Origin of the sequence: Sphingobium olei (genome assembly GCF_042678845.1) — a bacterium.
Classification (GTDB): Bacteria; Pseudomonadota; Alphaproteobacteria; order Sphingomonadales; family Sphingomonadaceae; genus Sphingobium; species Sphingobium olei.
The window spans coordinates 1-90,803 of the sequence record NZ_JBHTLS010000124.1 but is presented as its reverse complement, the minus strand read 5'-3'; the positions used below and the strand labels follow the sequence as shown (position 1 = coordinate 90,803).

Sequence of the window (90,803 nt, the reverse complement as noted above, 5' to 3'; positions counted from 1 at the left end):
CGGCCGCTTAAAGGACTGGCGCCGGGTCGCCACGCGCTACGATCGATGCCCCACTACGTTCTTCTCGGCCATCGCGCTCGCAGCCACCGTCATCTTCTGGCTGTGATCAACGAGTCCTGACCCTAGGGCTTGCCGACACACCGTCTTGAGCCAATCATGTGTGTGGGAGGGGCATATGGCGAGACGACCGGGCAATACCCTGGAGCGCTGGGAAGTGGCGTTGGTTAAGGCCATGCTCGCGCGCAATTTCGTGCCGCAGGACATCCAAGCTTATTTCTCTCGCCCCACGCGATCGATCAATCACGCGCGTATCTCGGAAATTCGCGACGGTGCGAAGCACCGCGCGGTCAGGGCAGCGAGCGATACCGAACTCGACGCCTATCTCGCAGCCTGGCCCGATGTCGACCCGGACACCGGCTTAAGCGCTCGCGGCGACGAACTGCTGATAAAGGCGCGAGAGGCCATGATCGCAGCGGTCCACACGTTCAACGGCGCCGGGCTGCTTTTCCGTGCCGAAATCTTCATCGTGACCGCGATCATCGCCTGGACCTACCTGATGCACGCCTACTACCGGCGGGAGGGGGTAGATTATCGCTACCGCCGCGCCGGCGTGGTACAGACCACACCGAGCGGCGCCGAGAAATATTGGGAGCTGGGCCAGTGCATCGCGACGGGCGCATGCCCGCTCGACCGCGGCACGATCAATAATCTGAAGTTCCTGCTCGAGATCCGGCACGAGATCGAGCACCGCTCGACCAATCGCATCGACGACGCGCTCAGTGCCAAGCTCCAAGCCTGCTGCCTTAACTTCAATGACGCCATCAAAGCGCTGTTCGGTGGGCAGTTCGCGCTCGAGCGACGCCTGCCAATCGCATTGCAGTTCGTGACGTTCGACGGCGGGCAGCGCGCGCTGCTCGCCGGAGAGAGCCTGCCAGCGCACATCGCAACCGCAATGGACAACTTCCACAACGCGCTGACTGAGGACGAGCAGAAGGATCCGCGCTTTCGGTACCGCGTCGCCTTCGTTCCCAAGGTTACAGGACGGGCCACCAATGCGGACCTTGCGATCGACTTCGTCCGGCCTGGCTCGCCCGAGGCGCAGGCGGTCGAGCGCGTCCTGCTCAAGGAGGTCGAGCGGCAGAAGTACCTGCCCTCGCAGATCGTCGCCAAGGTGCGAGAGGCAGGCTATCCCAACTTCAACATGTACGATCACACCAAGCTCGCGCAGCAGCTGGAGGCACGCACCCCAGCCAAGGGCTATGGCGTGTCCATCGCGAATGCCTGGTATTGGTATGAGGGCTGGTTCGAGAAAGTGATTGAGAAGCTTGCCGAAGGTTGGACTCGCCCCGTGAATCCTTGAGCTCGGTGGTGCAGGAATCATTGCACTGTACCAATCAGCGCTAGTGCTTCTCGAACAGCCGTTTGAGACTGGCATAAAGGATGAAGGTGGATCTCCCGATTTTAGCGGTTTCGATTTCGCCAGAACCAATCAGCTCATAAAGTGTGGACCGCGGGATACCCGTCAGTTTGACCGCGGCTGCCACCCTGACGCAGATCGGCTCGGTCGGTAGGTCCTCGAACAGGGTAGGCGTTGCCTCTGCCGCACTATGGCGGTCCTTGATGGTTCGCGCTCTGCTCATGGCTTTGCTCGCGAGCGCGAGAACGCGCGATCGCTCTCGACGAAACTCGCGAGCATTGCCGGGATGAGCTCAGTCACAGGTTCTTCGCGACCATAGGTTTCCGCATAGACCTTTGCGTAATCGTTCAGGGCGGCTTGGAGGTCGGGCGTGATGCTGATCGTGAGCCTGACGGGCGTGCGATCAGGCAGCTTGGGCAGCTTCAGGTCTGGCATAGGTCACCTATTCGGATGGTGGAGAGAGCACGAGATCGCGATGCACGACCAAGCGCACTGGCGTGCCTGGCCGCACGGTGATCGTTGGCTGAATCTGGAGGTTGCGCGAGGTGAGCTGGTCGCCGGCGCGCGCGACATTCTGCTGGGTCGATTCCCGGATGGCCTGTACGAGGTCGCTCTCGCCGGTGAAGGTGAGGTTGGAGCCGACGCCGAGCAGGGTCGAGATCGCCACGCCCTTGAGGAGCGTCCAGGTGTGGAAATCAACCTTGTCCTCCAACCCGGCATAGCCGGAGGGATCGGTGGCCGGCACGTTCTCCATCCGGATCGAACGGCCATCCGGGAAGATTATGCGCTGCCAGACGACGAGCGCGCGGCGCTGGCCGAAGGCCACCACGGAATCATAGGTGCCGATCAGGCGCGCGCCCTGCGGGATCAGCGGGATGCGGCCGGTGGCGCTGTCGAACACGCGCTCGGTGACCTGCGCCGTGACTAGCCCGGGAAGGTCGGATCGCAGGCCGGTGATGAGGCTTGCGGCGATCACGCTGCCGGCCGACAGCATGTAGGGCGAGGCGGCGGGGCGGATCAGGTGCGGATTGACGTCGCCGCCGCGGTCCGATGTCGACACGAAATCGGCCTTGCGCTGCTGCGCATTGGGATCGCGATTCGGGTCCAGTGCCAGCTTGGATGCATCGGCATCGCTCGGCGCCGTCGCGACGGCAGCCGGCGCGGCCTCGGCCGACACGGCGCGGGCACCACTATGCACCAGCACGCCGGATTCGCGCGCCGCCTTGCGCTCGGCCGCAGCCTGCTCCTGTGCCGTCCGCGCCGCCTCTTCGGCCGCATTCGGCTGGGGCGGCACGCCTTCCGTCATCGCCTGCTGGTGCTTGAGAATGGGCCGGCCGAGATCGCCGGGAAGCGGCGGGCCGAGCTTGGGCGCATCGCCGTAGCTGGCGGGGAGCCCGCTGAGGGCATCGCCGGGAGCCTTGGCCGGTTCGGCGAGATCGCTCTGCTCGCCCACAAGGTGCAGGTTTCGCGGTTTCAGCGCGAACCAGGCGGCCGCGACCAGCACGATGATGGCGATGGCCGCGAGTCCGACGACAAGCCCGCGCTTGAACCGGATCGCAGGTGCGGGCTGCGCGCGCAGGACCAATGTCTCGGGGTCGATCTTGGGCGCGACCGCGGGTTCGTTCGATATGATGGCGTCAGTCATGACGACCTCCGGCCGATCCGGCTGATCCGCACGACCTGCTGGCGCTTGGCGCCGAGGCGGAGCTCCGCATTATCGAACAGGCGGTCGACGACATAATAGCGTCCGCGCAGGCGGTAGTTGACCAGCTGGGCCTCGCCTTTGCGATCTACCAGGAACAGCGGGGGTGCTTCCCCGACGGCGAGCGACGGCGGGAATTCGATGAAGGTCTGCCGCCCGTCATCGAACGCTCGCAGCGGGCGCCACGAAGGCCGATCGCCTGAAATCGAATAGCCGAAATCGAGGCGTTCAATCTCCAGCCCCGCCGCCACCGGCGCGGCCGCCGCCGCAGCTTCCTGGGCGCGGCGGATCGCGAGGAGTGCATCCTGCGGATAGCTCCACGACAGCGCCGCCATCGCCGGCCCGCCGGTGCTGGCGAGCGCGATGTGATAGGTCCGCCGATCGGTGGTGATCACCAGGTTGGTGCTGAGGCCGGCGGAGAACGGTTTGACTAGGACGTGGACCCGCTTCTCCGCGCCCGTTCCGCTCGCGGTGTCGCCGATCACCCAGCGCACCGTGTCGCCGCTCGCCACCGCGATCAGGATCTCGCCCGGCTGGAGTGCGATGTCGGTCACGCGTTCCGGCGCGGTATAGACGCGGTAGATGGTGCCGTCGGCAAAGGGATAGACCGCAGTTCCGTTGATGAAATCGGGACGGCGCGGTTCCACGGTGGCGTCGGCATTAGCGGCGCCAATCGCGGCGACGCCGTGCGGCGGCCGGCCGGAAGCGAATGATGGATTGGACTGTGCACCGGCGGCGGGGGTGAACGCGAGCGCAGCCATGGCTGTAAGGGCAAGCTGACGGGTCATTGCCGGTTCTCCGGAACAGTGGGGGGTGTCGGTTTGGCGGCGAGCGTCGAGTCGAGCGGAGATCCGCGCGGCACGTTCGCAGGCGGAGGCGATGCAGGGGCCGGCGACGGCGTCGCCGCCGGCGCCGCCGCCGAATCGAGCTCGCGGCTCCAGTCGATGGCGTCGATATAGATGCCGAGCGGGTTGCGGCGGAGCGTCTCCGCCGAAGTCGGGGCCTTTCGCACCACGGTCAGGATGCCGGTCCAGTTCGACGTGCCGGTCCGCACGCCGCGCTCGAACCCGGTCTCGGTCCATTTGACCTGGAAGGAGCGATCCGACGCGCGGACGACGCTGGTCACCTGCACCGAGATCGTCTGCTCGCCCATCCTGCCGAACGGATCGGCGGCGCGCGCATAGTCGCCGAGGAACTGGGCGCCGCGCCTGGTCACCAAATCATAGGCCGACAGCCAGTCCCGGCGCATGAGGACCGGGTCGAGCGACACCGACCGGACGTGCTCGATGAAGCGCGCGAGATGCCAGGCGACCTGGGGGTCGCTCGGCTGGTAGTCGCGCTCGGCTTCGCTGACCGCCCGGGCTTCGCCTAGCCGGTCGACGGCGACCACATAGGGCACGACCTTGCTCTGCAGCGATTGCCAGACGAGCGCCGCGGACATGGCGGTGGTGAGCGCCAGGCCGCCGAAGGCCATCAGCCGCCAGTTCCGCGCCTGGACGCGCGCCGATCCGATGCGTTCGTCCCATAGCTGCCCGGCGCGCTGGTAGGGCGTCTCGGGTTCTGGGGTGCGCCCGTAGCGTTGGACGCTTCGCTTGAAACGCATGGCTTATTCCTCCTTTTCCTTGATGTCGGGGGTGGCCGAGGCGCCGCCACGGTCGCCCTCCTTGAGCGTCTGAAGCGCGATGTGGCGGTGATGCCGCGCGTCCTGCTGGCGCCGCAGCGCCTGTGCCCAGGACGGCGCGGCCTCCGCGCTCGCAGGCGCCGTCGGCTGCGCGCCGCTATTGCCGGAAAGTGCAGACCATGCGGCGGCGCGTCCCGATTCCGCTGCGGCCTTGAGCCCGAAGGCTGATCCGGCGCGCTGCCGGGCCGCGCCGGCGGCCGCCTGACCGACGCCTTTGAGGCCGGCGCCCACGCTTGAGGAGCCGGAGGTCTCCTGACCGAGCTTGTAGGCGGTCGACGCCGCGGAGCCCATCGCCGTCCCGGCGCGGACCGCGCCGAGCGCGCCGGCGCCCGCGAGGCGTGCCGCGCCCATGGCGGCGCCGCCGCCGAGCGCAACCACGCCCGCTGCGCCCAGCGTGGTGCCGACCGCCGCGCCCGCGCCGAGCTGCGGCGCGCCGGCGACGAGACCGGACGCGATGCCCGGGCCGAAGATGCCGAGCCCGAACAGTGCGAGCGCGCCCAGCGTCAGGCTCATGGCCTGGCCGAGATCAGGCTCCTGCCCCTGCATCGACGTCGTGAATTCGGCAAAGAAATTGGAGCCGATGCCGACGATGACGGCGAGCACCATCACCTTGATGCCCGAGGACACCACGTTGCCGAGAACGCGTTCGGCGAGGAAGCTGGTCCGGTTCCACAGCGCGAACGGCACGAGGATGAAGCCGGCCAGCGAGGTCAGCTTGAACTCGATGATCGTGACGAACATCTGCACGGCGAGGATGAAGAAGGCGAGGATGACGATCACCCAGGCGAACAGCAGCACCGCGATCGTCAGGAAATTGTCGAAGAAGCTGACGAACCCCATCATGCTCGACGCCTGGTCGAGCAGCGGCCAGGCCGCGGAGAAGCCGGTGCCCGCGAGGCGGCCGGGCTTGAGCAGGTCGTCGGCGGAAAGCGTGCCCCCGCCGGCGGTGAGCCCGGCCTGCGCGAACGAACGGAAGATGATGTCGGCGAGCGTCGAGAAGCTGTTCAGGATCAGCGCGAACGCGCCGATGTAGAGGATCTTCTTCAGGAAGCGGCCGATCACGTCCTGCTCGCCGCCCATTGCCCAGAACAGCCCGGCGAGTGTGATGTCGATGCCGATCAGCGTCGCCGTGAGGAACCCGACGTCGGGACCGAGCAGCCCGAACCCGCTGTCGATGTAGCGGATGAAGGCGGCCATGAAGCGGTCGATGACGTTGAGATCCTGCACGTGAGCCTTCCTTTGCGGATGAAGGGTGCCGCGGGACGTGGCGGGGGAGCTTGGCCACGCCCCGCGGCGCGGCGGCGGGAGGCGAGACCGCCGCCGCGTCGGGCCGGCCGCGCCTATTGGGGCGTGTAGGCGGAGCCGGTCCCGAGGAACTTCCGGGTGGCGACGCGACCTTCGGCCTCGGCCTGGGCGCGGCGTGCTGCCTCGGTGGCGTCGGCGCGATATTGCGCGGCCATCAGGTTCTGGATCTGGAACTGCTGCTTGGCGCTGAGTGCGAGGAGCTGGTTGGTGGCCTGCGCCGCCTGCAGCGCGCCTTCGGCGCCCTGGCTCTTCGCCATGATCGCGGTCAGCGTCCCTGCGTCGGCCGTGACGTTCTCCGCCACCTGCGCTTGGACCGTCATGGTCTGGCGATACGCCGCCATCGCCGTGTCGAGTCGCTGCCGTGCTGCGAGCACCCGGTCATTGGTGGAGAGCGCCTGGCTGAAATCCTGCGGGAAGAGCCGGCGAAGCTGTTCGTCGAGTCCGGAGACCCGGAAGTTCAGCCCCTGTGCCTGGCCCATCAGCCGGTCGATCTGCTGGAGCCGTTCGGTGATCGCCTGGATTTCCGGGAAGTCGATGCGGCTGAGGTTCTTCGCCTGGTTGAGCAGCATCGTCGCCTCGTTCTGCAGCGACCGGATCTGGTTGTTGATCTGCGTCAGCGTGCGCGCGGCGGTCAGGATGTTCTGGCTGTAGTTGTTGGGATCGAAGACGGTGATCTGCGCCGAAGCCGGCTGCGTGCTCACCGCCATGCCCAGCGACAGAATGGAAGCGGCGGCAAGCGCGGCCGCGATGGCGTGCTTGCGCGAAAGCGTGACGGTAGGACGAGGCATCATCATATCTCCTGTGGGGCTTGCGGTTGGGGACCAGGGAAGCGGACGAGCAGTTCGGCGGCCCAGTCGAGCCCTGCTGCGCGGAAGAAGCGGTCGGCGAAGTCGCCGGGGCCGTGCTCGCCGAGCAGCGCATCGACGCGCTCGACCCATTCGGGACCGGAGGCGCCGCACAGCGCGAGCGCCACAGGGCCGAGGCCGAGCTCGAACAGCCGGTTCCCGCGGGCGGACTGGAGGTAATAGTGGCGCTTGGGCGTGGCCCGGCTGACCAGCTCGACCTGCCGGTCGTTGAGCCCGAAACGCTCATAGGCCTGCCGGCTCTGCGGCTCGATCGCGCGGTCGTTGGGCAGCAGGATGCGCTGCGGGCAGCTCTCGATGATGGCGGGCGCGATGCTGCTTTCGGTAATGTCGGCGAGGGACTGGGTGGCGAAAACGACGGCGACGTTCTTCTTACGCAGCGTCTTCAGCCATTCGCGGATGCGCGCTGCGAACATCGGATCGTCGAGCAGGCTCCAGGCTTCGTCGATGACGAGCAGCGTCGGACGCCCGTCGAAGCGCGCTTCGAGACGATGGAAGAGATAGTTGAGGACCGGGGCGACGACGCCCGCCTGAAGCATCAGCGCCTCGGTCTCGAAGCACTGTACGTCGGCGAAGGCGAGCGTCTCGTCGGCCGCGTCGAGCAGCCGGCCATAGGGGCCTTCGACCGTATAGGGGGTCAGCGCCAGCCGGAGCGGGGCCGACTGCAGCAGCATGCCGAGGCCGGTCAGCGTCCGCTCCTCTACGGGCGCGGTGGCGAGGTTGCCGAGCGCCGACCAGACCGCGTCCTTGACCTGCGGCGTGACCGCGACCTTCTCATGGGCGAGCAGAGCGGCCAGCCATTCGGCCGCCCAGGCACGCTCCAGCGGATCGTGAATGCGGCGGAGCGGCTGAAACGCGAGGCCGATCTCTTCGCCGTGGCCGCCCAGGGCATAATGCGAGCCGCCCATCGCCAGCACCGGCACGCGAGCGGAGAAACCCAGGTCGAACATGATGATCTGAGAGTTCGCGTAGCGGCGGAACTGGAGCGCGATCAGCCCGAGCAGCACCGACTTGCCGGCACCGGTCGGTCCCACGACCAGCATATGTCCGACATCGCCGACATGGGTCGACAGCCGGAACGGCGTCGTGCCCGAGGTCTGCGCATGGAGAAGCGGCGGGCCGCCCAGGTGGCGATTCGTATCCGGTCCCGCCCACACGCCCGAGAGCGGCATGAGGTGGGCGAGGTTGAGGGTATGGACGAGCGGCTGGCGGACATTGGCATAGGCGTGACCCGGCAGCGACGAGAGCCAGGCCTCTACCGCGTTCATGGTCTCGCGCACGCAGGTGAAGCCCAGCCCGTTGACGATCCGCTCGACCGCGCGGACCTTCTCGTCGACCTTTGCGCGATCGGTGTCGGCGACGGTGATCGTCGTCGTCAGATAGCCGAACGCGACATGGTCGCCGCCCAGTTCCTGGAGCGCCAGGTCGGCGTCGAGCACCTTGTTATCGGCGTCGCTGTCGAGGAGCTGGGTCGGCTGGTTGTAGAGCACCTCGCGCAGGAGCGCGGTGATCGACTTGCGCTTGTTGAACCATTGGCGCCGGATGCGGGTGAGCACCTTGGTCGCGTCGGTCTTGTCGAGCGCGATGAAGCGGGTGGTCCAGCGGTAGCCGAAATCCGCCGCGTTGAGCGCGTCGAGGATGCCGGGCCGGCTCAAACTCGGAAAGCCGAGCACGGTCACGGTGCGCAGATGCCGGTCGCCAAGCCTGGGCTCGAGGCCGCCGGCAAGCGGCGTGTCGGCGAGCACGGCATCGATGTACATCGGCGTGTCCGGAACGGCGACGCCGTGGCGGATCCCGGAAACGGTGCCGTGGAGATAGGTCAGCGTCTCCGCGTCGTCGAGCGCGCGCACTTCCGGCATGAAGCCGCCGAACAGGTCGAGCACGCGGTCGGTCTCGGCAATGAAGCGGGCAAGTTCGCCGCGCCAGTCGCGCGTGCCGTCCTGGTCGGGCCGGTCGACCAGCGCGCGGCCGGCGGCATCGCTGCTGTCGGCAGGCGGCAGCCAGAGCAGCGTCATGTAATAGCGGCTTTCGAAGTGCTCGCCTTCGGCCTCGAAGCCGGCGCGGCGCTCCTCGTCGACCAGCCAGGATACGGGATCGGGGAAGCGGCTCTCGGGATAGCCGAGCGCCTCGCGCCGCTCGGCCTCGAAGAACAGCGCCCAGCCGGAGCCGAACCGTTTGAGCACGTTGTTGGCCCGCGCCGATGCCGCGACCAGCTCGGCCTCTGTCGCGCTTTCCAGGTCCGGGCCGCGGAAGGCGAGCGTGCGCTGGAAGCTGCCGTCCTTGTTGAGGACGATGCCGGGGGCGACCAGCGCCGCCCAGGGAAGATGATCGGCGAGGCGATCGGCGCGCCGCCGATATTCGTGCAGCGCTAGCATGCGAGATGCCCCTTTTGGCGCAGATGCCGGATCAGCACCGGCGCGAAGTCGGGATCGCGCCGCGCCGCGAACACCGCGAGGCTGTGCCCGACCGCCCAGATCGCGATGCCCGCCAGCCATTGCTGGAGGCCGAGCCCGATCGCAGCCGCGATTGTGCCGTTGACGATCGCCAGACCGCGCGGCGCGCCGGCGAGCAAGATCGGCTGGCCGAGGCTGGTGTGGACCGGCGCCTCGAAGCCTTCGATATGCCCGCCGCCGGTCATGCGACGAGCGCTCCGCCGCCGAAGCTGAAGAAGGAGAGGAAGAAGGACGAGGCGGCGAACGCGATCGACAGGCCGAACACGATCTGGATCAGCCGCCGGAACCCGCCCGCGGTCTCGCCGAAGGCGAGGGTCAGGCCGGTTACGATGATGATGATCACGGCGACGATCTTCGCCACCGGTCCCTGCACCGACTCCAGCACCTGTTGCAGGGGCTGTTCCCAGGGCATGCCGGAGCCGCTGGCCCAGGCGCTGGTCGAGAGCGCGGCGCAGCCGAGCGCGAGCAGCGGGAAGGACAGGAACGGGCGGATGGATATGCGGAATACGGGCATGGGTCAGTCTCCATGGATCGGGGGTTCGGGAGGGGGCGTGAGGTCGGCGAGGCCGTAGTTGCCGTCCGGATCGAGGCCTGCGAGCCGCGCGATCGTCTCGATCCGCCGGCCTGTGCCGCGTCCGGCGATGAACACGACGACGTCGATGGCCTCGGCGATCAGCCGCCGCGGCACCGTGACTACCGCCTCCTGCACGAGTTGCTCGACGCGGTAGAGTGCGGCGGCGGCGCTGTTGGCATGGACCGTGGCGATCCCGCCCGGGTGGCCGGTGTTCCAGGCCTTGAGCATGTCGAGCGCCTCGGGACCGCGCACCTCGCCGACGATGATCCGGTCTGGACGCAGGCGCAGCGTCGAGCGGACCAGGTCGGCCATGGAGACGCTGCCCGGTCGGGTACGCAGCGCGACGGTATCGGCGGCGGGCGACTGGAGCTCGCGCGTGTCCTCGATCAGCAGCACGCGCTCATCGAGATGCGCCATCTCGGCCAGCAGCGCGTTGGCGAGCGTGGTCTTGCCCGAGCTGGTGCCGCCGGCGATCAGGATATTCCGGCGCTCGACGACGGCGAGCGAGAGCAGGCGCGCCGCATCGGCCGACATGATGCCGTCGTTCACATAATCCATCAGCGTGTAGAGCCGGGTCGCGGGCTTGCGGATCGAGAAGCAAGGGCCGAGCGCGACCGGCGGTAGCAATCCCTCGAACCGTTCGCCGGCCCCTTCGCCATGCGGCGGCAGCTCGGCGGAGACGATCGGCCGGTCGGCATGGACTTCGGTCCGCGCGTGGGAGGCGACCAGGCGGATGATCCGCTCGACCTGCGCGGGGTCGAAGCGGACCAGCGTGTCGGTACGTCCCTCGCCGAGCCGGTCGAGACGGAGCGCGCCGTCGGGATTGACCATCACCTCGAGCACGAGGGGATCGGCGAGCGCCGCCGCGATGGTCGGCCCCATCGCCGTGCGCAGCATCGCGCGGCGCCGGCCCTCGGATACGGTGTCGGGAGCGCCGCTCATGCCGCGCCTCCGGTGTCCGGATCGTGACCGATGGAGCGCTTGCCGCCGGCGAGCTGTCGGCCGACTTGCGCCACGAATTTCTCGAACCGCTCGCGGCCGACGGCGACGGCAGCGGCATCGGCGTCGGGAAGCGGCGCCGTCACCATCAGCTGGTAGCGCACGAACAGCGACAGGCTTTCGAGCAGCACTTCGATGTCGCGGCGCGCATGTCCGATCTCGCGGGTGATCCGGTCGAGGCGGTGCTTGAGAAGGTCATCGATCTCTCGGGTGGCCCGCCGCGCCAGCCAGTCCGCGAGCGCGTCGTTCACCAGCCGCGACTTGTTGCCGACGGTGCCCGCCGCGAGCGCCTCCAGCGCGTCGCTCAGCTCGCGATCGATATAGAGGTTCTGCCGGACCTTCATGGCTTACAGCCCCGGCACGAGATCGCGGTCGCTGCCCTCGTTGAGGGCATAGCCGCGGGCGACGGCGGTGAGACCGCGCGCCTGGTCCATGGCGCGCTGGTCGGCGGCGATGTCCTCGTCGTCGGCGAGCGCCAGCGCCGGATCGGGCGCGGTTTCGGGCTGCGGCGCGGACTGTTCGGGTAGGCCGGGATGGCGCTGCTGCTCGAGGCCGCCGTCCTCGGTGAGCTCCTCGGGCGCGTCCGATTGGCCGAGCCGCACATCCGGGCCGCGGACGATCCCGCTCCAGTCATCCCTCCGGGCGCTGGGTCGGTCGGCATAGCGACCATCGGACAGCGCCGGCGGCGCGGCGACGCGACCGGTGAAGTTGCGATCGGCGAAATAGCGCAGCTTGCGGGCGCGAATCGGCGCCATGCCGGAGACGAGCACCAGTTCCTCGTCGGGCGATAGCTGCATCACCTCGCCGGGCGTCAGCAGTTGCCGAGCGGTCTCCTGGCGGCTGACCATGACGTGGGCGAGCCAGGGCGCGAGGCGGTGGCCGGCATAGTTGCGCATCGCGCGCTGCTCGGTCGCGGTGCCGAGCGCGTCGGAAATGCGCTTGGCGGTACGTTCGTCGTTGGTCGCGAAGGCGACGCGGACATGGCAGTTATCGAGGATCGAATTGTGCTCGCCATAGGCCTTCTCGATCTGGTTGAGGCTCTGAGCGATGAGGAAGGCGCGGATGCCGTAGCCGGCCATGAACGCGAGGCTGGTCTCGAAGAAGTCGAGCCGCCCGAGCGCGGGAAACTCGTCCAGCATCATCAGCAGCTTGTGGCGTCGCTCGGACCCGGACTGATCGAGACGCTCGGTCAGGCGTCGGCCGATCTGGTTGAGCACCAGACGCACGAGCGGCTTGGTGCGGCTGATGTCTGAGGGCGGAATGACGAGATAGAGCGACAGCGGGCGCTCGGCTTCGATCAGGTCGGCGATCCGCCAGTCGCAGCGCGAAGTGACCTCGGCAACAGTAGGATCGCGATAGAGGCCGAGGAACGACATGGCGGTCGAGAGCACGCCCGAGCGCTCGTTCTCGCTCTTGTTGAGAAGCTCGCGCGCGGCCGAGGCGACCACCGGGTGGACCCGCGGCGCATCTTCGGTGCCGAGATGGTTGGTCGTCATCATCCGCCGGAGTGTGGCGACGAAGGGGCGCTGCGGATCGGAGAGGAAGGTGGCGACGCGGGCGAGCGTCTTCTCCTCCTCGGCATAGAGGATGTGGAGGATCGCGCCGACGAGCAGCGAATGGCTGGTCTTCTCCCAATGGTTGCGCCGCTCGAGCGCGCCTTCCGGATCGACGAGGATGTCGGCGATGTTCTGAACGTCGCGGACCTCGTTCGGGCCGCGTCGGACTTCGAGAAGGGGATTGTAGCGGGCGGACCGCGCGTCGGTCGGATTGAACAGCAGCGCGTGGCTGAACCGCGCGCGCCAGCCGGCGGTGAGCTGCCAATTCTCGCCCTTGATGTCGTGGATGACCGCCGAGCCGGTCCAGCTCAGCAGCGTCGGTACGACTAGGCCGACGCCCTTTCCCGAACGGGTCGGCGCGAACGCCATGACATGCTCGGGCCCGTCATGGCGAAGATAGCGGGCGCCGAGGCGCCCGAGCATCACGCCGGCATCGCGCAGCAGCCCGGCGCGCTCGATCTCCTTCTGCGTCGCCCAGCGGGCGGAGCCATAGGTGGTCACGTGCCGCGCCTGCCGTGCCCGCCACAGCGAACCGAAGATCGCGGCGCCGCAGCCGATGAAGCCGCTTGCTCCCGCCAGCGCGCCGGCGCGGTCGAACACATGCGGCGCGTAGGCGTCGAAGTGATACCACCAGGCGAACAGCGCCCAGGGCCGGTAGACCGGCAGGCCGGCGACACGGAACCATGCGGGGCCGAGCTCCGGCTGGTAGCCCAGCATCGCCGCGGCCCATTGCGTCGCCGCCCACAGTCCCGCGACGACGATCGCGAAGACGACCAGGATCTGTCCGATGAGCAATTTGGTGGGCGTCACGTCGAGGGCTCCCGCCGGTCGACATCAGGTCGATCCGGACGGCCTCAAAGTCCGCCCAAGCCCTCGAAAAGAGAATGGCGCTGATGGGCCCCGATGGGCCGGGAACGGTCAGGTTCGGCTGGAAAACCGTCCGTGGCGGCTACAGGCCGGCGACGCTCCGCAGGTGATCGAGCCGCTCGCGCGATACCTGCTCGATGATGTCGCGGAGCTGGCGCACGGAGCCGAGGATTGCGTTCAGTTCCTCGACGGTGATCTCATAGGCGGTGGAGTAGCGCGCCTCGACATAGGCGCGCTTCAGTAGCTGGAAGCGTCGCCGGTCGATCCTGCGCTCGCGCGGCCACGCTTCGATCAGACGCGGTTCGCTGTCCTCGGCGAGCGAGCGCAGGAATTTGATGTTGTGTGAGCGCGGGAAATAGAGCGTTCGCACCAGCAGGAAGCAGATGTAGGCCCGCTCCACTGCTTGGTGCAGCGTAAAGGCGGCATCCTTTCGCCATCCAAGGTCGTCCGCCCCTTTTTGGACTTGGTCACTGGCCGTGGATAAGGCGCGATCGATGCTCGGCAGCCACTCTCCAAAATAGCCAGCTGCCATCTGATAGGCGTCGGCCGACGTGAGCGGCATCGGCGTCGCCAGCGGATGGCATGGCAGCTCGTACAGGATGATCCCGTCGCGGGCGATATCGACCCAGAAATACTCGCCGCGTTTGAGCGACTGGTTCACCTCGTCGAGCGAATGGACGATGATGTTGACGGGGCGCGCGATCGCGGCGTCGCGCAGGATACGGTCTTCGGCCACGTACCAGTAATGCGCAATGTCGGTGAGGTCGTCGTGGTTGACGACGACGAGCAGGTCGAAATCGGACTGGTAACCGTTCTCCGGCTCGTCGACCCAATCGTTCCGGGCGTAGGAGCCGAACAGGATGATCTTGAGGATCTTGCCGTTCTTCCGGCTCTCGGTGGTCGCCCTGCCGATCGCCTCGGCGAACTCCTCCATCAGCACGCACTGGACACGCTCCAGTTCGCCCTGTTGAATCGCCGGTAGGTGATCGACATCCTTTCTCATCAAGAGGAATCTTCGGCGACCGAGTCCCGCTTGGCAAGCACAGGTTGTCGATCCAATGATTTAGGCGCTATGCCTTCCGCGTTCGGCGGCGCCGGATGGCCGTTATCGGCGCGCGTTCTCAAGCGCGGTTCTCACAACTTCCGGGGCCGTCGGACACCCGAAATTTTTGCCCTGCGCCGACAAAATGGGACGCCTGAATCCGCAAAGCATCGCGGAATCGAGCATTTAATGCGCTGATTTGATGAGCGCCTGCCGACATTAATTCTGGCTAAAACCGGCACCCAACGCTATACAAAAATTCAATCGCTCGAGGGCATTGGGGGGCCTCATTTTGTGACGCTTGTCATCACCGCCTGTACGAATCGCAAGCGCAAGCCGGTTTCCGACAGTCTCCATATGGCCGCTCTCCCGGAGGCGGACCTTCCCAATCTCGCCGACGATTGGGCGCGCCGGCTTGCCCGCGAGCGAGCGCGTTTTCGCGGCGACGAAATCTATGGGGGCCGCAGCTTCAGGGAAGCGATCGCCGCGGCTAGGTTACTCGACGCAAGGTTGATGGTTGTCTCCGCGGGGCTCGGCCTTATCGACGCGGAGGCATCGGTACCGCCTTATGCCTGCACCGTGCTGATCGGCGCGCCAGACAGCATTTCTGCCCGGATCATTGGCGAATTTGATTCCGCGGCTTGGTGGCGAAAGCTGAACCAAGCTTCGCCATTCGCCGTCGCGCTGCACGATGTCGCCTCGCGGAACGACGGTTTGATCTGCGCTGCGCTCTCAGAAGCCTATATCGATATGATCGCTGCTGATCTTCTGTCGCTGCCCCGAACCGTGCTGGCGCGATTGCGGCTCTTCACACGCGCACCAGCCGACCAAATTCCGGCGACTTTGCGCGATTTTCTCATGCCCTATGATGACAGGCTCGATGGTCCGGACAGCTCAAATCGCGGAACGCGTAGCGACTTTGCCGGCCGGGCTCTGCGCCACTTCGCCGAGGTGATTGCGGATAACGTGGATGCGCGCGACGCGCACGCGCATGCCGAAGCTGTGTCGCACGCGTTAGAGGGCTGGCGGCTGCCGACGCAGTTTGCTCGGACTCGTCATGACGATGCAGCCTTGCTCGACCTGATCCGCGCGAACTGGGACGCAGAAGGGGGAAGCTCCTCACGGCTGCTGCGCCGGTTTCGGGACGATCTCGGCATAGCATGCGAACAGGGCCGCTTTGCGCAACTGGCGCGTATCGTCCGGCGTGAACGCGCATGAACGGGCGCGAATATCTCAAGGTGCGTGCGGTGCGCGCTGAGCAGGGCTCGGGCACGAGCATATTCGCCTTTTTCCTCTACGGTGCCGACATCAATCGCGTTGCAGACATTAGCCGCATTCGTCGTGATGAGCAGGAATTGAAAGGTTTCCAGCGGCGCGAGATCCGCGACCACGTCAAGGAAATTACCGCCTTTCTTGACAGCGGCCCGGTGCTGTTCCCCAATGCGATCATCCTCGCCCTCTCGCCGGAAGTCGAATTTGCGTCGGCACGCGGGCGTTCGCCCGGCAATCTGTGCGAAGTGGGCGACGCCGGAACGCTTTCGATCCCGATCTACCCGGAGGGACGCCGGGCGGCATGGATCGTCGACGGCCAGCAGCGCTCGCTCGCGCTCAGCGCCGCCAAGGACCGGACGATCGCCGTGCCAGTGGTCGGCTTCGTATCGGATGCGCTCGAGACGCAGCGCGAGCAGTTCATCCTGGTCAACAAGGCGCGGCCGCTGCCCACACGGCTGATCAACGAGCTTCTGCCCGAAGTCAGCGTGCTCCTGCCGCGTGATCTTGCCGCCCGGCAGTTGCCGAGCGCGCTGTGCGAAGCGCTCAACACCGATCCGAACTCGCCCTTCTGTGGGCTGATCAAGCGGGAGTCGGACGCCAAGGATCGGGCCGGGATCGTCACCGACAATGCCCTCATCGAGACGATGAAGGCGAGCCTCAAGACTCCGGCGGGCGCGCTCGGCCAGTTCAAGCACAATGGCGACGGCAACGACACGGCGGCGATGTACGACGCGCTCGTGCTCTACTGGTCCGCGGTGCGCGACACCTTCCCGGAGGCATGGGGCAAGCCGCCGTCGGAAAGCCGGCTCATGCACTCGGCGGGCATCCGCGCGATGGGGGCCTTGATGGACACGATCATGCTGCGCGCCGACGCGTCGCCGGACAAGGCGGCGGCGGTGCGCGCGATGCTCGCGCGGATGGCGCCGCGCTGCTGCTGGACCGGCGGCACGTGGGAGGGCTTGGGGCTCGATTGGAACGAGATCCAGTCGACCTCGCAGCATATCACCAAACTCAGCGATCATCTGATGCATATCGAGCGCGATCTCGCGCGGGCGGCAGCATGAAATTTATCTTCGCCGACAGCCTCGATTATGTGGACCCCGCGTTCGACTTCATCGCCGATCGCAGTCCGGCGGAGCGCCAGCCCTATTGGGACGATGCCTATCCGCACGAGATATTGGGCTATGCCCCTTATGACGGGGTGCTGGTCTCGCGCGGCATTGTCGGCGACCACCGGGTGAAGGGCAAGTATACCGCGAGCCAGGCGCGCCGGTTTCGGCTGGTCGGCGCACGCAAGTTCCTGCGCCTCGACAAGCCGGAATTCGCCCATCTCGAGATATTCGGCGACTGCGGCGCTTTCACCTATGTCCAGGACGAGCGGCCGCCCTACACGCCTGCGGAAATGGCCGAATTCTACGACGAATGCGGTTTCACCCACGGCGCCTCGGTCGACCATATCATCTTCGACTTCGATGCTGGCCTTGTGGGCATGGGCGGCGGGTCGGCCGAGGCCCGGCAGCGCTTCGATATCACGCTGGAGAATGCCGAGGGTTTCCTGCGCGAAGCCAGAGCGATGGACGCGGATTTCACCCCCCTCGGCGTGGTCCAGGGCTGGTCGCCGGACAGCATGGCGGACGCGGCGCGCCGGCTCGTCGCCATGGGCTATGACTATCTCGCGCTCGGCGGCATGGTTCCGCTCAAATCGCCCGAGATCAAGCTCTGCCTGGAAGCGATCCGTCACGCGGTGCCCGCCTCGACTCGCCTCCACATCCTGGGTTTCGCCAAGGCCGACGATATCGACAGCTTCCACGGCTACGACATCTCGAGCTTCGACACGACCTCGCCGCTCATCCGTGCGTTCAAGGACGCGAAGCAGAACTATTACCTGCCCGGTGATGGGCTGGCGCTGCGCTATTTCACCTCGATCCGGGTGCCGCAGGCGATCGAGAATCCCAAGCTGCAACGAGCCGTCAAGAAGGGCATGTTCCGCGCCGAGGACCTGGTCAGGCTCGAAGCGCTGGCGCTCGGTGCGCTGCGCGCCTTCGATCGGGGCGAGGCCGAGCTCGAGGAGACCTTGCACCACGTTCTCGTCTACAGTGCGCCGCTGTTCGAGGAGAAGCCGCACGAGGACTGCAAGGACAGTCCGACACTGGCGCGGCTCGCGCAGCGCTACCGCGCGACCCTGACGGAGCGGCCCTGGAAGCAATGTTCCTGCAAGATCTGCCGGGACGCCGCGATCGATGTCATCATCTTTCGCGGCAGCAATCGCAACAAACGCCGCGGGATCCACAACCTCGCGGTCTACCAAGACCATATCGAACGACTGGATTTGAAGCGTGCTGTTGAACCAAGTGATGACCTACCTCGCCGTCTGTGCGCAGCAGAGCAGTGAGCACAAAGTGCTCAGCTTCGCGGCGAAAGCCGCGGATGTGCTGCGCTTTGCGACCATCGATCGCATCGGGCGGGACGCGCAGGGCGAGCTCAACGGATTTCAGCGCCCGCAGGTCGCGGCCCATATCCGCGAGATTCGCGACTATCTCGAAAAGCCCGACGCCGTTCTTCCCAATCCGATCGTGGTCGCCTTCACCGAAAGGGTTTCGGTGGAAGGGCTGGAAACCGGCGTCGTGCGGCTGTCGATCGACATGAGCGCGGGGGCTCCGGGGCTGGTGGTCGACGGCCAGCAGCGGCTCTCGGCCTTGGCCGATCTGGACCGCGACTTCCAAGTGTTCGTCTCGGCGTTGATCTGCCGAGATGAAGCCGAGCTGCGCCGCCAGTTCGTGCTCATCAACAACACCAAGCCGCTGCCCAAATCGCTGATCTATGAGCTGCTGCCGACGGTCGGGGATCTCCCGCCGCGGCTCAGCCGCCGCTCGACGGCATCCGACCTGACGGCGCGCCTCAACTTCGAGAACACCGCGCTCAGGGGTTATATCAAGCAGCACACATGCCCCGAGGGCATCATCGCCGATACCGTGATGCAGAAGATCATCATGGAATCGCTCAGCAACGGCGTGATGCGCGAACTCATTCGCGGTCCGAAAGGCGTGGAACGCTGCGTTCGCCTCGTGTCGAACTTCTTCGAGGCCGTGAAGAAGACCTGGCCCGAGGCCTGGCACGGCCAGAAGCCGAACTCGTCGCGGTTGCTGCATGGCGCGGGCATTCAGGCAATGGGCGATGTGATGGAAGTGCTTGCCGAGCGCGCCGGCGCACGCAGTGTGGAGGACTTCCGCGATGGCCTTGCATCCCTCAAGGACAAGACCGCCTGGACCAGCGGAGAGTGGCACCTCGAGGGCGAAGTGCGGCGGTGGAACAGCTTGCAGAACGTCAATCGCGACGTCGCGCTCTTGAAGCATTATCTGGTCGGGCTCGTGAAGGCGGACCTTCGGCGCAAGGCCAAGCTCGCCCCGGCTCCGCTGCTCGAACCGACGGCGGCCCCGTCATGAGCTACGCCGTCAAGGAGATCTTCAAGACGCTTCAGGGCGAAGGTGCGCAGATGGGCCGCGCAGCGGTGTTCTGCCGCTTTGCCGGCTGCAATCTGTGGTCGGGCCGCGAGATCGACCGGGGCCAGGCGGTATGCAGCTTCTGCGATACCGACTTCGTCGGCATCGACGGCAGCGGCGGCGGCCGTTTCGCCGATGCAGGCGCCCTAGCTGACGCGGTCGAGGCCGAATGGGGCGACAGCCGTCCGGGCCGCTATGTCGTTCTCACCGGCGGCGAGCCCTTGCTGCAGGTCGATCAATCGCTGGTCGATGCGCTCCATGCGCGCGGCTTCGAGGTCGGGATCGAGACCAACGGAACGCAGGCCGCCCCGGCGGGTCTGGATTGGGTCTGTGTCAGTCCCAAGGCCGATGCCGAACTGGTGCTGCGAGCGGGCGACGAGTTGAAGCTGGTCTATCCGCAGGAAAAGGCGGCGCCCGAGCGCTTCGAGCATCTCGCGTTCGACTATTTCTTCCTTCAGCCGATGGACTCGCCGCAAGCTGCAACCAACCTGGAGGCGGCGATCGCCTATTGCACCAACAACCCGCGCTGGCGCCTGTCGCTCCAGTCGCACAAGATGATCGGGATCCGCTGATGTTCGAACTCAGCAAGCAATTTCGATTCGACGCGGCTCACACGCTCGAACGGTCGATCGACACGGAGTCGAGTCGACGCATTCACGGACATAGCTATCGCGCCGAGGTCGCGGTGCGCGGCCGCCCCGATCCGGTCACCGGCATGATCGTCGATCTCGGTCTGCTCGAACGGTCGATGGAGGATGCGCGCGATGCGCTCGATCATCGCTTCCTCGACGAGATCAACGATCTTGGTCCCGCCACCATGGAGAATCTCAGCCGGTGGATCTGGGATCGGCTGCACCCGGTCGTGCACAATCTCCATAGGGTCAGCGTCCATCGCGACAGCAGCGGCGAAACCTGCTCCTATTGGGGCGAGGAGGCGTCGGCGTGACCCCCGACACGGGCGCGCTGGTGCTCTTCTCCGGGGGGCAGGACAGCGCCACCTGCCTGGCCTGGGCGCTCGACCGGTTCGAAACAGTCGAAACCGTCGGATTCGATTATGGCCAGCGCCACCGCGTGGAACTCGAGTGCCGCGGCGATTTCCGGGCCCGTGTCGCTGAACTCGATCCGGAATGGAGCGATCGGCTCGGTCCCGATCATATGCTCGATCTCTCGGTGCTGGGTCAGGTGAGCGAGACGGCGCTTACTCGAGAAGCGGAAATTGCACTGCGCGACGATGGGCTTCCCAACACCTTCGTGCCGGGGCGTAACCTGCTGTTCTTCACGCTCGCGGCCGCACTCGCGTCACGCCGCCAGCTTCGACATCTCGTCGGGGGCATGTGCGAGACCGATTACTCCGGATATCCGGACTGCCGCGATGACACGCTGAAGTCGCTCCAGGTCACCCTCAACCTCGGCATGGGCAGCCGCGCCGTCGTGCACACGCCGCTGATGTGGCTCGACAAGGCCCAAACATGGGCCCTGGCCGACCGGTTGGGCGGACAGCCGCTCGTCGAACTGATCCGGACGGGTACGCACACCTGCTATCGCGGCGAGCACGAAATTCTGCACGACTGGGGCTATGGCTGCGGTGGCTGCCCCGCCTGCGAGCTGCGATCAAAGGGTTGGGAAGCCTTCGCTTCAGCTGCAGACAGGTGACGATTGGGCAAATGAATCATCAACGATGATGGCATAAGAGGATCGAATAGCGGGGGAATCAGTGTTCGTTCGGTCGACCGGGGGGCAGTATGCATCGCTGGGAATTGGCAAGCAGATCGATCGAAGCGGGTCTTTCTGCGCGGTCGAGTATTTCGATTCGCCGACTTCCGAGCCGGTCGTCCATGAGATCGAACACGATCTGATCGAGCGGGTAACGCTCGCCGAGCAGACCCGCGTCTATCATTTCGACGAGGCAGCCGGCGCGTGGGAGATCGGTCGGCTGCTCGACGATCATGGCGACAGCCAGCTCATCCAGTTTCCGAATGGCAAGGCGAAGCACCTGAAGCTCGAGGCCGTGTTCGTGCGCTGGGCTCGCCCCATCGAGGATCCGACACCGTTTCTCGCCAACCGGATCAATGAGAGCCCGCGCTTCTCCGATGGACGAAGCACCTTCATCCGCTCGCAGACGCGCCAGCGGGCAGCATCGATGGGCATGTCGGCGCTCCTGGCGTCGGCAGTCGAACTCGAGGCGCACCAGATCGAGGTGGTGCGACGCATCCTTCAGGATCCGGTTCAGCGGTATCTGCTCGCGGACGAGGTCGGCCTCGGCAAGACGATCGAGGCCGGCGTGCTGATCCGTCAGTGTATCCTCGACGCGCAGCAGAGGTGCAGCATCCTCGTGATCGTGCCTGCGGCGTTGGTCGGTCAGTGGCGGAGCGAGCTTGCGGGCAAGTTCTTCCTCGAGCGCTGCCTCGATCGCAACCTCCATGTGGTCGCCCTCGACGACGACGACCGCATCCGCGCGCTCCTGCCAAAGGCGACGATGCTGGTCATCGACGAAGCGCACCATCTGACCGAGCGAAAGGCGGGCGGCGTCGGCGGGATTTACGCAGACGTCGCGGCTGCGGCCCCGGCGATCGACCGGGTCTTGCTCCTGTCGGCGACGCCAGCCCTGCACAATGAACGCGGCTTCCTCGAAATGCTGCACTTGCTCGACGCTGCCACTTATCCGCTCGGCGGCGAGGATGCGTTTCGTCGCAAGGTCGAGAGCCGCCAGGCGCTGGCGGAGATCGTCGCGGGCCTGACGCCCGAAAATGCGATGTACCTGGACTATACGATCGACCAGTTGGCGGCTCTCTTCCCCGATGATGAACTGCTGCAGGAGCATGCGAGCGACCTGCGCGGCGTCATCGACACGATGCCGGAGCCCGACGATCCTGCCCTCATCGAGGCGATCGGACGGCTTCACGCCCATTTGAGCGAAGTCTACCGGCTGCATCGCCGCATTCTGCGTCATCGACGGCGGAGTATCGGAGGGCTGACGCCCGACCGAGCCGGCGCCGAGATCGTCCGATATCGCAGCAGAGATCGTGCCGCGCTGACCGTGGCCATCGATGACTGGCGGTTCGACGAGGCCATCAAGCTCGACGCGGCAGGCTCGGAGAAACTTTGGGGCGATCGTGTGCGCGCCTTCTGGCAGGTGCTCGACCGGGCCTCGCAATATCCGAGTTCCGGCCCGGGGATGATCGGATTCCTGGCTCGCCAGGCGGCGATGATCGGCGATCCCGAACGCTTTGCGGAGATCAATCGGTGCCTGGGACGTGCCGGGCTGTTCGAAGACCGCGCGGAGGCGCTGCTCGGCGCGCTGGCGTCCCTCGTGCGCAGCCACGCACAGTGCGTGATCTTTTGCTCCGACGCCAAGACCGCGGATGCGCTCGCGAAGCGTATCCGGGATGAGTTCAGGATTACGGTCGATCGGCACGATCCACAGGACGATGCGTGGACAGCGTTCGCCGGAGCCGCCGATCACCCGGTGCTCGTCTGCGATCGCCGCGCCGAGGAAGGCCTCAACCTCCAAGGCGGGAAGAAGGTGGTCGTCCACTATGACGTGCCGCTCAATCCGAACCGGATTGAGCAGCGGCTCGGACGGGCGGACCGCTACGGATCGGGCGAGGCGGTGCGCTCGCTGGTGCTGGCCTGCGAGGACGACCCCCTGGAAATGGCCTGGGTCGGCTATCTCAATACCGCCCTCAGAGTATTCGACCGGTCGGTTGCGAGTCTTCAATATCTGATCGAGCAGACGGTGCGCGACATAGCCCGCGCGCTCTTCACCGACGGGGCCGAGGCCCTCGCCGATCTCACCGAGAGCAGCGCCGGCGAGCAGGGCCTCATCGAGCGCGAGATCAAATCGATCGACCAACAGGACGCGCTCGACGCGCTCGGCACGCCTCCGACCGACCTGGTCGATGAGCTTTCCGAACTCGATGAGGATTGGCAGTCGATCGCCAGCGATACGGCGATCTGGCTCGAGCAGACACTGCAGTTCGGCCGCGCGGACGAGGCGGGCCCGGTTGCGGCGGCGGGCATGGCGGCACCGTTCCGCTACGTCTATTCGACCTCGAACCGGCATACGCTCATTCCGTTACCTGCCTTTATGGCGCAGTGTGCGGAGGCGCTCGATCTGCGGCCCGGGCCGAGGCTCGGGCGGGCGATCCGGACCATCCCCTACACATTCCGCAGGCGCACCGCGCTCAATCGTGCGGCCCGCGTCAACGGCGTTGGTCTGCTCCGCTACGGCGACGCTTTGATCAGCGGCATGACTGCGCTCACGCAAGCCGATGATCGGGGGCGGTCTTTCGCGATGTGGCGCTTCGCGCCGGACCATGTCGGCGACCCGCTCGCAGAATTCTTCTTTCGCTTCGACTTCGTCCTGGAGGTCGATACCGCGGCGGCGGACGAGGTGCTGGCGGCCCATGAGCGCGATACGAGCGCGGCCCGGGCGGCACTCGGTCGGCGCGGCGACATGGCCCTTGCGCCCTTCTATCGCTCGATCTGGCTCGATCGCGAGCTGGCGCCGGTGAAGGATGAGGCGCTGCTCGCGCGCTTGGGTCGCCCCTATGGTGTCGAGCCGGACCGTAGCGGCGCCGTCGATCTCAATTTGAACGTCAGGCGTTGGCAGCGCCTGCTGCAAATGCAGCTGCCGGAGCTCGCCTATTGGGGAGAGCTTTGCGGAAAGGCGCGTGTGACGGCAGAGGAGGTGCTTCGTGGCGACCCCGAGCTGGTCGCGAGCCTTGGCCAGGCAGAGCAGCGCGCGGCCCGCGTCGATCAGGGGCGGCTCGGGCAATTGCGAGCCCGGGCCCGAGCCGGTGCGACCGAAGCGGAAAGCGCCGAGCTTGCATTCGAGGAGCAGCTCGCCGCCGCGGTGCGAGCCGGGATCAACGCCCCGCGTGTGCGGCTCGATACGATCGGCGCGATCTTCATATCGGCGAGCCGATCGGCGACCGACCGAATTTCGGGCGGCATCTAATGGCGGTGCATGATTTCGGCAGTCTGCAGGACATTCTGCTCGACCTCACCAAGCTTGAGGCCGAGCCGCCAGCCGCCGATGGCCTTTTCGACAGGCTGACCCAGATTCTTCTCGCGTCTCGGGCGTCGGGACGGCTGCACAGTCTACCCGACGCGATGGCGCTTTTCCGGCACGTGCTGCGCCGGCAGTCGCTGCGCGCGGGTCAGCAGGCGCAGTTGCGCGTTCCGTCTGGCGCCGGTTGGCCCAGCCGAGATGATTGGGCGGTGTTCGGCATTCGGGCGCACAGCGAAGCAAACGGACATTTCCTGGTCGAAGCGCGGCCGTGGCGCGCGGCCTGGCTCGAGGACAGCGACAATCCGGTCTTCGAGGATGTCTTCGCCGAGCGGAATGTGCGGCTCGACTGGCAGCGGCCGATCGATCCGTTTCTTGGCGAGGCGAGCGGTTTCGACACCTATGTGTCTCCAGGTCAGCGCGAAGCCGTGCGCAGCGCGTTTCTGCTGCCGCCCGGAGAGACCTTGGTGGTCGCTCTGCCGACCGGGTCGGGCAAGAGTTTCGTCGCCCAGGCTCCGGTGCTCGCGCGAGGCCTTGAAGGCGGTCTGTCGCTCTGTGTCGTGCCGACGACCGCGCTGGTGCTCGACCAGGCGCGGCAAATGAAGCAGATGCTCAAGCGCCGCTTTCCCCGCCGCGAAGTGCCCGCGCTTGCCTGGCATGCCGGTCTCGGCGCGGAGGAGCGCGCCGCGATCAAGACCGCCATCCGTGAGGGCCGCCAAGGCATTCTCTATTGTTCGCCAGAGGCGGTGACGGGCGCGCTGCTGCCCTCGCTTTACGATGCGGCGCGCGCCGGGCTGATCTCCTACCTTATCGTCGACGAAGCCCATCTGGTGAGCCAATGGGGCGATGGGTTCCGCCCCGCCTTTCAGATGCTGGCGGGCGTGCGCCGCGGATTGCTCGCGGCGTGCCCCGGCGGCCGGCGGTTCAGGACGATCCTTATGTCGGCGACCCTGACGCCCGACACGGTGGAAACGATCGACGCACTGTTCGGGCCGGCGCGCACGGTCCAGATGGTCGCCTCGGTCCATCTTCGGCCGGAACCGCAATATTGGGTGCACCGCGAAGACGATCCCGACGAGAAGGATCGGAAAGTCCTCGAACTCCTCAGCCACGCGCCGCGGCCATTCATCCTCTACGTGACCAAGCGCAGCGACGCAAAGCGATGGGTGAGATTGCTGCGCGGCAAGGGCTATGCGCGGATCGACTGCTTTCATGGCGAGACAGCCGATGCCGATCGACGTCGCATCATCGACCAATGGTCCGAAAACCGCCTCGATGGGATCGTCGCGACCTCGGCTTTCGGAGTGGGCATCGACAAGCGCGACGTTCGCACGGTCATCCATGCCGCCGTGCCCGAGACGCTCGATCGCTTCTACCAGGAAGTGGGACGCGGCGGGCGCGATGGCTGTCCGTCGACCTCGTTCCTGATCTACTCGAGCCAAGATCAGGAGACCGCGAATCAGATCGCGTCGCCGACCCTGATCAGCGACGATCTCGCGTTCGAGCGGTGGTCGACCATGTATGGTCGCAGCACGCAGCTCGACACGATCGGGCAGCTGCTCGAGGTGGATCTGGCCGTCGTGCCTCCGCGGCTGCGGCGGCAGTCTGACTACAACCAGTCCTGGAACATGCGCACGCTGATCATGATGGCGCGAGCCGGCGTGCTTGGCCTTGAATCGCAGCCTCCGGCCCGCATCGCGCAGCAAGAGGAGGAGAGCGAAGCAGCGTTCGAGCTCCGCAGCGATGAGCATTGGTCGGAATATTTCCAACGCACCGTCGTCGGCCTGGCGGAGTTGGGGCATCTCAGCCGCGAACGGTTCGTCGCGCGGATCGGTCAGGAACGGCAGCGTTCGTTCGATGCGGCGACCGAAAACCGTGAACTGCTGGACAAGCTGCTGAGCGGGTCGACCGAGGTTTCGTTGCTGCTCGACCGGCTCTATCGCAGCAACGCGCCGGGGCGCTCGGTGATCGTGTCGCGAGCGTGCGGGGGATGTCCGGTGCATCGCCGCGCGGGGACGGCTGACACCGACTATTCGGCGCCGCCCGCCTACGGGATCGAGCAGGTCGGCCGGTTCGACCTCGGCCTCTTTGCCGGCCGTTTCCCGCAGCTCGACTTGAACGAGCCGATCATCCTGGCTGTCGACGATCCGGTCGACGATGCTGCGGTCGTCGGCCTGCTGCGCGATTTCGTCGCGATGTTCGGCGTGCGCGAGATCGCGACCTCCGCGGCATTTCGCCAGCGCAATCCGGCGCTGTCGGCCTTGCACAAGCAGAGCGAGGATCATGTGCTGTTGCTGCAGACGCTCGAAGAAGAAGTGCTTCGCCCCTCGTCCTACGAGCTTCCCCGGGTGACGCTCTGGACGGACGCGACGGGTGCGACACTGCCGAAACATCTATTCATCATGAAGCGACCGCTGCATGTCATCATGGCATCGGCCTCGACGCCGGATCCATGGAACTTCGCGCGCCGCATTGCCGACACCGGTTCCAATGTGCTGGCGGTCGATCAATTCAAGCTCGGAGCGCGTCTGTGAGTATCCTCAACCAAGCCAGCGACGGGCTGTTCAACGTCCTGATCGTGCTGGTTCGCGCGCTCGTCCGCTTCGGGCCAAAGAGTCGCGAGGATCTGATCCTTGCATGTGGCGGCGCCGCCGACGCGTTCGATACCAGCCAGTTGACGAGAACGCTGAATCGCTGGACCGAACTTGGTCTGTTCGGTGAGGAAGACGGGTCCGTTATCATTGCCGAGCCGTACCGCTCTGCGCTCGGCAAGAATGCCGACGAGGCAGAAGCCCGCCTCCCGAAAGTGGCGCGGACGGTGGCGTTGCAGCCTGCAAACAACGCGCGTTTCTGGGAGAGCGAGGGCGCCAAGAGCGCGGACCTGTCGCGCGGCGTGGCCTGGATGCTCGCCCAGGACGTCTATACGCTCGATGTCAATTCAGACCGTCTGGCTGAACTGGAGGGGCGGCAGTTGGTCGATAGCGGCGCGCAGAAGATCGCCCAGAACAATACGCGCTGGAACGGCCTCAAGACCTGGATGCTGTATCTGGGGTTCGCCCGCGACGGTATGCAGTGGGTCGTCGACCCGACGCAGGCGCTGCGCGAGGCGCTCCCCGAGATATTCGGATCGAACCGGGAATTGTCCGCTCCCGCTTTCGTGGAGCGGGCGGCGGGGGTGCTGCCGGTCCTCGACGGGGGCGCCTATCGGGTCCAGGTCGAGGCCGCATTGAAGGAGAGCGCCTGGCCCCGGCTGCGTACCGGCCTCGTCTCCTCGTCGCTGTCGCGGGCGATCCAGCGCCTTGATCGTGAGGGGTTGATCACGCTTTCGAGCAGAAGCGACACCGAAGGCGTCGTGTCGCTCACCGGCAGCAATGCGCGCATCTGGCAAGACGTGTCGCATGTGGCCCTGGTGCAGACAGGAAAGGTGCGCTGATGCTCGAGAGATATTGGCCGGAGGCCGACGAGGTCAACGCGTGCATCAAGAACGAGGCCGAAACCGCGGATGTGTCGGTCCTGCTGGCGGTTCATCAGCCGGCCCCGCTCACGACGCGCAATGCCGGTACGAACATCGAGGCCCAGGCAAGCGAGCAGGAACTGCTCGATGCTTTTCTGTCCGACGACGTGCCGGGCGGATATCTGCTGTTCCCGATCACCGGCCCTTCGGGCGTCGGCAAGTCGCACATCATTCGCTGGCTCGACGCGCAGCTTCAGCGCTCGCCCAAGCGCGAGCGTCTCCACATCATCCGTATTCCCAAGAGCGCGAGCCTCCGACGCGTTGTCGAGCTCATCCTCGAACCGCTGGAAGGCGATCCGCGCTTCGAAAAGTCGCGATCGGAACTGACGCGCGCGGTCGCCGAGGTCGACAAGCGCAAGGCCGTGGTGCTGTTCCGCGCGCAGATCGAAAATGCGCTGGCGAGCCGAGCAGAGTCGCTCCTGCTGGAGGCCCGCGAACATAAGGACCGGGCAGCGGAGTTGCGACCGCTGATCGGGCATGCCCAGATGCTGCCCAAGCTGTTCGGGGACGCGGCGCTCAAGGACCATTTCGACGAGACCGTCCTCGCCCGGGTCGTAGCGCGCGCTCTGCGGGGCCGGGAGGATGGCGCGGAGGGAGACGAGACCCAATCGCAATTCTTCGCCGAGGATCTGCTTCTCCCAGACACGATCGATCTCAACGAAGCGGCGCTGCCGGTAAAGACCTACTATCAGACCCAACTCGCGGTCCAGGATGTGCGCCGCCGCCAGGCCGCGGCCGACCTGCTCAACACGATCGTGGACACCGCGATCGGCAATGTCTTCCAGCTCGAGCAGAGCACCGGTGGGATCACCTTGCAGGACATCATCCTGGGAATCCGTGAGATCCTGCTCAAGGACGATATGGACCTGGTGCTGCTCGTCGAGGATTTTGCCGCGCTGTCGGGTATTCAGGATGTGCTGCTCAAGGTCTGCGTGCAGGAAGGCACCCATGACGGCAAGAAGGTGCGCGCCACCATGCGCACGGCGCTCGCGCTCACCGATGGCTATCTCGCCTCGCGCGACACGATCCTGACGCGGGCGCAACGCGTCTGGGTGATCGGCCACCGCGAGCAGAGCGACGACGAGATCAAGGGTGCCGTGATCGAAATGGTCGGCGCCTATCTGAATGCGGCCCGCTGGGGTGAAGACGGCCTGCGCAAACGCTTCGATCGCCGCGGTGCCGACGACGGGCTCACCGGCTGGTTGCCGGCCTGGCAGGACGAAGAGCAGAGCGACGAAGAAGCCGAGGCGCTAACGGCCTTTGGCTTCTCCGCGCGCGGACATGCGCTGTTTCCGTTCAACCGTCTGGCGATCGAGCAACTCGTCCAGCGGCATCTGACAGAGGCAAACCGGCTCATCTTCAACCCGCGCCGGGTGATCAACGAGATCCTTCGCCGTCCGCTGCTCATGCGGGGCACGTTCGTCAGCGGAAATTTCCCGCCGCCTGAATTCCACGGGCTGCGCCCGAACGTGTATCTCGCGGGGCTGGTCCGGCAGGCAAGCCAGCCCGAGCCCGTCAAGCGGCGTCTGGCTTCCGCCCTGGCCGTGTGGGCCGGCAATGCGGCGGATAAGGCTGCGCTTGCCCATGTGCCGCCGGCGATCTTCTCGACCTTTTCGCTGCCGACCCCGGCCGAACTCGCCAATGTGCCGTTCGTCCCGACACCCAGTCCGCCCACCTCGCCGGCAGCGCCGGCCCTCGGAGAGACTCCGCCATCTGCGGCTCCTGCTCCTGCGTCGGCACGAGCAGAGCAGGATCCGCGTGCCGCGGACTGGTCGAAGAAGCTGGATGCTTGGGCGTCGGGCACAGAATTGGTTCAGGCTGACGCGCGCGAGCTGCGAAGCGCCTTGGCGGCGATGCTGAAGGGCGCGATCAATTGGCCGGCGCTTCGCATTCCGGATCAGGAGATCAAGGCCACCTGGCTCTCGATCGCCGGGGCGCGCAACAATCCGGTCGGCGGGCGCATCCTTGTGGTTTGCGATAGCCACGACGACGAGGACGGAACGCTGCGCGAAGGCTTTCTCGGTGCGCTGCGGTTCGGCTTCAACGGTCATCGCTGGGATTATCCTGAGGCAGATCTCGACTATGTTGCGAGCGCTGCGATCGTCGATCGTCTGGTCGCGCAGTTGGTCCCGATGCTCGTTGCGGAAGCAAATGCGCAGACAGCGGTGATCGGCCGTGCGCTGCTCAATCAATCGCGGATCGTGGGGCTGTCCCCTCCGGTGCGGCCGGCTGGCGCCGAATCGCTTCTGCGCGGGCTGTTCGCGGCGCCGCCGCAGGTTGAGACGCAAGCCTTCGAAGAAGGTTGGGATCAGCTTCGCGCCCAGGCGACAGGGTCGGTCAATGGCCGGAGCACGCGCACGATCCTGCAGGAGCTGCTGCTCGATCGCAGCGCCAGCTTCCAGGGCGCCGGGAGCAAGCCCTTCGCGGTTGACAGCCCCCGGCTGCTCGACGTGCTTGCCGGAGATCCGCCGGCGGGGCTCCCGGAAGGATTGCCGGACGAGGCGCGGACCTTCATTCCAGCCATGACCGACGCGCGCATCTGGGGAAGGCTCCAGGCGGTCATCGCCAAGCTTCGTGCCTTCCGCAGCGAGATCGCGGATTATGTCGACGAGAGCTTCGACAAGAGCGCTTTCGTTGCTGACCTGCGCGAAATCATCCCGCTGCTGCAGAAGACCAACTGCTGGCCTGCCAATGTCGCGATCAAGCTCAGCGAGTTCGAGATTCGCCTGACAGAGTTCCAGACCAGCCGCTTCGTCGAGTTGGTGGATAAGACGGCGACGATCGTCGACGAAGCGGATCGCGAGCAGATCCCCAAATTGCTCAATGCGCTTGGATCGCTCGACCTCGGATTGATCCAGCGCACCATGTCGTTTCTGACTATCGCAAACGACATCGTATCGCAGGCGGAGCCCCGCGTCACGCTGCAGGAGTCGGTTCGGGGCCAATCGGACCCCAACGCTGTTGCCGCGGAGATCACCAGCCTGCTCGAAGGCGTGAGCGGAACGCCGCACGTAGCAGCGGAGGCCGCCGTATGAGCACCTCGCTTCCTGCTCGCGCCAAGGCGCTTCGCGAACGGCTGGTTGTGCTCGACCGGCTTGGCGCGAATGTCGAGGAGACCGGGCTGCTCGAGGACCTGCGCTCGGACCTTGCGCTGCCCGCAGCCGAACTCAGCCGCGCCCTCGACCAGCGTGCGCTGCTGTTCGGTTCGGGCATCGAAACGCCCGAGCCGTCCTCCCTCGAGACGGCGCGCAAACGGGCCGCGGCGCTTCTCGGCCGCTTTACCGCTGAACGAAAGGCGGCCGCGCTCAAGAAGGGCACCGGTTGGGCCAATCTGCTCAAGGAGATCAAGGCGGCCTCCACGGATGTCTCCGCGTCCGTCGTGCGGGCCTGGAAGGGATATCGGCAAACCGTGTTCACCGGCGAAGCTCCGGCATTGGTGAAAGGCCGCATCGCCTTCACGCCGACGAACAATGCCGCGTTCAAGACCTATGAACAGCTCCACCAGGCGTTCCGAGCCGAATTCGACAAATTCCCTGCGGACCAGGCAGCGATCGAGCGTGTGAAGGCACTGGCCGCACGCCTGACCGAGACGGCGAAGGCGTTCGACTTCGACGTTCCGGCCGACGTGAAGCGCTTCCTCGAGGCCATCCAGAGCGGGGGAGCGAAGCTCGACCTGCTGACCGAAGCGGTCCGCGAATGGCTCAACGCGAATGATGCGTTCGACAACTACCGTATCGTGCCGCGGAGTGCAGATGGAAGCCGATGAAGCCCTGCTGCTCGCCGCGCTGGATAAGATCGAGCAACGTGAAGCCCGGCTCCTGACATGGGGTCTGGTCGACGGTCACGTCTCGGCGGGCGAGCTGTATGGCATAGTCGATGCACTGCTCGACGATCCGAGACTGGGCGCCGGGGTTTCGTTCGCGGACGCCGGTCAGGTCATCGCCGCGCTGATCGATCGTGCCCTGCTGTTCGACATCGGCGAGGAATCGGGCTCGCAATATCGGTCGCGGATGGCGGAAGGCGTGCGGCTCCTGTTCCGGCTGCGCCAGCTCTTTCCTCAGCATCGCGGCCCGATCGGCTGGCAGACCGCGCCAACCCTCGTCGCCGACTTCCGCTTCATCTGGCGGCGGCGCCGCTACCCGCGGCGCGAGATCGACGCCGCAACGGCGCTCGCCGGCATCGCGGCGGCGACGCCCGATCAGGCCGCACGGGCTGCCCTGTCGGCGCTCATCGACAGCTATGGGCCCCGGTTTGCGCTGGCAGGCTTTCAAGTCGCGGCAGCAGCGCGGATTTTGGGGAGCTTCGAGGGCTCGCAATCGACGGCCACACTGGTCAGCTCCGGCACCGGCAGCGGCAAGACCTTGGCCTTCTACCTGCCCGCGCTGTCGCGCGTCGCCTCGCACATCCAGCGCGATGCCGTCGACGACCGGTGGGTCAAGGTCCTCGCGCTCTACCCGCGAAACGAACTGCTGAAGGATCAGTTCGCCGAGGTCTATGGCCAGGCGCGCCGTCTCGACGCGTCGCTCGCGGCGCGCGGACGCAGGAAGATCCTGATCGGCACGTTCTTCGGTCCGACGCCCCGATCGGCCGAGAAAGCGCATGAGGCGCGCAGCGGCTGGCGGCAAACGTCTGCCGGTCTCGTCTGCGAGTATCTTCGCTGTCCGTCGCCGGACTGCGACGGCGACATGGCGTGGCGCGAGACGGACCGCCGCGCCCGGCGTGAGCGGCTCGAATGCCTCGAATGCTCCGCCGTCATCGAAAGCGACGAAATCATCCTCACCCGCGAGCGGCTTCAGACGGAGGCGCCCGACATCCTCTTCACCACCACCGAAATGCTCAACCAGCGTATGGGGGACGACCGTTTCCGGCATCTGTTCGGGATCGGCGAGCGGGCGCAGCGGCCGGTGGAGATGATGCTGCTGGACGAGGTTCACACCTATGCCGGCAGTTCGGGTGCGCAGGTCGCCTTCCTCTTGCGCCGCTGGCGGCGGCTGCTCTGGCGGCATGTCAGCTTTGTCGGTCTGTCCGCCACGCTCAAGGACGGCGCGCGCTTCTTCGCGCAGTTGACCGGCCTATACGAACAAGCGTCGGTCGAAATCGCCCCTTCCAATAGCGACATGATCGCGGAAGGCGCCGAGTACCTGCTCGCGCTGCGGGGCGACCCCGTGTCGCGCACCGCACTGCTGTCGACGACGATCCAGACGGGGATGCTCCTTTCCCGGCTTCTCGACGCGCCGGATGAACGCAAGAGCCGGGGCATCATCGGGGAACGTGTGTTCCTGTTCACCGACGACATCGATGTTACCAACCGCATGTATTTCGCCATGCTCGATGCCGAGGGCCGACGGAGCAGCGGCGTACCCGACTTGGCGAGCAAGCCGGATGGCGGCTTGGCCTCGCTGCGCCGTCCGCTGCCGGTCCAGCATCGCAAGCTGCATGGGCAGGATTGGGAGGCCGTGGTCGAGATCGGCCACAGTCTCCAACCGCAGGACCGCAAGTCGGTTGGGCGGGTGATGTCGTTGGACCCTGGGGTCGGGAATAATCTCGACATCATCGTCGCGACCGCCTCGCTCGAGGTAGGGTTCAACGATCCCCGGGTGGGTGCGGTCATCCAGCACAAGGCACCGCGCGATGTCGCGCAGTTCCTGCAGCGTAAGGGCCGCGCCGGCCGATCGCGCCGGATGCGACCATGGACGGTTGCGGTGCTGTCCGACTATGGCCGGGACCGTCTCGCCTATCAGGGCTATGACCTGCTGTTCGACCCCGAGTTGCCGGTGCGTACGCTGCCGATCGCCAATCGTTATGTGATGCGCATCCAGGCGGTCTATGCGACGCTCGACTATCTCAGCCAGATGCTGGGCTCTTCGCGCCAGGGGAGCGTGTGGCTGGACCTGTCGAGCAGTACCGACAACAATTATCAGCGGGCGCGGCAGACAGCGCTCGCCGGCCTGATCCGCCGCATCCTCACCATTCCGGCCGAACTCGACCGCTATACGTCCTATCTCGCCTTGGCGCTCAAGGTCGATGAAGGCGCGGTCACACCGTTGCTCTGGGACCACCCACGGCCGCTGATGACGCAGGTTCTGCCGACTGCGCTTCGCCGGCTCGAGAGCAACTGGCGCGCCTGGGGCCAGCCCGGCGAGGACCATCAGGTCTTCAACTCGCCTTTGCCCGAGTTCGCGCCAGCCAACCTGTTCAGCGATCTCAACCTCCCGGAGGTCGACATCGTCTTGCCGCAGCCCGGCAGCGCAACGCCCGAGCGGGTTGCCATGCCGATCGCGAAGGCGCTTCGCGAGTTCGCCCCGGGCCGGGTCTCGCGGCGATACGGCATCAGCCATGCGTTCGAGCGGCACTGGTTATGCCCGGCGCTCGACCAGAATCGCGAGCAGGCCGTGCCGCTCGAGCCGTTCGCCCGTCTTGATCCTCTCGGCGATTGGCGCATCGATGTTGCCGGTTCGGTGCGGCTGGTGCCCGTCTATCGGCCGCGGGTTCTCGAAGTTCAGCCCCCTCCGGGCACTGTCGTCGATACGTCCAACGCCCGGCTTCGCTGGCGTAGTCAGCTTGTCGCGCGCGATCAGGGCATGGCGCTCGATCCGCCGCGCGGCAGCCCCTGGACATCGCTGATCGGGGACGTGCGGTTCTACACCCACGAGGGACTGAGCCCGATCGAGGTCCGCCGGATGGCGCTTGGGAGCGACGCGGGCATTCGCTTCCGCGACGGCGGATCGCTCACCAAGGAGTTCCGCTTCGAGGTGGGGGGAGAGGCAGCCGCGCTCGGGTTCGGTCTCGCGGTCGACGCGATGTGCCTCCGTCTGCGGTTCCCCGATGCCTTGTGGTCCAACCTCGGACCGGACTCGGACCCGCGCTATCGGGCGATGCGCACCGCGCGATTCCACCATCAGGCATTGCACGGGCCCCTCGGCGAACGGGTGGACAATCCATTCGCGCGCGAGTGGCTGGCGCATTTGATGCTCGCAGCCCTCAGCAACGAAGCGATGGCGCGTGGGATCTCGTTGCGGGAAGCGGCCACACGCTTGGCGGACGGGAGCGCCGAACTCACGCTCGATCAGACGCTCAACATCCTGTTTCAGTCGGCAATCGTCGATGATGCCAATGCCCAGGGCAACCAGCAGGACAAGCTGCGTCAGGATCTGGCCGGCTTCATCGCCGACGGGCAAGTGGTGGCCAGCCTGTTTGACCTGGCTGCGATCCTATGGACGCCGATCGACGCGAGCTGGGAGCCATGGCTGCGCGAGCGATATGCTTCGACCGTCGGCGCGGCTGCGCTCAGCGCCATTACCAGCCTATGTCCGCAGATCGACGGCGACAGTCTGATCCTCGATGTGACGGCGGGCCCGCGGGAAGAGGATGACGTGCTCGCCGGCGCGCCCGATAGCGAGATCTGGATCAGCGAGATGACGCCAGGCGGCAATGGGCAGATCGAAGAGGCGCAACGTCAATATGTCGAGGACCCGCGACGGTTCTTCAGCCTGATGACGGCGGCGCTGCGCGACAATGACTTCTCTCTCAGCGATTATCAACTCGGTCGCTTCCTCGCCTCGGTCGTGGAGGGCGATACCGACGATCCATTGCCGACCGCGACGCGTGCGTTCCGGCATGCCTCGGGCGCGGAGGAAAGCCATGCGAGTTTCACCGCGTTACGTCACGCGCTCGCAGAGGAAGGTTTCGTCACCTTTCACGCGTTCATCGTTGCGCTCGCCAACCGTATCCTCCGGCCCGGATCGAGCAGCGACAGCGACGCGTTCTTCCTCGATGCGGTGCGGCTGTGGGACGCCGAGGAAGCGCGGCTCGGCATCGAACTGGATGCCCGCGTGCTCGCCTATCGCTTGGCGCGCTCCGACGATATCGATGCGGCGCTTGCCCTCGCTGGCATCGATCCGCCGACGGTCAATCCGGATCAGTGGCGATTCGGCGTGGTCTACGGACTGCTGTGGCCGCGCGGCGCGCACATTCGGCAATCGGGCCTCCGGCCCTATTCGCCATTTGCCGATCTGCCGTCGCCTGATCCGCTGCTGTTGCGGACCTATCTGGCGGAGGATGCTGCGCTGATCGATCTCGAGTCTGACGGTTGGCAGGGTCTTTGCCTCGATCGTCTGGCCGACGTCGGCGCGGCGACTTTGGTCTGCCCGATGGCGGCTTCGTCGCTTTTGGCAGACGCGCTGAGCTTCCTAGCGACCAACCCGGTGCAGTCGGCCTATCTATCGGTCTTTGCCCGCGTTCAGGCGGTGCGGCGGGTGGAGAACGCCTTCCACGTCGATCTCGATGTCGCGGAGGCGGTGCAATGAGCTTCGAGACACGACGGATCTTCAAGAGCGCGGTGACCAGCCAGAATCTCATCCGCGAGCTGCTGCAGATGATGTTCCTCGGCGAGCTCCTCGCACCGGGCGGAGAGCGCGCCTGGCTGGTCAGCCCCTGGATCAGCAACGTGGTGCTATTCGACAATCGGGCGGGCGGTTTCGGTTCGATCAACCCGGAGTGGGGTAGCCGCGAGATCAGATTGGTGGACGTTCTGACCGACGTCATGGCGCGCGGTACGGCGCTCGGCATCGCGACGAGCCTGGACGGTCACAACGATCCGCTCATCGATGCGCTCGCCACGGCGGCCGACGAGGCCGGCCTCGGCGACAAATTGTGCGTCGTCCGGCGTCAGCATCTTCACATCAAGGGCGTGTTGCTCAAGCGAGGTCTGCTCACCGGGTCGATGAACCTCACCTACAACGGCCTCGAATTGAACGACGAGATGGTGGTCTACGACACGACGCCGAAGACGCTCGCCGAAGCGCGAATCAATTTCGAATCCTATGTGGGCACGGCCGCATGATCGAGGATCTGCCCGCGCGTGAGCAAGAATGGCTGGAACGCTTCTTCGCATCTCCCAACGAGCTGAGCTGGACATCGCTCGTCGACGGATCGGCGCCTACGGAACGGGCGGATCAGGTTCGGCGGTGGCTCGCGCATCTCGGCATTGGGCGGACCAACGCGCCGCTCATTCTTCCGTTCGTGCGCGGCGGGGAAGTCACCGGGTGGTATGCCACCACGCAGGGCTCCGCCGGCGGATATGAGCTCGGGGACGAGCTCAATGCATGGCTCGGGCCGACCTGGCTGAGCCGCTTCGAGCGAGTGCCGAGCGATGCAGCCGACCCGATGGCGGCGGCGCTTCGCAGCCGCTTCGGTGGAACCGTCTATCGCTTCACAGGTCCCGATGCCGCGGCGATGCGAACGATCGCTGCGCGCTTGAACGATTTTGCCGCACTGCTCGAACGAAGGCCGCGAGTGACACGCGCGCGGATCCGCCCGGTCGGCGCGATCCGTGGCGACTTCGAACGGGCGCTGCTGGCCGGCGACGAGACGCAAGCCGAGGCAATGATCGCCGAGTTGAAGCAGACAGGACGCCTCAACGAGGAGAACCTCAAATATCTCGACGTGCGGCTGAGCGCTGGTCTTGGCCTCTGGCCGCAGATTGCGCGCGATCACTGGCTCATCAAGACACTCGCGGATCTCGCACTTCCGCCGCAGATTCTCGCGGATCTGATCGAGGCACTCTACCGCACCTATGTCGACGAGGCCGAAGCGAGTGGCGATCCGGCCGCTCTGCGCGAAGCCTTCGCGGTTCACGTCGCGACACCGTATCCCAAATTGTTTGCGTCGCGTCGGGGCATTCGTGCGCCACGCGTGGTCAAGGCGTTTGCGCTGTTCGAGCAGCTGCAACCCAGTCCCGATCCGACGATCGTCGCTTCGCTCCTCGCGCTGTTACCTGCGGGTACGGACATGGCGGTGTTCGAGTCGGTGCCTGTCGCAGAGCCCACACGCGCATCTGCCACGACGTTGGACGAAGCGGACGAAGCCTTCGACGATGGGCAGATCGATCGTGCCTTCGAATTCTACATGCGGCTGCCGCCGAGCAGGAAGGCCATCAGCAGATTGGTGTCCTGCGTGGGCACGATCGGGACCGACGAAGCTCGGGATCGTCTCCTTACGTTACTGGAAGATTCCGATCCGGCGATCCTCGATTCCCTGGCGCCCGCCGTCGCGGCGAAAATCGAGAGCCTGAAGCAGTCGCAGGCCGACGATGCCGCGCCCGGACAAGCCGAACCGACGAGCGCAGCCGCGGTAAATCCCTGGTTGCGGTGGGCGGAACAGTTGCGGGCAGGCCAAAATCTCCCCGCCGCCGAGCGCGATGCGCAATCTGCTCCGACGACTTGGGACGCGTCAGAGGTCAGAGACAGCGGCCCGCTCGCGCAGCAGTTCGCCGATATAGTCGGTGGTCTCGACGGCGAGGCCGGTTTGATCTCTCGTGCTGCCGTTCCGCAGATCTTCGCGAGCTTCTTCCCCGATGACGCGAAGGTGTCACCGGCAGCCAAGCCGATCGCATCTCTGCTGTTTCTACTGATCGCGATGGACGATGCACTGTCGCGAGCGGATCTGGACCTGCTCGCCCAATTGACGAGCTTGCAGATCGAGCAAGGGCTGTCGTCGTCGGAATATGTGTCGCTGATGGGTGACCTCGAAGATGTGCAGAAGCGCATCGGGTCCTACGCCTATCTGCCATGGAGCCTCGATGTCAGTGAGGCACTCGCGATCCTGCCGAGTCCCTCGGATCAGGCGCGCGACGCCAGGCTGAGGCTGTTTCTGCAGGTGCTCGGCCAAGCGACCACCTTTGCCCACCGGCTCGTCCCCGCCGATCTCGTGCCGATCGAAACGCTGGCGAAGGATTATGGGGTCGGGCCGGAGGCGGTCAGTGCGCTGACGCGCGAGGCACAGGGGGATGACACGACATCAGCTGTGGTGACGAGCCTCAAGGACAAGACGATCGGCATCTACACGCTGGCGGAGGCCGCCGGCAGCCGGGCGAAGGCGGCGCTGGAGGAGCTATTCCCCGGCTGCAAGGTCGTCGTGAACTCGGATCTGGTGGCAACGGCGCAGCTTACCAGCCTAGCCAAGGCCGCCGACTTGTTCGTGTTCGCGTGGAAGAGCAGCAGCCACCAAGCATTCTACTGCGTGAAGGATGCGCTGGCCGGCAGGGAGCCGATCTGGGCGCCGGGCAAGGGAACGGCCAGCATCTTGCGAGCCATCTTGGACCATCTCGGGTAATCGCCGCTGCCGCTTTGCGATGATGTCAAACGACATACACGGACGAGAGAACCGGCCACTCAAGCACGCTCAACCTTGGGAGGGGGCGCGTAGCCCACCCGCTCTGGTGGTCTCTTTGACGCGCAGTAGATCCGATCGATTTACGCGATAGCCTGCAACCCCTTGTTCTTGACCAGGTTCAGCAACTTCAACGAGGGGCCATCCGGCCGCTTCTCGCCCCGCTCCCATTTGCTGACCGCATCCTTTCGGACATTGAGGTAATGGGCGAAGACCGGCTGGGAGACATTCTCGCGCTCGCGCAGCGCACGAATCTCCTCCGGCGCGAGCGGCTCGACCGGGCTGAGAAAGAGCGCGTCGAATTCGCGCATAGTGGCCTTGTCGATCAGGCCCGCGCCATGGAGCCCCGCTGCAGTCTCATGGACCGACGCGAGAATAGAGCTCTCAGCTTTCCTGCGCTTCGTCGTCATCTTCCACCTTCACAAACTCGCCCGCGGTAATGCCCTTGTCGATATCGGCATCCGACAGGGCCAGCAGCACCTCGGCGAGCTTCCTCAACGCCTTCAGCTCCTTGGCGGTGACGTTCGCCTTCTCGTTCTTGGCAAAGCCATGGGCGAAGAAGCTGTGCCCGCCGACCTTGAACAGAATGATCGTCCGAAACCCGCCTGACTTTCCTCCACCGGCCCGGGCGACCCGCTGCTTGTAGACGTGCCCGCCGAGATCGGCATCGAATTCTCCGGCCGCCACTTCGACGGCCGCCTTCGCAAGGCTGACATCCGTGAGGCCCGCCTTGCGGGCGAAGCGCGCGAACGCCTTGGTCATCAGCACCGTCATGGGCGCGTCCGGCCGTCATTGCGATTCATAGTATAGTCCTTAGAGCTATGGTATTCAAGGGGAGCGGAAGCATTATTGGGTCATTCAGGCGCGGCGCGCGCGACGCCGTCAAGCACCGCTTCTTGCGGGTCAACCAGGGCGCGGTTCGCGCGCCTTCAAGCGCAGCCGGACTTGCCATTCGTTCTTATAATGTTCTAACTCCGGTCCGACGCCCCTTGTGGCGATTCGTTCTATCCTGGAGCTCGCTATGCAGCATGACGTCTGCCTGCGCGCCGCCGCGCGTGCGATCTACGATGCCTGTTTTCCGACGGAAGAGCTGGCGCCGGTCGGTTTCGAAGAGGCCGAGCGATACGGCACCATCCACTATCGCCGTGCGGTCGAAGCCGCACAGAACGCGCGCGAGCATCTGCTGTACGACCGCGAGGCGCAGCCGAGCCTGTTTTAGGTCGGTCACGAGATCACCGGTCCGCTCCTGCCGCGGCCGATCGTCCAGCTGACGCCGTCGCCCCGAACGCGGCCGGACACCGTCTTGCCGACATGCCGGTCGAGCACGGGACGCCAGGGCACCAGCGTGAACTCACGGCTCTTCTCGATGAGCGCGTGACGCCCGCTCAGAAGCTCGACCGGGCGGCGGTAGATACCTTCGACGCGGGCGCCTTCCGGCGTCTCGCGGAAGGGCAGCCCGAGCTCGTCGGAAAGCTGCGCCGCGACACGAAGTAACTCGCGCCGCCGCAGCGCGTCGATCAGGCCCGGCGCGAAGGCGGCACCGTTCGCCTGCTCCTCGGCAAGACCCTGCGCGATCAGCCATTGTCGGCGCTGGTGCTGCGCCTCGCGCACTGCCTGCCCGAACCCGGCTTCGCGCAGCGGCTCGGGCGAGGACGTGACGAGCTCGCGATCGAGCCACGTCGCGGCATCGGCCCCGGCCAGCCGCTCGAGCGGCTCGGCGGACAGCGTCTCGACGTGGACCGGGGCTTCCCCGGCGCGGGCCGCCTCGTAGGCGGCGGCGCGGTCAAGATGATCGGGCGCGATGGTCCAGCTGCCGTCGCTCAAACGCTCCACCGCGCCGGACCTGCGCCGCATCGCTTCGAGCCGGCGGACATGCGTCTCGGCGAACGCCTCGGTCGCGGTCGGATCATGGCGCAGATGCGCGTCGATCGTATAGCGCCCGCCATTGGCGGCGGCGACCGCGGCGATGGTCCGATCGACCTCCCGGACCGCCGGGCGCTCTGGGGCGATCCGGACGATCGCACCGGCCGGCAGCGGCGCCAGCGCCTCGCCCTTGCCGATGTCGACATAATGGGCGCGGCCGTCGGTCGCCTCGACCAGCAGGTAGTGGCGATCCTTGTGCTCGTCCGACAGGCCGCGCTCGAGGACGCGGCCGATGATCGGCCGCGCGTCTCGGGCGGCGGGCTCGAAGATCGCGAGATCGGCCGCGGCCGGCGCGATGCCGCGCGCGGTATAGGCGCGCTGCAGGGTGCGAATGATGTCGCCGCGCTCGCCCATTCGGCGCAGCGTATCCTCGATGCCCTCGGCGAGACGCCAGCGTCCCTCGGGCAGGCGTTCCGCCAGCCCCAGCCGGGCCAGCGTTCCCAGGCGGCCCACCTGCAGGCTCTGCTGGAACGGCTCGCGCGCCGATGCGGCGACGACACGGTCGGCGTCCATCGCGCCGATCAGCCGGCGGTCGATGCTGGTCAGCCGTTCCTGGTCGATCTCGGCGCGCAGCCGCGCCTCGATGTCGCGGTCGCTGCGCGGGCCAAGGTCGAGGTCGACGAGTTCGGCCGCGCGCTCGCGGATGCCGCGGGTCAGATAGTCGGGCGCGATAACGAGATCGCGGCCGCGCTCGTCCTTCCCGCGCACGATGACATGGGTGTGCGGATGGCCGGTGTTGAAGTGATCGACCGCCACCCAGTCGAGCGTCGTGCCGAGGTCCTGTTCGAGCCGCGCCATCAGCCGTCGGGCCAGGTCCTTGAGGTCGGCATATTGATCGCCGTCCTCGGGCGAGACGATGAAGCGGAACTGATGGCGGTCGTCGGCCTGTCGATCGAGCCAGTTCTTGCCGTCGACGGTGTCCGCGTCGCGACCATAGAGTTCGCCCGGCCGGCCGTCGCGGGTCACGCCGTCGCGCTGGACATAGCGCAGGTGCGCGCGGGCGCCGGCGAAGCCCTTGCCGGCGAGCTTCGCCAGCCGCGCTTTGACGATGACGCGGCGCTGGCGAAAAGCGGCGTACCGGTCGCGCCGGGCGAGCAGCCGTCCGACGCCGGCGCCGCGGCCGATCCGGGTGGCCGAATAGGAGCCGCTTCGGCCCGGGCCACCGCGCGCGAGGTTGGTCGCCGCGAGCACGCGCGAAAGATAGGTCCGGCCGCGCTTGCCGCCGCGGCTGCGAATGCGGCCGAGCCGCGGCTCGAAGTCGTCTTCTGTCGCCATGGGTCGATCCCGCTTGGCGCCCCGCGGCAATCATGCCTTGCGCGCAGCCCGGTGAAAACCGGTGCCGCTGGAACTGGCGGATTTCTGCGGTTTCCCGCGCCGACGGCACTGCCCGCCAGGCGGCAGTGCCGCTCATTCTTCCGAAAAACGATGTGCAGACAGACACTTACGGCACCAGGGGTGCCGGTGCTTTATCTTGCCTTACGCGGCTCCCCGCCTGAATCCCTTCTTCCGCCCGTTTTGGCCATCCCGACGCCCGCTGATGTCGCCCGAGCCGAGGCAAAAAGAAGCCGGGACGCGGATGCCTGTCCGGCACCCTTGTCCCGGGGTTTCGATGCAGCCGATCAATGCGTCACCGCGAAGGCTTCGCGTGCCGCCCGTTCGCTCCGGAAATGGCGCCGCCCCATCAATCCGTGCGCGTTTCCATCGCCATCGACGATGCTCACCGCGACGAACCAGCGGCCATCCAGGCGCCCCATGATCGCCACCCGATCGAGCTCGAAATCCTCCTCATCGGCGCTCTCATAGGTCCCGAGCCAGCGCTCCGACCGCCTCGCATCCCACAGGAAATCGCTTTCCTCCGCCTCGAGAAACCGCTGCGCAAGCGCCTCGCCCGCACCGTGTCCGAACTCGATCTCGAGTCCAGCCACGAGTGTTGCCAACACGCGGTCCGATGCCACGCCGATGGGTTGAAACATGGTCATGTTCGCCTCCTTCGCTTGAAGTCCTCCTCATCGAGGACAGACCTCGCGCGACGGGCGGCGGAGCGGCCGTCAGGGCCGCGGAGGCGCAGCCGGAGCGCCGCGCCAGCGGCGGCGGAGGAACCGATTTTGTTGCGCCGAGACGAACAAAAGCGCGTGCGAAGCACGCTCCAATTCGCAGCAAAATTGGAGGGGCCGCCGGCCTTGCACAGCCGCTCCGCCGTCCGTCATGCTGGGCCTTGCCGAGACGAGCCCTCCCACCTCACCGCAGTCGAGCCGCCGGTGAATGCGTGCGCCGCCGCTTCCATCCGTCCGATCTGACGGTGACTTCGCTTTTGAAATATCATGGAATTTAGGTAGAATGCAGATCGTCATCAGCCAGAGTTTCACGGTCATGAAACAGGGCAGGTCCGTCGCCATCATAGTCGTCGCGCTCGCCATCGGCTTTGCGGCTGGCTTCATGGTGCGCCCCGTCATCGGACCGGCTGCGGGGGACGTCGCGGCTCCACGCGCCACCCAATATTTCGCCGCCAATCTCGATCAGGCGCGCGAAACCGTCGCAGGTTGCCGCGAGGGCACGGTGCGCGGCGACGAATGCGCGCATGCCGAAGAGGCGATCATTGCCGCGGAAGGCCGAAGCCGCACGAAGGCATTCCTGGGAACGCGGCCGCACTGAGCCGCCCGATCGTCTATCGATCGGGCCGATCGGACGACAGCGACACGAACAGGCTGCCGGAAGCTTGGGTACCCGCGCGCGACGGCGATGGTTCCACGGGCCCGCCGCCGCTCCGAAGCGCCACGAACAAGGCCGGCGGCGGCCGCTGGGGAAGTGACGGCAGCGGCCCGGAAGGCGTGCCCGTCACTGTTCCTGTCACCATGGCGAGATAGGCGCGCGTCTCGCTCGGTAGTGGGCGGCCCGAGGCGAGATAGGCGGCATAGCGGCCGGGACCGGCATTGTAGGCGCCGAACAGGCCCGGATAGCCGAAGCGCTCGTACATGAGCCGCAGATAGAACGTGCCGGCGAGGATGTTGTCGCGCGGGTCGTGGGGGTCGGCGCCGAGTCCCAGCCGGGCGCGCAGCTCGGCCCAGGTTCCGGGCATGATCTGCATGAGTCCCATGGCGCCCGCGCGGCTGGTGATCGGGCGTCCGGCCAAGTGCGTGCGGCCGCCGCTTTCGGCGCGCATCACCCGCTCGATCCAGTCGAGCGGCACGCCGAAGCGCTGCGAGGCTTCGCGCGAATAGGGGCGCCAGCGGGCCACTGCGTCGCCCGGAATCCCGCGCTCGGCAGTGTCGTCGGCCTGCGGCGCGGCGGCCGAGGGGATGCCGAGCAGCAGGACGGCGCCTGCCCAGAGCGCTGCGGGGGGGCGGATCATGCGCCGGTCTCCGCGGTGTGCCAGGTCCAGAGTGGATGCGCTGTCCCGACCACGTCCGAGGTCCGGCTTACGCCGAAATAGCGCCCGTCGAACGAGGCCGGGCTTGCCGGATTGAGGAGGAACAGTTCGCCCGCGTGCAGCGTCCGGCATCCGTCCCAGCGCGGCAGCGGGCGACCGAGGCGATCGGCGGCGAGCCGCCGGGCGACGGGTCGGCCGTCGATCAGAAGCAACGCGCCGAACCCGCAGACGCGCATGTCCACGACCGCTGCGACATGCTTGATCGCGGGCACGTTGCGCGGGAGGTAGCGCCGCTCCGCGGCGAGCCTGCGAGCGGATTCGGGTAGCCACGCCACGACCAGTTCGCCCGGCGCCGAAGTGGCCGTCGCACCGATCCAATAGAGGCCGATCGGCGCGCTCGCGCTCGCGTTCCAGAGCAGGCGCGGCCGCGGCGGAAAGGCGATGGTGAGGCCGAGCGCGGCGACGCCGAGCGCAAGCCAGAGGCCGCGGCGGCGAAGCATCCGGCGGCGGCGCCGGTCGCGCCGCAGCGTCTCACCGAAGGCGAACAGCGGCAGGTCACGGGCATCAGCCATGGTCGCCTCCGCGCGCGTTCGCGGCCGACCAGGCCTCGATATCGTCGATATGGTAGCGCCAGGTCCGCCCGTGGCGGCGGCAGCGCGGACCTTTGCCGGCGAGCCGCATCGCCTTCAGCGTCGAACGGGCGATGCCGAGATGGAAGGCGGTCTGCTTGGCGGTGAGGAACGGGCAGGATTCGCGCGCGGCCTTGGCCCGCGCGGCGGCGTCATCGTCCATGATGTTCGGGTCCGGTGCTGGGGTCGTGCGGCCCATTGCCGCGGTGGCCCCAAGCTGGCCCAAGCGCGCCGCCGCCGGCAGGGTCGAAAATCGATGCATGCATTTTCGACCCCCCCATTTCTGGGGACTTGCGCTCCCGCGCCATGGGCACGGGAGCGCTGCCGACTCAGTCGGCCGGGTTCCAGATGATGGCGAAGGCGTCATCATCGTCCTGGCCGGCGGCGCGGCCGAGATTGGCGTAGAGCCGGCGCGGCCCGAACTCGGGGGCGGCGAGGCTCAGCGAGACATAGTCCTTGCCGGACATCTCGCCGCGCCGGACCCAGCCCGCCCCGACCTCGACGCCGCCCGCCGAAACGCGATAGTCGGGCTGCGTGTCGCTGCTCTTCGAGCGGTTGGGCAGGATCTCGATCTCGGTGCGGATCGAGAGCGTCTTGAGCTGGCCCTTGAAGCCCTCTCCGTCGCGGGTGACATGACCGATTGCGGGCATTGATCGTCTCCTTGGTTGCTCGCCCGAACCGTTTCCGGGCGATGGGCGGACCGGAGGAACGGGCCCGAGCCGGACGCGCGAACCCGCGAGGGCCGCAGCGTCAGCGGAGGACCGGAGCGCCAGCGCTTATTTGGAGCGGAGCGGCCGCGAGGAGCCGGCGAAGCCGGCGGGGAAATAAGCGTGCCGCGCGATGGTTTGGCGGGTCCGGCGCCCGTTCCAGGTCATACGCCCACGGAGCCGGAGACGGTGGCGCGGGCAGCCAGGACGATCCTGTTCGCATGGGCATTGGCATGCTCGATGAAGGGCAACGAGGTCCCGGGACGGGCGCGCCGGGGCCGCCACGAAGCGTACTTGTCCCGCCGCCCGATGGGCGATAGCGGCCCGGTCATGGATGTGGATCGGCATGCGCGCGAGCGGGCGGAAGGGAATGGCGCGGCCGGCGCGAGGCCGATCGCAGCCCCGATGATCGCGCTTTCGGCGGTGCTCCTGCTTGGCGCGGCTGCGCCTCCCCGGCAGGCGTCGGTCGCCTATGTGATCGACGGAGATACCTTCCGGCTGGCGAGCGGCGAGCGCATCCGCATCTCCGGGATCGATGCGCCCGAGACGCAGCCCGGCCAGGCGAAATGCGGGCGCGAGATCGCGGCCGGAAAGGCGGCGACGGCGACCGCGCGCGGGCTGCTGCAGGGCCGCACCGCGCGGCTCGGGCGGGTCGGGCGGAGCTACAATCGCACCGTCGCGCGCGTAACTTTGGACGGCCGCGATGTCGCCGGCGAGCTTGTCCGGCTGGGCGCGGCGCGCTGGTGGCCGCGAGGCCAGCGCAAGCCCGACTGGTGCCACGGCTAGCCAGCCGATAGAATGATTTCGATGCCGATACAGCTATCACCGGAGCGCCTCGCAGACCTTCTCATCGACCCACGGGAGAGCCTTGATCTCGAGATCAAGAACTGGCTCGACCTCAGGAACGACAACGATGCCAAGGCTATTTTCGCAAAGGCGGCGCTCGCCCTCGCGAACCACGGCGGCGGCTTCATTCTTCTCGGGCTCACGGAAACCGAGAGCGGGTGCGTCGAGGCGGAGGGGCGGCCCGCGTCGCTGGACGGCTACACGCAGGATGTGATCAACGGGATCGTCCAGAACTATTCCGACCCGGCCTTTCATTGCGCAGTCCATATCGTCGCGCGTGGGGATGACCGGCTCTTTCCGGTCGTCGTGGTGCCGGGCGATCATCGTTCGCCGGTGCGGGCGAAGCGCGCCGGTCCGCACGGGAATATCGTCCAGGACAATGCGATCTATGTCCGCAAGCCCGGCCCGCGCAGCGAGGTGCCGACGAGCGGACAGGACTGGGATGCACTGTTGGCGCGGTGTCTCGCCAACCGCCGCGACGAGATGCTCGACCAGATTCGCGACCTGATCAGCGGCGCGGTTCCGGCCGCGGCGCTACCGGCCGCGCCAGCCAAACTCGACCAATGGATCGAGCAGTGTCTCGCGCGCTGGGATGCACTGGTCGCGAATCTGCCCGCCGATGCCCCCGAGCGTTGCCCGCACGGATTCCACTATTTCGCCTATGAGTTGAGCGGTGATCTCCGCGCCATTCCACCCGGCCAGTTGCCCGCACTGCTGCAGCGTAGCGTCGCCCGTCATACCGGCTGGCCGCCTTTCTGGTTTCCGACGCGTCGCGGCATCGAGCCCTATCCGATCGACGGGGTGGTCGAATGCTGGCTCGGCGGGGACACCGAGCCGGGCACGTTCGGCCAGCGTGACGCCGCGCATTCGGACTTCTGGAGGATTTCGCCGGAAGGCTATGCGTTCCTGCTGCGCGGGTATCAGGAGGATGGATTGGAACAGCGGCCGCCCGCGACGCTGTTCGACGTCACCCTGCCGGTCTGGCGGGCGGGCGAAGTGCTGCTACACGCCGAAAAGCTCGCGGCGAACCTCATCGACGGGCCGGCGACGGTGTCGTTTGCCGTCCATTATCGCGGGCTGGCAGGCCGCTCGCTGACCAGCGTGACCGGCGACCGACTCCTGTTCGACGGACATGTCGCGCGGCAGGACGCCATTACGATGAGGACGACGGTCGAAGCGGCATCCGTTGCGCCCAACCTGCCGGAAATCATCCATCCGTTGCTGGCTCCGCTCTATGGGCTGTTCGACTTTTTCGATCTGCCGATGGTGCTGGTGAACGAGGAACTCGGCAAGATGCGCAAGGGCAACTTCTAGGAAAACACCGCGCGCCGACGCCGGGACGGCGGAGGCGCGCGGCCGGATTCCGGGGCTGTCGGCAGGGAAAAGGCGGGGCGGCGAACCGCCCCGCCCTTGCAGGGCTCAGGCCGCGAGCGGGACCGGCTCGGCCGCCTCCGACGCGGGTGCCGGATCGTGGTCCGGCCGGGCGACTGCGGCAGGCGCTGCGGGTGGCTCGGGCGGCGTGGCGGACACGCGCGCCGCCTCGGCGAGTGCATGCGCGCGCACCGTGCCGACGCCGCCGCGCGCCGTATAGGCGGCGGGCGGGAACGCCATCCACTTGGGGACCCAGCGCTCGCGCTTTTCGCGTCCGTTGGCGCCGTCGAGATGATCGGCGACGATGCGCTTGAGCGTCTTGCCCTTCTCGCGCGCATTGGCGGCGGCGACGGCTTCGCCCGCGACATCGGCGACCAGCGCGGCCAGCACCTCGCGGTCTCGGACCAGTTCGAAGAAGGCGGGATCGGCTTGCCACCAGTCAGCCATGTCGAGGTCGATATGGAGCCCGACCGCCTCGACCGCCGCGCTTCCCGCCGCGAGGCTTTCGCCCATGATCACCGCGATCACGTCCATGACCGCCGCGTCGGGCAGGTCGAGCAGCCGCCAGAACAGCGCCGCGAGCGGGTCGCCGTCCGCGCCTTCCACGCTGCCCTCGACCACGGTCGGTTCGTCGGGCGAGAAGCCGAGCAGGCCGAGCACCGCGCGGCGACGTTCGTCGAACACCGTCTCGCCCTGCGCGGTCTCGACGCTTTCACGGGTCTCGTCGTTGCGCGCCGATTGCGGCTCCGCACGCACGCTCCACAGGTGCGAGCCCGCGATGGCGTGCGCGACCATCAGCCGGAGCGCCACGCCCGGATGGGCGAGCAGCGCCGCGCGCGCGGCGGCGTGGCGATGAAGGTCGATATAGACCTGCATCGGGCCGCTGACCTCGGGCCGGGACGGCTTGGGCTGTGCCGCCGCATCGCCGTCCGAAGCCGTCGCGCGGCGGGCTTCCCTGCGCGAGAGATAGCCTTCGTGGAACACGACCTCGCCGCTGGCGCGCACGTCGATATAGACGCGCCCGCCCTTGCGCTTGGCCGCCTTCTCATATTCCCAGCTATGGAAATGCTCAGACACCGGCACGATCACCGCATCGGCCCATCCCGCGTCCAGATATTCGGCGCGGCGCGCCTCGACCGCCGCATCCTGCGCCGTCCAGAAGGCGTCCGTATCGGCGAAATAGCTGTCCTCGCCGAACAGGTCGGCGATGGTGACAAGCCCGCTCGCCGCGAGGTCGAAAAGCGCATGGCGCACGGCGATCGACTGCCCTCCGAACAGCCACGCCTTCAATTGATGGCCGGTCGGCAGATAGGCGTCTGGATCGTCGGCGAGCGCCAGCCATGCGCGCTGCTGGCTCTTGCTGGCGAGCGTCAGGTGCCGGACGGTCGTGCGGTCGATCTCCTCGCGCGCATACATCTGACGGATGCGCGGCAGGAGGTTGCCGAGCGCGAGGACGCGCTTCACCGTCAGCTCGGGAAGCCCGAAGGTCGCGGCGATGTCCTCGGGCGTGCGGCCTTCCTTCACCAGCCGGGTGAAGGTCTCCCATTGGGTGACCTCGTCGGGATCGAGCCTTGCCAGATTCTCGATCAGCGAGGCCTCGATGGCGGCGGCATCGTCGCCCGCGTCGAGGATTGCGCAGGGCACCGGCTCGGCCTGCGCCGCCTCGTCGGCGACGATCCGCGCGGCGTGGAAGCGGCGGCTTCCGGCAACGATCTCGAACGCCTCGGGCACGTGCCCCTCGGCGTCCTCGGGGCCGGGTTGCGGGCGCACGATCAGCGGCACGAGGATGCCGCGCGCGCGGACGGTGGGCAGGATGTCGGACACGTCGGGCGGGCGCTTGGCGTAGCGCATATTGGCCTTGCTGACGGCCAGCTTGTCGAGTGGGATAAAATCGAGTTTCATGGTCAGCACTCCTTGTGAGTGCCGGTCCGTCGCTCTTTGCGGGGATGGCGGACCGGCTTTGGATAAGCGGCGGAACGCGCCGCGCGTCATCCGCCTTTCCCTTGGCTGGGATCGGTCGGAATCTCGGGGACCGGCGCGGACTCGATGCGCCAGATGATGGCTTGGGCCTGGAGGATCGAACCGACGCGGCGCGCGGTGTCGGCCCAGACCGACAGGCGCACGGTCGTCGAAAAGCCGATGTCGCGCTCGATGCCGAGCCCGAAGGGCAGGCGCAGCGAGGCGATCTCGGACAGGCTGAAATAACCGAGTTCCGGGCATCCGAACCCGAGATCGGCCAAGCCGAACAGCGTGTCGTCGTCCTCGTCGAGTTCGGTCGCGAGCCATGTCGCCGCGCCCAGCGGGTTGAACAGCTTGACCACCGGAACCGGGTCGGGCTCGGGCTGGCCGCGCTGCGCGGCGGCGCGGCGGGTGATGTCGTTGGCGCGCAGCGCGAAGCGCAGGTCGGGGGTGAGGAGGATCATGCCGCCAGCCTCCCTTCCTGTGCCTCGCGGTGCCGGGTGAGCAGCCAGTCGGCCGCCTTGCTGGCTTGGCCTGCGGCGCGGAAGATCGCGCGATTGTCCTCGCGCAGCACGTCGAGCCAGCCCGCCAGATAGTCGGCGTGGCGGACGGTCGGCACGATGCCGAGGCTCGCGCACAGGAAGGCCGCGCCCATCTCGGCGACCAGTTCCTCGCGGGCATAGTCCTTGCTGCCGAATGCGCCGGTCTGGTTCCGGCCGAGCCGCGAGCGATGGCCGGTCGCATGGGTCAGCTCGTGCAGGCAGGTGCGGTAGTAATTGACCTGCTCGAAAAAGGCGGGCTGCGGCGGGACCTGCACATAGTCGGCGCCCGGCACGTAGAAGGCGCGGCTCCCGCCGATGCGGAAATCGACGCCGCTTGCCGCGATCACTTCCTCGGCGACGGGCACGATCTCGCGTTCGGGGAGCGGCACCGGCTCGGGCGCGAGGCCGGGGCGAAGCCCCTCGCACTGCGCCACGTTGAACACGGTGAAACGCTTGAGGAAGGGGATGGCCTTGGCGTCCTCGCCGCTTTCCCGCGCGCGCTCCTTCTCGGCTTCGGGGGTGAAACGGTCGGCATAGACGACGGTGGTCCCGCGCTCGCCCTTGCGGACGCTGCCGCCCGCCTCCAGCGCCTGTTTAAAGGTCAGCCAGCCTTGGCTGGGATAGCCGCGCTCGATCACCGCGCCCCACAGGATCAGCACGTTGACCCCCGAATAATGGCGGCCGGTGAGCGCGTTGCGTGGCAGGCCGGGCGCAAGGCCCGCCGCCTCGGGGCGGCCCCAAGGCTGGACCCAAGGGAAGCGCCCCGCCTCAAGCTCGGCGATGATCCGGCGGGTGACTTCATCGTAGAGGCTGGCGCGGGGTTCGGCCTGCGGATTGGTCTGCTGCTTGAGCTGCCGTTCGGTGCCGGGCTGCGGCTTGCGCCGGGCGCGACGGGTGGGGGTTGCTGGCATTGTCCTCGCCTCCTTTCCCGCCCCAAAACCGCATGGCCTCCCCGGAAAGCGGGGGTGGGCGGCGAGAGGCGACCGGCAAGGCGCGGGCCCGAGCGGCGGCGGCACCCGAAGGGCCGCAATGGCAATGAAGGAGCCGGCCGCACGGCCGGCTTGCCGCCGCCGCGTCCGCGCCTAGGAGGGAGCGCCGCCCACTCCCGCGCATCCGGGAGAGGCCACCGACAGCGCCGCCGCGCGGCAGCGCGGCGACCGCTTCAAGCGCCAGCGATCGTCACCGCCAGGCCGAGACCCGTCTTCCGGGGCTCGGCGGCGAAGGGCGCATGCCCGAGCCGTAGAGCGCGGTCGCGCGCATAGCGCGCGAGGCGCGGCTCCTCCCCGATGACCAGACTATGATCCTGTGCGTACCGCCGAGATCAACTGCAAGAGCGATCAGTTTCTTAACGTATCAGCAGCGCGGCACGGAAGAGTAAGGACAGCCGTCCGCCACGAGTTGGAGTGTTGATACTTTACAACATTTTCTAAGAGACATAGCGTCCAGCTCATTGGGCTGGGGCAACGCCCAATCACGAAACGGGGTGAGCACTATCGCTTCGAACTACAACGCAACCGGGTCAATGCTCGGGTATCTGTACCAGTGCCGTGAGGCGCTGCTACTGGCCATCCTGGAAACAAAATCCCAACCAGGCCTTTCGGTTTCGATCGAGCGTTTCGACGATGTCGCCTTCGAGCAGCACGGCACGGCGACCGAGCAGCTTCAGCTTAAGCATCATGTAAATCCTTCGAGCCTGACCGACATGAGCGTCGACCTGTGGAAGACGCTAAGGATCTGGAGCGAACAGGTCGCCGCGGATCCGCAAGCGCCGTTCGAACGGCGGTTCACCATCATCACCACCGCCCAGGCGCCAGGCGGCTCGGCCGCCGAATTGCTCAGAGCAACGCGGCCTTCCGCAGACGCAGAGAAGACCGCGCTCCGTCTTCTCAAGGCAGCCGCCGTAGCTTCAACCAATCAGGATTCCGCCGCCGGCCGCAAGGCCTTTCTTGCGTTGTCCGAGCAAGATCAGGGCAATCTGCTTTCGGCGATGCGGATCCACGATAACGCGCCCAGCATCACTAATGCGCGAAGCGAGATCGAGGAGCAGCTCTACTTCTCGGCGCCGGACGGGAAGGTCTCGGACCTAGTCGACCATCTCGAGGGATGGTGGTTCGCGCAAGTCGTCACATCGCTTGCCGAGCCGGACACGCTCGCAATATCGCTCCTTGCGTTGCGCGCAAAGATCGATGAGATCGGCCGGGCCTTTCGCAACAATGAACTATTGATCAACCCGGAAACGCTGGCGGTCTCCGCCGACGCCTTGCCCGACTCCGATGACCGAATATTCGTCCGGCAGATGCGCTGTGTCGATGTGGCGGAGGAGTCTATCGAGCTCGCGAAGCTCGACTTTTATCGGGCAACAGCGCAACGCTCGAGCTGGGCGCGGGAGAATGCACTGCTCGACGGCGAGGCGGCCCGTTACGATGCCGATCTGGTCGAGCGGTGGAAGCGGGAGCGCCTTGCCCGCGAAAGCAGCGGCGCGCCTTCGACAGAAGACGAGAAGAAACTGTTCGGTCGCGACCTGTTCCACTGGGCCAACCGCGCGCAGGCACCGTTCCGCAACCGCCATGAACAATGGCTATGCACGGGATCCTATCAGATCCTTGCCGACGGCGTGACGGTCGGTTGGCATCCCGATCACGGTACAATGTTCGGCACCCCTGCCAAGGGCGAGGCCGCATGAGCCTTCTGGTCTGGGACAAACGCCCGCGCGAAGAGGCGCATCTGTTCAACCCCGCCTTCTGCGCTACGGCGCTGCATGAGTTCGTAAAGGAGTATCAGAAGGCGAAGGGAGCGGCCGCCCCTTATGCCCTGCTGTTCTGTGTTCTTGCGATCGCGGTCCACGGCAAGACTCGGCGCGCCTTGCCGGGCTCAACGCTCACGTCGCTCTATTCGTGGCGCGAGCGCAATCCCGAGGTCCTGGTCGGCTTTGCGGAACGCGCGCGCTCGCTGCGGCCGGTCGTGCAGGAAGCGCTGCGCTTCGCGATCGATCGTAGCGCAATGGCCTTTGCCGATGATGGCGGGGTTACGCTCGGCGCCAAGCCACTGGTAGTCGCGAAGAAATTTGAGGACGCTCTCACCGAGGACGCTCGCGAGTGCATCGCGGCAGCGCGCCTGCTTGGTCGCTGGCTTGCGAAGGCCGGTACGGCATCGACGATCATGGCTGCCTGGGGGATCAAACCGTGAGCATGAGCATCGGGGCGATCGTGCTCTATTCGCATTCAGGCGAGCAGCGCGAGCTCACTTTCAAGAGCGGTTGCCTCAACGTCATCACCGGCGATTCCAAGACCGGTAAGTCAGCGATCATCGACATCATCGACTATTGCCTTGGCCGGAGCAGCTGCAACGTGGCCGAAGGCGTGATCAGGCGTAGCGTTTCATGGTTCGCGGTGCGCTTGCTGAATGGCGACGACGAGCTGTTCGTTGCCCGCAAGAATCCGGGCCCTGGCACGGATACCGGCGGCGAGATCTATGTCCGCCGCGGTACGTTCGACGCGGCGCCGGCGTTCGACGAGCTCGCGCGAAACATGGTCGAACCCGAGCTTATTTCCCTGTTGTCGCGTTTCGTCGGCATCTCGGAGAATGAAAACAGGCCGCAGAGCGGGACGCGACTGCCGTTGCAGGCAACGATCCGGCACGCCTTGTTCCTATGCTTCCAGAAGCAGGATGAAATCGATAACCGCGACCGGCTCTTCCATCGACAGGGCGACCAGTTCATCCCGCAGGCGATCAAGGATACTCTGCCCTATTTCGTGGGCGCGGTCGATGAACAGCATTTCCTGCGGCAGCACGAGCTCGATCTAGCGCGCGAAACCTTGCGCGAACTCGAGCAGCGTGCCCAGCGGCAAAATGAGGCGCGCAACGTCGACATCGCCCGCATCCGCAGGCTGGTGACGGATGGCAAGCGTGTCGGCTTGATCGTCCCTGAGTATGAGCCGGTTGAGATTGATATCGCGCTGGAAGTACTTGATCGCGCCGTGCGCACCGATCTTGCCACCACGGCGGCGTTGCCCGACTTCGGGGATTCCATTAATCGGCTGCGGGGCGAACAGGCGACGCTCAGAAGCGGTCTCGAACGGGTGAACGACGAACTTCGGGCGTCGCGGCTCATGCTGTCCGAACAAAGTGCCTATTCGCGCGAGGGCAACGAACAGCGGGCTCGCCTTAGCTCGATCGGCCTATTCAAGTTCGATGCCGACGGTCATCAATGTCCGCTGTGCGACACGGCGCTCGATGTGCCAACACCGGGCGCCGCACAAGTCGCCGATGCCCTGCGCCTGGTGAGCGATCAACTCGCAGCGGTCGAGGTCGAGCAGCCGCACCTTCAACGTCACATCGAAAGCCTGGAGCAGCGAAAGGGAAAGCTTGAGCGTGAGCTGGTCGAAGCGCAGAATTCGCTGTCACGGCTGATCGCTGATGACGCTCGGGCTAAGGCGCAGCAGGACCTGCTGGTCGACCAAGCACGTGTCATCGGACGCATCGGTGCGTTTTTGGAAGCGGTCCGCCCGAGCGAGAGCGAGCCCGATCTGAAGCCGATGATCGAAACAGCGAAGCGCAAGGTCGAGACGCTCGAGGCGGCCGTCAACGCTGACGATGTTGCCCAGCGGCTCGATACTTATCTCAACCTCATCAGCAAGCAGATGTCGGCCTTTGCCGAGTCCCTCGATCTCGAGCATAGCGGCAGCGAGCTTCGATTAGACATCAAGAAGCTGACGGTGGTCGCAGACACACTCGATGGACCGATACCGCTCAACCGGATGGGAAGTGGCGAGAACTGGGTCGGCTATCATGTGCTCACCTACCTCGCACTGCACTGGTGGTTCAGGAAGCGCAACCGGCCGGTTCCAGCGATGCTGATCTTCGATCAGCCGAGCCAGGCTCACTACCCTGCCGAACGGGATCAGGAGGGCAGTCTCGATCCGCTTGACGACAAGGACCGTCACGCAGTGCAGGCCCTGTTTGAGCTGATGCATCGCGCCTGTCAGGAAATCGATGGCCTGCAATTGATCGTGCTCGACCATGCCCATCTCGCCGATGACTGGTTTGAGGCTTCGATTGTCGAGGAATGGCGTCGCAACGGCTTCCTTGTACCGCCGGCCTGGGACACACGTGGCCGATGACGACCGACATAGTCGCTTGAATGACGCACTCTGGACCCCAAAACGCCCATCGCTCCCCAAGTAGCCAATCAACGCCTCATTCCGATTTATCCAGGCCGCTGCCGGTTTCGGTAAGCGGTTTCGGGACAGCTTCCGGGCCCCGGGTGAGAAGGTGCCGATAGCCGCCCTGGGCCATGGCCCGCGCATCGCGCACCAGGCGGCGGATGCGCGAGCGCAGCGAATCGCGGCCGTCGTTCCAGTCGAGCACGATACGGTCCTCGCCGAACAAGGCGGCGCCGATCTCGCGCTGGCTGGCGCCTGCGGCGAGCGCGTCGTGGACGCGCAGCACCGTCAGCCAGCGATCGACCCGCGGGTCACGGGGGAAGAGTGATCGCGCGAAGCGGCCGCGGCGGCAAAGCTCGAGGAAGCGCCTCAGCGGCAGGATCTTCCGTTCGGCCGAGGTGACGCCGAGCAGGCGATACTGGAGCAGTACGGCTTCCTCACGGGCGATGCTGCCTTCCTCGACATCGACGCGGATGCGGTGCCATCCGTCCGAAAGCACGGCATGCTCGCGGCCGTCGCTATCGGTCGCGAGCGCGAGCCACGGCGCGAGACGGTCGGTGCGGATGCTGTCGGGGTCCGCCGGATCGGACGGCACGGCGATGACGCGCAGCGTGCCGGGGTCGAGATCGGCATGCCAGATGATCCGGGCCTCGGGCGCTGCGCGGTCCGGATCCTCGGCGAAAGTGAAGCCCCCACTGGATCGGTTCGATCCCCGTCTGGGCGTGGCCGCGCGTTGCGTCGCTCGCCCGCGCATACCAGGCTATGTAGCCGGGATCGCGGCGCAGCCATTCCCACATGAGCCCGGCCCGATCTATGCCGCGAAGGCCAGAATAGCGCCGGCCGTCGCGCCACCATCCGGGGCCGTCGTCTTGCGTATTCCCCGTCATGCGCGTGCGGGCAACTCTGCCGTGCCGTTCCGGCGACTCGCGGGCGGCGACCGGCGACGGCGCGGGACTTGCCGCCGCCTCCGCCATTTTGCTTGTTCAAGACATCTTCTTCGTGTGAACTCTTCATGATAATGGCTTGCAACCGCAAGAGTCGCCGGAGGACGGCGTGAGGCCCCGTCTTCCGGCCCGAGTACAAGGGAAAGGGCGGTCTCGGGATATGCGGTGGCTTGAGACGCCGCCCGGGGCCGTGTTGCTGCCCGATGGGCATGCACATGATGGCGATGCAGTTCATCCGCATCGTCGAGGAAGTGAGGACCGTCGACGATCTGACCGCTGCGATGCAGGCGGTGACCGACGAGCTCGGCTTCCAATATTTCGCGCTGACCCATCATGTCGATGTGCTCGCCGCAGAGGGCACGGCGATCCGGCTCCACAATTATCCGGACCGATGGGCCGACTATTACGACCGCAACGCGCTCGGCGTATCCGATCCGGTGCACCGCGCGAGCCACGTGACGAGTGTCGGCTTCTGCTGGTCGCGCATGTCCGAGATGATTCCACTCACCGCCGATGACCGGCGCGTGCTGGCGATGGGCCGCGAAGAAGGCATCGGCGAGGGTTTCACCGTCCCGGCCCATGTCCCTGGTGAGGCGCGCGGGTCCTGTTCGTTCGCGAGCGAGGCGGGCCGGCCGATCGTCGTCGACCTGCTGCCGATGGCGCAGCTTGCCGGCGCCTTCGCGTTCGAGGGCGCGCGCCGGCTCTGGTCCGATCGCGGGCATCTCTCCAAACCGCCGCCGCCGGCGCTCACGGACCGCCAGCGCGACTGCCTCCTGTGGGCGGCGCGCGGCAAGACCGACTGGGAGATCGGCCGCATCCTGAGCGTGACCGAGGAGACGGTCGCGCGCCATATCAAGATGGCCTGCGCACGATACGGGGTAAGCAAGCGAGCATTGCTGGCGATCCGGGCGCTGTTCGACGGAACGCTCACTTTCACCGATATCTTCCGCCGCTGATATTACCCTTTCCGGGAATAGCGGGCGCCGCCGTCCGGGCAGACCCTTGGCAGACCGACAGCCAAGGGAGCCCAGACATGCTTCACGTCATGCAAACGGCCGCGCGCCCGATCCCGGACGGCGTGCTCCGCGCGATGTTCGCCGCGCGCAAATCCGTGTTCGTCGATCTGCTCAAATGGGATGTGCCGGTGATCGACGGCACCTATGAGGTCGACCAGTTCGACGACACTCACGCGACCTATCTGGTGCTCGCCGACGGCGAGGGAAGCCATCTCGCCTCGGCGCGGCTGCTGCCCACCACGCGCCCGCACATCCTCGACAGCTTCTATGGCGAGCTGTGCGAGGCGGCGCCGCCGCAGGCCCCCGACGTCTTCGAGATCACCCGCTTCTGTCTCGATCGCGGCCTTTCGGCGCGCGAGCGTCGGGCGGCGCGCGATACGCTGGTGACGGCGCTCGCCGAGCACGCGCTCGCCCATGGAATCACCGCTTATACCGCGATCGCCGAAATGCCGTGGTTCCAGCAGATTCTCGCCTTCGGCTGGCGCTGCCGGCCGCTCGGCCTGCCGCAGGTGATCGACGGCACAATGCTCGTCGCGCTCGGGATCGAGATCGACGCCGATACGCCGGCAAAGCTCGCCGCGGCCGGCATCGTGCCGTCGATCGACATCCGTGCCGCCTTGCGCGTGGCCGCCTGAAGGGAGAGGCGCGATGACCGAGACCATGATGCCCCTCCTTGAGGGCCACGCGACCGAACTCAAGGAGCGCGGCTATTGCATCGTCGGTGGCGCGCTTCCGCCCGCGACGATCGCTGCGCTGGACCAGGACCTGGCCGAGGATTTCGCGCGCACGCCGTTCTGCGAGGGCGCCTTCTACGGCACCACGACCAAGCGGTTCGGACGGCTCCTGATCCGTTCGCAGCACGCCGCCGCGTTGGTCCGGCACGCGGCAATCCTCGCCACCGTCCAGACGCTGCTCTCGCGCTGGTGCGACCGAATCCAGCTCAACGTCGCCCAGGCGATCGCCGTCCATCCCGGCGCGCCCGCGCAGATGCCGCACCGCGACCAGGATATGTGGCGGGCACCCGCCGGCGAGGCCGAGTATCTGGTCAACGTGATCTGGCCGCTGACCCGCTTCACCGCCGCCAACGGGGCGACGATGGTCTGGCCGGACAGCCACGGCGCGAACGCGCTCATCCCGGAGCCTCGGACCGCGCCGGTCGCGGCCGAGATGGCGCCCGGAGACGCTCTCCTGTTCCTCGGCTCCACCCTGCACGGCGCGGGCGCGAACCGCACGGAGGAGGTGCGTCGCGGCATCGTCGTCGGCTATTCGCTCGGCTGGCTCAAGCCCTACGAGAACCAATGGCTCGCCTATCCGCCCGAGATCGCGCGCGGCTTCCCGCCGGACCTCGCCGCGCTCGTCGGGTATCGCCAGCATCGCCCCAATCTCGGCAACTATGAAGGGCAATGCCCGTCGGTGCTGCTCGACGGGCGCGCGGACGCCCCCCTGGCCGCGATCGACGCGCTGCGGCCTGACCAGACTGCGATGGTCGATGCCTATCTTGCGAGCCAGGCGACATGAACGCGGCCGGCCCGACCGCCGAGCGCATCTATGAGGCCGTGAAGGCATACGTTCTGCGCGGTGCGTTTCGGCCGGGCGCACGGCTCGATCCGGCCGTGCTCGCCGACCGGCTCGGCAGCAGCGTGACGCCGGTACGGGCCGGCCTCAACATGCTCGTCGGCGAAGACCTGGTCGAGACCGGCACCGGCGAAGGCTTCCATATGCCGCTGATCGACGAGCCCGCACTCAAGGACCGCTATGCCTGGAATGCCGAGATACTCGGTGTGGTGCTTCGCAAGCCGGGAACGCGAGCCACGGGGATGCCGCTTGTCGGGGAGTCAGGCAACCAGGCCGTCCGCACAGCGACGCTGTTCACCGACATCGCGCGCTGGTCGCCGAACGTCGAGCATGCTCGGGCGATCGCGCGAATGAATGACCGGCTCCATGCGGCGCGCGTGGCGGAGTCCACGGTGCTGGGCGAGATCGATACGGAGCTCGACGAGATCGCAGGGGCGGCTGGGCGCCGCGACAGCGCCAGGCTCCGGCCGCTGCTGGCGCGCTACCATCGGCGTCGTATCCGGTCGGCCGCGGCCATCCTGCGCCGACTCTATCGGATGGAAGATCCTCCGGCCGAATAATCGAAGAATCAAAACCGTATTCAATTCGGATCGCCCGTGGCCCTTCCTATCCTGCGCGACGCTGCACGTCCGCAGCGAGAAGGAGAGTGGCATCATGGCCTACGAACACGATGTGATCGATCTCGGTGTCGCCAGCGAAGAGACGCTCGGCGGCGACGGCAAGCTGCCGGATCTCGTCCGCGAGATTCCGGAGACCGGTCTCTCCGACGAGTGACATGACAGGCGCCGGCGTCCGCCCGGGCGTCGGCGTCGTGCCGCGCATCCGCAGTGGAAGGAATGGCGTTATGACCTACGAAGATGACGTGATCGAACTCGGCGTGGCGAGCGAGGAGACTCTCGGTGGCGAGGGCCAGATGCCCGACTTCGTGCGGGAAATCCCGCAGACCGGCCTGTCTGACGATTGATGCGAGCGATGCCGGCGTCCGCCCGGGCGCCGGTACGTCCGGCTATGGCCACCTACTGGCGCCTCAACGCGGACGTGACCGTCGCGGTCTCTGCCGGAAGAGCGGTGTTCCTCGATATCGCGCATGACCGCTATCTCATGCTGCCGCCGCCGCTGAATGCGACCTTCATCGAATGGCTCGGCGGGCCGGCCGGACCGATGCCGGAGGCGTGCCTCAAGGCCCTCGCGGCACGGCTGGGCTTCGAGGATGAAGACCGGCGTCCGGCGCACCCGGTCTCGCTCGCCATCCCCTGCGATGTTCCTGGAACAATGCTTCCGCGCGTGCGACCCGGCCTGGGCGAGGCGCTCGGCGTCGCCGCGGCCGTCATCCGGGCCAGGCGCATGCTCCGCAAAATGCCGCTTCGCACCAATCTCGAACATCGCCGGTCGGCGCTTGAGCGTCCAGCGCGCAGGGCCGCCAATCGCCAGGCGACGGCCGTCAAAGCCGCCGTCTACCACGCCGTGCGGCATCTCGCCCCCGTGCGACGCGTCTGCCTGCTCGACTCGCTGGCGCTGGTCGACTGGCTCGGAGAGGACCTCGATGCGGTGCAACTGGTGTTCGGGGTTACGGCCTATCCGTTCGGCGCGCACTGCTGGGTCCAGACGCGACACGCGCTGCTCGGCGATCCGCCCGACACGATCGGGCGCTATGCGCCGATCCTTCATCTCGGCTGATGGGTAGCTGGTGCCTCCTCGTCGGCACAGGCGGCGATACCGACAAGGTCGAAGCGGTGGCGGTCGCCTTGACGCGCAGCGGGGCGCTCCGGCGCGAGCGCACCGGTGCCGGGCTCACGCTGCTCGCGAGCGACGCGGTGACGGTCCGCCCTCTCGGGGACGGCATCCTTCTCGGCCACCTTTTCACGCGCTCGGCCGATCCCGCGTCGGACACCGCCTCCCGGCCTCCGGACGATGACGGCACCGCGTTCGTGCGGCGCCATTGGGGCGCCTATGTCGCGGTCCGGCCGGCGGCGGATGGCATCGAGCTGCTCCGCGATCCTTCGGGCATGGCGCCCTGCTATATGGCGCGGTCCGGATCGGTCTGGTTGGTCACCGATGCGCCGCGGCTCCTGTTCGCGCACGGCTTGCTCACACCATCGATCGACTGGCGCATCGTGGCCGCTTCGCTGGTGAGCCATGACTGGCGGGGCGAGCAGACGGCGCTTGCGGGAGTCGAGGAAGTGCTGCCCGGAACGGTGGTCTCCGTCGGCCCCCGAGGCTTGGTGCGTCGTCGGGTGTGGGACGCCTGGGACTTCGCGCGGCCTGCACCCGGGCAGGACTTGTCCGCCGAGGCGCTCGCCGAGACGATCGACCGTTGCATGGCGGCCTGGGCCGGCGTCTACCGGCGGCCGCTCATTGAAATCTCGGGCGGGCTCGATTCCGCCGTCGTCGCCGCGGCCCTGGTGCGCCGCGCGGAGGCGCCGCAGCTCATCACCTTCGCCGCCGGACCGGGCGATCCGACCGAGCTCGGTTACGCGCAGGCGATCGCCGATGAGCTCGGACTTCCACTGGAGATCACCCATCCGCAAGTAGAGGACGTCGACCTCACCCGGTCGCATGCGTGCGACCTGCCGCGTCCCAATGCCCGCGCGTTCACACAGGCGGCCGATGCGCTGAGTCGCGCGCATGCCGGCGCCATCGGTGCGGACGCGTTCGCCAGCGGCGGCGGGGGCGACGATCTGTTCGGCTATCGCCAGTCGATCGCGCCGGCCATCGACAGGCTGTGGAGTGAAGGCCCCCGCTTCGCGGTGATCCGCACGCTCGATGACATCGCGCGGGTCAGCCACGCCACCTCATGGGAAGCGGTGACACGGTTCGTCCGCCGGATGGTGGCGCGCCGTCAGGTCGGGACAGATCGGAACGATATCAGGCTGCTTGCGCCGGAGGCTCGCGGATTGGCAGCCGTCCCGCACAGCGCGGAGGCGTGCGGCAACGGCTCGATGCCGGGCAAGGCCGCGCATGTGCGGGCGATCGCCACGCTCTCCAATCACCTTGAGGGTCACGGCCGGGCCTCGTTCGCGCCGGTCCTGTTCCCGCTCCTGTCGCAGCCGATCGTCGAATTCTGCCTCGCGGTGCCGAGCTGGCGCTGGTGCGAGGGCGGCGAGAACCGTGCGCTCGCGCGCCGCGCCTTCGCCGATCGCCTGCCGACATGCGTCATCGAGCGCCGCTCGAAGGGCGCCTTCGACGGCTTCTGCGCGCGCCTGTTCGATCGCAACCGCGGGCTTGTCGGCGAGTTGCTGCTCGAAGGCGGACTGGCCGGCCAGGGCATTCTCGACCGGGCTGCGGTCGAGGCCGCGATCAGGAACCCGGCACCGTCGGGCGAGCTGGTGATGCGCCTGCTGGCGCTGGTCGATGCGGAGGCGTGGCTGCGGAACTGGTCGGAGTAGCCCGCGACCGGGCTGCGAGGGCACGCCAGCGGCTATATTGCTCGCGCTTCGCCGGCGCTGGATCCTCGCGTCCGTTGAGCCAGAAGTCGAACCAGTCGATCGCCCGATCGTAGATCGCGAGGCGGTGCGCCGGGTGCCATTTCACATGATACTCGTCGGGAAAGACGTACATCTCGATCGGCGCATGACGCCGGTCGAACGTGACATAGGTTTCGAGGCCGAGGCGGAACTCGTCGTCAGGAAGCTGGAGAAGGATCGGCACGTCGATGCGATCGGCATTGGCGGCGAGCGAGTAGCGCCGCCAGAACGCCGGATCGTCGGCGCCCGGCTCGGGATAGCCCCAGGCGGTGGTGTCGTTGAGATAGCCGAGGCCGGCGGCGAAGTGCACGCTGCTCGAATCGTCACAGCAAGAGCTCATCGCCGCTGTGCGGAACCGGGTCGAATTGATGAGTGCGAACTGGACGCTGGCCGCACCGTCGCTGAGGCCCGAGATGCCGATCCGGGCGGGATCGACCACGCCCAATGCGATGCTCCGGTCGATGCCGGTCTCGATCGCCGACAGCATGCGCCGGCGCTCGGCGAAGCCGGTCATGCCGATCCGGATGAAGCTGGCGAGGTCGCGCGCGCCGGAATCGCTGGCATAGGGCCGAACGCGGTTGAAGCTCAGCACCGCGAAGCCGCGGCTGGCCAGAGCATGGATCGGATATTCGTCGCCGGTCCCGCCGCGCAGGAAGCCGCGGCTCTGGTACTGGACGATGACGAGCGGGTGCCGGTCGCCGGGGCGATGCCCGGGCGGAAGGACGAGATCGCCATAGCCGGCAACGCCTTGCGCGTCCGTCCATCGCAACCGCTGGACGTGGCCGGTGCGCAGCCGTGCGAAGGCGGGATTGGGATCGTAGATCGTGGTCGCGCGGCCGCTGTCCGGATCGACGCTGACGATCACTCGTGGGCGGGTCGGCGTTTCGCGCGCGCAGATCAGTCGCCGCGCGAGCAGCTGGCAGCCGATCAGGGCATCGGTGGTGGCGAGAAGCGGCACCGGCGCCGCCTCGCTGTCGACGCGCCAGCGATAGAGCGTGGTCGTGCCGCCGTTCTCGGGCGTGCCGCCCTGCATGAAGAGCAGCTCGCCCGGATCGCGCCACCATAGCGCCCCGACCGCGTCCGCGCAGGCTTCCATCGTGCAGGTGCGGGTCTGGCCTCCGGTCTCGACCTTAAGGCTGATAGCACCGAGGACGCGTCCTGGATCGGTCGGCGAGGTCCAGGCGCGGGCGCCGCTCTCCGATTGGGCGAAGAGCCGTGCGTTGGCGGGCCGATCGGCCAAGTCCCTGTCCGGCGCATCGGTGTCTGCGATCGTGCCGCCCGTCTCCGGGTCGACCAGCCGGTCCGTCTTCAGCAGCGGCAGCCTCGGGCGCGGCCGGTCCTTGGACAAGGTCCAGAAGCGTTCGTCATAGAGGAAGCCGCTACGCCCTTCGCGCTCGATTGCGGCGTTCGCGGTCGCCATCGGCCGGGTGGTGACGATCAGCGCCTTGCCGTCCTCGGACCAGCGGACGGCGCGCACGTCCTCGGCGTCATGCGTCACCGGTCCCGCGAAGCTTCCGTCGCTCCGCGCACGCCAAGCCTGGGTCACACCCCGGTCACGCCTGAGATAGACGAGCCAGCGACCGCCGGGCGACCATAGCGGCGTCACCGGCTGTTCGGTGCCCACCGGCAGGTCGGGAACGCCGTGGCTGTCGCCGCGCGCGAGGATGAATTCGCCGCCGACGTCGATCAGCCGCGGCGGCCTGGCGCCGTCGAGCGGCACGACGACGATCCCGATGCAATAGCGATCGGTATCGGGATCGGCCCGGCGCAGAGCGATCGCGAGCTCGGTGCCGTCGGGCGACAGGCTGAACGGCGACGGCCCCGACAGTGCGGTATCGGATCGCCCGAAATCGCGCAGTTCGACAAGATCGCGCGGGCTGACATCGCGCGCCACCGCAGGCTCCGCCGATATCAGCCACGTGCGGCAGCTCTCGGCCATGGCGGCCGATGGAACCATTAGCCATGCCGCCGCGAGGCCATAGCGCAGCACGGGTCTCACCATTTCTTGGTGACCGTGAGCGAGACGACCCGGCCGAGCGGGCTGGCGTTGTCCGGATCGAACCCGACCGAGAAGGGGCCGAGAAAATAGGCCGCCTTGGGCGGATCGCGGTCGAACAGGTTGGTGGCGCTCAGCGCGATGTTGAGATCATGGTCGGTTCCGGCTTTGCCGAAGCGATAGCCGATCTGCAGGTCGAACGTCGTCCACGAATGGACCTTCTGCGGCGTGGCGTTGGTGAGGTTGGTGTAGCCGTCGAGATAATTGCCGAACACGAAGATGCTGAGGCGGTCGTCGGACCAGCCGGCGCGGCCACGCAGGCGCAGGTCGACCGGGTTGCCGAGCCGGTCCACGACATCGGTCGAAGGCGCGGTGGCGGTGAGCGCCTGGTCGATATGGAAGATGTAGGCACCCGTCAGGCCGACATCGGCCTTCCCGCCGAGGAGGTCGAAACCGTAGCCCAGATCGAGATCCAGCCCGCTTTGCTTCACGGTCGAGAGATTCTGCAGCCGGGCGTCGATCAGCAGCGAAATCTGGCTGGGCGTCAGGTTGAAGGGGTTCTGGAAGACCGGAGAGGCGAAGTAGCCCTGGATCGTCGCGAGCGAGGGATTGGCATCGATGATGCCGGCATAGGTCGCGCGGTTGACCAGGAAGTTGAGCAGGTTCGCCGCCGGCGAGGCGATGCGGTCGCGATAGTGGATGTTGTAGTAGGTCAGGCTGAGCTGGAGGTTGGGGATCGACGGCGGCCGCACGTCCGCGCCGACGGTCCAGCTCGTTGCCCGCTCGGGACGCAGGTCGGGATCGTTGCCGCGCAGCACCAGCACGTTGGTCTGGCCGGTCGGAGAAGCCGGATCGGGCAAGGTATAGGCGAAGAAAAGCGAATTGGCCGGGTCCTGCCGCAGGTTGTTGAAGTTGGGCGCACGGAACGACTTGCCCCAAGTGCCGCGCACGGTCAGGCCCGAAAAGGGCTCCCATGCGATACCGAATTTCGGGTTGGTGGTGGACCCGAAGTCGCTATAGCGCTCGGCCCGCACCGCCGCCGAGAGATCGAGCCGCCGAAAGCCCGGCAGCGTGAAATCCTCGCCAAACACCGGTACGTGCACTTCGCCGTAGAGCGCGCGGACCCGGCGCGGCCCGGGCAAGGCGATCGGCGCGAGCGTCACGGGCGTCAGCGTGCTGACGTCGCTGATCGTCGTGCTATCGTTGTATCGTTCCTCGCGATATTCCCCGCCGACCGCCAGCCGGATGTCTCCGCCCGGAAGCGTGGCGAGCGGCCCATCCGCCCGCAGCGCCGCCGACCACACCGTGCCGCTGTTGCCCGAGCGGGTGGAACCGCGGACCTTGGCGATCGTCGCGGGATTGGTGGAGGGGCCGTCGCCGAACAGGTTGTAGGCCGTCGCAGGATCGGTGTCGGCCAGTGCGGCATTGAGCCGGGCGGTGTTCACCCGGTTGGAGATTGTGGTGCGCTCGGTCTGACGCCCCCAAGTGCCGTGCAGGTCGATGTTCCAGCGGCCGAGGTCGGCATCGAGTCCGAGGCTGCCGCCATAGGCTTCGACCCGGCCGCTGGTCGTCTCCGGACCGAGATCGCGCACGAAGCTGTACTGGACACGCACCGGCTGTCGGGTATCGATGGGGTCGACATAGAAGGGATTGGTCACCGGCACGGTGCGGGCGGCATTGCTGATCGGCCGCTCGCGCTGGGTGAAGCTGCGCGACGAATAGAGCCCGCGGGCATAGAGCCGGACGTTCGGCGCGAGCTTCTGGGTGGCGGCGGCGAAGACCGAGTGCCGACGCTGGTCCGGGAGCAGGTCGGCATCGGTCCAGTCGTTGCCGAGGTTGAACGTGCCCGCCACCAGATCGCCCGGCTTCAGACTGCGACCATCCTGTCCGCGCGGGATCGCGAAGGTACGGCCGTTCGCGGCGATGATGGTTCCTGGGTTCGCGTAGCGGGTGCGATTGTCGGTGCCGCCATAGTTTCGCAGATCGTCGGTGGCATAGGCCCGGTCCGCCGCAGCCAAGCGCGTCCGATGGTAATATTCGTAGGCGATCATCGCCTGCCCGCCCGACCAGCGGGTGCCGAGGAGCTGGCTCGCGACGATGTCTTGGGAATCGCCGTCGGCGGTGCCGATCCGGAACTTGGTTTCGGCCCCGGTGAAGTTGAGCCGCGGGATGATGTTGACGACGCCTGCAACCGCGTCCGATCCGTAGATGGCGGAAGCCCCATCGGCGACGATCTCGATCCGTTCGATCGCGGACGCCGGAATCATAGAGACATCGCTGAACACGCCGGAGAAGCCGCCGAGCGGCGGCCGATCGCCGTTCAGCAGGACCAGCGTCGATCCGGTGCCGAGCCCGCGCAGGTTGATGCTCGAACCGGCCGCGGTGTTGAACCCTGAGTCCGAATTGAACGACCCGGCGCCGTTGCCCTCGTTGGGAGAACCCCCGAAATTCTGCGGGATGGTCTGGGCGATGTCCTGCGTCGTGGCATAGCCGCTGCGCTCAATCGCCTGCCGATCGACGACAGTCACGGTCGAGCCCACCGGGCCGGACCCGCGGATGCGGGTTCCGGTGACGACGATCTCGCCCGAGGGTGCCCCTTGATCCCCTGGATCGCTGTCGCTGGACCGGACGCGCTCGATCAGCAGTCCGTCGCCTACCCGGCGTGCGGTCAGCCCCGAACCTGCGAGCAGCGCTTCGACGACTTCGCCGAGCGTATAGTCTCCTTGGATTGCCGGTGCCGTCCTGCCCCGAAGCAGTTCCGCGGGAGCGGCGATATTGCGCCCCGACCGCATCGAAACTTCGCGGAGCGACCGGGCAAGCGGTTGGGCGGGTAAATCGTAGCTCTGCCGTTGCTCCTGGGCGGCGGCTGCGGGAGTCAGGGGCGCGGACAGGCCCGCGACCGAAATGGACAAAGCAAGCGCGACCTTCGGAACAATCGACATTCGTGTCTTCCCCCTTTTGCGCACGCCTGCGTGGCGTTGCTTGGGGGACTTCGACGCGACTGCGCCCCGCTACCCTGGGAAATTATTTGTCCGGCTCGAGAACCAGGTTGTCGGCTTCGTCGCGCTCGACGCTCAAATGGAACATCGACCCGATCATTTCGGCGAGCTGTGCCGGTTCCCTGGCCTTGAAGGTGCCGGTGAAGCGACGCTCACCGCTCGCAGGATCACGAAGCACAATCTGGGTCCGGCTGTACCGGTTCGCCGAGGCCACCACATCCGCGAGCGGCGCGTCATCGAAGGACAGCATGCCCGAGGGCCAGCGCGTTTCTGGGACCTTGATCGCGATCGGCGCGGCGGTGGCCCGACCTCCGCTGAGAGCGAGCTGCTGGCCCGGTCTCAGCATTGTCGACGTCGCCGGCATACCGGCGGCGGCGGTCCGGCGAACCTCGACCGAGCCCTGCAGCAACACCACCAGGGTCTTCGATTGCCGCAGGTCGACGTCGAACACGGTTCCGTGCGCCACCACTTCGCCCGATCCGGCGACCACCACGAAAGGCCGCCGCGTATCATGCGCGACTTCGAAACGCGCACGGCCCCGTTCGAGCTGAAGGCGGCGCTGTTCTCCATCGAAGCGCACCTGCACCACACTGTTCGTATCGAGCGTGACGCGCGAACCGTCCTCGAGGGTGAAGGTGCGGATCTCGCCGACCCTGCTCGCCAGCATGGTTTGGGATGCCACGTTGTGCCGACCGGTGCCGGTGAGAACGAGGCCACCGGCAACGAACAGTAGCAATACCGCGGCCACAGCGGCGGCGGCCTTCCACCATGACGGGCCGGCGGCGAGTCGCGGCTGCCGTGCGAAGGGCGTTCGCGATACGAGCGCGGTGTCGTCCCAGCTGTCGAGCAACGCGTCATAGGTATCGGCGTGCTGCGGATCGGCGGCGTACCAGGTCTCGAAGTCCGCGATGTCCCGGTCGGATGGCCCCGCTCGCAGGCGGGCGAGCCAGGCAATCGCCTGCTCACGCGCCGCCTCAGGCGCACCGGGGTCCATCCTTCGCTGCTCCATCAGCGCCTCAGGACTCGATCGAGATGATCAATTGCCTTCGTCATGTGCCACTCGACGCCTTTTACGCTCAAGCCGGATCGCTCCGCGATCTGCTTGTAGCTCAATCCGTCGAGGCGGTGGGCGAGGAATATCTCGCGGGTCTTCGGCTTCAGGCGCATCAACGCGGTCTGTAGCCGATTGAGCTTGTCCCGCGCTTCGAGGGCCGCGACCAGATCGGGGCCGGCCAGGGGAACGTCGTCCGCCGCGACATGGCTTGCGAGCGATCGCTGCACAGCAGACTTGGCGCGGTCGCGCAGCAGGTTCGTGGCGATCTGGTTGAGATAGGCCTCGGGGCATTCGATGGTCTGCTCGCGGCAGGCATCGGAGTTCGCGAAACGGACGAAACTCTCGTGCACGAGGTCGCCGGCATCCTGCCGGTCGGCACGACGGGAGAAATAGCGCAGCAGCCGCGGTCCATGGACACGATAGAGATCGTCCAAAGCCAGAGAGGCGCGGACGACGCGGTCCTCCGGCGGCAGCGGATCATCCTCGCACAGTCGGGGAACGGTGGCGGGCTTGAGGAAGCTGCCGATCATCCGCGCCGCCGTTCCTGGCCGAACGTGACCGCTTCCTTGCAAACCTGCTCGCTAGTGCTGAACCTGTCGACCATGCCCGTCTGACCCACAACCGTGAGCGCTCGGGGCGAAAGCCGGGTGTTGAGAACATGCTTGAGACATGCGCCGGCGCCTTTAGCCGCAAGCGGCCTGGACATGCGCGTCGGCCACCCGGCCGAACGGGTTGCGGGTCTCTACTCTCAAGCGAGGTTCTCACGCCTCGGCGCCACCCTCGTGGCGCACGATCAGATTAATATTCTGAAGACGATACGCAAGCCGTTCGCGCACCGTTAGGAATTCAGAACCGGATACCGGCGGCTAACCGCCGAATGCAAAAGCGTGGACGTGACGGTCTTGGGGGTTTGGAGACAACAGGCTGCATGCCAAGGGCGCGAGATTATCCCGAGCGTGGAACGAAAATTCGGCACAGGACACGAATGAGTGCGAAATCTGCCTCTTGCCGCGGGGCTGGGGTCCGGCCCCCGTCTTGACGCGCCTCCCCGTCGCACCAAAATTCTGACAAGCGGCACCCTGTCCGCAAACGAGAAAGGAGCGACGATAGAGAAAGGAGCCAGGATATGTCGCAACCGTTTTCCCGTTTTCTCCACCCCTTCGATGTTGCGCGTCATCCCAGTCTGGAGCCGGAGGTGAAACGCGCCATTCTCGCATCCTGGGCATCCGACCGGTCGGCGGTGAGAGATCAGCCCGGCTTGCGGAAACCGCCCGGCGCAAAACGCGCCGTTTCGATTGATGAGATTCTCACGGCGATGCATGAACTGGACAAGGGCCCAGATCCGATGCGGCAACTGCAATGACCCTGCGAGGCCTTATCGCTCAGCTGGAGGGCTACGGCCCGACGGAGGCGCGCGCGGTCGACGGCATCGCACCACTGCCGTGAAACGCAGCCTGGCGCAGCGCTGGCGGTCGCGCGGCGGGCGGAGAATCCGCATTGTGCTCGCCTTCGATGACATCATGGAGTTCGCCCTGGCGCTGCTTTCGCTCTCGCCTGCAGAACTTGCGGATCTGGGCTGGACGTTCACCGATCGGAAGCGGCTGCTCGGCTATTTCCTCGAATGCGGGAAGAAGGCGCAGGGAATTGCGCCCGAAAAGGTGGGAGAGACGCCGATCGAACTCAGTCTGCCCCAACGCGATGTCGCGCGATTGCGCCGTTTCGCCCGCCGCGAGCTTCCCAGGACGGCGCCCAATGCGCGCGTCATCACGAGGGTGCTGAATGCGCTGGATCAGCAGCACTAGTCGCCGGGCGTCCGCGAGCCGCGCGCAGGTCGATCAACGCGCGAGAAATGGCGCGGCCGCGAGGCCGTCGAATATGAACTGGATGGCCAGGCCGGCGAGCAGCACACCGGAAATGCGGCCCACCACGTCGGCGCCGGTGCTGCCGAGCAGTCGAACGAGGCGGTCGGCCGCGAGCATCGCCAGCCAGGTCAGCAGCGCACAAACGACGATCATGCCCAGCACGCCGCCGGCTTCGACCAGGCTTTGCGCGCGGCCCATGACGAGCACCGCTGCCGACAGGCTGCCGGGACCGGCGATCAAGGGAAATGCCAAGGGGAACACTGCGATATCGCCGGGCTGTTCGGCCTCGCGGCGCTCACCCTCGCTGATCGACGACAGCCCCGGACTCGAGAAGGTGAGCGTCAGGGCCTGAAGGAACAGAAGCGCGCCGCCCGCTACGCGGAACGCGGGCAACGAGATGTGCAGCAGCGAGAGGACGATGCCGCCGGCAAGCGCGAACAGCAGCAGGACCGAGACGGCTATCAGGACCGAGCGCGCGGCAAGGCTGATCCGATCGCTGCGGTGAATGCCGGAGGTGAGACCCGCGAAAACCACGGCCGTCTCAATGGGGCCGATCGTCACGAGCAGGGTAATGAAGCTGGAGAGCATGCCAGATGGCGCGTGCATGACCACGTCCCATTGCCGCATAGAAGAGCATCGTGGCGGGAGCGGCATTCACGCCGCTCCCGACGATCGTCCTTCCAAGTCGATGTGTCGGTTCGAAATTTATCCTGCCGAAGCCACTGCCGGTTGCTGCATGGCGTGATCGAGCTGCGGAGCCATAACGATCGGATATTGGCTGCAGCATCGCGCATGCGGACCCGTGGGCCAGCAGCACAGTCGCGGCGGCGCTTCGCCGGTCAAACAAGGCTGCGCCGGCCTGCGCAAAGCCGGCGAGCCTCGCAGCTCGAACGGCACGCCTTCGCGCCGGCAATAGCGCTCGGCCGCTTCACGGTCGGGAAAGCGAAGCTCGATCTGTGCGAGCGGATCGCCACCGCCGGTCCATCCGGTCAGCGGATCGACGCGCGGACGCCAGCGTTCTGCGAATCGCAGCCGCCAGGCACCCGCACCCGCCCGACCCGCCTGATTGACCGCCACCGGCACGGACTCGATGATCGCCACGGCATCGGGCGGCAACGCGCTCGCATGGCTCGGACCCGCCCGGCGATTGTCATTGGCGGCGAGCGCCCTGGCCTCGCGCCGAGTCCCAACCGGTTGGAGGCTCGGCCCGGGACCGAGGTCCCGGGCCTGCCCGTCATGCCGCCTTGCCATTGACCGGGATGCGGCGAATATTTTCGTTCGCCGCCTCCGTTTTCGGCAGGGTGACAGTCAGTACGCCGTTCTTGAAGCTGGCGTCCGCCTTGTCGCGATCGACGCCCTTCGGCAGGCCGATGCGCCGCTCGAAGCGTCCATAGCTGCGCTCGGTATAGCCGCGATCCTTGTCCTCGACCTCGGACTTCTTCTCGCCGCGCAGCGTCAGCACGCCTTCCTCGACGGTGATCTCGACATCCTTCTCATCGAGGCCGGGAAGTTCGGCTGTGACCCGGATTTCCTTGTCGGTCTCGGCGAGCTCCAGGTTCGGCCAGGAAAGCCCGCGGTCGAAGCCGCCGAGCGACGGCACGCCGAAGCCGCGGAAGACATCGTCGAACAGACGGTTCACCTCGCGGTGAAGCGAGAGCAGCGGATGGGTGTTGTCGTCGCGGTCGCGCTCGGCGCTGACCGGAACGGGGAGCCGGTTTTCCTGCCGGCTCCAGGGAATGAGATTACGAAAAGCCATGACAATCTCCTTTCTCTCTGAAGAAGGGCAGAACCTGCCCGGCGCCGCTAGCGGGGGGGTCTTGGGAGCGGCGCCGGCAGGCCGGTGCGGCGCAGGATCAAGCAGCCTCGCTGATCTTGTCCTTCGCCGCGCCGATCCGATTCTGGGCGGTCGCACCGCCACCGATTTCGATCCGGCGCGGCTTCATCGCCTCGGGCACCACGCGCTTGAGCGCGATGCTGAGCAGGCCGTTCTCGAAGCTGGCGTCGCCCGCTTCGATGAAGTCGGCGAGCTGGAAGCGCCGCTCGAACGCGCGCGCGGCGATGCCGCGATGCAGATATTCGCCCTTGCCGTCGTCCTCGGCGCGCTTGCCGGTGACGGTGAGCTGGTTCTGCTGCGCCACCACCTCGATATCCTCGGGGCGGAAGCCGGCGACCGCGAGCGTGATGCGGTAGCTGTCCTCGCCGTCCTTGAGGATGTCGAAGGGCGGATAGCCGTCGTCCTCGCGCGCGCCTGCCTCAAGCAGGTTGAAGAGGCGGTCGAAGCCGACCGTGGAGCGCCTGTAGGGCGCGAAGTCGAAGTTGGTTCTCATCGCCAAATCCTCCATTTGAGCAATTTGGGCATGAGACGCGCCGGAGAGAGCCGACGCTCTCAGTGTCCAACCGGACCCGGTTCCCAGCGTCCGGCGACAAAGAGCTAATAAGCCGAAAACCGGTTTCAAGAGAAAAAATCACGTTGCCGGCTCGCCGACCGATCCACCTTTCGAAAACCAAATGCTCTTCGAAAGCCCCCTTGAAATCGCCATGACGAAAACAAGATTAGGCCTGCGGACCGGGCCCCTCTGACGGCGGCTGTTCCAGCCTCCGTGATGTCGGACCGCATCGAGCGCGCTCGGTGCAGGATCGCAGGCTTCACGCCGAAGCCCCCGAGTGCCTCATCGACTTGGAAACAATGGAGTGAGGCATGAACAGACCATTTGATCCCGTTACTTATCCGCCGCCTTCGTCTGCGCGCGCGGCAAGCGCCACTGTGTACGACGAGGGCCTGCGCCGGCACATGCTCGGCGTCTATCGCAACATGGCGCTGGGCCTCGGCATCACGGCGCTCGCCGCGCTGCTGATCGCGAGCACGCCCGCGCTCTATCAGCCGATCTTCGGCACGCCGCTCAAATGGGTGGCGATCTTCGCGCCGCTGGCTTTCGTGCTGTTCTTCTCGTTCCGGGTCGAGCGGATGACGATCGGACAGGCCCGGACGGCCTTCTACGCCTTCGCGGCGGTGATGGGCGTGTCGATGGCGAGCATCTTCCTCGTCTTCACCGGCACCAGCATCGCACTGGCCTTTGCGAGCGCGGGGGCGATCTTCGCAGCCATGAGCCTGTGGGGCTACACGACCCATGTCGACCTGTCGCGCTGGTCGACCTTCCTGATGGTCGGCCTCATCGGCGTCGTCATCGCCAGCCTCGTCAACCTGGTCGTCGGGTCCTCGACGCTCCAGCTCGTCTTCTCGATCGCCGGCGTGCTGGTGTTCACCGGCCTCACCGCATGGGACACCCAGCGGCTGAAGAGCGAGTACCTGGCCTATGCGGGCAGTGAACGCGCCGACAAGCTGGCGGTGATGGGCGCGCTGTCGCTCTACCTCAACCTCATCAACCTGTTCCAGCTGCTGCTGGGCCTGTTCGGGCAGCGCGAAGAGTAACGGAGAGCCGCGGCATGTCGACAATCGCGCACAATGCTACCCATGCCGGTGCGGGCGGCGAAGCCCGCGCCGGCGCTTCGCTGCTCAGCCGCAACTGGGGATGGTTCGTCGTCCGCGGCTTCCTCGCGCTTCTCCTGGGCGCGGTGGCCGTCCTGTTTCCGGTGAGCGCGCTGTTTGCCTTCACCATGGTGTTCGCCGCCTATGCCGGCGCCGACGGCCTGTTTTCCACGATCGCCGGCGTGAGGGGCGCAACGCGCAACGAGGAGCGCTGGTGGGCGCTCGTCCTGCGCGGCATCGTCGGCCTCGCGGTTGCGGTGCTGTTCGTGCTGATGCCCTTTGCTGCGACGGTCAGCTATGCCTTGGTGACGCTTGGCATTCTGAGCGCGTGGGCCATTCTGGCCGGCGTGCTGGAGATCGCCGCAGCGGTCCGCCTGCGCAAGCAGATCGAAGGCGAGTGGCTGCTCGGCCTGTCGGGTGCGCTCTCCATCGTATTGGGGTTGGCGGTGCCGGTGGCGCTCGCGGTCACACCCTTTGCCACGATCCTGTCGGTCGCCTGGGTAATCGCCAGCTATGCGATCATCGCCGGCGTCGTGCTGATCGGCCTGGGCCTGCGGTTGCGCCGCCAGGAGGAGAAGAAGCCGGAGGAAGGAGCCCACACCCTGTGAGCCCGCGCGCACCGGGTTTGCGCCTGCCGCGCAGCTGGCTGGCCTTGCTGGTCGCGACCGGGCTGGCCTCCGGTCTGGCGGGCGGGGCCGCGGTAGCCTGGCTCGAGGCCGGGCCCGAAACGGCCACGGTGGCGGGCAGTGCACCCGCCCCGACCGATGCGGTTCCGCTCAACCGACTGACGGTCGCTCCGCTCGTTGCGCGGGTCGCGCCCGCCGTGGTCAACGTGGCGGTATTGCAGGCCTCGCCCTATGCGCAGAACCCCCTCCTGCGCGATCCCTACTATCGCTTCTTCCTCGGTGTGCCCGATGAGGCTCTGGCGCCGCGGATATCGGCGGGCTCTGGGTTCGTGGTCGATGCGGCACGCGGACTGGTGGTCACGAACCACCATGTCGTCGAGAACGCCCGCGCCATAGCCGTCGGCCTGGGTGATCGTCAGGTCGAAGCCGAGTTCCTCGGCAGCGATCCCGCCACCGATATCGCCGTGCTGCGCATTCCTGCACGCGGCCTGAAGCAGATTCCGCTCGGCGATTCCGACCGGACGCGGGTCGGGGACTATGTTGTCGCCATCGGCAATCCGTTCGAGGTGGGCCAGACCGTCACGGCCGGCATCGTCAGCGCCTTGCGCGCGCCGTCTGAAGGCGGTCCGCGCTACGTTCAGACCGACGCGCCGATCAACCCGGGTAATTCCGGCGGCCCTCTCATCAACATGCGCGGTGAGGCGATCGGCGTGAACAGCGCGATCATTGCTCCCGGCGGCGGCAACGTCGGTATCGGTTTGGCGGTGCCGTCGCGGGTGACGCGCCAGGTGGTCGAGCGCATTTCGCATGTCACATTGGATCGGTAGACCGCAGGTCCCCGGCCGAACGTTGCGCATTTCCGATCCACGGCTCTCCTACTTTTCGCCAGGGTCTCTCGTTCCTCGGTCGTCAACTACGTCGTAGCCCCAAGACATCGGTGCGATTCTATTGCCGCAGGTTTCCCTCACACGCGCCGAACTCTATGAACTCGTATGGGCTGCGCCGCTCAAAAGGGTCGCCGCGCAATTCGGCATTGCGGGCGCGCGCCTCGCCCAGATCTGCGATGCGCATCATGTTCCGCGCCCGGATCAGGGCCATTGGACCCGATTGGAACTCGGCAAAGCCGTGCGGGTGCATCCGCTCCTGGCCCCGCCGGCGGGGGTGTCTGAAACGGTTTCCATTCCTTCAAAGCCACCAACCGCCAGTAAAAAGGAAATCGCGCCACCAAGAGCAGCGGCGGTTGCGCCGAAGCTGCAGGTCGCCGAGCGGCTTGTTCGTCCACACCCGCTGGTCGCCGAATGGATTGCCACTCGCGAACAGCAGGTCCGCAAGAAGGACAAGGTTTACGACACCCGTCTGAAGCGTCTTGTCATGCCGATGCCGCTGACCCCGGCCGACCGCAGGCGGCTCCGTCTTGCCGACGCGATCTTCAAGGCGGTCGAGAAGCAGGGCGTGCAGGTCAAAAAGGGCGATCGCCGCGAATTGCTGATGGTGCGCGCCGGCGAGCAACTTACGTTTCAGCTGCGATATCGGCTCAAGCGTGGACAGCGCCAGCCTACGGCGGACGAACTGCGCTGGCGCGTAGCGGACGCGCAGTGGGTTTATGAACTCTACGAAACCGACGCGCTGGTCTTCGAGATCAAGACCTGGCTTCCGCGGGGAACGCGCTCTGAATGGGAAGATTCAAAGCGCGCAACCCTCGAACAGCAGCTCGACGATATCGTCGCCGGGATCATGGTGGCATTCCCGGCGCTGGAGCAGCTTCGCAGGGAAAGGGAGGAAGAACGCCGCCGGAGCGAGATCGCTGCCCGCGAACGGCGCGAGCGCGAGAATGCCCAAAGGCTCGACGCCGCACGTTTCCGGCGCCTGCTCGAACTGGCTTCCGCCTGGCGCGAGGCCGAGCTCGCCCGGGCGTTCCTCGCGGCCTTGCGGGAGTGGGTGCCGCCCGGTTCGCCACCGGTCGCCGGCATCGAAACCACAGACTGGCTCGCCTGGGCGGAGCGGAAGGTCGACGAACATGACCGGCTCGGCAGCGATCCCGGCTCGATCCTGGAATCGATCGCCGAGGTGACCTTGTGGACCTACCCCGGAGAGTGAAGGGTCGAGCTAGGTGCGCCGCGCGCCGAAGTTCGGCTTCAGGACCTTTGCGCCGTCCCGGAGATGGTCGAGGTGATCGGACCAGTGCTGCATCATCCGCACCCGCTCATCCCAATATTCGCCGCGGGTATAGGCCCGGCGCACGCCGTTGTTTTCCATGTGCGCGAGCTGGCGTTCGATCGCGTCCGGGTTGAACAGGCCCGCTTCGTTCAGGAGTGTCGCCGCCATTGCGCGGAAGCCATGCGCGGTCATCTCGTCGTGCTTGAAGCCGAGCACGCGAAGCGCCGCATTCACCGTGTTCTCCGACATCGGACGGCGCGGCGAGCGGAAGGACGGGAAGCAGTAGCGCCAGGTGCCGGTAAGTTCGTACAGTTCCTCGAACAGACCGATGACCTGGGTCGAGAGCGGAACGCGGTGCGGCCGGCGCATCTTCATCTTTTCCGCCGGGATCGCCCAGACCGCGCGCTCGAAGTCGAACTCGCTCCATTCGGCCTGCCGCAGTTCCCCGGGCCTGACGAACAGATGGGCGGAGAGCCTGAGCGCATAGAGCGTGATCGCGTGGCCGCTGTAGCCTTCGATCGCCCGCATCAGCTCGCCCGCGCCCTTCTCCGTGGTGATCGCGGCGAGGTGCTTCACCTTGGGAACGGTAAGCGCGCCGCGAAGGTCGCGCGCCGGGTCGTGCTCGGCCCGCGTCGTGGCAATCGCGTAGCGGAAGATCCGGCTCAGCACGCTGCGCATCCGGCGCGCGCTTTCGTAGCGGCCGGTGGCCTCGATCGAACGGAGCACGGCGAGCACTTCCTGTGCGGTGATCTTCGCGATCGGGCGGTTGCCGAGCTTGGGGTAGGCCTTGGCAAGTAGCCAGCGGACCTTGCTCAGCGTGACCTCCGCCATCCCCTCGCGTTCGTTCTTGGCGATCCATTCCTCGGCGACCAGCTTAAAGCTGTTCTCCTCGGACAGCTTCTCCCGTGCCGCGGCGAGCTTGGCTTCATGCGACGGGTCGCGGCCGGCGGCGATCATCCGCCGCGCGTCGTCGCGCTGCCCGCGCGCATCGACGAGGCTGACCTCCGGCCATGCGCCGAAGGAAAGCGTCCGCTGCTTGTCGAGATGGCGATAATTGAGTCGCCACAGCTTGCGGCCGTTAGCCTTGACGAGAAGGTAGAGGCCTTCGCCGTCGGACAGCTTGTAGTCGCGCTCCCTCGGTTTGGCGTTGGCGACGGTCGTGGCGAAAAGCTTTCCCATGATGGTATCGTCCCTGTCCATCAGGGGCCACCGATACCATCAAGAATACCAACTTTGTTCCCGATTGGTGCCGGAACAGCCCGGATTTGACCGGACGGTCATAGCACAAAAAACGGCGGAAATCTGCCGTTTTTTGGACGTTCTCGGATGTCCTCGGAAGAACAAATGGTGCCCAGAAGAGGACTCGAACCTCCACGACCTTGCGATCGCCAGCACCTGAAGCTGGTGCGTCTACCAATTCCGCCATCTGGGCACGGGGTAGGAGCGCGCCTCTAACTGGTGCCTCCAACCCTGTCAACGCGCCTGCGGCATTTTTTTCCCGCCCTTGCAAAAAGCTGCCGTCCGGTCGATTCGGTCGTTGCGGATCAGAAGGATATGCCATGGCGAACGACGCGGCCTCAGCCTCCCCTGCCTTCTTCACCCGGCCGGATGGGCTGCGGCTGGCCTGTCGCCATCGCGATGGCGCGACGCCGACACTGATGTTCCTGCCCGGTTATATGTCCGACATGGAGGGCGGCAAGGCGGCCGCGCTGGACGCATGGGCCGGCGTGCAGGGCCGGGCGATGCTGCGTCTCGATTATTCTGGATGCGGCGCGAGCGAGGGCCGGTTCGTCGATGGAACGCTGGAGCGCTGGCGGGACGATGTGCTGCTGCTGATCGACGCTCTTGCGGAAGGGCCGGTTGTCCTGGTCGGATCGTCAATGGGCGGCTGGCTCGCCCTGCTCGTGGCGCTGGCGCGGCCGGACCGGGTGAGTGCCCTGGTGGGGATAGCTGCGGCACCCGATTTCACCGAATGGGGCTTCACCGATGCGGACAAGGCGCTGCTGCACACCGCCGGCCGGATCGAGGAACCGTCCGCCTATAGCGATGATCCCTATGTGACGACGCTGGATTTCTGGAAATCCGGCCAGGGCCTCAGGTTGCTGGACGGCGAGATCGCCATCGACTGCCCGGTCCGGCTGCTCCACGGGCAGCAGGACGCCGACGTGCCATGGGAGATCGCGCTGCGTACGGCGGCGCGACTGCGTTCATCCGACGTGCAGACGCTGCTGGTTAAGGACGGCGACCACCGCCTGTCGCGCGAAAGCGACATCGCCCTGCTGATCCGCACGATCGAAGCCTTGCCGGGAAATCCTTGATGCCCTTCTTCCTGCCCCTCCTGCTACAGGCTTATGATCCTGAAATCGAAGCGGTGATGAACCGCAGCCGCAAGCAGAAGCAGGAGGAACGGGCCGCCGCGCCATCCGCAGCGTCCGCGACCGCCGCCGCCAGCGCTCCTTCAGCGGCGGCGCGGGACGACGGCCGGATTCCGGTGCCGGAAAAGTTCGCCGTCCCTTTCCAGCAATGTCTCGACGCCGCAATGGCCTCGCCGCAATCGGGCATCGACTTTGCCGAGAAATGGCGCATCGAGGGGGGCAGCTTCTATGCGCGCCACTGCATGGGCTTCGCCTATGCGCGCGCGGAGCGCTGGGCGCCGGCGATCGTCGCCTTCGAGCAGGCTGCCGAGGAGGCCGAGCGGGGCGGCGAGATCGCGCAGGGCGCTCGCCTCTGGGCACAGGCGGGCAATGCCGCGCTGGCAAGCGGCAATGCGGCCAAGGCGCGCGGTGATTTCGACGCCGCGCTCGCGCGCGGACTGCCGGACGGGCTGGAGAAGGGTGAAATCCACTTGGATCGCGCGCGTGCGCTGGTGGCGCAGGGCGATCTGGCGGCAGCACGCGAGTCCATCGACATGGCGCTGGTGCAGGCGGCGAAGGATCCGCTCGCCTGGCTGCTGTCGGCAACGCTCGCCCGCCGCACCGGAGAGATGAAGCTGGCGCAGGCCCATATCGCTCGCGCCGTGCAGCTCGCGCCCGATGACGCGAGCGTTGCGCTGGAAGAAGGCAACATCGCCATGCTGACCGATCAGGAAGATATCGCCCGGTCCGCCTGGAACCGGGCCGTCCGGCTGGCGGCGGACAGCCCGGCGGGCAAGGCGGCGGCGGACAATCTGTCCCGCCTTCCGCCGCAGGGCGCACCCGCTCGCTAGAGGCGAGAGCTAGCGCAGGTAGAAATCGACCGTGGTGACGACGCGCACCTTCTTGTATGGCGTGTCGCTACCGCCCTCCCCGCCCTCTCCATCGCGGGCTTCGATCGAGAAGTAGCCCTGCGTGGCGCTCTTGATGCCACCGACGCCCGCACCGGAATCCTTTGCGAACTGTTCGGCCGCATTGCGGGCATCGCGGGTGGCGGCGGCCACCATCTGCGGCTTGATGTCGTTCAGTTTGGTGAAGCTGTAGCGCATGCCCGATCCTTCCTGCAGCGTCACGCCACGTCGGACGAGGTCGAACTGCTGCGCCACGGCCTTCTGCGCGCGGGCAATGTCGGTCGTGCGCAACAGCATGCGTTGCGTGACGGTGATGGTGCTGACCCCGTTGTTGAGCCATTGATTGACGCCAGCGCCCGTAGGCTTCAACTCTTCGGGCTTGAAGCCCAGGCCTTCGAAATAGGCGCGCAGTTCGCGGGTGTTGGCGTCGATTTCGGACCGCACGGTGGGCAGGTCGAAACCGGTGGCGGAATAGCTGATCGACCAAGTCGCAAGATCGGCGGTCACATCCTTTTCCGCCAAGCCACGGACGGTGACGGATCGATCGGCAGCCTTGGCCCGCTTCAGCCCATCTCCCAGCAGATAGCCGCCGGCGACCGTGCCAAGGGCAAGCAAGGCGGCGCTTGCCAGAAGAACTTTATCGCGCATCTCCCAACCCATCGCCGCGTCCCTCTTCCGTCCGGCCACATGCCATCTTATCTGTAGAAGGCACTTGCCATGGCCGAGATGAACCGTTGCTGGACGGCGACGAACGGAGAAGAGACTTGCCCAAATATCTGCACACCATGATCCGCGTGACCGACATCGATCGGACCGTCGCCTTCTTTGACCTTCTTGGCCTTAAGGAGGTGAAACGGTTCGACAATGCGCAGGGACGCTTCACTCTGGTTTTCCTGGCGGCGCCTGGTGACGAGGAGGCGCAGGTCGAACTGACCTACAACTGGCCGGCGGAGGATGGCAGCCCGGCGGAAATCTATGGCGAAGGCCGCAATTTCGGCCACCTCGCCTACCGGGTCGAGAATATCTACGACACCTGCCAAAAGCTGATGGACGCGGGCGTCACGATCAACCGGCCGCCGCGCGACGGACATATGGCCTTCGTGCGCACGCCCGACAATATTTCCGTGGAACTGTTGCAGGACGGGCATCTGGAACCGGCCGAGCCCTGGGCATCCATGCCCAATACGGGAAAATGGTGACGCGATGCTGGAGATCATCCGCATCCCCGTCCTGACCGACAATTATGTCTGGCTGATGCATGACGATGCCAGTGGTGAGACGGTGGTGATCGATCCCGCGGTTGCGGAGCCGGTGCTGGCTGCCGCAGAAGCGCGCAAATGGGCGATCGGCCAGATCTGGAACACCCATTGGCACCCGGATCATGTCGGCGGCAACGCTGAGATCAAGGCGGCGACGGGGTGCATCGTGACCGGTCCGGCGGCCGAGGCGGGCAAGATCGAGACGCTGGACCGCCGCGTGGATGAAGGCGACAGCGTCCGCATCGGCGCACATGAAGCCACGGTGATGGCGCTGCCCGGCCACACCGCCGGTCATGTGGCCTATCATCTGCCGCAGGACCGCATCGTCTTCGTCGGCGACACCCTGTTCGCCATGGGCTGCGGCCGGCTGTTCGAAGGGACAGCGGCGCAGATGTTCGACAATATGCGGCGGCTCGATGCGTTGCCCGACGACACATCGGTCTATTGCGCGCACGAATATACGCTCTCCAACGGCCGTTTCGCGCTGGGCGTAGAGCCGGACAATGCGGCGCTGGTCGCGCGGGTCGCCCAGGTCGAGGATATGCGCGCGCGCGGCGAAGCCACCGTGCCGACCAGCATCGGCGCGGAGCGGGCAACCAATATCTTCCTGCGCGCCAGGGATGTCCCCGAACTTGCGGCCCGGCGGGCGGCGAAGGATGCGGCCTGACGGATTGTTCCCATCGAGTCCGTCCTTACGAGGCGGCCGAACAGTAGGAGAGAGAAGATGCGTTCGATCATGATGGCAGCGTCGCTGCTTCTACTGGCAGGCTGCGCCGGGGCCTATACCCCGACACCGCTGACGCCCCGGCAGACGGCCGATCTGGACAAGGCCCTGGCGGGCAAGGTGGCCGGCGAACCGCAGACATGCATCAACCGCGAACCGCAGACCAGTCTGGTCGCGATCAGCAATAATGTGGTGCTCTACCGGGTCAGCCGGAGGCTGGTGTACAAGAACGACCTGATCGGCAGTTGTAGCGGCTTGGCTTCGGGCGATACGCTGATCATCCGCAGCTATAGCTCGCAGATGTGTCGCGGCGACTTCGCGACCACGGCCAATCTGCAGAGCGGCATCCAGACCGGAGCCTGTGCGCTGGGCGACTTCACGCCCTATCGCGCGCCCAAGCGCTGAGCGAAGGTCAGCCGAGCGCTGCGGCCAGCCGGTCTCGTATCGCCTGAAGATCCCTCAACAGCGCGGCATCATCCAGAACGGGCGGTGAAGACGGCTGGGTGGAAGGAGCGGGGCCGTCGGCAAGAGCCTTCTGCGCGCCCTTGACGGTGAATCCCTCGACATTGAGCAACTGGTGTATGCGTCGCGCGAGTTGGACGTCGGCCGGGCGATAGTAGCGGCGGTTGCCCGATCGCTGGAGCGGCCGCAGTTGAGGAAAGCGCGTTTCCCAGTAGCGCAGGATATGTTGGGGAAGACCCAGCTCGCCGGCAAGCTCGCTGATGGTCAGAAATGCACCCTCTTCCTTGTCCATGGGCGCGATGTTGCACCCATAGAAGGCAGAAGGTCAACATTTTGTGACGGAGGCGAACGCCTGCTGGCGTCAGACCGAAGAGACGCGGTCGCGCATCGTCTGGCTGGCGCGGAACGTCAGCACCCGGCGCGGCTCGATCGGCACTTCCACACCCGTCTTGGGGTTGCGGCCCATCCGCTCAGTCTTGTCGCGCAGGACGAAGGTGCCAAAACTGGAGATTTTCACATTCTCGCCGCGCTCCAGCGCGCAGGACATATGTTCAAGGATGGATTCGACCAGGGTCGCGGCTTCCGCCCGCGACAGTCCCACATGACGGTTGACGCTCTCCGCCAGATCCGCGCGCGTCAGCGTGCCATTCCCGCTCATCCCATTCCCCATCTCTTCGACCAGGGACCGCCCCCCCAGCAGCCAAGGGAAATGTGATTGATTCTTCCCCTTTTGGCAAGAGCTTGCTGTAGGTTAAACCCGCAGAACGCACGCGCCCCAGGTGAAGCCGCCGCCCATCGCTTCCAGCACCACCAGATCGCCCTGCTTGATCCGTCCGTCGCGCATGGCGACGTCCAGCGCCAGCGGCACCGACGCCGCGGATGTGTTGGCATGGCGGTCGACCGTCACCACCACCCGTTCCGCCGGCAGCTTGAGCTTGCGGGCCGTCGCATCGAGAATGCGCGCATTGGCCTGGTGCGGCACCAGCCAGTCGATCTCGTCGGTGGAAAGGCCCGCCAGCGCCATCACTTCGTTCAGCACGGAGGCGAGGTTGACCACCGCGTGACGGAACACTTCCTGCCCCTTCATCCGCAGCTTGCCGACCGTCTGCGTGGTTGACGGGCCACCGTCGACATAAAGAAGCTGGTTGTGGCGGCCATCGGCATGCAGCTTCGCCGCGAGGATGCCGCGTTCGCCCGTCGCGCTTTCCTCCGCCCCCAGCACGATCGCGCCCGCGCCGTCGCCGAAGAGGACGCAGGTGGTGCGGTCCTCCCAGTCCAGGATGCGGCTGAAGGTTTCCGACCCGATCACCAGCGCACGGGTAGCTGCGCCCGACCGGATCATGCTGTCGGCGACCGTCACGGCATAAAGGAAACCCGAGCAGACGGCGGCTACGTCGAACGCAACGCAATCGTCGATGCCCAGCATCGCCTGCACCTTGGTCGCCGCGGCGGGGAAGGTCTGGTCCGGGGTGGCCGTCGCCAGGACGATGAGGTCGATGTCCTGCGCGCTCACCCCCGCGGCGTCGAGTGCCTGGCGGGCAGCGTCGGCCGCCAGAGTCGCCGTGGTTTCCCCATCGGCGGCGATGTGACGATTACGGATGCCGGTGCGTTCGACGATCCATTCGTCGCTGGTGTCCACCGTCTGCGCCAGTTCGGCGTTGCTCACGGTGCGGGCCGGCAGGGCGGAGCCGGTGCCAAGCAGGATGGAGCGGCGGATCACTTGGCGGGCTGCTCCAGTCTGGACGCTGCGGCCGAGAGCGACTGAATATCAGCGATGTCGGCGGCGATGCGGCGGGTGATGTCTTCTTCCAGCAGGCGCGCGGCGACATGGACAGCGTTGGCCACGCCCTTCTCGTCGGCGCTGCCATGGCTCTTCACCACGACGCCGTTCAGACCCAGGAAGACCGCGCCATTATGGTTGTTGGGATCGAGATGATGCTTGAGCAGGTGCATGGCGGGCTTGGAGATCAGGAAACCGATCTTGGAGCGGAGCGAGCTGGTGAAGGCCTTGCGCAGCACATCGGTGACGAAGCGGGCCGTGCCCTCTGCGGTCTTGAGCGCGACATTGCCTGAGAAGCCGTCGCACACGATGACGTCGGTATCGCCCTTGCCGATCTTGTCGCCTTCGGTGAAGCCGTCAAAGCGCAGGGACAGACTGTCGGCGGCGCGCAGCACGGCGGCGGCGTCGCGAATCTCGTCCGTGCCCTTCAATTCCTCAGTGCCGATATTAAGCAGCCGGACCCGCGGTCGGTCCAGGTCGAAGGCGACCCGCGCATAGGCCGCGCCCATCACCGCGAACTGAACGAGGTTGCGCGCGTCGCACTCGGTGTTCGCGCCAAGGTCCAGCATGATGACGTCATTGTCGCCCAGCGTCGGCAGCATCGCCGCAAGGGCTGGGCGATCCACGCCCTTCATGGTGCGCAGCGCCACCTTGGCCATGGCCATCAGCGCGCCGGTATTGCCGGCCGACACTGCGGCACCCGCTTCGCCCGATTTCACGGCGGCGATCGCCATGCTCATGGAGCTGGACTTCTTGCGGATCGCGACGCTCGGCTTTTCCGATCCGTCGACCACCGTTTCGGCGTGGACGATGTCCGACGCCGCGCGCAAATTGGGATGATTGTCGAGCGCCGCCTTGATCTGCGCCTCATCGCCGAACAGGGTGAAGCGCAGGCCGTCATGACGGCGGCGGGCCAGGGCCGCTCCCGCCATCATCACGCGCACGCCTTCGTCCCCGCCCATCGCGTCTATGGCGATTCGCGGCTGGCTGGACACTCTAGATCACCCCTTTGCGGAGTAGAGGAAGGCGCTTACGCCCCGACAGCGACGATTTCGCGGCCGTTATAATGACCGCAGGCGTCGCACAGATTGTGCGGACGCTTCAGTTCACCGCAGTTGGAGCATTCGTTGAACGCTTCCACGCGCAGTGCGTCGTGGCTGCGGCGCATGCCGCGACGGGAAGGAGAAGTCTTGCGCTTGGGGACAGCCATGTCGGCACCTTGTTCCGTATATCAATCTGGTTGTGCGACTGGCCGGTGTCCATGGGATGCCGACGCCAACGGCGCCGCAGACCATGCGGCCCGGGTGATCGCGAAGCCCTGCGCCTATAGCGGTTTTTGGCCGACGCGCAAGTGCTTCCTTGCCCTTCCCGCCGCCGGACCTAAGCTGCTGCAACCACCATCAGGGGACCGTCCTGCCATGTTGTTGCCGATCACGCTGACCTTCGCCGCCGCCTGCGCCCTGCTCAATCTCTGGCTGGCGATTCGCTGCGCCCGGTTCCGCATCAAGGACAAGGTGATGCATGGCGACGCCGGTCATGCGCTGCTGGCCCGGCGAATGCGGGCCCACGCCAATTTCGTCGAATATACGCCGATCGTGCTGATCCTTACCGGCCTGGTCGAGCTGGCGGCGGGCGCTTCGTTGTGGCTGTGGATCATGGCGCTGGTCTATATCCTGGCGCGGGTCGCCCACGCCTTCGGCATGGATGCCGACAAGCCGACGCTGTGGCGGGGCAGCGGCGCGCTGCTGACATGGGCGATAACGGCCGCGCTTGCCGTCACGGCGCTCACCATCGCCTATGGCGCGACGCGGGAAATCCCCGCGCCGCCCGCCATGGCCGCCAACGTCTGATTCAGCGCCCTAGGGCCGAATCGGCAACGAAGGGATTGCTCCGCCGCTCATGGGCAAAATTGCTCATGGGCCCGTGGCCGGGGACGAAGGCGGTGTCGCCGCCCAATGGCCAGAGCTTGCCGGTGATCGCGTCGATCAGCTGCTGGTGATTGCCGCGCGGAAAATCGGTGCGGCCGATCGATCCCTGGAACAGCACGTCGCCCACGATCGCCAGCTTGCTGGGGGCATGATGGAACACGACATGGCCAGGCGTGTGGCCGGGGCAATGATAGACGTCGAGCGTCAGGTCGCCGACGGTCACCTGATCGCCATCGACCAACCAGCGGTCGGGCTCGAAGCTCTTGCCGTCGATGCCATATTTCGGGCCTTCGCTGCCGAGCTTGTCGATCCAGAAGCGGTCTTCCTCCTGCGGCCCTTCGATCGGCACACCCAAATCCTCGGCCAGAATGCCCGCCTGCCCGCAATGGTCGATATGGCCATGGGTGATCAGGATCTTCTCGATGGTGACGCCATGCTGCTGTGCCGCGCGCTTGAGCATGGGCAGGTCGCCGCCCGGATCGACGAACGCGCCGCGCATCGTCTGCGTGCACCACAACAGCGTGCAGTTCTGCTGCAACGGCGTGACGGGGACGATGGCGGCTTTGAGCGGCGGCTGGGTCATGGCCGTCATGTGGCGGAGCGGCGCGGCGGGCGCAAGGGTCAGGCGTCGGCGTCCATCGCGGCGAAGGGTTCGGCAAGGCTGATGCCGTCCAGCACCTTGGCCGTTTCGTCGCGGACGCGCAGCATCACCCGGTGCAGCCTGCATTCGGATTCGGGCAGGCAGTTGGTGCAGCTTTCATGCGCGAAACGGCTGGCGCAGGGGGTGAGCGCCAGCGATCCTCGCGTCAGCCGGACGATATCGCCATAGCTGATGTCCACCGGCGCCAGCGCCAGCCAATAGCCGCCGTCCCGGCCCCGCTGTGTCGCCACCAGTCCTTCGCGCGACAGTTCGGACAGGATCACGGTCAGGAACTTCGCGGGGATGTTCTGCCGCGTCGCAATCTCGTTCAGCGGCACCGGTCCCTGGCGGTAGCGGTCGGCGAGATGTTGCAGGGCGCGGATCGCGTAACGGGTCTTCTGGGACAACATGAAACGGTTATTCGCTGGCCGGAACGCTTTGGCAAGCGGTTAGGGTGCGGGGGTGAGCGCCGCCTTCGCCTGGCCCGGAAAGTCGCTGAAGATGCCGTCCACGCCGGTGGCGGCGATGGCGCGCACCCAACCGGCGAAATCGCCCCTTCCCCGTGGATCGTCGGCGCGCTGATATTGCGGCGGCAAGAAGGGATTTTCCATCCGCAGCGTCCAGACATGGACCTGCAACCCGGCATCATGCGCGCGGCCCACCAGCGCGGTCGGCCCTTCCGGCGCTATCAGCATCGCGGCAGACGGACCGATACCGTCGGCATACGCGGCGATGGCGCCCAGGCCCTGCACCGTCAGCATGTCGGCATAGCTGGTGCCGGGCATGTCGGCCGGGCCGCCCTGCGCATCGACCAACTGGATGAGGCGCAGGCGGGTGGCGGCACGCAGCGCCTTCAGATTACCGACCTCGAACGACTGGATGAAGACCGGGTCGGCCGCCGTCTGATAACCATATTTGGATAGCAGCGTCAGCAGCGCGTCCTGATGCGGCAGGCCGATCTTCGCGAAATAGGTGGGATGCTTGGTTTCGGGATAGATGCCGATGCGGCGATGGGCCTCCGCCTCCTTGGCGCGGACCAGCTTCAATATCTCCTCTAAGGTGGGGATGAGATAGAGATCGTTGAAGCGGACGTTGGCGGGGCGCAGCTGGGGCAGCCGTTCGCGCGCCCGCAGCGTGCGCAGTTCGGCCAGCGTGAAGTCTTCCGTGAACCAGCCGGTGACGGCCACGCCGTCGATGGTCTTGGTCGTCTTGCGGTCGGCGAACTCGGGATGGTTGGCGACGTCGGTGGTGCCGCTGATCTCGTTCTCGTGCCGGGCGACCAGCACGCCGTCCTTGGTCAGCACGAGGTCCGGCTCGATATAGTCGGCGCCCTCGTCGATCGCGCGTTCATAGCCGGCAAGCGTATGTTCCGGCCGCTCGCCGCTGTCGCCGCGATGCGCGATCAGAATCGGTTCGGCCTGCGCGGCCGACAGGGGAAGCAGGAAGGGCAGGAGCAGGCTGGGCATCAGCACAAGCCCGATGCGCGCCCACCCCCGCGGCATCACGCCTTCACGCCCTGCAGCGCGGTTTCGTAAGTCGTCGCCTTGAAGCCGACGATCGTGCCCTTGCCCGTGTCCAGGATGGGGCGCTTGATCATCGAGGGGTTGGCGAGCATCAGGAGAATCGCCTTGTCCGCGTCGATATGCGCCTTGTCGCCCGCGTCGAGCGCTTTGAAGGTGGTGCCGGAGCGGTTGAGGATGGTTTCCCAGCCATGCTCCATCACCCATTCCTCCAGGCGGTCCTTGTCCACGCCCGAGACCTTGTAATCGTGGAAGCTGTAGGCGACGCGTTCATTGTCCAGCCAGTTGCGGGCCTTCTTGATCGTGTCGCAATTCTTGATGCCGTACATGGTGATCATGATGCTCGATCCCTGTTACCCTTTGAAGGCGGTGACTTCGATTTCGATCTTCATCTCGGGCTTGACGAGGCCCGCAATGACGCAGCTTGCCGCGGGGCGGATGTCGCCGAACACGGGTCCGGCGATATCGCCCATCACGTCCCAATAGGCCGCGTCGGTGATATAATAGGTGACGCGCACCACGTCCGCGAAGGAGAAGCCCGCCTCCGCCAGCGCCCGGCCGATGGTCGCGAGCGCGTTGCGGCCCTGTTCGACGACATCGTCGGGCATCGTCTTGGTTTCGGGATCGGTGCCGGTTGTGCCGGCGACGAAGCACCAGTCGCCCTGGACGACGGCGCGCGAATAGCCGACCTGCGCCTCGAAGGGCGAGCCGGAGGAAATGAGCTGGCGGGGCATGGAGGATTCCTGCTGCAGTGCGAAAGGATCGGGAGCGCCTTTGCCCCCTGCACCTGCCCCTGTCCAGCGCTTTGTCCCGGAACAGCGGGCGGGGGCGGACCGTTGAGGGATCACGCAACCCACAGCGTCAAGGAGACATGCCATGGACCGCCCCGTTCCCGACCGCGAACTGGAGGAGAATAGCGAGCAGGACGACAGCGGCGCGCAGGCGCAGGACGTCGCCGACGACGCCGTCACCCGCTCGATCGACCTGAGCGAAGACAGCGAGCGCGGCGGCCGGCCCAATCCGGCGCAGATCATCCCCGACGACACCGAGGATCTGGTGGAGAAGATGGAGGCGATGAACCGATCCGGCCGGATCGACATGGACGCCTATAGCGGCGAGCCGCAGATGGACGATGAAGAGGACATTTTGGGCGAGACCGAGGATATGGAGGATGAGGACGATATCGGCTGAGGCCATCGCCCGCTTTTAAGCTCCGCTTCGGAGGGAAACGGCCGGACGCGTCGGCAGCGTGTCCGGCCGTTTGCGCGGGACGGGGCGCGGATCGCCGCCGGATCGGGGACAAGGTGGAGCGGTCTTAACCTGTCGCTCACGCGCGTGCCGTTAGCAGTGGCGGCATGGCGAGGAACGGACGAAACGGCGCACGCAGGTCGCAGGGACATGGGGTGGAGCAGGTCTTGGGCGCGCCGGCGCGTCGGGCTAACGCGGCGAGGATCAGTGGGCGCGCGCTGGTTCTTATACTCTGGGCCGGGTTGCTGATCGGCTGGTACGGGCCGGACTGGATGGCGCGGTTTCAGGCGCCGCATCCGGTCGCCTCCCCTGCCCCAGCGACGCCGGCGGATCGCCTGTCGGCCGACTTCGGATATTGCCACAGCGGCGGCGGCACAGACTGCGTGGTGGACGGCGACACCTTCTGGTTCCGGGGCGAGAAATATCGCATCGCGGACATCGACACGCCCGAAACGCATGGACCCCGCTGCAATGCGGAGGGCGAACTGGGCGCGCGGGCGACGCAGCGGCTTCAGGCGCTGATGAATGCCGGCCCCTTTTCGCTCGAGCGGGGCGACCGCGATGTGGATCGCTACGGCCGCGCGCTGCGGGTGGTGACGCGCGGAGGCGAGTCGATCGGCGCCATGCTGGTCGCCGAAGGACTCGCCCGCTCATGGGACGGCAGCCGCCATCCCTGGTGCGCGGTTTAGCGGCAGCTCACGCCGCCACGGTCGATCTCACGCCCCAGCAGCGCGCCCGCGCCGCCGCCGATTAGCGTGCCGAGCAGGTTGGACTGGCCCTGCGCGATCTGGTTGCCGAGCAGGCCACCCAGCGCCGCGCCCACGATCAGTCCGGTCGTGCCGTCGGAGCGGCGGCAATAATAGCGGTTGTCATAGCCGCGATAGATGCGCGTGCGGCGATCAACGCGGATCGGCGCGCCGGCCGTATAGTAGCGGTCCGGGCGATAGCTGCGGCCGTAGCGCGGGTCGGGCCGGTTCCAGTCATAGTTGCGCCAGGCGCGGCGATCGTCCCTGCGGTCGTCCCGCACGTCGCGACGATAATCCTTGCGCGCGTCGCGCACCTCGCGCCGATAATCCTTCCGCGCATCGCGCATGTCCTTGCGATACTCGCGCTCCGCCCGGTTCGGCTGGGCGAAGGACGGCGTGGCGGCGACGCCCGTCAGCGTCATCGCGCCGAGCGACAGGCCGATAAGGGCGCGCTTGATCGAAAAGGTCATGGGAATGGCTCCTTGCTCCTGATGTGAGAGCCCGATTCAAAAGTTTCTCAGGCGTAGCAATACCTTGCGGTTCTGCGGATGAGCATGCGGATAGAAGCGATCATAGCCCAGGCGGTTGAAGAGGCGATGGTCGCTTCCCAGTCCTTTGCGAGG

General features: G+C 66.5%; 94 protein-coding genes, 1 tRNA gene and 2 pseudogenes. 46 read left to right on the top strand and 51 right to left on the bottom strand.

Annotated features, from left to right (window positions below; translation table 11 throughout):
- Both ACFQ24_RS11315 and ACFQ24_RS11310 read left to right on the top strand, forming a co-directional pair.
- A pseudogene (locus ACFQ24_RS11315) lies at positions 1-106 on the top strand (IS5/IS1182 family transposase); the annotation flags it as partial.
- A gap of 69 nt (positions 107-175) precedes the next feature.
- Positions 176-1,360, top strand: coding sequence for a DUF3644 domain-containing protein (locus ACFQ24_RS11310; RefSeq protein WP_380911232.1), 1,185 nt, complete (start codon positions 176-178; stop codon positions 1,358-1,360).
- A 40-nt stretch (positions 1,361-1,400) separates the two neighbouring features.
- On the opposite strand, the gene ACFQ24_RS11305 is transcribed toward ACFQ24_RS11310, so the two are convergent.
- From ACFQ24_RS11305 to ACFQ24_RS11240, 14 genes are all read right to left on the bottom strand, one after another.
- Positions 1,401-1,640, bottom strand: coding sequence for a helix-turn-helix domain-containing protein (locus ACFQ24_RS11305; RefSeq protein WP_096341792.1), 240 nt, complete (start codon positions 1,638-1,640; stop codon positions 1,401-1,403).
- Positions 1,637-1,852, bottom strand: a complete 216-nt coding sequence (locus tag ACFQ24_RS11300; protein WP_096341791.1) for a DUF2274 domain-containing protein — start codon at positions 1,850-1,852, stop codon at positions 1,637-1,639. The genes ACFQ24_RS11305 and ACFQ24_RS11300 overlap by 4 nt, the downstream gene beginning before the upstream one ends.
- A gap of 7 nt (positions 1,853-1,859) precedes the next feature.
- Positions 1,860-3,062, bottom strand: a complete 1,203-nt coding sequence (locus ACFQ24_RS11295) for a TrbI/VirB10 family protein (protein WP_096341790.1) — start codon at positions 3,060-3,062, stop codon at positions 1,860-1,862.
- Complete coding sequence (gene trbG, locus ACFQ24_RS11290; RefSeq protein ID WP_096341789.1) at positions 3,059-3,907, bottom strand: P-type conjugative transfer protein TrbG; 849 nt, start codon at positions 3,905-3,907, stop codon at positions 3,059-3,061. The genes ACFQ24_RS11295 and trbG overlap by 4 nt, the downstream gene beginning before the upstream one ends.
- Positions 3,904-4,722 carry a conjugal transfer protein TrbF gene (gene trbF / locus ACFQ24_RS11285; protein WP_380911229.1) on the bottom strand — a complete coding sequence of 273 codons (819 nt, stop codon included), beginning with the start codon at positions 4,720-4,722 and terminating at the stop codon, positions 3,904-3,906. The genes trbG and trbF overlap by 4 nt, the downstream gene beginning before the upstream one ends.
- A 3-nt stretch (positions 4,723-4,725) precedes the next feature.
- Positions 4,726-6,027: a P-type conjugative transfer protein TrbL gene (gene trbL, locus ACFQ24_RS11280; protein ID WP_096341787.1), complete on the bottom strand. Its 1,302-nt coding sequence runs from the start codon at positions 6,025-6,027 to the stop codon at positions 4,726-4,728.
- A 113-nt stretch (positions 6,028-6,140) separates the two neighbouring features.
- A complete protein-coding gene (trbJ, locus tag ACFQ24_RS11275; RefSeq protein ID WP_449325445.1) occupies positions 6,141-6,896 on the bottom strand; it encodes a P-type conjugative transfer protein TrbJ in 756 nt (251 codons plus the stop codon).
- Complete coding sequence (gene trbE / locus ACFQ24_RS11270; protein ID WP_096341786.1) at positions 6,896-9,343, bottom strand: conjugal transfer protein TrbE; 2,448 nt, start codon at positions 9,341-9,343, stop codon at positions 6,896-6,898. The genes trbJ and trbE overlap by 1 nt, the downstream gene beginning before the upstream one ends.
- Positions 9,337-9,606, bottom strand: coding sequence for a VirB3 family type IV secretion system protein (locus ACFQ24_RS11265; protein ID WP_096341785.1), 270 nt, complete (start codon positions 9,604-9,606; stop codon positions 9,337-9,339). Before ACFQ24_RS11265 ends, trbE begins: the two co-directional genes overlap by 7 nt.
- On the bottom strand, positions 9,603-9,935 hold the full coding sequence (locus ACFQ24_RS11260) for a TrbC/VirB2 family protein (protein WP_096341784.1): 333 nt from the start codon (positions 9,933-9,935) through the stop codon (positions 9,603-9,605). Before ACFQ24_RS11260 ends, ACFQ24_RS11265 begins: the two co-directional genes overlap by 4 nt.
- Positions 9,936-9,938: 3 nt before the next feature.
- Positions 9,939-10,937, bottom strand: a complete 999-nt coding sequence (gene trbB / locus ACFQ24_RS11255; protein ID WP_096341783.1) for a P-type conjugative transfer ATPase TrbB — start codon at positions 10,935-10,937, stop codon at positions 9,939-9,941.
- Positions 10,934-11,338, bottom strand: coding sequence for a CopG family transcriptional regulator (locus tag ACFQ24_RS11250; RefSeq protein ID WP_096341782.1), 405 nt, complete (start codon positions 11,336-11,338; stop codon positions 10,934-10,936). The genes trbB and ACFQ24_RS11250 overlap by 4 nt, the downstream gene beginning before the upstream one ends.
- Before the next feature lie 3 nt (positions 11,339-11,341).
- Positions 11,342-13,360 carry a conjugal transfer protein TraG gene (locus tag ACFQ24_RS11245; RefSeq protein ID WP_096341781.1) on the bottom strand — a complete coding sequence of 673 codons (2,019 nt, stop codon included), beginning with the start codon at positions 13,358-13,360 and terminating at the stop codon, positions 11,342-11,344.
- A 139-nt stretch (positions 13,361-13,499) separates the two neighbouring features.
- Complete coding sequence (locus tag ACFQ24_RS11240) at positions 13,500-14,420, bottom strand: nucleotidyltransferase and HEPN domain-containing protein (protein WP_096341780.1); 921 nt, start codon at positions 14,418-14,420, stop codon at positions 13,500-13,502.
- 618 nt (positions 14,421-15,038) lie between these two features.
- Here ACFQ24_RS11240 and ACFQ24_RS11235 point away from each other — a divergent pair.
- From ACFQ24_RS11235 to dpdD, 15 genes are all read left to right on the top strand, one after another.
- Positions 15,039-15,677 carry a hypothetical protein gene (locus ACFQ24_RS11235; protein WP_380911224.1) on the top strand — a complete coding sequence of 213 codons (639 nt, stop codon included), beginning with the start codon at positions 15,039-15,041 and terminating at the stop codon, positions 15,675-15,677.
- Positions 15,674-16,795, top strand: coding sequence for a DGQHR domain-containing protein DpdB (dbpB, locus tag ACFQ24_RS11230; protein ID WP_096341778.1), 1,122 nt, complete (start codon positions 15,674-15,676; stop codon positions 16,793-16,795). Before ACFQ24_RS11235 ends, dbpB (ACFQ24_RS11230) begins: the two co-directional genes overlap by 4 nt.
- Entirely contained in the window at positions 16,792-18,123 is a 1,332-nt protein-coding gene (gene dpdA, locus ACFQ24_RS11225; protein WP_096341777.1) for a tRNA-guanine transglycosylase DpdA, read from the top strand. The genes dbpB (ACFQ24_RS11230) and dpdA overlap by 4 nt, the downstream gene beginning before the upstream one ends.
- A complete protein-coding gene (dbpB, locus tag ACFQ24_RS11220) occupies positions 18,068-19,174 on the top strand; it encodes a DGQHR domain-containing protein DpdB (protein ID WP_380911222.1) in 1,107 nt (368 codons plus the stop codon). The genes dpdA and dbpB (ACFQ24_RS11220) overlap by 56 nt, the downstream gene beginning before the upstream one ends.
- Entirely contained in the window at positions 19,171-19,803 is a 633-nt protein-coding gene (gene queE, locus ACFQ24_RS11215; protein WP_380911220.1) for a 7-carboxy-7-deazaguanine synthase, read from the top strand. The genes dbpB (ACFQ24_RS11220) and queE overlap by 4 nt, the downstream gene beginning before the upstream one ends.
- On the top strand, positions 19,803-20,177 hold the full coding sequence (locus tag ACFQ24_RS11210) for a 6-pyruvoyl trahydropterin synthase family protein (RefSeq protein ID WP_096341774.1): 375 nt from the start codon (positions 19,803-19,805) through the stop codon (positions 20,175-20,177). The genes queE and ACFQ24_RS11210 overlap by 1 nt, the downstream gene beginning before the upstream one ends.
- Complete coding sequence (gene queC / locus ACFQ24_RS11205; RefSeq protein ID WP_096341773.1) at positions 20,174-20,884, top strand: 7-cyano-7-deazaguanine synthase QueC; 711 nt, start codon at positions 20,174-20,176, stop codon at positions 20,882-20,884. The genes ACFQ24_RS11210 and queC overlap by 4 nt, the downstream gene beginning before the upstream one ends.
- Before the next feature lie 61 nt (positions 20,885-20,945).
- Positions 20,946-24,191 (top strand): protein DpdE, encoded by a 3,246-nt coding sequence (gene dpdE, locus ACFQ24_RS11200; protein WP_096341772.1) that lies wholly within the window; start codon positions 20,946-20,948, stop codon positions 24,189-24,191.
- Positions 24,191-26,776 (top strand): protein DpdF, encoded by a 2,586-nt coding sequence (gene dpdF, locus ACFQ24_RS11195; RefSeq protein WP_096341771.1) that lies wholly within the window; start codon positions 24,191-24,193, stop codon positions 26,774-26,776. Before dpdE ends, dpdF begins: the two co-directional genes overlap by 1 nt.
- Positions 26,773-27,675, top strand: a complete 903-nt coding sequence (dpdG, locus tag ACFQ24_RS11190; protein WP_096341770.1) for a protein DpdG — start codon at positions 26,773-26,775, stop codon at positions 27,673-27,675. The genes dpdF and dpdG overlap by 4 nt, the downstream gene beginning before the upstream one ends.
- Positions 27,675-30,791, top strand: coding sequence for a protein DpdH (dpdH, locus tag ACFQ24_RS11185; RefSeq protein ID WP_096341769.1), 3,117 nt, complete (start codon positions 27,675-27,677; stop codon positions 30,789-30,791). The genes dpdG and dpdH overlap by 1 nt, the downstream gene beginning before the upstream one ends.
- A 47-nt stretch (positions 30,792-30,838) precedes the next feature.
- The gene (locus ACFQ24_RS11180) at positions 30,839-31,522 is read left to right on the top strand and encodes a hypothetical protein (RefSeq protein WP_380911215.1); all 684 of its coding nucleotides are present in this window, start codon (positions 30,839-30,841) and stop codon (positions 31,520-31,522) included.
- Entirely contained in the window at positions 31,509-36,062 is a 4,554-nt protein-coding gene (dpdJ, locus tag ACFQ24_RS11175) for a protein DpdJ (RefSeq protein ID WP_176484542.1), read from the top strand. The genes ACFQ24_RS11180 and dpdJ overlap by 14 nt, the downstream gene beginning before the upstream one ends.
- Positions 36,059-36,598 (top strand): phospholipase D-like domain-containing protein DpdK, encoded by a 540-nt coding sequence (gene dpdK, locus ACFQ24_RS11170; RefSeq protein ID WP_096341766.1) that lies wholly within the window; start codon positions 36,059-36,061, stop codon positions 36,596-36,598. The genes dpdJ and dpdK overlap by 4 nt, the downstream gene beginning before the upstream one ends.
- The gene (gene dpdD, locus ACFQ24_RS11165; protein WP_380911212.1) at positions 36,595-38,868 is read left to right on the top strand and encodes a protein DpdD; all 2,274 of its coding nucleotides are present in this window, start codon (positions 36,595-36,597) and stop codon (positions 38,866-38,868) included. The genes dpdK and dpdD overlap by 4 nt, the downstream gene beginning before the upstream one ends.
- Positions 38,869-39,008: 140 nt before the next feature.
- Here the strand turns inward: dpdD and ACFQ24_RS11160 are convergent, their stop codons facing one another.
- Positions 39,009-39,335 (bottom strand): helix-turn-helix domain-containing protein, encoded by a 327-nt coding sequence (locus ACFQ24_RS11160; protein WP_096341764.1) that lies wholly within the window; start codon positions 39,333-39,335, stop codon positions 39,009-39,011.
- A complete protein-coding gene (locus tag ACFQ24_RS11155) occupies positions 39,310-39,699 on the bottom strand; it encodes a type II toxin-antitoxin system RelE/ParE family toxin (RefSeq protein WP_096341763.1) in 390 nt (129 codons plus the stop codon). The genes ACFQ24_RS11160 and ACFQ24_RS11155 overlap by 26 nt, the downstream gene beginning before the upstream one ends.
- Before the next feature lie 247 nt (positions 39,700-39,946).
- Between ACFQ24_RS11155 and ACFQ24_RS11150 the strand changes: the two genes are divergently transcribed.
- Positions 39,947-40,144, top strand: coding sequence for a hypothetical protein (locus ACFQ24_RS11150; RefSeq protein ID WP_096341762.1), 198 nt, complete (start codon positions 39,947-39,949; stop codon positions 40,142-40,144).
- A gap of 5 nt (positions 40,145-40,149) precedes the next feature.
- Here the strand turns inward: ACFQ24_RS11150 and rlxS are convergent, their stop codons facing one another.
- Complete coding sequence (gene rlxS, locus ACFQ24_RS11145; RefSeq protein ID WP_096341761.1) at positions 40,150-42,123, bottom strand: relaxase/mobilization nuclease RlxS; 1,974 nt, start codon at positions 42,121-42,123, stop codon at positions 40,150-40,152.
- Positions 42,124-42,467: 344 nt separating this feature from the next.
- Entirely contained in the window at positions 42,468-42,827 is a 360-nt protein-coding gene (locus ACFQ24_RS11140) for a hypothetical protein (protein ID WP_096341760.1), read from the bottom strand.
- A gap of 358 nt (positions 42,828-43,185) precedes the next feature.
- On the opposite strand from ACFQ24_RS11140, the gene ACFQ24_RS11135 reads away from it, so the two are divergent.
- Positions 43,186-43,500 carry a hypothetical protein gene (locus ACFQ24_RS11135; RefSeq protein ID WP_342747279.1) on the top strand — a complete coding sequence of 105 codons (315 nt, stop codon included), beginning with the start codon at positions 43,186-43,188 and terminating at the stop codon, positions 43,498-43,500.
- A gap of 13 nt (positions 43,501-43,513) precedes the next feature.
- Here the strand turns inward: ACFQ24_RS11135 and ACFQ24_RS11130 are convergent, their stop codons facing one another.
- The 4 genes from ACFQ24_RS11130 to ACFQ24_RS11115 form a co-directional block, all read right to left on the bottom strand.
- A complete protein-coding gene (locus ACFQ24_RS11130) occupies positions 43,514-44,197 on the bottom strand; it encodes a lytic transglycosylase domain-containing protein (protein WP_096341759.1) in 684 nt (227 codons plus the stop codon).
- Entirely contained in the window at positions 44,194-44,787 is a 594-nt protein-coding gene (locus ACFQ24_RS11125; RefSeq protein ID WP_096341758.1) for a S26 family signal peptidase, read from the bottom strand. Before ACFQ24_RS11125 ends, ACFQ24_RS11130 begins: the two co-directional genes overlap by 4 nt.
- Complete coding sequence (locus ACFQ24_RS11120; RefSeq protein WP_342747278.1) at positions 44,780-45,106, bottom strand: helix-turn-helix transcriptional regulator; 327 nt, start codon at positions 45,104-45,106, stop codon at positions 44,780-44,782. Before ACFQ24_RS11120 ends, ACFQ24_RS11125 begins: the two co-directional genes overlap by 8 nt.
- Before the next feature lie 67 nt (positions 45,107-45,173).
- The gene (locus ACFQ24_RS11115; RefSeq protein WP_096341756.1) at positions 45,174-45,494 is read right to left on the bottom strand and encodes a DUF736 domain-containing protein; all 321 of its coding nucleotides are present in this window, start codon (positions 45,492-45,494) and stop codon (positions 45,174-45,176) included.
- A gap of 351 nt (positions 45,495-45,845) precedes the next feature.
- On the opposite strand from ACFQ24_RS11115, the gene ACFQ24_RS11110 reads away from it, so the two are divergent.
- Positions 45,846-46,337, top strand: a complete 492-nt coding sequence (locus tag ACFQ24_RS11110) for a thermonuclease family protein (protein WP_380911207.1) — start codon at positions 45,846-45,848, stop codon at positions 46,335-46,337.
- 21 nt (positions 46,338-46,358) lie between these two features.
- Positions 46,359-47,711: an AlbA family DNA-binding domain-containing protein gene (locus ACFQ24_RS11105; RefSeq protein WP_096341755.1), complete on the top strand. Its 1,353-nt coding sequence runs from the start codon at positions 46,359-46,361 to the stop codon at positions 47,709-47,711.
- 105 nt (positions 47,712-47,816) lie between these two features.
- Here the strand turns inward: ACFQ24_RS11105 and ACFQ24_RS11100 are convergent, their stop codons facing one another.
- The 3 genes from ACFQ24_RS11100 to ACFQ24_RS11090 form a co-directional block, all read right to left on the bottom strand.
- Positions 47,817-49,670: a ParB/RepB/Spo0J family partition protein gene (locus tag ACFQ24_RS11100; RefSeq protein WP_096343054.1), complete on the bottom strand. Its 1,854-nt coding sequence runs from the start codon at positions 49,668-49,670 to the stop codon at positions 47,817-47,819.
- An 86-nt stretch (positions 49,671-49,756) separates the two neighbouring features.
- Positions 49,757-50,191, bottom strand: a complete 435-nt coding sequence (locus ACFQ24_RS11095) for a DUF2958 domain-containing protein (protein WP_096341754.1) — start codon at positions 50,189-50,191, stop codon at positions 49,757-49,759.
- Positions 50,188-51,180: an ArdC family protein gene (locus tag ACFQ24_RS11090; RefSeq protein ID WP_096341753.1), complete on the bottom strand. Its 993-nt coding sequence runs from the start codon at positions 51,178-51,180 to the stop codon at positions 50,188-50,190. Before ACFQ24_RS11090 ends, ACFQ24_RS11095 begins: the two co-directional genes overlap by 4 nt.
- Before the next feature lie 539 nt (positions 51,181-51,719).
- Between ACFQ24_RS11090 and ACFQ24_RS11085 the strand changes: the two genes are divergently transcribed.
- Genes ACFQ24_RS11085 through ACFQ24_RS11075 form a run of 3 tightly spaced genes read left to right on the top strand, consistent with a single transcriptional unit; the run spans position 51,720 to position 55,389 of the window.
- Positions 51,720-52,952, top strand: a complete 1,233-nt coding sequence (locus ACFQ24_RS11085) for an ABC-three component system protein (protein WP_380911203.1) — start codon at positions 51,720-51,722, stop codon at positions 52,950-52,952.
- Positions 52,949-53,455 carry a three component ABC system middle component gene (locus tag ACFQ24_RS11080; RefSeq protein ID WP_096341751.1) on the top strand — a complete coding sequence of 169 codons (507 nt, stop codon included), beginning with the start codon at positions 52,949-52,951 and terminating at the stop codon, positions 53,453-53,455. The genes ACFQ24_RS11085 and ACFQ24_RS11080 overlap by 4 nt, the downstream gene beginning before the upstream one ends.
- 2 nt (positions 53,456-53,457) lie before the next feature.
- Positions 53,458-55,389, top strand: a complete 1,932-nt coding sequence (locus tag ACFQ24_RS11075) for a DUF3732 domain-containing protein (protein ID WP_096341750.1) — start codon at positions 53,458-53,460, stop codon at positions 55,387-55,389.
- A 76-nt stretch (positions 55,390-55,465) separates the two neighbouring features.
- Here the strand turns inward: ACFQ24_RS11075 and ACFQ24_RS11070 are convergent, their stop codons facing one another.
- Both ACFQ24_RS11070 and ACFQ24_RS11065 read right to left on the bottom strand, forming a co-directional pair.
- A complete protein-coding gene (locus tag ACFQ24_RS11070) occupies positions 55,466-55,930 on the bottom strand; it encodes a DNA -binding domain-containing protein (RefSeq protein WP_380911238.1) in 465 nt (154 codons plus the stop codon).
- Between the two features lie 19 nt (positions 55,931-55,949).
- Positions 55,950-56,228 (bottom strand): transcriptional regulator domain-containing protein, encoded by a 279-nt coding sequence (locus tag ACFQ24_RS11065; RefSeq protein WP_380911236.1) that lies wholly within the window; start codon positions 56,226-56,228, stop codon positions 55,950-55,952.
- A 362-nt stretch (positions 56,229-56,590) separates the two neighbouring features.
- Between ACFQ24_RS11065 and ACFQ24_RS11060 the strand changes: the two genes are divergently transcribed.
- The 8 genes from ACFQ24_RS11060 (at position 56,591) to ACFQ24_RS11025 (ending at position 62,352) form a co-directional block, all read left to right on the top strand.
- Positions 56,591-57,331, top strand: a complete 741-nt coding sequence (locus tag ACFQ24_RS11060; RefSeq protein ID WP_380911201.1) for a LuxR family transcriptional regulator — start codon at positions 56,591-56,593, stop codon at positions 57,329-57,331.
- A 77-nt stretch (positions 57,332-57,408) separates the two neighbouring features.
- Complete coding sequence (locus ACFQ24_RS11055; RefSeq protein ID WP_096341748.1) at positions 57,409-58,026, top strand: acyl-homoserine-lactone synthase; 618 nt, start codon at positions 57,409-57,411, stop codon at positions 58,024-58,026.
- A gap of 13 nt (positions 58,027-58,039) precedes the next feature.
- Positions 58,040-58,909 (top strand): phytanoyl-CoA dioxygenase family protein, encoded by an 870-nt coding sequence (locus ACFQ24_RS11050; protein ID WP_096341747.1) that lies wholly within the window; start codon positions 58,040-58,042, stop codon positions 58,907-58,909.
- Entirely contained in the window at positions 58,906-59,526 is a 621-nt protein-coding gene (locus ACFQ24_RS11045) for a GntR family transcriptional regulator (RefSeq protein ID WP_096341746.1), read from the top strand. The genes ACFQ24_RS11050 and ACFQ24_RS11045 overlap by 4 nt, the downstream gene beginning before the upstream one ends.
- Positions 59,527-59,620: 94 nt before the next feature.
- Positions 59,621-59,740, top strand: coding sequence for a benenodin family lasso peptide (locus tag ACFQ24_RS11040; protein WP_141395767.1), 120 nt, complete (start codon positions 59,621-59,623; stop codon positions 59,738-59,740).
- A gap of 70 nt (positions 59,741-59,810) precedes the next feature.
- The gene (locus ACFQ24_RS11035; protein ID WP_176484541.1) at positions 59,811-59,930 is read left to right on the top strand and encodes a benenodin family lasso peptide; all 120 of its coding nucleotides are present in this window, start codon (positions 59,811-59,813) and stop codon (positions 59,928-59,930) included.
- Positions 59,931-59,938: 8 nt separating this feature from the next.
- Positions 59,939-60,643, top strand: a complete 705-nt coding sequence (locus ACFQ24_RS11030) for a lasso peptide biosynthesis B2 protein (RefSeq protein WP_176484540.1) — start codon at positions 59,939-59,941, stop codon at positions 60,641-60,643.
- The gene (locus ACFQ24_RS11025; protein ID WP_096341743.1) at positions 60,643-62,352 is read left to right on the top strand and encodes an asparagine synthase-related protein; all 1,710 of its coding nucleotides are present in this window, start codon (positions 60,643-60,645) and stop codon (positions 62,350-62,352) included. The genes ACFQ24_RS11030 and ACFQ24_RS11025 overlap by 1 nt, the downstream gene beginning before the upstream one ends.
- On the opposite strand, the gene ACFQ24_RS11020 is transcribed toward ACFQ24_RS11025, so the two are convergent.
- The 4 genes from ACFQ24_RS11020 to ACFQ24_RS11005 form a co-directional block, all read right to left on the bottom strand.
- On the bottom strand, positions 62,264-64,432 hold the full coding sequence (locus ACFQ24_RS11020; protein ID WP_096341742.1) for an Atxe2 family lasso peptide isopeptidase: 2,169 nt from the start codon (positions 64,430-64,432) through the stop codon (positions 62,264-62,266). The genes ACFQ24_RS11025 and ACFQ24_RS11020 overlap by 89 nt on opposite strands.
- The gene (locus ACFQ24_RS11015; protein ID WP_096341741.1) at positions 64,426-67,368 is read right to left on the bottom strand and encodes a TonB-dependent receptor; all 2,943 of its coding nucleotides are present in this window, start codon (positions 67,366-67,368) and stop codon (positions 64,426-64,428) included. The genes ACFQ24_RS11020 and ACFQ24_RS11015 overlap by 7 nt, the downstream gene beginning before the upstream one ends.
- Positions 67,369-67,450: 82 nt before the next feature.
- Entirely contained in the window at positions 67,451-68,419 is a 969-nt protein-coding gene (locus tag ACFQ24_RS11010) for a FecR family protein (protein ID WP_176484538.1), read from the bottom strand.
- Positions 68,420-68,433: 14 nt separating this feature from the next.
- Positions 68,434-69,009 (bottom strand): RNA polymerase sigma factor, encoded by a 576-nt coding sequence (locus ACFQ24_RS11005; RefSeq protein ID WP_096341739.1) that lies wholly within the window; start codon positions 69,007-69,009, stop codon positions 68,434-68,436.
- A 596-nt stretch (positions 69,010-69,605) separates the two neighbouring features.
- Between ACFQ24_RS11005 and ACFQ24_RS11000 the strand changes: the two genes are divergently transcribed.
- Together ACFQ24_RS11000 and ACFQ24_RS10995 are read left to right on the top strand one after the other, a co-directional pair.
- Entirely contained in the window at positions 69,606-69,842 is a 237-nt protein-coding gene (locus ACFQ24_RS11000; RefSeq protein ID WP_096341738.1) for a hypothetical protein, read from the top strand.
- 79 nt (positions 69,843-69,921) lie between these two features.
- Positions 69,922-70,281 carry a hypothetical protein gene (locus ACFQ24_RS10995; RefSeq protein ID WP_096341737.1) on the top strand — a complete coding sequence of 120 codons (360 nt, stop codon included), beginning with the start codon at positions 69,922-69,924 and terminating at the stop codon, positions 70,279-70,281.
- A 33-nt stretch (positions 70,282-70,314) separates the two neighbouring features.
- Here ACFQ24_RS10995 and ACFQ24_RS10990 read toward each other — a convergent pair whose 3' ends face one another.
- The 4 genes from ACFQ24_RS10990 to ACFQ24_RS10975 all read right to left on the bottom strand — a co-directional run bounded on the left by ACFQ24_RS10990 (position 70,315) and on the right by ACFQ24_RS10975 (position 72,668).
- Positions 70,315-70,968, bottom strand: a complete 654-nt coding sequence (locus ACFQ24_RS10990; RefSeq protein WP_245843777.1) for a MarC family protein — start codon at positions 70,966-70,968, stop codon at positions 70,315-70,317.
- Between the two features lie 78 nt (positions 70,969-71,046).
- On the bottom strand, positions 71,047-71,457 hold the full coding sequence (locus ACFQ24_RS10985) for an NADH dehydrogenase ubiquinone Fe-S protein 4 (RefSeq protein WP_245843776.1): 411 nt from the start codon (positions 71,455-71,457) through the stop codon (positions 71,047-71,049).
- A 118-nt stretch (positions 71,458-71,575) separates the two neighbouring features.
- Positions 71,576-72,097 (bottom strand): Hsp20/alpha crystallin family protein, encoded by a 522-nt coding sequence (locus ACFQ24_RS10980; protein WP_096341734.1) that lies wholly within the window; start codon positions 72,095-72,097, stop codon positions 71,576-71,578.
- A gap of 97 nt (positions 72,098-72,194) precedes the next feature.
- Positions 72,195-72,668, bottom strand: coding sequence for an Hsp20 family protein (locus ACFQ24_RS10975; protein WP_096343052.1), 474 nt, complete (start codon positions 72,666-72,668; stop codon positions 72,195-72,197).
- A 371-nt stretch (positions 72,669-73,039) separates the two neighbouring features.
- Between ACFQ24_RS10975 and ACFQ24_RS10970 the strand changes: the two genes are divergently transcribed.
- The 3 genes from ACFQ24_RS10970 to ACFQ24_RS10960 are packed head-to-tail and all read left to right on the top strand — an operon-like array spanning position 73,040 to position 75,281.
- Positions 73,040-73,771 carry a Bax inhibitor-1/YccA family protein gene (locus tag ACFQ24_RS10970; protein ID WP_380911194.1) on the top strand — a complete coding sequence of 244 codons (732 nt, stop codon included), beginning with the start codon at positions 73,040-73,042 and terminating at the stop codon, positions 73,769-73,771.
- A 14-nt stretch (positions 73,772-73,785) separates the two neighbouring features.
- Positions 73,786-74,436: an HdeD family acid-resistance protein gene (locus ACFQ24_RS10965; protein WP_096341733.1), complete on the top strand. Its 651-nt coding sequence runs from the start codon at positions 73,786-73,788 to the stop codon at positions 74,434-74,436.
- Positions 74,433-75,281, top strand: coding sequence for a S1C family serine protease (locus ACFQ24_RS10960; protein ID WP_176484537.1), 849 nt, complete (start codon positions 74,433-74,435; stop codon positions 75,279-75,281). The genes ACFQ24_RS10965 and ACFQ24_RS10960 overlap by 4 nt, the downstream gene beginning before the upstream one ends.
- A 118-nt stretch (positions 75,282-75,399) precedes the next feature.
- Here the strand turns inward: ACFQ24_RS10960 and ACFQ24_RS10955 are convergent, their stop codons facing one another.
- On the bottom strand, positions 75,400-75,528 hold the full coding sequence (locus ACFQ24_RS10955) for a hypothetical protein (RefSeq protein WP_380911191.1): 129 nt from the start codon (positions 75,526-75,528) through the stop codon (positions 75,400-75,402).
- A 33-nt stretch (positions 75,529-75,561) separates the two neighbouring features.
- Between ACFQ24_RS10955 and ACFQ24_RS10950 the strand changes: the two genes are divergently transcribed.
- Positions 75,562-76,551 carry a hypothetical protein gene (locus ACFQ24_RS10950; RefSeq protein ID WP_380911189.1) on the top strand — a complete coding sequence of 330 codons (990 nt, stop codon included), beginning with the start codon at positions 75,562-75,564 and terminating at the stop codon, positions 76,549-76,551.
- 9 nt (positions 76,552-76,560) lie between these two features.
- Here ACFQ24_RS10950 and ACFQ24_RS10945 read toward each other — a convergent pair whose 3' ends face one another.
- Together ACFQ24_RS10945 and ACFQ24_RS10940 are read right to left on the bottom strand one after the other, a co-directional pair.
- Complete coding sequence (locus ACFQ24_RS10945) at positions 76,561-77,790, bottom strand: tyrosine-type recombinase/integrase (RefSeq protein WP_096343049.1); 1,230 nt, start codon at positions 77,788-77,790, stop codon at positions 76,561-76,563.
- Between the two features lie 166 nt (positions 77,791-77,956).
- Positions 77,957-78,043: transfer RNA gene (locus tag ACFQ24_RS10940), tRNA-Leu, on the bottom strand.
- A 127-nt stretch (positions 78,044-78,170) separates the two neighbouring features.
- On the opposite strand from ACFQ24_RS10940, the gene ACFQ24_RS10935 reads away from it, so the two are divergent.
- Both ACFQ24_RS10935 and ACFQ24_RS10930 read left to right on the top strand, forming a co-directional pair.
- Positions 78,171-78,929 carry an alpha/beta fold hydrolase gene (locus ACFQ24_RS10935; RefSeq protein WP_380911187.1) on the top strand — a complete coding sequence of 253 codons (759 nt, stop codon included), beginning with the start codon at positions 78,171-78,173 and terminating at the stop codon, positions 78,927-78,929.
- Complete coding sequence (locus ACFQ24_RS10930; RefSeq protein ID WP_380911185.1) at positions 78,929-79,816, top strand: tetratricopeptide repeat protein; 888 nt, start codon at positions 78,929-78,931, stop codon at positions 79,814-79,816. The genes ACFQ24_RS10935 and ACFQ24_RS10930 overlap by 1 nt, the downstream gene beginning before the upstream one ends.
- A 9-nt stretch (positions 79,817-79,825) precedes the next feature.
- Here the strand turns inward: ACFQ24_RS10930 and ACFQ24_RS10925 are convergent, their stop codons facing one another.
- On the bottom strand, positions 79,826-80,533 hold the full coding sequence (locus ACFQ24_RS10925) for an SIMPL domain-containing protein (RefSeq protein ID WP_380911183.1): 708 nt from the start codon (positions 80,531-80,533) through the stop codon (positions 79,826-79,828).
- Between the two features lie 104 nt (positions 80,534-80,637).
- On the opposite strand from ACFQ24_RS10925, the gene ACFQ24_RS10920 reads away from it, so the two are divergent.
- From ACFQ24_RS10920 to ACFQ24_RS10910, 3 genes are read left to right on the top strand one after another with little or no spacing between them, the layout of a single operon-like run.
- Complete coding sequence (locus ACFQ24_RS10920; RefSeq protein WP_380911181.1) at positions 80,638-81,072, top strand: VOC family protein; 435 nt, start codon at positions 80,638-80,640, stop codon at positions 81,070-81,072.
- A 4-nt stretch (positions 81,073-81,076) separates the two neighbouring features.
- Positions 81,077-81,799 carry a hydroxyacylglutathione hydrolase gene (gene gloB, locus ACFQ24_RS10915; protein WP_380911179.1) on the top strand — a complete coding sequence of 241 codons (723 nt, stop codon included), beginning with the start codon at positions 81,077-81,079 and terminating at the stop codon, positions 81,797-81,799.
- A gap of 57 nt (positions 81,800-81,856) precedes the next feature.
- Entirely contained in the window at positions 81,857-82,261 is a 405-nt protein-coding gene (locus ACFQ24_RS10910) for a hypothetical protein (RefSeq protein ID WP_380911177.1), read from the top strand.
- A gap of 7 nt (positions 82,262-82,268) precedes the next feature.
- Here ACFQ24_RS10910 and ACFQ24_RS10905 read toward each other — a convergent pair whose 3' ends face one another.
- The 5 genes from ACFQ24_RS10905 to rpmF all read right to left on the bottom strand — a co-directional run bounded on the left by ACFQ24_RS10905 (position 82,269) and on the right by rpmF (position 85,308).
- On the bottom strand, positions 82,269-82,610 hold the full coding sequence (locus ACFQ24_RS10905) for a MerR family transcriptional regulator (protein ID WP_380911175.1): 342 nt from the start codon (positions 82,608-82,610) through the stop codon (positions 82,269-82,271).
- A 69-nt stretch (positions 82,611-82,679) separates the two neighbouring features.
- Positions 82,680-82,976, bottom strand: a complete 297-nt coding sequence (ihfA, locus tag ACFQ24_RS10900) for an integration host factor subunit alpha (RefSeq protein WP_380911173.1) — start codon at positions 82,974-82,976, stop codon at positions 82,680-82,682.
- A gap of 93 nt (positions 82,977-83,069) precedes the next feature.
- Positions 83,070-84,038: a beta-ketoacyl-ACP synthase III gene (locus tag ACFQ24_RS10895; protein ID WP_380911171.1), complete on the bottom strand. Its 969-nt coding sequence runs from the start codon at positions 84,036-84,038 to the stop codon at positions 83,070-83,072.
- Positions 84,035-85,060: a phosphate acyltransferase PlsX gene (gene plsX, locus ACFQ24_RS10890; RefSeq protein ID WP_380911234.1), complete on the bottom strand. Its 1,026-nt coding sequence runs from the start codon at positions 85,058-85,060 to the stop codon at positions 84,035-84,037. The genes ACFQ24_RS10895 and plsX overlap by 4 nt, the downstream gene beginning before the upstream one ends.
- Positions 85,061-85,128: 68 nt before the next feature.
- Entirely contained in the window at positions 85,129-85,308 is a 180-nt protein-coding gene (gene rpmF / locus ACFQ24_RS10885) for a 50S ribosomal protein L32 (protein WP_373936380.1), read from the bottom strand.
- Between the two features lie 208 nt (positions 85,309-85,516).
- Here rpmF and ACFQ24_RS10880 point away from each other — a divergent pair, with 208 nt between their 5' ends.
- The gene (locus ACFQ24_RS10880; protein ID WP_380911169.1) at positions 85,517-85,948 is read left to right on the top strand and encodes an MAPEG family protein; all 432 of its coding nucleotides are present in this window, start codon (positions 85,517-85,519) and stop codon (positions 85,946-85,948) included.
- A 1-nt stretch (position 85,949) separates the two neighbouring features.
- Here ACFQ24_RS10880 and ACFQ24_RS10875 read toward each other — a convergent pair whose 3' ends face one another.
- From ACFQ24_RS10875 to ACFQ24_RS10855, 5 genes are read right to left on the bottom strand one after another with little or no spacing between them, the layout of a single operon-like run.
- Positions 85,950-86,609, bottom strand: a complete 660-nt coding sequence (locus ACFQ24_RS10875) for an MBL fold metallo-hydrolase (RefSeq protein ID WP_380911167.1) — start codon at positions 86,607-86,609, stop codon at positions 85,950-85,952.
- A 38-nt stretch (positions 86,610-86,647) separates the two neighbouring features.
- The gene (locus ACFQ24_RS10870) at positions 86,648-87,076 is read right to left on the bottom strand and encodes an RrF2 family transcriptional regulator (protein WP_380911165.1); all 429 of its coding nucleotides are present in this window, start codon (positions 87,074-87,076) and stop codon (positions 86,648-86,650) included.
- 39 nt (positions 87,077-87,115) lie between these two features.
- Positions 87,116-88,132 (bottom strand): glycerophosphodiester phosphodiesterase, encoded by a 1,017-nt coding sequence (locus ACFQ24_RS10865; protein ID WP_380911163.1) that lies wholly within the window; start codon positions 88,130-88,132, stop codon positions 87,116-87,118.
- A 35-nt stretch (positions 88,133-88,167) separates the two neighbouring features.
- A complete protein-coding gene (locus ACFQ24_RS10860) occupies positions 88,168-88,524 on the bottom strand; it encodes an ArsC family reductase (RefSeq protein WP_380911161.1) in 357 nt (118 codons plus the stop codon).
- A gap of 15 nt (positions 88,525-88,539) precedes the next feature.
- Entirely contained in the window at positions 88,540-88,920 is a 381-nt protein-coding gene (locus ACFQ24_RS10855) for a RidA family protein (RefSeq protein WP_380911159.1), read from the bottom strand.
- Positions 88,921-89,062: 142 nt separating this feature from the next.
- Here ACFQ24_RS10855 and ACFQ24_RS10850 point away from each other — a divergent pair, with 142 nt between their 5' ends.
- Positions 89,063-89,377 carry a hypothetical protein gene (locus ACFQ24_RS10850; protein ID WP_380911157.1) on the top strand — a complete coding sequence of 105 codons (315 nt, stop codon included), beginning with the start codon at positions 89,063-89,065 and terminating at the stop codon, positions 89,375-89,377.
- Positions 89,378-89,541: 164 nt separating this feature from the next.
- The gene (locus tag ACFQ24_RS10845) at positions 89,542-90,123 is read left to right on the top strand and encodes a thermonuclease family protein (RefSeq protein ID WP_380911155.1); all 582 of its coding nucleotides are present in this window, start codon (positions 89,542-89,544) and stop codon (positions 90,121-90,123) included.
- On the opposite strand, the gene ACFQ24_RS10840 is transcribed toward ACFQ24_RS10845, so the two are convergent.
- Both ACFQ24_RS10840 and ACFQ24_RS10835 read right to left on the bottom strand, forming a co-directional pair.
- A complete protein-coding gene (locus ACFQ24_RS10840; RefSeq protein ID WP_380911153.1) occupies positions 90,120-90,650 on the bottom strand; it encodes a glycine zipper 2TM domain-containing protein in 531 nt (176 codons plus the stop codon). The genes ACFQ24_RS10845 and ACFQ24_RS10840 overlap by 4 nt on opposite strands.
- A 47-nt stretch (positions 90,651-90,697) precedes the next feature.
- A pseudogene (locus ACFQ24_RS10835) lies at positions 90,698-90,803 on the bottom strand (IS5/IS1182 family transposase); the annotation flags it as partial.

What these genes read in the sequence shown, in the direction of transcription:
- ACFQ24_RS11310 (WP_380911232.1), top strand. Translation starts at nt 176, where the DNA reads ATGGCGAGACGACCGGGCAATACCCTGGAGCGCTGGGAAGTGGCGTTG.
- ACFQ24_RS11305 (WP_096341792.1), bottom strand. Translation starts at nt 1,640, where the DNA reads ATGAGCAGAGCGCGAACCATCAAGGACCGCCATAGTGCGGCAGAGGCA.
- ACFQ24_RS11300 (WP_096341791.1), bottom strand. Translation starts at nt 1,852, where the DNA reads ATGCCAGACCTGAAGCTGCCCAAGCTGCCTGATCGCACGCCCGTCAGG.
- ACFQ24_RS11295 (WP_096341790.1), bottom strand. Translation starts at nt 3,062, where the DNA reads ATGACTGACGCCATCATATCGAACGAACCCGCGGTCGCGCCCAAGATC.
- trbG (WP_096341789.1), bottom strand. Translation starts at nt 3,907, where the DNA reads ATGACCCGTCAGCTTGCCCTTACAGCCATGGCTGCGCTCGCGTTCACC.
- trbF (WP_380911229.1), bottom strand. Translation starts at nt 4,722, where the DNA reads ATGCGTTTCAAGCGAAGCGTCCAACGCTACGGGCGCACCCCAGAACCC.
- trbJ (WP_449325445.1), bottom strand. Translation starts at nt 6,896, where the DNA reads ATGATGCCTCGTCCTACCGTCACGCTTTCGCGCAAGCACGCCATCGCG.
- trbE (WP_096341786.1), bottom strand. Translation starts at nt 9,343, where the DNA reads ATGCTAGCGCTGCACGAATATCGGCGGCGCGCCGATCGCCTCGCCGAT.
- ACFQ24_RS11265 (WP_096341785.1), bottom strand. Translation starts at nt 9,606, where the DNA reads ATGACCGGCGGCGGGCATATCGAAGGCTTCGAGGCGCCGGTCCACACC.
- ACFQ24_RS11260 (WP_096341784.1), bottom strand. Translation starts at nt 9,935, where the DNA reads ATGCCCGTATTCCGCATATCCATCCGCCCGTTCCTGTCCTTCCCGCTG.
- trbB (WP_096341783.1), bottom strand. Translation starts at nt 10,937, where the DNA reads ATGAGCGGCGCTCCCGACACCGTATCCGAGGGCCGGCGCCGCGCGATG.
- ACFQ24_RS11250 (WP_096341782.1), bottom strand. Translation starts at nt 11,338, where the DNA reads ATGAAGGTCCGGCAGAACCTCTATATCGATCGCGAGCTGAGCGACGCG.
- ACFQ24_RS11240 (WP_096341780.1), bottom strand. Translation starts at nt 14,420, where the DNA reads ATGAGAAAGGATGTCGATCACCTACCGGCGATTCAACAGGGCGAACTG.
- dbpB (WP_096341778.1), top strand. Translation starts at nt 15,674, where the DNA reads ATGAACGGGCGCGAATATCTCAAGGTGCGTGCGGTGCGCGCTGAGCAG.
- dpdA (WP_096341777.1), top strand. Translation starts at nt 16,792, where the DNA reads ATGAAATTTATCTTCGCCGACAGCCTCGATTATGTGGACCCCGCGTTC.
- queE (WP_380911220.1), top strand. Translation starts at nt 19,171, where the DNA reads ATGAGCTACGCCGTCAAGGAGATCTTCAAGACGCTTCAGGGCGAAGGT.
- ACFQ24_RS11210 (WP_096341774.1), top strand. Translation starts at nt 19,803, where the DNA reads ATGTTCGAACTCAGCAAGCAATTTCGATTCGACGCGGCTCACACGCTC.
- dpdF (WP_096341771.1), top strand. Translation starts at nt 24,191, where the DNA reads ATGGCGGTGCATGATTTCGGCAGTCTGCAGGACATTCTGCTCGACCTC.
- dpdH (WP_096341769.1), top strand. Translation starts at nt 27,675, where the DNA reads ATGCTCGAGAGATATTGGCCGGAGGCCGACGAGGTCAACGCGTGCATC.
- dpdJ (WP_176484542.1), top strand. Translation starts at nt 31,509, where the DNA reads ATGGAAGCCGATGAAGCCCTGCTGCTCGCCGCGCTGGATAAGATCGAG.
- dpdK (WP_096341766.1), top strand. Translation starts at nt 36,059, where the DNA reads ATGAGCTTCGAGACACGACGGATCTTCAAGAGCGCGGTGACCAGCCAG.
- dpdD (WP_380911212.1), top strand. Translation starts at nt 36,595, where the DNA reads ATGATCGAGGATCTGCCCGCGCGTGAGCAAGAATGGCTGGAACGCTTC.
- ACFQ24_RS11160 (WP_096341764.1), bottom strand. Translation starts at nt 39,335, where the DNA reads ATGACGACGAAGCGCAGGAAAGCTGAGAGCTCTATTCTCGCGTCGGTC.
- ACFQ24_RS11155 (WP_096341763.1), bottom strand. Translation starts at nt 39,699, where the DNA reads ATGACGGTGCTGATGACCAAGGCGTTCGCGCGCTTCGCCCGCAAGGCG.
- ACFQ24_RS11150 (WP_096341762.1), top strand. Translation starts at nt 39,947, where the DNA reads ATGCAGCATGACGTCTGCCTGCGCGCCGCCGCGCGTGCGATCTACGAT.
- rlxS (WP_096341761.1), bottom strand. Translation starts at nt 42,123, where the DNA reads ATGGCGACAGAAGACGACTTCGAGCCGCGGCTCGGCCGCATTCGCAGC.
- ACFQ24_RS11140 (WP_096341760.1), bottom strand. Translation starts at nt 42,827, where the DNA reads ATGACCATGTTTCAACCCATCGGCGTGGCATCGGACCGCGTGTTGGCA.
- ACFQ24_RS11135 (WP_342747279.1), top strand. Translation starts at nt 43,186, where the DNA reads ATGCAGATCGTCATCAGCCAGAGTTTCACGGTCATGAAACAGGGCAGG.
- ACFQ24_RS11130 (WP_096341759.1), bottom strand. Translation starts at nt 44,197, where the DNA reads ATGATCCGCCCCCCCGCAGCGCTCTGGGCAGGCGCCGTCCTGCTGCTC.
- ACFQ24_RS11125 (WP_096341758.1), bottom strand. Translation starts at nt 44,787, where the DNA reads ATGGCTGATGCCCGTGACCTGCCGCTGTTCGCCTTCGGTGAGACGCTG.
- ACFQ24_RS11120 (WP_342747278.1), bottom strand. Translation starts at nt 45,106, where the DNA reads ATGCATCGATTTTCGACCCTGCCGGCGGCGGCGCGCTTGGGCCAGCTT.
- ACFQ24_RS11115 (WP_096341756.1), bottom strand. Translation starts at nt 45,494, where the DNA reads ATGCCCGCAATCGGTCATGTCACCCGCGACGGAGAGGGCTTCAAGGGC.
- ACFQ24_RS11105 (WP_096341755.1), top strand. Translation starts at nt 46,359, where the DNA reads ATGCCGATACAGCTATCACCGGAGCGCCTCGCAGACCTTCTCATCGAC.
- ACFQ24_RS11100 (WP_096343054.1), bottom strand. Translation starts at nt 49,670, where the DNA reads ATGAAACTCGATTTTATCCCACTCGACAAGCTGGCCGTCAGCAAGGCC.
- ACFQ24_RS11095 (WP_096341754.1), bottom strand. Translation starts at nt 50,191, where the DNA reads ATGATCCTCCTCACCCCCGACCTGCGCTTCGCGCTGCGCGCCAACGAC.
- ACFQ24_RS11090 (WP_096341753.1), bottom strand. Translation starts at nt 51,180, where the DNA reads ATGCCAGCAACCCCCACCCGTCGCGCCCGGCGCAAGCCGCAGCCCGGC.
- ACFQ24_RS11080 (WP_096341751.1), top strand. Translation starts at nt 52,949, where the DNA reads ATGAGCCTTCTGGTCTGGGACAAACGCCCGCGCGAAGAGGCGCATCTG.
- ACFQ24_RS11075 (WP_096341750.1), top strand. Translation starts at nt 53,458, where the DNA reads ATGAGCATCGGGGCGATCGTGCTCTATTCGCATTCAGGCGAGCAGCGC.
- ACFQ24_RS11065 (WP_380911236.1), bottom strand. Translation starts at nt 56,228, where the DNA reads ATGTGGGAATGGCTGCGCCGCGATCCCGGCTACATAGCCTGGTATGCG.
- ACFQ24_RS11060 (WP_380911201.1), top strand. Translation starts at nt 56,591, where the DNA reads ATGATGGCGATGCAGTTCATCCGCATCGTCGAGGAAGTGAGGACCGTC.
- ACFQ24_RS11055 (WP_096341748.1), top strand. Translation starts at nt 57,409, where the DNA reads ATGCTTCACGTCATGCAAACGGCCGCGCGCCCGATCCCGGACGGCGTG.
- ACFQ24_RS11050 (WP_096341747.1), top strand. Translation starts at nt 58,040, where the DNA reads ATGACCGAGACCATGATGCCCCTCCTTGAGGGCCACGCGACCGAACTC.
- ACFQ24_RS11045 (WP_096341746.1), top strand. Translation starts at nt 58,906, where the DNA reads ATGAACGCGGCCGGCCCGACCGCCGAGCGCATCTATGAGGCCGTGAAG.
- ACFQ24_RS11040 (WP_141395767.1), top strand. Translation starts at nt 59,621, where the DNA reads ATGGCCTACGAACACGATGTGATCGATCTCGGTGTCGCCAGCGAAGAG.
- ACFQ24_RS11035 (WP_176484541.1), top strand. Translation starts at nt 59,811, where the DNA reads ATGACCTACGAAGATGACGTGATCGAACTCGGCGTGGCGAGCGAGGAG.
- ACFQ24_RS11030 (WP_176484540.1), top strand. Translation starts at nt 59,939, where the DNA reads ATGCCGGCGTCCGCCCGGGCGCCGGTACGTCCGGCTATGGCCACCTAC.
- ACFQ24_RS11025 (WP_096341743.1), top strand. Translation starts at nt 60,643, where the DNA reads ATGGGTAGCTGGTGCCTCCTCGTCGGCACAGGCGGCGATACCGACAAG.
- ACFQ24_RS11020 (WP_096341742.1), bottom strand. Translation starts at nt 64,432, where the DNA reads ATGGTGAGACCCGTGCTGCGCTATGGCCTCGCGGCGGCATGGCTAATG.
- ACFQ24_RS11015 (WP_096341741.1), bottom strand. Translation starts at nt 67,368, where the DNA reads ATGTCGATTGTTCCGAAGGTCGCGCTTGCTTTGTCCATTTCGGTCGCG.
- ACFQ24_RS11010 (WP_176484538.1), bottom strand. Translation starts at nt 68,419, where the DNA reads ATGGACCCCGGTGCGCCTGAGGCGGCGCGTGAGCAGGCGATTGCCTGG.
- ACFQ24_RS11005 (WP_096341739.1), bottom strand. Translation starts at nt 69,009, where the DNA reads ATGATCGGCAGCTTCCTCAAGCCCGCCACCGTTCCCCGACTGTGCGAG.
- ACFQ24_RS11000 (WP_096341738.1), top strand. Translation starts at nt 69,606, where the DNA reads ATGTCGCAACCGTTTTCCCGTTTTCTCCACCCCTTCGATGTTGCGCGT.
- ACFQ24_RS10990 (WP_245843777.1), bottom strand. Translation starts at nt 70,968, where the DNA reads ATGCGGCAATGGGACGTGGTCATGCACGCGCCATCTGGCATGCTCTCC.
- ACFQ24_RS10980 (WP_096341734.1), bottom strand. Translation starts at nt 72,097, where the DNA reads ATGGCTTTTCGTAATCTCATTCCCTGGAGCCGGCAGGAAAACCGGCTC.
- ACFQ24_RS10975 (WP_096343052.1), bottom strand. Translation starts at nt 72,668, where the DNA reads ATGAGAACCAACTTCGACTTCGCGCCCTACAGGCGCTCCACGGTCGGC.
- ACFQ24_RS10970 (WP_380911194.1), top strand. Translation starts at nt 73,040, where the DNA reads ATGAACAGACCATTTGATCCCGTTACTTATCCGCCGCCTTCGTCTGCG.
- ACFQ24_RS10965 (WP_096341733.1), top strand. Translation starts at nt 73,786, where the DNA reads ATGTCGACAATCGCGCACAATGCTACCCATGCCGGTGCGGGCGGCGAA.
- ACFQ24_RS10955 (WP_380911191.1), bottom strand. Translation starts at nt 75,528, where the DNA reads ATGATGCGCATCGCAGATCTGGGCGAGGCGCGCGCCCGCAATGCCGAA.
- ACFQ24_RS10945 (WP_096343049.1), bottom strand. Translation starts at nt 77,790, where the DNA reads ATGGGAAAGCTTTTCGCCACGACCGTCGCCAACGCCAAACCGAGGGAG.
- ACFQ24_RS10935 (WP_380911187.1), top strand. Translation starts at nt 78,171, where the DNA reads ATGGCGAACGACGCGGCCTCAGCCTCCCCTGCCTTCTTCACCCGGCCG.
- ACFQ24_RS10930 (WP_380911185.1), top strand. Translation starts at nt 78,929, where the DNA reads ATGCCCTTCTTCCTGCCCCTCCTGCTACAGGCTTATGATCCTGAAATC.
- ACFQ24_RS10925 (WP_380911183.1), bottom strand. Translation starts at nt 80,533, where the DNA reads ATGGGTTGGGAGATGCGCGATAAAGTTCTTCTGGCAAGCGCCGCCTTG.
- gloB (WP_380911179.1), top strand. Translation starts at nt 81,077, where the DNA reads ATGCTGGAGATCATCCGCATCCCCGTCCTGACCGACAATTATGTCTGG.
- ACFQ24_RS10910 (WP_380911177.1), top strand. Translation starts at nt 81,857, where the DNA reads ATGCGTTCGATCATGATGGCAGCGTCGCTGCTTCTACTGGCAGGCTGC.
- ACFQ24_RS10905 (WP_380911175.1), bottom strand. Translation starts at nt 82,610, where the DNA reads ATGGACAAGGAAGAGGGTGCATTTCTGACCATCAGCGAGCTTGCCGGC.
- ihfA (WP_380911173.1), bottom strand. Translation starts at nt 82,976, where the DNA reads ATGAGCGGGAATGGCACGCTGACGCGCGCGGATCTGGCGGAGAGCGTC.
- plsX (WP_380911234.1), bottom strand. Translation starts at nt 85,060, where the DNA reads ATGGGCGGGGACGAAGGCGTGCGCGTGATGATGGCGGGAGCGGCCCTG.
- rpmF (WP_373936380.1), bottom strand. Translation starts at nt 85,308, where the DNA reads ATGGCTGTCCCCAAGCGCAAGACTTCTCCTTCCCGTCGCGGCATGCGC.
- ACFQ24_RS10880 (WP_380911169.1), top strand. Translation starts at nt 85,517, where the DNA reads ATGTTGTTGCCGATCACGCTGACCTTCGCCGCCGCCTGCGCCCTGCTC.
- ACFQ24_RS10875 (WP_380911167.1), bottom strand. Translation starts at nt 86,609, where the DNA reads ATGACCCAGCCGCCGCTCAAAGCCGCCATCGTCCCCGTCACGCCGTTG.
- ACFQ24_RS10870 (WP_380911165.1), bottom strand. Translation starts at nt 87,076, where the DNA reads ATGTTGTCCCAGAAGACCCGTTACGCGATCCGCGCCCTGCAACATCTC.
- ACFQ24_RS10865 (WP_380911163.1), bottom strand. Translation starts at nt 88,132, where the DNA reads ATGCCCAGCCTGCTCCTGCCCTTCCTGCTTCCCCTGTCGGCCGCGCAG.
- ACFQ24_RS10860 (WP_380911161.1), bottom strand. Translation starts at nt 88,524, where the DNA reads ATGATCACCATGTACGGCATCAAGAATTGCGACACGATCAAGAAGGCC.
- ACFQ24_RS10855 (WP_380911159.1), bottom strand. Translation starts at nt 88,920, where the DNA reads ATGCCCCGCCAGCTCATTTCCTCCGGCTCGCCCTTCGAGGCGCAGGTC.
- ACFQ24_RS10850 (WP_380911157.1), top strand. Translation starts at nt 89,063, where the DNA reads ATGGACCGCCCCGTTCCCGACCGCGAACTGGAGGAGAATAGCGAGCAG.
- ACFQ24_RS10845 (WP_380911155.1), top strand. Translation starts at nt 89,542, where the DNA reads ATGGCGAGGAACGGACGAAACGGCGCACGCAGGTCGCAGGGACATGGG.
- ACFQ24_RS10840 (WP_380911153.1), bottom strand. Translation starts at nt 90,650, where the DNA reads ATGACCTTTTCGATCAAGCGCGCCCTTATCGGCCTGTCGCTCGGCGCG.